Genomic DNA, 112679 nt, shown 5'->3' with positions numbered 1-112679 from the left:
GGTGAAGTTGCCCGTGAGCCGGTCCACGGCCCGGCGCAGGTCGGGCGGCAGCAGCATCCACCCCAACCGCCAGCCGGTCATGGCGAACGCCTTGGAGAAGGAGTTGACCACGACGGCGTCGCGGGAGGTCTGCCAGGCGCACGCGAGCGGCGTGCCGTAGCTGATGCCGTGGTAGATCTCGTCGCTGACCAGCCGCACGTCGTGCTCGGCGCACCAGCCTGACAGCGCCGCCAGCTCGTCCGGCGACAGCACGGTGCCGGTCGGGTTCGCCGGGCTGGCCACCACGAGCCCGTCGAGGGGACCGGCGTCGTCCAGCATCGCCACCGTCGGCTGGAACCGCGTGTCCGGCCCGCAGGCCAGCTCGACCACCTCGCACCCCAGCGCGGTGAGGATGTTGCGGTAGGCGGGGTAGCCGGGCCGGGCCAGCGCGACCCGGTCGCCCGCCTCGAAGGAAGCGAGGAACGCCAACAGGAACCCACCCGACGAGCCGGTGGTCACCACGACGTCGTCGGCCGAGACCGACAGTCCGTACTGCCGGTGGTAGTGGCCGGCGAGGGCCTCGCGCAGCTCCACGATGCCCAACTGCTCGGTGTAGCCCAACGTCTGCTCGCGCAACGCCCGGTGCGCCGCCTCCAACACGGGCGCGGGCGCGGGACTGGACGGCTGACCGGCCGCCAACGACACGACATCCCCGACCACCCGCTGCCGCCGTGCGGCGGCGGACAACACCTCCATGACGTGGAAGGGAGGAACATCGGCACGACTGGCGACACCCGGCATGCGCGCCAGGCTAATCGGTCACCAGACCCGCAGGTCACCACTACTGTCGTCGACATGCACCGGAGCCGTGTGTACGCGTTGCTGATCGACACGCCGGAAGCCGAAGCCGACCGTGCCGCGGCCTTCTGGTCGGCCGCGTTGGGCGCGACCGCCCGCCCGGTGCCGGGCGAGGAGCAGTTCACCTCCCTGCACAACGCCCTGCCAGGTCTGGTCACCTCGGTGCAGTCGGTGGCCGACGCCCCTCGCTTCCACCTCGACATCGAAACCGACGACGTCGAAGCCGAAACCGCCCGCCTGCTGGCCCTGGGCGCCACCGAAGTCTCCCGCTGGCTGGAGTGCCGCGTCCTGCGCGCCCCGGGCGGCCACCTGCTGTGCGTCCTCCCCGTGCACAGCCCGACCGACCTCTTCACCGCCGAAGCCAACACCTGGCCCTGACCCACCCACCCGACCCAACCCAAGTCACCGCCCACCCAGCCAGCGCCCAGACCCGCCGGCCACACCCAGCCCAGCCCACCGAGCCCGGCCACCGGCCACCCGCCTGAGCCACGCCCACCCCAAACCCGGCCAAACCCCACCACCGCCCAGCCAGCCCACCCGACCACGCCACCCAGCACCGTCCAAGCCCGTCAGCCGCGCCACACCAGCCCAACCCACCGAGCCCAACCGGCCGAGCCCGGCCACCGGTCACCCAGCCACGCCACCACCCAACCCACCACACCCGGTCGAGTCCCACCACCGCCCAGCCGGCCCCACCGACCCGACTCGACTCCGCCACCATCCAACCCGGCGTCCAGGCCCCCGGCCGCGCCACACCCTGCCCAGCCTGCCGAGCCTCGCCGCCACTCGCCCAGCCTGCCGAGCCGGCTACCGGTCACCCAGCCGAGCCACCACCCAGCCCGGCGTCCAAGCCCACCGGTCGCGCCACACCCTGCCCAGCCTGCCGAGCCTCGACGCCAGTCGCCCAGCCTGCCAAGCCGGCTACCGGTCACCCAGCCACGCCACCACCCAGCCCGGCGTCCAAGCCCACCGGTCGCGCCACACCCTGCCCAGCCTGCCGAGCCTCGTCACCGGTCGCCCAGCCGCGCCACCACCGAGCCCGGCCGCCACCCAGTCCAGGCCAACCATCCAGCCCGGCCTTCACCCAGCCCGGCCGAGTGGCCGCCAATCGATCGATCGCCCACCGATCAGGCGTTCACCGATCATGCGCTCACCGACCGGTCGCTAGTAGCCCTGGTAGCCGCCGCCGCCCGCCATCGACTTCAGACCCGGGTGCCCCTCGAACCCGCCGTAGCGGGAGAAGGTGTAGCGGACACCGGCGATGATGTTGTCGACCGGGTTCCAGATGTCGTCGTGGCCGGGCAGCTTGTGCGCCTGGAACGTCGGGTCGATGCACTGCATCAGCCCCTTCGAGGGCGTGCCCTTGGCGGCGTTGGAGTCCCAGTCGTTGATGGCGTGCGGGTTGCCGCCGGACTCCTTCTCGATGATCGTCCAGATCTCGTCGATGTTGTCCTCGGTGACCGGGATGCCGTTGGCCTGGAGGATCCGGATCGCTTCCCGGATCCACTCCTCGACGTTGCCGGGCGGCGGGCCGCTGGACGGCGGGCCGCCGCTAGGCCCCAGGCCGCCCATGCCACCACCTCCACCACCGAAGCCGCCGCCCGAGCCCGAGCCACCACCCGATCCGGAGCCGTGGGAGCCACCGCCGGAACCGTGCGACTGGCCGGAGGGCTGCGGCGACGACGTGGACGACGGCGCGGTCTGGCCGTCCGACGGTGGGGGTTCGGGCGCGGGGGTCCACTCGACCGGCTTGCCGGGCGCGGGCGTGAACGGTTGGGTGTCCGGGTCCGCCATGGTCGAGAACGCGGGCGTGATCGCGCCCGCACGGCCCTTCAACGCGCCCAAAGCCGCGCTCAACGCCTGCTCGGCCTGGTCGATCACGGGCTGGGCGTCGCCCGCCGCCTCCTGGCACATGCCCCGGATGGCGGAGTCGACGTCCTCCTGCGGCATGCCGGGGGCCTGCCGGCGCAGTTGGCGCACCCGGCTGAGCAGGTTCTCGCAAATGCGCTCCACCGACGACTTGGCCGATTCCAGCGCCGCCGCCGCGGACTCCAGATCACCGGCCGCGCCGGTCAACGCGTCGGTCAGCGAATTCCCGCTCTTGGTGAATCCCTCCATGTAGGCGACGAATCCGTCGGCCGATCCGCCCTGCCACGCGTCGTCCAGCCGCGTGACCGACTGCCGGACCGCGTCACCGCTTTCCGCGGCCTTCACGGCGGCCTGCTTCCACCGGTCCGCGATCTGCTTCACGGCTTCCGGTCGGGCCGTGTCGACCTTGTCCGCGAGCTGCGCCAACGCCTGCCCGCCGGGCAGCGCCGCGACCTCGTCCGAGGCTCCCATCAGCTCACACCGCCCGGAAGGAGCCCGCGTTGGCGGTCTCCACGTCGACCACGGACCGCTGCACGGCGTCGATCGCGCGCTCCACCTTCCCCAGCACGGACTCGGCGGCGGCGAACTCGGCCGCCGCCTTGCCGTCCAGTTCGGACGCCGCCGCGGAAAGCCCGCCCGAACTCGCCAGTTTGCCGAAGATGTCCGGTTCGGCGTAATGACCGGAGAACCCGTCACCCACCGCGCCGAATTGTCCCGCCTGCGCGCTCACCGTGCTCCGGCACTGCTCCATCGCCTCGGCGTTGAACTTCGCGACCGCCATTCTCCGACTGTATGACGAAACGCCCGACCGCAGGGCGTCATCCGAGGAATTCGTCCATCAGAGCACCGACCCGCTTCCGCAGCACGTCCGGGTCGACCGGCCCGTGGAAGTCGACCACGTCCGCCGCACGCCGTCGCCGCCCGCTGACGTCGATCGCCGCCGCGCCGAACTGGCCGCGCAGGTCCGGTCCGCCGACCAGGCCGTCCGGCAGTCGCGGCAGCAGCCCGACCAACGCGGAGGCGATGTCGGACTCCACCTCCCGCACGGTGAGCAGGTCGCGGGTCAGCACGGCCAGCAGCGAGCCCGACCCGCCAGTCGCGGCCAGCGCCCGGACGGCGGCCCGGCCGATGCCCAGCCGCAGGTCCGCCGAGCGGGGCGGGTAGGCGATGAGCTTGAACGCCGCGCCGAGCCACGGGTCCAGCTCGCCGCCGCGGGCCAGCCCTTGCGCGGTGAGGTGGCTCCACGGCGCGGGGTCGTCCTGGACGTGCAGCACGATCGGCATGGCGCCGAGGTCGAGGTGTTCCCAGGCGGTGCGGAACGCGGTGGCGCTGAGCGTCGCAGTGGTCACCAGACGTCACTCCCGAATGACGGCGGGCATTGCTCCGGCCCCCCAGGCCCGCACCGGAACTGACGTCGCCGAGGACGCCCGGGTTCCGCCTCGCGGAGGAGAACTCAGACCTCCTGCACCAGCTCCCACACGCACCCGGCGAGCCGGGCGTTGTCGATCGGGGTGATCGTGCTCCAGTTGCGACCGTCCGAACTGGGCCGGACCTGGTGCAGGTACCGGCCGGACGGCGTGTCGTGCCAGGCGACCACGCGGTTGGCGCGCACGGGCGGCCCGGCGTGCTGGGCGCGTTCGACGCCGAACTGGCCGCGCGTGGTCATCCCGTCGCACATGCCGGCCAGTTCCTGCGCCTCGTGCAGCGGCAGCCCGTGCCGCTCCAACGCCAGCACCAGCTTCTCCGCGTCCCGCCCGGCTTCGCTGCCCGCCGCGCGCAGCAGGTCGTTCGGCAGGCTGATCGACCGGCCGTACCCGGCGGGCATCTCCCCGGCCACGGACACCGCCGACTCGGCCAACGCGCTGGCCCGTGACTCGATCAGCCACACCTCGTCGCCGTCGACCACGGCGAGGACGGCCTCCTCGCCGGCCGCCGCCGCCAGACCCTTGATCTTGCGGCGGTCGACCCAGATCCACAGGTCGATCGACAGCTGCGGGTTGGCCAGCAGCGCGAACGCGTCGGCCAGCTCGGGCGTCAACCGCCGGTTGGCCGCCAGCCCGCGCTCGGCGAGCGACGCCCACGCCTGCTCGACGAACCGGGCCCGCTCGGTGTGCGTGACGCCGGGGCTCGGCACGTCCAGCGCGACGTTGCGGCGGGTCAGTCGTTCGCCCTCCCAGGCGACGTCGAACTCCAGCGTGGACAGGACAACCGTGCCGCTCACTTCACTTCTTCTCGGGCTCGTCGTCACCGATGACCGACTGCACGACCATCCGCTCGTCACCGAACACGTCGTCGGAGTCGACGCCGTACTTGCGCACGTGCTCGCCGTCCTCCTCGCCCGGGCCGCCCTTGGCGCTGGCCGCCGGCTGCATCATCGAGTTGCCCGCGCCCGCCTTGCCCGCCGCGCCCGCGCCACGACCGGGCACGCGCTCGTCGGGGTCGATCGCGCCGATCGTCGCGGAGATGCCGGGCTTGCCGGTCAACGTGCCGGGCATCCCGGGCACACCGCCCTTGCCGCCACCGCCACCGCCGGTGCCCTTGCCACCCGCGGGGCCCTCGGGCACCTTCGCGCCGCCGGGCATCGCCGGCGCGAGGTTGCGCACGACCCGTCCACCCCGGGCCTGCGTGGCCGCGATACCGAGACCGAGCCCACCGGCCAACCCGAGCCCGAGCCCCAACCCGAAGTTCGACCCACCGGGCTTGCCGATCCCCAACGCCGCCGGCGGCAGCACCGTCGACCCACCGGGCGTCGTCGGCAACAACCCCGTCGAGCCGCCGGGCATGCCGGGCACCTGCGGCGGCAAGCCGATCGAGCCACCGGGCACCTGCCCGGGCAGCCCGCCCGGCACACCACCCGGCAGGCCGCCGGGCACGCCACCGGGGATGCCGGGCACGGGCCCACCGGGCTGCCCGACGGCGGCGATCGGCGTGCTGACGCTGGAGGCGGTCGTCACCTCGAACTGCGGCGGCCTGTTCATGCCCTGGTACTGGCTCAACGCGTCCCTGCTGGCCTCGGTGTACTGCTCGAGCCCCCGAATCGCCTGCTCCCGCGCCGCCTGCGTCTCCTTGACCTGCTTCGCGTGATCGGTCTCGTGCCCGAAGAACCCGAGGAACTCGTCCCCGAAGCTGGTCTCCGTGTCACCGCGCAACTTCTGCGGCTCCGGCATCCCGTTGCGGGTCTGGCTGTACGTGGCCCCCTGCACGGCGGTGGCCTTGGAGTTCTGCTGGGCGGCTTCCGTGCCGGAAGTCGCCGTGGCGGCCGACACGGTCACCGCTTGGCCGGCGTTGTCGCCGGCCGCGCCCTGCCAGTCGATGCCGAGCTTCTTCAACTCGGTGCGCAGCGTCTCGTCGGTGTCGGCCAACGTCGCCGCCAGCCGGCGCAGCGCGTGTGACGCGTCGCTGAACTTCTGCGCCGCGTCCCCGGTCGAGAACCGCTGCACCAACGCGGCCAGAGCCGAATTGTCATAGCCCTGGAAGCGGAAATCCTTGATCTCCCTGAAGCCGGTCACAACTCCCCCTCACTTCAGCGTTTGCAAGGTCGCGAGCGCCAGTTCGGCACCCTTGGCGGCGTTCTGGCACATCTGGTCCTGGGTGAAGCCCTCACCGATCGGGAAGAACTGGACGATCAGTTGCTGCTTGTCCGCCACGTCGACGGCGTACGAGCAGTAGGCGTCGGAGGTACCGCTCAGCTTGTACTGGTAGGCCGCGAACCCGGCGACGGTCTTGGCGTCGACGTCGAGGTTGCTGTCGACTTCCCAGTACTCGATGCCCTCCCCGGAGACCAAGGAGACGTTGTAGCTGAAGATCGCCTTGCCGTTCGCGTGGTACCGGCAAGTCGGGGCGGGCTTCTCGTTGTTCAGCACATCGAGTGCTTTGTCCTGCGCCTCATCGATCTTGAGCTCGCTGCGCTGCGCTGTCGTGAACGTCGCGCAGGGGTCGATCCCGTCCAGCTTGATCTCCTTGGGCCTCGGCGGCTTGGACGCCGTCGGCTCCACTGAATCGCTCGTCGCGGGAGCGTTCGACGTCGCGGGTCGCGGAGCCCCCGTCTCACCGGAGGAACACCCGGCGACCACGGCGATCGCGACGCCGCAGAGCACCGCCGCATTAATCAGACGCACCAGCGGCCCCCAAAGCAGCGGTCACTTCTTCTTCGGTGAACTGGTACTGGCGGGCCGTGCCGCGCAACTGCTCGACCAGACCGGTGAGGCTCGCGATGTACTGCTCGATGCGCGCAGCGTACGAATCCGGGCCGTCGACCAGGCGCGAATTCCACGCGGCGGCGATGTCGGCGTTCACCTCGTCGGCACCGTCCAACCGCACGGCCAGGTCGGCGACCGCGTCGAACAACGCGTTGCGGAGCACGTCGGCCTGGTCGTGGATCAGCTTGCCGGCCTGGAGGACCGTTTCCTCGGTCACCTCGAACTTCTGGCCGGACACCGGACCCGCGGCCATGGTGTCGTTCAGCCGCTTCTCCGCCGCGAACATCTCGCCGACCGCCTTGCCGACGGCTCCCCCTGCCGCGGCGACGGCTCCTAGTAGGCCGGTCTCCTGTTCCACGACGTCCTACCCCCGTACGGTCGGTAACGGATTGAACCCGGTTCGAGGCTACCAACGACCACGTGAGCCGGGTCTGAGGTTGGACGAAGAAACCTCCGACCCGGTTCCGCCGAGGCGGGGATCGGAGGTTTTTCCGCGGCACGTGTGCTAGGGGACGGTGATCTCGCCGTTGGCCGCGCGCAACGCGATGTCGGTGCGGTGGTGGGAGCCGGTCAGGTGGACGCCTTCCACGCGGCGGTAGGCGTCGGTGCGGGCGTCGGCCAGGGTCGGGCCCGTGCCGACGACGGACAGGACGCGGCCGCCGGTGGAGACGACCGCCCCGTCCTCTCGGCGGCGGGTGCCCGCGTGCAGGACGCCCTCGGCTTCCGCGCCGCTGACCACGTCACCCGTGCGGGGACGGCCCGGGTAGCCCTCGGCGGCGACCACGACGGTCACGGCGTAGCCGTCGGACCAGTCCAGGGCGGGCGCGGAGGCCAGCGAGCCGGTGGCGGCGGCGTGGAACAGGCTCGCCAGCGGGGTGCGGAGCAGGGCCAGGACGGCCTGGGTCTCGGGGTCGCCGAACCGGCAGTTGAACTCGATGACCTGCGGACCCGTGGAGGTCAGGGCCAAGCCCGCGTACAGCAGGCCGGTGAACGGGGTGTCGCGGCGCGCCAGCTCGTCCACGACCGGCTGGACGCAGGTCGCCACGATCTCGTCCACGAGGTCCGCCGGGGCCCACGGCAGCGGCGAGTACGCGCCCATGCCGCCGGTGTTGGGGCCGGAGTCGCCGTCACCGACGCGCTTGAAGTCCTGCGCGGGCAGCAGCGGCACCACGGTGGCACCGTCCACCAGGCAGAACAGCGACACCTCCGGACCGTCCAGGAACGACTCCAGCAGCACCGGGTGGCCGTGGTCGAGCAGCGTCATGGCGTGCGCGCGGGCCACGGCCCGGTCGGCGGTGACGACGACGCCCTTGCCGGCGGCCAGGCCGTCGTCCTTCACGACCCACGTCGGGCCGAAGCGGGCCAGCGCCGAGTCGAGGCGGGCCGGGTTGTCCACGATCTCCGACACGGCGGTCGGCACGCCCGCGGCGGCCATGACGTCCTTGGCGAACGCCTTGGAGCCCTCGATGCGGGCGGCCGCGGCCGACGGGCCGAAGCAGGGGATCCCGATCGCGCGCACGGCGTCCGCCGCACCCGCCACCAGGGGCTGCTCCGGCCCGACCACGACCAGGTCGGCGTTCCACTCCTTGGCCAGCGCCGCGACGGCACCGCCGTCGGTGACGTCGACCCCGTAGGTCTCCGCCACACCGGCGATGCCGGCGTTGCCCGGCGCGCAGGCCAACGCGATCACCGAGGGGTCCCGCGACAAGGCGAGGACTAGGGCATGTTCACGGGCGCCAGACCCGATGACCAGGACACGCACGGTGCGGAAGCCTAGATGACCCCGCCGGTCAGCCGCCCAGTGCGTCCAGCGAGCCGGGGTGCAGCGGCACCGGGTCGGTCATGCCGGCCTTCTCCTTCACGATGTCCTTGGCCGCCGGGTGCACGGATTCCAGCTCCGACTTCTTCTCGAAGATGAGCTTGGTCACGGCGCACGCGTCGCCGTCCGGGAAGTCCTCGCGCACGAGCAGCACGTTCGGCACCGCCACGGTCGGCACGTCGGCGGGCTGCCCGTATGTGGCAGCCGGGATGACGCCCCGGTCGTACACCTCGTTGACCTTCTTCAACGCGTCCAGCTGGGGCGTGATGTCGATGAACCTGACCTGGTCCTTCAACGACGTGGTGATGTCGGTGATCTGCGCGGTGGGCAGGCCGCCGGACCAGACGAGGCCGTCGATGCTGCCGTCCTTCATCCCGTCCGCGGTCTTGGCCAGGTCCAGCCGCTGCGCCTGCACGTCGGTCTCCGGGTTGAGCCCGGCCGCGGTGAGCAGGCGGTTGGCGATCACCTCGGTGCCGGACTTGGGCGAGCCGGTGGAGATCCGCTTGCCGCGCATGTCCGCGACCGAGGTGATGCCCGAGTCGGCCCGCACCAGCACCTGCGTGTAGTTCGGGTAGAGCCTGGTCAGCGCCTTGACCCGCTGCGGTTTGCCGTCGAACGCGCCCTTGCCCGCGACCGCGTCCGCCGCCGTGTCGGCCAGCGAGAACGCCACGTCGTAGTCGCCCGCGACGAGCTGCTGGATGTTCTGCACCGACGCGCCGGTCTCGGCCGCGGTGGCCTTGAGCTTGGTGTTGTCGCTGATCAGCTTCGCCAACCCGCCGCCGAGGACGTAGTACACGCCGCCGGAGTTGCCGGTCGCGATGGTGATCCGCCCGTCCGCCGCCTCGCAGGCGGCACCGCCCGCGTTGCCGTCGGCCGACGCGTCCGGGGTCCGCTTCCCGCCGCACCCGGCGGCGACGAGGCCGACCGAGAGCACGCCGACGGCGACCTTAAGCGTCCAGCTGCGCATGCTGTTCCTCTCCCGAGTGGATCTTCCGGCGTAGGACGACGTGCACCGCCACCGCGGCCAGCAGGAAGCCGAGGCCGACGGCGATGGTCACGGGTTGCAGGTAGAGCAGGGCCACGGCGGCGGGCGCGCACAGCACGCGTTCCGGCCACCGCGCGCGACCGAACAGCCAGCCGCCGGTGAGCACGGCCAGCGCCGCCACGCCCAGCGCGGAGACGGCGAACACCCACACGGCGTCGAGGAACGACGTGCGCAGCAGCAGCCCGGCCCCGTTGTCGGTCAGCACGAACGCCAGCGGCACGAGGAACGCGGGCAGCGTGTACTTCCACGTCCGCCACATCGTCTTCATCACGTCGCCGCCGGTGATCGCGGCGGCGGCCACGGCGGCGAGCGCGGTCGGCGGCGTCACCTCCGACAGCACCGCGTAGTAGAAGATGAACATGGCGGCTTCCTCGGGCGCCACGCCCAGGTCCATCAGCGCGGGCCCGATGACGACCCACGAGATGATGAACGAGGCGGTCACCGGCACGGCCAGGCCGAGCAGGCTCACCGCGACCGCTGCCAGCACCACGGTGACGAACAGCACCGCGGTCGGGTCGGACGAGATCGCGCCGGCGACGTCGACCAGCGCCGACGCCAGCTCCTGGCCCAGGCCGGTCTTGGTGATGGTGGACGTGATCACGCCGGCCGCCGCGCACACCGCGATCACCGGCAACGCCGACCGCACGCCCTGCGACAGCGAGTCGGCCATCGCCCGCAGCCACTCCCGCACGTCGCCGCGCTTGGCGATCAGCGCGAACACCGCGGCGACCCCGGTGGCGTAGACGACCGCGGAGAACACCGGGATGTCCAGCGCCAGGAACACCACGATCACCGCGAGCGACAGGAAGTGGTACCCGCCGCGCTTGAGCAGCGCCCACGGGCTCGGCGAGTCGATCTCCACCGGCTTCGCGCCGAACTTGCGCGCGTCGATCTCCACGGCCAGCGCGATGCCCAGGTAGTACAGCAGGGTCGGCAGGATCGCCCAGATCAGCACCTGGAGGTAGGACGTCTCCAGGAACTCGGCGATGATGAACGCCGCCGCGCCCAGGGTGGGCGGCGACAGGATCGCGCCGATGCCGGACGCGGCGAGCAGCCCGCCCGCGTTCTCCTTGGGGTAGCCCGCCTTCTTCAGCATCGGCCAGGTCACCGCGCCCAGCGACACGGTCGTCGCGGTGCCCGAGCCGGACACGGTGCCGAGCAGGAACCCGGCGGTGGCGGCGGTGCGGCCCGGCGCGGTGCGGGACTTGCGGAAGGCGGAGAAGCTGATGTCGACGAAGAACGCGCCCGCGCCGGACGCGTTGAGCACCGACCCGTAGATCGTGAACAGCACGATGTAGGTGGCGGCGACGTCCAGCGGCGTGCCGTAGAACCCGGTGGCGTCGTTGTAGAAGCCGTTGATGATCTGCGGGAAGTCGACGCCGGCGTGCGAGATCGACCAGGACCGCGGCAGGTACCCGCCGTAGTAGGCGAACGCGATGAACCCGACGCAGACGATCGGCAGCACCCAGCCGGTGGTCCGCCGGCACGCCTCCAGGATCAGCAGGAGCAGCACCGACCCGGCGACGACGTCGAGCCCGGTCAGCTGCCCCTGGCGGTCGAGGAACGCGTCGAACCCGCCGAACAGCGGGTACGCGGCCACCGCGAACGCCAGCGCCGCCGCCACCCGGTCCACGACGCCGGGGTCGTCGGAGCCGCCGCGCCGGCCGCGCGGCCGGTAGCAGAGGAAGACCAGCGGCAGCGTGACCGCCAGGAAGATCACCAGGTAGTACTGGCCGCCCTTGCTGAACGGCCAGAACACCTGTTTGAGCACGAGCAGCGCGATGGCGAGGCCCGCCACCCACACGCCCAGCTCCCACCGCCGCGACAAGGTGCGCGACGGGCGCTCCTCGTCGTACTCGGCGAGCAGTTCATCGACTTCGACCTGAGGCTTGGTCGGCACGCGCACTCCTTCGTGTCGCGCTGGATCGAGCGCTCACGAAGCTACTTGTGTCGCGGGTCACAGCCATAGGGCGACCGTCTAAAGGGACTGTAAAGACGGTCGGGCGGATCACACGATCCGGGAGTCCACGTAGCACCAGCGCCAGTCCTCGCCCGGTTCGAACGAGCGCATCACCGGGTGTTCCGAGGCGTGGAAGTGCGCGGTCGCGTGCCGGCGCGGGCTGGAGTCGCAGCACGCGACGTGGCCGCACGACAGGCAGATCCGCAGGTGGGCCCAGTTGTGCTCGTCGTCGGCGAGGCAGTCGGCGCAGCCCTCGGGGTTGTCCGGGGCGACGGTTTCCGGGAGTTCCGAGACATGAGGACAGGTCATACCCGCCATCATCACGCAAGATTGCGCCATGCACGGACCGGAACTGCTCCTGTTGCTCGTCGGCGCCCTGCTCGTCACGGCGGTGGCCAAGCGCCTCAACTGGTCGGCGCCACTGGTGCTGGTGGGCGTCGGGCTGGCGGTGTCGTTCATCCCGGGACTGCCGGGGTTCGCCCTGGAACCGGAGCTCATCCTGGTCCTGGTGCTGCCGCCGCTGCTGTACTCGGCCGCCCTGGACAGCTCCTACCACAACATCCGGGCCAACCTCCGGCCGATCGGGCTGCTCGCGGTGGGCCTGGTGCTGGCGACCACGATCGCCGTGGGCTGGGTCGCCCACCTGGTGCTGCCGGAGCTGTCGCTGCCCGCGGCGCTGGTGCTGGGCGCGGTGGTGGCACCGCCGGACGCGGTCGCGGCGGTCGCCATCGGCCGGCGGCTCAACCTGCCGCGCCGGACGATGACGCTGCTCACCGGCGAGAGCCTGATCAACGACGCGACCGCGCTGACGGCCTACAAGGTGGCCGTCGCGGCGGCCGCCGGCGTCGCCGCGACCTGGGTGGACGGCACCCGCACGTTCGTGATCAGCGCGGGTGGCGGCGTGCTGGTGGGGTTGGCGATCGGCTGGGGCGTGCGCTGGATCCGCGACCGGCTCAACGACGGCGTGCTGGAGAGCGCGCTGGGCATGCTCGTGCCGTTCGGCGCGTACATCTTCGCCGAGGAGCTGCACGCCTCCGGTGTGCTCGCGGTCGTCGTCGCCGGGCTCTACATCGGGCACAACGCGCCGCGCAGCTCGTACTACACGCGCTTGCAGGACACGGCGGTGTGGCGGTCGGTGGACGTGATGCTGGAGTCGTTCGTGTTCGCGTTGATCGGCTTGCAGCTCAAGACCGTGGTGCGGGACGTGGACATCACCGCGGGGCTGGTGTGGGCGGCGGCGGCCGTGCTGGCGGCGACGATCCTGGTGCGGTTCGTGTGGATGTACCCGGCGGCGTACCTGCCGCGGCTGCTGTCGAAACGGGTCCGGCAGCGGGAGGGCGCACCGGGGTGGCGGGGCGTGACCGTGCTGTCGTGGGCCGGGATGCGGGGCGTGGTGTCGTTGGCGGCGGCGAGCGCGTTGCCGCTGGACCTGCCCGGGCGCGAGGTGATCGTGTTCTGCGCGTTCGTGGTCACCGTCGGCACGCTGCTGCTGCAAGGGCTGACGCTGCCGTTCGTGATCCGCAAGCTCGCGTTCCGCGGCGACGAGGAGCGGACCGACGCGTTGGCCGAGGCGCAGGTGCAGCACGCCGCCGCGCAGGCCGCCGTGCGCAAGCTCGACGAGGTGATCGGGGACGACCACGACACACCCGGGCACGTCGTGGACCGGCTGCGGCTGATGGCCGAGCACCGGGGCAACGCGGCGTGGGAGCGGCTGGGCAGGCAGGAGGACGAGAGCCCGGCCGCGTCGTACCGGCGGTTGCGCCGCACGATGCTGGAAGCTGAGCGCCAGGTGTTCGTGCAGGCGCGGGACGAGGGGCAGATCGACGACGAGGTGCTGATCCGCGTGCTGCGCGAGCTCGACCTGGAGGAAGCGGCCATATCCAGGGAGTGACGAACCCCGCGCGTTCACCGTGACGTGATCTGCGCTTCGCCCCGGCGTGTCCGGGACGTCGCGGTGCGCGACGAGGCTGCCGCGCGTCAGCAGTGGAGTCGAGGAGGTCGTCGATGGTGCGGACGAAGATCGTGGGGGCGGCGCTGGCGGCGCTCGCGGTGGCGGGAGCGGTGGTGCTGCCCTCGGCGACGGCGAGCGGTGACCCGGAGGTGGCGTCGTCGCGCAAGGGACCGCTGGTGATCGGCCACCGCGGCGCGTCGGGCTACCGGCCCGAGCACACGCTGGCCTCCTACGAGCTGGCCGCGCGGATGGGCGCGGACTACATCGAGCCCGACCTGGTGGTGACCAAGGACGGCAAGCTGGTCGCCCGGCACGAGAACGAGATCGGCGGCACCACGGACGTGGCGGCGCACCCGGAGTTCGCCGGGCGCAGGACCACCAAGGTCATCGACGGCACGCCGGTCACCGGCTGGTTCACCGAGGACTTCACGCTCGCCGAGCTGAAGACGCTGCGCGCCGAGGAGCGCATCCCCGAGGTGCGGCCGCGCAACACCCTCTACGACGGCCGGTTCCAGGTGCCGACGCTGGAGGAGGTCATCGACCTGTCCCGCCGGCTGACCCGCGAGCTCGGCCGCGACATCGGCATCTACCCCGAGACCAAGCACCCGACCTACTTCCAGGACATCGGCCTGCCGCTGGAGCCGCGGCTGGTCGACGTGCTGACCAAGGCGGGCCTGAACCGGCACGGCGCCAAGGTGTACGTGCAGTCGTTCGAGGTGGCGAACCTCAAGCAGCTCAAGTCGAAGTTGCGCGTGCCGCTGGTGCAGCTGGTCAACTCCTCCGGCGCGCCGTACGACTTCGTCAAGGCGGGCGACAAGCGCACCTACAGCGACCTCGTGACGCCGGAGGGGCTGCGTGAGATCCGCACCTACGCGCAGGGCGTCGGCGCGGCGAAGGACCGGATCATCCCGCGTGACGCGGCTGGCTTCCTGCGCGAGCCGACCACGCTGGTGCGCGACGCGCACACCCGCGGCCTGATCGTGCACGCCTGGACGTTCCGCAACGAGAACACGTTCCTGCCGGCGGACTTCCGCACGTCCACCGACCCGGCCGCGTACGGCAACGCGTTCGGTGAGTACGCGAAGTTCTACGCCACGGGCCTGGACGGCGTCTTCGCCGACAACCCCGACACCGCCGTGGAAGCCCGCACGGGCCGATAGCCCACGGGCACCGGGGGACGCCCGCGCGCGTGCGGGCGTCCCCCGGTGATCAGGATCCCCCGAGGGAGAGGGTCTCGGAGGGGACCGACAGTTCCGGCTCGGCGCCGCCCAGCAGGCCCCGGCGCGCGAGGATCGGGCGGACGCCCTCGCCGAACCAGTAGGACTCCTCCAGGTGCGGGTAGCCGGAGAGGACGAACTCCTCCACGCCCAGGTCGTGGTACTCCTCGACCAGGTCCGCCACCTCCTCGTGGCTGCCCACCAACGCCGTGCCCGCGCCGCCGCGCACCAGCCCGATGCCGGCCCACAGCCCGGGGTGGACCTCCAGGCCGCGCACGCCACGGCTGAGGTCGCCGCCGTGCAGCGCCACCATCCGCTGCTGCCCCACCGACTGCGACGCCCGCAGCTGCTCCTGCGCCTTGGCCACCTGCTCCGGGTCCAGCGCCTCCAGCAGCTTCTCCGCCTCGCGCCACGCCTCCGCGGACGTGTCACGGCTGATCGTGTGCAGCCGGATGCCGAACCGGATCGGCCGGTCGCCCGCCAGCGCGCGCACCCGCTCGATCTTCTCCGCCACCTGCGCCGGCGGCTCGCCCCACGTCAGGTACACGTCGGCCCGCCGGGCCGCGACCGGCAGCGCCGCGTCGGACGACCCGCCGAAGTAGATCGGCGGCACGGGGTCCGGCGCGGCCAGCACCGTGGCGCCCGAGACGCGGTAGTGCTCGCCGTCGAAGTCGACCGGCCGCCCCGACCACACCGCCCGCACCACGTGCAGGAACTCGTCGGTCCGCGCGTACCGCTGGTCGTGGTCGAGCCAGTCGCCGAACCGGCGCTGCTCCACCTCGTCCCCGCCGGTCACCACGTTGAGCAGCAGCCGACCGCGGGAGATCCGCTGGTAGGTCGCGGCCATCTGGGCGGCCAGCGTCGGCGAGATCACCCCGGGTCGGAATGCCACCAGGAACTTCAGCGTCGACGTCCGCGCGATCAACGCCGCCGTGGTCAGCCACGCGTCCTCGCACCACGTTCCGGTCGGCGTGAGCACGCCGGTGAACCCGTTGCGCTCGGCCGCCTGGGCGACCTGGGCGAGGTAGTCGACGTCCGGGTCGCGCAACGCCGCCGCGCCCAACGACCGGTTGGCGTGGAAGCGCTCCACGACGGTCCGCCCGTCACCGGAGGTCGGCAGGAACCAGTGCAGCACCACGCTCATGACAGCTCCCCCTGGAACCGGGTGTCCACGAACTTGCGGAAATCGACCTTGCCGGGCAACGTGCCGTCGGCCGTGAACGCGTCGGCCAGCTCCTGCTCCGACGCGATCACCGCGTCGTCCAGCTTCACCGGCAGGTCACCGCCGCGCTCCACGGCCGCCCGCGCCACCTCGATCTTCAGCCCGGTCTCCGCGGCCCACGCCGTCGCCCACTCCTCGCGGTGCGTGTCGGCCCACCGCTGCGCCCGGCTGATCCGCTGCACGAACTCCTTGATCGCCGCGCTCTTGCCCGGCGAGTCCAACGCGGCCCGCCCGGCCACCTGGAACGTGTAGCCGTTGGACTTGCCGCGCCCGTCGGTCAGCACCCGCGCGCCCGCCTCCAGCTGCGCCTGCGACGTGTAGGGGTCCCAGACCGCCCACGCGTCCACCCGCTTCTGCGTGAACGCCGAGTAGGCGTCCGACGGCTGCAGGAAGTTCAGCGTCACGTCCTTGGTCGTCAGGCCGGCCGAGGCGAGCGTCAGCAGCACCTGGCCGTGCGCGGAACTGCCCTTGGCGACCGCGATGCCGCGGCCCTTGAGGTCCGAGACCTCCTTGAGGGTCGAGTCGGCGGGCACGAGCAGGGCGTCGCTCTCCACGTTGCCCTTCGCCGAGTACACCGCGGCGATCTTGGCGTTGGCGGCGGCCGCGAAGATCGGCGGCGTGTTCCCGACCCCGCCCACGTCGATCGCGCCCGCCGACGCGGCCTCCAGCAACGGCGGACCGGACGTGAAGGTGGACCACTCGATCTCGTACGGGAAGTCGTCCAACAGGCCCGCGGCGGTCAGCAACGCCTTGGAGCCGCCCTTCTGGTCGCCCACCTTGAGCACCACCGGGCCGTCCGACGACGCCGCCGTGCCGCAGCCCGACAACGCCAGCACCGCGACCACCAGCGCGCTAAGCAGCTTCGACATCATCCACTCCCAGGTTCGACAGCACTCGCGAGCGCAGGTCGGCGAACGCCGCGCGCCGCCGCGGTCGCGGCAGGTCGACGCGGTGCTCGGCCACGATCCGGCCCTCGTCCATCACGACGACGCGGTCGGCCAGCAGCAACGCCTCGTCCACGTCGTGGGTCACGAACAGCACGGCGGGCCGGTGCTCGCGCCACAGCTGCTCGACCAGGTGGTGCATGGCGAGCCGGGTCAACGCGTCCAGCGCGCCGAACGGCTCGTCCAGCAACAGCAGCTCCGGTTCGCGCACCAGCGCCCGCGCCAGCGACACGCGCTGAGCCTCGCCACCGGACAGCGTCAGCGGCCACGCGTCGGCGTGACCGGCCAGCCGGACCTCGGCCAGCGCCCGCTCGGCGACCGCACGCCCGTCGACGCCCCGCAGCCCCAGCGAGACGTTGCGCCACACCCGCCGCCACGGCAGCAGCCGCGGCTGCTGGAACGCCACGGACACCCGTTCGGGCACCTCGAACGTCCCCTCGACGTCGGGGTCGAGCCCGGCGAGGATCCGCAGCAACGTCGACTTGCCGCACCCGCTGCGGCCCAGCAGGGCCACGAACTCGCCGCCGGAGACGTCCAGGTCCAACCCGGACAGCACCCGGCGCGACCCGAAGTCCTTGACCAGCCCCCTGATCCTCACCGCGCCCGCCACCGCAGCACCCTCCGCTCCAGGGCGCGCACCAGCGCGTCCGTGGTCAGCCCGAGCAGCGCGTAGACCAGCAGGCCCACCACGACGATGTCGGTGCGCAGGAACTCACGGGCGTTGTTGATCAGGTAGCCGATGCCCGCGTCGGCGTTGATCTGCTCGCCGACGATCAGCGACAGCCACGCGGTGCCGAGCGCGATCCGCAGCCCCACCAGGGTCTGCGGCACCGCGGACGGCAGCACGACGTGCGCGACCCGTTCGAAGCGGGTGTAGCCGAGCACCCGTGCGGCTTCCAGCAGCGCCGGGTCGGTCTGCCGGATGCCCGCGTGCAGGTTCAGGTACAGCGGGAACGCCACACCGGCCGCGACCAGCGCGAGCTTGGGCTCCTCGCCGATGCCGAACCACAGGATGAACAGCGGGATCAGGCCCAGGTGCGGCAGCGTGCGCAGCATCTGCACCGGCGGGTCGAGCAGCCGCTCGCCCCAGCGGGACAGCCCGGAGACCAGGCCGAGCGCGCCGCCGACGACCGCGCCGATGGCGAAGCCGACCGCGACCCGGCTCGACGACACCAGGAACGCATCGACCAGCTGCCCGTCCACGACCAGCTCGTAGGCCGACCGGAACACGGTCACCGGCGACGCGAGCTTGTCCGGCGGCAGCACGCCGGTGCTGCTCGCGACCTGCCACAGCAGGACCAGCCCGATCGGGCTCAACCACCGGCGCAGATCGGGCCACTTGCGTTGTCTTGCTGCGGGCGCACGCGCGGGGGCGACGGGTTCAGGACGCGCGACAACACCCACCGTGGAAATCGGCACGGATTTCTCCCAGCGGGACATCGGAACGGGGACGCGCTGATCAGCGAGTCAAAGTTTCGATATCCGACCAGAAGCAGTCAACGGCTCCCGAATTGTGAAAATGCCTCCGGGACCGATTGCGTCGGTCCCGGAGGCACTTCGTCGAACGGGTCGGGGCGTCAGCCGCCGAGCATGTCGTGGCGCACGATGGTCTGGTCGCGGCCCGGGCCCACGCCGATCGCGGACATGCGGGCACCGGAGATCTCCTCCAGGTGCTCGACGTACGCGCGGGCGTTGGCCGGCAGCTCCTCGAACGAGCGGCATCCGCTGATGTCCTCGAACCAGCCGGGCAGCTCCTCGTACACCGGCACGGCGTGGTGCACGTCGGTCTGCGACATCGGCATCTCGTCGACCCGCTCGCCGTCGATCGTGTAGCCGACGCAGACCGGCACCTTCTCCAGGCCGGACAGCACGTCCAGCTTGGTCAGGAAGTAGTCGGTGATGCCGTTGACCCGGGCCGCGTACCGGGCGATCACCGCGTCGAACCAGCCGGTGCGCCGGGACCGCCCGGTCGTCACGCCGAACTCGCCGCCGGTCTTGCGCAGGTGCTCGCCCATGTCGTCGTTCAGCTCGGTCGGGAACGGGCCCGAGCCCACGCGCGTGGTGTAGGCCTTGAGGATGCCGATGACCGTGGTGATCTTCGTCGGCCCGATGCCCGAACCGGCGCTCGCGCCGCCCGAGGTCGGGTTGGACGACGTCACGAACGGGTAGGTGCCGTGGTCGACGTCGAGCAGCGTGCCCTGCGAGCCCTCCAGCAGCACGGTCTCGCCGCGCTCCAGCGCCTGGTTGAGCAGCAGGCGGGTGTCGGCGATCCGGGAGGTGAACTTGGTGCCGTGCTCCAGCACGCTGTCCACGACCTGCTCGGGGTCGAGCGCCTTGCGGTTGTAGACCTTGACCAGCACCTGGTTCTTGAAGTCGAGCGCGGCCTCGACCTTCTGCCGGAGGATCTTCTCGTCCAGCAGGTCCTGCGCGCGCACGCCGACGCGGGCGATCTTGTCCTGGTAGCACGGGCCGATGCCGCGGCCGGTGGTGCCGATCTTGGCCTTGCCCAGGTACCGCTCGGTGACCTTATCGATCGCCACGTGGTAGGGCATGATCAAGTGGGCGTCCGCGGAGATGAGCAGCTTGCTGGTGTCGACGCCCTGGGCGTCCAGGCCCGCCAGCTCCTCGAGCAGCACGCCGGGGTCGACCACGACGCCGTTGCCGATGACGCTGGTCACGCCGGGGGTGAGGATGCCGGAGGGGATCAGGTGCAAGGCGAACTTCTGGCCGTCGGGCAGCACCACGGTGTGCCCGGCGTTGTTGCCGCCCTGGTACCGGACCACCCACTGCACGCGGTCACCGAGCAGGTCGGTTGCCTTGCCCTTGCCCTCATCGCCCCACTGGGCACCGATCAGCACGACGGCCGGCATGTGAAACTCCAAGCGGTTGGACGGGTAAGAGCCGAATGCCTGCGACGGCCGAGCCGTCAGTGGACGGCTGTTGAGGGTAGACCAGGAGATGAAGGTGCGCGGAATCGTGCTGGCCTGCGGAAACTCGCAGTCGCCAATGATCACGGACGGTGACCGTTTCGAGGTCCGCCAGGTGGCGGAACGGCCCGGGAAGGCCGAGGTGGACGCGGTCCTCGCCGCTTCGGGTGACAAACGTCTCGTCGTGCTCGGCACCGACGCCGACCTCAACGCCGTCGTGCTGCGGCTGCTGCGCACCGAACGGCTCGCCGAAGTGCCGTTGGGGTACGTGCCGGTGGACCCGCGCTCCGAGGTGGCCAAGCTGTGGGGCCTGCCGACCGACCAGGGCCGCGCGCTCGACCTCGCCCTGTCCGGTGACCCCGATCGGGTGCCACTCGTGCGGGACGACGTCGGCGGCGTGCTCGTGGGCCTCGGCTCGCTCGGCCCGGTGCGCGGGGTCGGCTACGGCGACGACACGGTGGTGCTGCGGGGCCAGGCGTCGCGGCTGGAGGTCACGCCGGACCCCGATCGGGGCCTGGGGCTGGTCGTGCACGTGATCCACAAGCGGCTGCTCGGGCGGAAGGTGGTCAGCACGCCGGCGCGCGCGTTCCAGCTGGGCTGCCTGCCGGTGCAGGTGAACTCCGACGGCATCGCGCACCCGCGGCCGATGGGCAAGTGGACGTGGTACCGCCACACGGAGGATCTGCGGCTGGTGCGCGGGGTGCAGTGACGGAGGAATTTTCTCTCGCGCCATTCAGGCGTCACTCGAAAGCGTTGTGACCGACGGAGGATTAACCCAAGGTAATTCCGACAGCTTCCAACTAGGAAGGTCGGAATTATGTCAACGGTCAACAAAGCCGCACGATTCACCGCATCCCTGCGACTTCCGGCTCTTTCCCTGCTCCTGGCTGGTGCGCTGGCGGTCGGCCTGGTCACCCCAGCCCAGGCCACGCCGCCGAACATCCCGAGCACGGCCACCGCGCAAGCCGAGCTGACCGCGCTGACCGTGGCCGCCGAGGGCTCGACCAGCGGCTACTCGCGGGACCTGTTCCCGCACTGGATCACCGTCTCGGGCGCCTGCAACACCCGCGAGACCGTGCTCAAGCGCGACGGCACGAACGTGGTCACCGACTCGGCCTGCGCGGCCACGTCCGGCCGCTGGTACAGCCCGTACGACGGCGCGACGTGGTCGGCGGCGGCCGACGTGGACATCGACCACGTCGTGCCGCTGGCCGAGGCGTGGCGCTCGGGCGCGTCCTCGTGGACCACGTCACGGCGCCAGTCGTTCGCCAACGACCTGAGCGGCCCGCAGCTCATCGCCGTCACCGACAACGTCAACCAGGCCAAGGGCGACCAGGACCCGGCGCTGTGGAAGCCGCCGCTGACCTCCTACTGGTGCACCTACGCGAAGATGTGGACGCGCACGAAGTACAAGTGGGGTTTGACCGTGAACTCGGCGGAGAAGACTGCACTGCAGAGCATGCTCGGGAGGTGCTGACGACCGATGGCTGACCTGTCTTCCGCATTCGTGGCCGGACCGGGCGGCGTCATGACCGACGAGGTCGGCGTGGTGACCGGTGACCTGGAGCTGCGCACCACGCTGGACAAGGGCGAGCTGTGCGCGCTGGTGCGCTACGAGGGCGCGGAGGAGTGGTACGCCGTCACCGGCGCGTCGTGCCGCCTGGCCGACCCGAGCGACCATCAGGCGGTGCACGCCGTCCTGCTCGGCGTGCTCAACCGCCCCGAGGGTTAGGCGCCGTTGCCGCTCCTGCGCGTCAGGGGCGGCAACGACTCCACCGCTTCGCCCCGCTTGAGGCCCGTGGCCTGCAACAGGTCCACGGCCACCGAACGCACCTGCGCCAGCACCACCTTCGTGGAGAAGCCCTCGCCGCCCAGGTGCTGGGCGGTGGCGCACGCCGCCGCGTCGCGGATCGCCGCCCGCGCCCGCTTGGGCTCCTCGCCGCGCTCCAGCTCGGCCCGCAGCACGTCCACCGCGTCGGCGTACTGCCGCAGCACGTCGGGCAGCACGTCCGGCATCCGCTCGCCGTCCCGCAGCGCGGCCAGCGCCCGCCTGGCCAGCACCCTGGCGTTGCGCAGCGCGTAGTCCACCGGCACGGCGGCCGTCTCGTACCGGCCCAGCTCGTGCCGCCTGCGCCAGCGGATCGGCGCGATGGTCGCGATCTCGCCGCCGGTCTTGAGCGCCGACGCGAACTCGTCCACCGCCTCCTGGCTGCCGCGCAACCGGGCCAGCACACCGGCGGCCTGCACGGCGTCGTGCTCGGACACCGCCGTCGCCACCCCGCGCAACGCCTCGGTCAGCTCGCCCAGCACCACCTTCGCCTGCCGCTGCGCCACGGTGAGCGGGTTCGCCGGCAGCAACGCCGTCACGGCCAGCCCCACCAGCCCGCCGACCAGCGCGTCGACCATCCGGTCCAGCCCGCCGCCCGCGCTGGGCGGCAGCAGCGTGGCCACCAGCACGGCCGACGACCCGGACTGCAACGCGATCACCGCGCCGCCGTCGAGCAGCACGGCGGTGGACATGGCCAGCGCCACCACCAGCGCGATCTGCCACGGCCCCGAGCCGATCAACGAGATCAGCACGTCACCGACGCCCACGCCCACGGACACGCCGACGACCAGCTCCACCACGCGCCGCAGCCGCTGGCCCAGCGACACGCCGAGGCAGACCACGGCCGCGATCGGCGCGAAGAACGGGTGGGCGTGACCGACCACGTCGGTGGCGACCAGCCAGGACAGACCGGCGGCGAGCGCGGCCTGGCCGATCGGCAAGGCCGTGCTCCGCCACCGCTTCAGCCTGCGCGCCACCTCGTCGCGCACGGCTCCCACGCGGTCAGCTCAGGCCGAGCGCGGCGGGCGCCGCCGGGTCGCTGTCGCCGAGGAACTTCTTGCAGCGCTCGTACTCCTCGGTCTCGCCGATCTCGTCGGCCGCCCGCGCCAGGGCCGCCAACGCCCGCAGGAAGCCCTGGTTGCCGCGGTGCGACCAGGGCACCGGGCCGTGTCCCTTCCACCCCGAGCGGCGCAGCTGGTCGAGGCCGCGGTGGTAGCCGGTGCGGGCGTACGCGTAGCCGGCGACCGGGTCACCGGTCTGCAGCGCCCGTTCGGCGAGCAGCGCCCACGCCTCGCTGAAGTCGGGGTAGGCGCGGACGATCTTGGCCGGGTCGGTGCCCGCCTCGGCGGCGGCCTGCGCCTCCGGGCGGTCCGGCAGCAACGTGGGTTCGGGACCGAGCAGGTTCTCCATGGCGTCAGCTTAGGAAGACCCGGGCCACCGCGGCGAACAGTGCCAGCACCAACGCGGTGACGATGACGCCGGCCACGACCTTCTTGCCCATGCGAACGCTCCTCCGTCCTCAGCGAACTCTCAGGGCGCACCCTTCCGGTGCGGGGCCGTTCAGAGCAACGTCGATCACCTGTTAGCATGAGTCGACCCGGAAATGTGCTGGTCATCGCCATCCCCTAGGGGAAGTTCCGGGAAATACCAGGGCGGGGCACCCTTCCAGCGACCCCCACCGGGACGCATCATGGGCGGGTGAACATGGGGGTAACCAACCGCGTCGCGCGCTTCCGCGACCAGTACTGGGAGCGCGGCGAGCCGGGACGCGAGACGCCACCGGCGCTCGTGGCCGGGCTCTACCGGCTCTGGCTGGTCGGTCTGCTGCTCAAGCTGCTCGGGTCTTCCTGGGACGTGGCCTGGCACTTCAAGTGGCTGCGCGACGAGCTGGCACCGCCGCACCTGATCAACACCGTCGGCACGGTGATCGTGGTGGGGCTGACGCTGTTCCACACCTACACCGGCTACGGCGCGGACCGGACCGCGTTGCGGCTGATGCAGTGGGGCACGGGCGTCTTCCTGGTGGCGCTGCCCATCGACCTGATCAACCACCGGATCAACGGCCTGGACATCACGTCGTGGAGCGGGTCGCACGCGCTGCTGTACCTGGGCACCGCGATCATGCTGGCCGGCGCGATCCGCGGGTGGCTCAAGCTCTACCCCGACGGCGGCCGGTGGCGGCTGTTCGGCCTGGCCGGGCTGTGGTTCTTCTTCCTGGAGAACATGTGGTTCCCCAACCAGCACCAGGAGTACGGCGTGCTGGAGATCGCCTCGTGGGACCGCGGCGACCCGTACGCCGAGCCGAGCCTGCTGCAGTTCGCCGCCGACCAGATCGGCCGCCCGGTCGACCGCGAGTCGATCGTGCAGTTCTCGCTGCCCATCGCCGACTGGGTCTACCCGGTGTGGGGCCTGGTCGCCGCGGCGCTCGTGCTGGTCCTGGCCCGGCGCACGATCGGCACGCCGTGGGCCGCGACCGCGGTGGCGGGCGGGTACGTCGCCTACCGCCTGCTGATCTGGCCGCTGCTCGGCGTCGCCGACTTCCCGCTGTCGACCGTGCCGTTCTTCCTGCTGCTCATCGGCCTGGCCGTGGACGCGGCGCACCTGGGCAGGCTGCCCGCGCCGCTGGCCGCGGTGCTCGGTTCGGCCGCCGTCACGGGCCTGGGCTACGGCGGGATCTGGGCGCAGCAGGCGCTGGACGCCGCGCCGCCGATCCTCTACCCCTCGGCCGCCGCGACGTTCGTCGTGCTGACCGCCCTGTGGCTGGTGGCGGACCGGGTCGCGGTGGCACGCGCTGCCCGGCAGCCGCTGATGACCGCCTGACCCGATCCCCCGCGACGCGGAACGGCCCCCTCCCGGACGTCGGGAGGGGGCCGTTCGCCGTGCGGGGGTGGGTCAGCCGGCGATCATGCGGCCGGACGACTTCAGGTGCTCGCACGCCTGGGCGATGCGGGCGGCCATGCCCTGCTCGGCGGCCTTGAGGTAGGACCGCGGGTCGTAGGCCTTCTTGTTGCCGACCTCGCCGTCCACCTTCAGCACGCCGTCGTAGTTGGCGAACATGTGGCCGACGATCGGACGGGTGAATGCGTACTGCGTGTCCGTGTCGATGTTCATCTTGATCACGCCGTACGACACGGCCTCGTGGATCTCCTCCAGCAGCGAGCCGGAGCCGCCGTGGAAGACCAGGTCGAACGGCTTGGAGCCGGCCGGCAGGCCCAGCTTCTCGGCCACCACGTCCTGGCCCTGCTTGAGGATCTCCGGGCGCAGCTTCACGTTGCCCGGCTTGTACACGCCGTGCACGTTGCCGAACGTCGCCGCGACCAGGTAGCGGCCCTTCTCACCCGAGCCGAGGGCGTCCACCGTCTTCAGGTAGTCCTCGGGGGAGGTGTAGAGCTTCTCGTTGATCTCGTGCGCGACGCCGTCCTCCTCGCCGCCGACGACGCCCACCTCGATCTCGAGGATGATCTTCGCCTTGGCGGTGAGGTCGAGCAGCTCCGAAGCGATCTTCAGGTTCTCGTCCAGCGGCACGGCCGAGCCGTCCCACATGTGCGACTGGAACAGCGGGTTGAGCCCGCGGTCCACCCGCTCCTGGCTGATCGCGACCAGCGGCCGCACGTAGCCGTCGAGCTTGTCCTTCGGGCAGTGGTCGGTGTGCAGCGCGATGTTCACCGGGTACTTCTCGGCGACCACGTGCGCGAACTCCGCCAGCGCAACCGCGCCGGTCACCATGTCCTTGACCTTGGTGCCCGAGGCGAACTCGGCACCACCGGTCGAGACCTGGATGATCCCGTCGCTCTCGGCTTCCGCGAATCCACGCAGGGCCGCGTTGAGGGTCTCGGACGAGGTGACGTTGATCGCGGGGTAGGCGAACTCGTTCGCCTTCGCGCGGTCGAGCATCTCGGCGTAGACCTCGGGGGTTGCGATGGGCATCGGTGGGTCCTCCTCGGGTGCCCGGAACGCGGTGTCGGCAGCATCCTACGGGCACCGCCCGGCGAGCGAAGGTGATCAACGGCATAGTGGTGTCATGGCGATCGCACGGTGGAACGGCGAGATCATCGCCGAGAGTGAGAAGACCGAGATGGTGGAGGGGAACCACTACTTCCCCCTGGAGTCGGTGCACGCCCAGTACCTCAGGCCGTCGGACACGACGTCGGTCTGCCCCTGGAAGGGCACGGCGAACTACTACACCCTGCACGTGAACGGCCAGGACAACCCGGACGCGGCGTGGTACTACGCCGAGCCCAAGCCCGCCGCGGCCAACATCAAGGGCCACGTCGCGTTCTGGAACGGCGTCGAGGTCACCGCGGGTTAGTCGGCCAGCGCGGCCGCGAAGTCGCGCAACGACCGCTGCGCGTCGGCGGCGCCGACCACCTGCACGGCCACGTGGTCGGCGCCCGCCTCGTGGTGCTCGCGCAGGCGTCGCGCGACCCGTTCGACCGGGCCCCACGCCACCAGGGCGTCCACGAGCCGGTCGCTGCCGCCGCCCGCCAGGTCGTCCTCGGTGAACCCGTGGCGCAGCCAGTTGCGGGTGTGCCGCGGCCGGGCCAGGTACTCGGCCAGCGCCTCCCGCCCCAGGTCACGGGCCCGTGCCGGGTCGTCCTCCAGGACCACGTGCTGCTCGGGCGCGAGCACGACGCCCGCGCCGACGGTCTCGCGCGCCCGCGCCGTGTACTCGGGCGTGACGAGGTAGGGGTGGGCGACGCTGGTCCGCGCGGCGGCGAGCCGGAGCAGGCGCGGGCCGAGCGCGGCCAGCGCCAGGCGGTCGCGCGGCACGTCCAGCTCGTCCAGGTAGTGGATCAGCTTCTGGTACGGGCTGTGATGCACCTCACCCGCCAGCTCGCCGTGCCCGACGCCGATGCCCACCAGGAACCGGTCGGTCCAGGCCAGCGCCCGGTAGCCGTCGTTGACCTCGCCCGCCGGGGTCGTCCAGACGTTCATCACGGCGGTGGCCACGGCGATCTTCGCGGTCGCGTCCAGGAGGTCGGACACCGTGGTCATGACGCTGCCGTCGGGCGATCCGCCCAGCCAGAGCGCGCCGAAGCCGAGCTCTTCCAGCTCCGCGGCGTCCTCACCGCGGCCCACCCAGCGCGCGGCCCGGTCCCACACGCCGTACCTGCCCAACTCGACCGTCATTTCGTCTCCCCGCGAACTAGGTGCTGACGACTGGCAACCGCGCCGCCCCACCATTTAGTCCTGGCTGCTCCATTCGGCGTGGATGGAGCACCCGGCTTAGCTTCGCGACATGACGAAACTCGGAACCAGCGACCTCGACGTGTCGCGCCTGTGCCTGGGTGGCAACGTGTTCGGCTGGACCGCCGACGAGCAGACCTCGTTCGCCGTGCTGGACGCCTTCGCGGAGGCGGGCGGCAACTTCGTGGACACCGCCGACGCCTACTCGGCGTGGGCCGACGGGCACGTCGGCGGCGAGTCGGAGACGATCATCGGCGCGTGGCTGCGCCGCCGGGGCAACCGCGACTCGATCGTGGTCGCGACCAAGGTCGGCATGCTGCGCGGCCTGGACAACCTCGAGGCCGCCACGATCGAGCGCGCCGCCGAGGACTCGCTGCGCCGCCTGGGCGTGGACCACATCGACCTCTACTACGCGCACCAGGACGACCTGGACACGCCGCAGGAGGAGACGCTGGCCGCGTTCGACCGACTGGTGCGCAGCGGCAAGGTCCGCCACGTCGCGGCGTCGAACTACACCGCCGAGCGGCTCACGTCGGCGCTGGCGGTGTCCGAGCGCGAGGGGTTCGCCAAGTTCGTCGCGCTCCAGCAGGCGTACAACCTCGTGGACCGCTCCTACGAGGGCGAGCTGTCCCGCGCGGTGGCCGACCACGGCCTGGCGTCCGCGCCGTACTGGGGCCTGGCCAAGGGCTTCCTGACCGGCAAGTACCGGCCCGGCGTCACGGTGCAGAGCGCGCGCGCTGCCGCCGCGTCGAAGTACCTGGACGAACGCGGTCTGCGCATCCTCGCGGCGTTGGACGAGGTCGCGGACAGCCACGACACCACCCAGGCGGCGGTCGCCCTGGCGTGGCTGGCGGAGCAGCCCACGGTGGCCGCGCCCATCGCGTCGGCCCGCACCACCGAGCAGCTCGCCGACCTGCTCCCGGCGTTGCGGCTGGAGCTGAAGTCGGACGAGGTGGCGGCCCTGACCGCGGCCAGCGCAGTTTAACTCTCCAGTAGCTTACTCGCGGTAAGTTGCGTTACGGTGACCTCCCAGGCTCCCTACCGGCTGATGGAGGTCACCGTGGACGTTGCGGGCAAGGTTGTCCTGATCACTGGCGCGGCCAGGGGCATCGGCGCGGAGGTGGCGCGGCGGTTGGCCGCGAAGGGCGCGAAGCTCGCGCTGGTCGGCCTGGAGGGCGAGCAGCTGCGGCAGGTGGCCGAGCAGTGCGGCGGCCAGGCGTGGGAGGCCGACGTCACCGACTGGCAGGCGCTGGAGACCGCGGTGAACGGCGTGGTCGACCACTACGGCGGCATCGACGTGGTCGTGGCGAACGCGGGCATCGCCGCCACGGGCTTCATCCGGTCGATGGACCCGGCCGCGTTCGAACGGGTCATCGAGGTCAACCTGCTCGGGGTGTGGCGCACGGTCCGCACGTGCCTGCCGCACCTGATCGCGAGCCGCGGCTACTGCCTGGTCGTGTCGTCGTTGGCGGCGATCGTGCACATCCCCGGCAACGGGGCCTACTCGGCGGCCAAGGCGGGCTGCGAGGCGTTCGCGGACAGCCTGCGCGCCGAGGTGCGGCACCTGGGCGTGGACGTGGGCGTGGCGTACTTCTCGTGGATCGCCACGGACATGGTCAACAGCGCCGACGAGCACCCCGTGTTCGGCCCGCTGCGCAGCGGCATGCCGGGGTTGGCGGGCAAGAAGTACCCGGTGTCGGACGTGGGCAGGGCGGTGGTGCGGGCGATCAGCCGGCGGTCGAAGGCCGTGCACGTGCCGGGCTGGGTCGGCGGCCTGAAGCTCTTGCGCGCGTTCACGCCGAAGGTGGTCGACCGGCAGGCGCCGAAGTCGGTGCCCGCCGCCGACCGCGAGATGGCGGCCAACGACCTGTCCGGCCTGGTCGGACCGGGTGGGACGGCGGCCGCCGCGGCGAAGAAGGACTAGAGCCAGGCCCCCGTCACCGTCTGCCACTCGTGCACGCGCGTCTCCTTCGCGACGCCGGCGTGCGTGTACGGGTCGGCGGCGATGACCTCGCGCAGCTCCGCCTCGTCGGCCACCTCGTAGACCAGCAGCGCGCCGGTCTGGTCCGCGTAGGGACCCGAGACGAGCAGCACACCCCGTTCCACCAGCGTCGCCAGGTACTCGCGGTGCGCGGGTCGGACCGCGAGCCGCTCCTCCGTGTTGTCGCCGTACACCAGTTCGACCGCGAACCGTGCCATCGAAAGCCCACCCTCCGTTGTGCAGCGCCGCGCCGAAGCTACCGGGTGACGGGGTAACGTCTTTTCCGTGGTCGGTCCCGATCGGAACAGCGGCGGCATCGCGCGTGTGCAGGACACGCTGACGAACCTGCGGATCCAGGACGGCGCGGCACCGGCCCCGACCGGCCCGCTGACCCTGGAGGACCTGTACCGCCAGCACCGGATGCGGCTGGTCCGGCTGGCGTTGCTGCTGGTCGACGAGCCCGCCACGGCGGAGGACGTGGTCCAGGAGGCGTTCACCGGCCTGCACCGCAACTGGTCCAACCTGCGTGACGCCCAGGCCGCCGTCGGGTACCTGAGGACCGCGGTCGTCAACGGTTCGCGCAGCGTCCTGCGCCGCCGCAAGACGGCCCGCGACTACACCCCGCCGCACGTGGCGAACGCCCGGTCGGCCGAGAGCCTGGCCATGCTGACCGCCGAGCACCAGGCGGTCGTGCGGGCGCTGTCCCAACTGCCGCCGAGGCAGCGCGAGGTGCTCGTCCTGCGCTACTACGGCGACCTCTCGGAAGCCGAGATCGCCGAGGCCACCGGCATCAGCAAGGGCACGGTGAAGAGCACGGCGAGCCGCGCCCTGGACGCCCTGCAGAAGATCATGGCCGGCAACTAGCCGCCTTCACGCGCGCCATCACCAGCGCTTTCGCCCACACCGGGCCGGCCCGACCCCGCCCCACCGGCCCGCCGTGCCCGGACCTGCCCCGCGGCGCGCACCCGCCGCCCCACCGGAGGGCTCCGGCCACGACGGACTCGTCCAATCGGACACTTGGTATAGACCAATGGCGGTCGGATGCCGCAGTATCGGTCCTCGTGGCGCGCACAAGACACGTGATAGCCGTCGACGTCGGCGGGACCGGGATGAAGGCCGCGTTGGTCGCCGGCGACCCCGGCGGGGTGCGGGCGGTGACGCAGCGCCGCCGGCCGACCAGGCCCGGCGGGGCCGCGGTGGTCGAGGACGTCACCGCCCTGGTCGCCGAGCTGCGCGCCGCCTCCGAGCACCCGGTCGACGCGGTCGGACTCGTCGTGCCGGGCATCGTGGACGAGGTGGCGGGCGTCGGCGTGTACTCGGCCAACCTCGGCTGGGACGACTTCCCGTTCCGCGAGGAGGCCGAGGCCGCCACCGGGTTGCCCGTCGCGTTCGGCCACGACGTCCGCGCCGGTGGCCTGGCCGAGCTGCGCCAGGGCAACGCCCGCGCCCTCACCGACGCGGTGATCATGCCCATCGGCACGGGCATCGCCGCCGCCCTCGTGCTGGACGGCCGGGTGTCGTCCGCGCCGGGCGAGGTCGGGCACGTCGACGTCGGCCACGGCGACCCGTGCGGCTGCGGCCAGACGGGGTGCGTCGAGGCGCGGGCGAGCAGTGCCGCGATCGCCCGCCGCTACACGCAGCGCACCAACCGCCACGTCGACGGCGCGGCGGACGTGGCGCGGCTGCTCACCGAGGGCGACACCGACGCCGCGGCGGTGTGGCGGGAGGCGGTGGACGCGCTCGCGCGGGGCATCCTGCTGCTGGCCGCACTGCTGGGGCCGCAAGCCGTGGTGCTGGGCGGAGGCCTGGCGCTGGCGGGTCCGAAGCTGACGGATCCGCTGGGCGGACGACTGGACGAGCTGATCACGTTCCAGCGACGCCCGGAACTGCGGCTGGCGGCGTTGGGCGACGAGGCCGGGTGCCTCGGAGCCGCGCTGCTGGCCATCGACATGCTGGAGGAGAGATGAGCACGTGGGGTGGACCCGTGGACGTGACCCTGACCGGTGGTCGGGTCGTCACGCCCGACGGGGTGCTCGACCAGGGGTGGGTGGCGGTGCGGGACGGCCTGATCGCGGCCGTCGGCACGGGGGCGCCGCCGGAGGGCCCGACCTCGGACGTGGACGGCGGCTGGCTGGTGCCCGGCTTCGTCGACATCCACTGCCACGGCGGCGGCGGTGAGGCGTTCACCAGCGCCGACCCGGCCCGGGTGATCAAGGCGGCGAACGCGCACCGGCGGCACGGCACCACCACGCTGCTGGCCAGCCTGGTGTCCCGGCCGATCCCGGAGCTGGCCCACCAGGTCACGGCGCTGGCCGAGCTCGTGCGCGACGACGTCGTCGCGGGCATCCACCTGGAGGGCCCGTTCCTGTCGGCCGCGCGGTGCGGCGCGCACGACCCCGCGATCCTCTGCCCGCCCGACCGGGCGTCGATCGACAAGCTGCTGGACGCGGGCGGCGGCGCGGTCCGCATGATCACCGTCGCGCCCGAGCTGGAGCACGGCGTGGACGCGGTCCGCCACCTCGTCGACAACGATGTCCTGGCCGCGATCGGGCACACCGACGCCACCGAGGCGCAGATCCGGCCGGCCGTCGAGGCGGGCGCGACCGTCGCCACGCACCTGTTCAACGGGATGCGCCCGCTGCACCACCGCGAGCCCGGCCCGATCGGCGCGCTGCTGGACGACGAGCGCGTCACGGTCGAGCTGATCTGCGACCTGGTGCACCTGCACCCGACGGCGGTGCGCCTGGCCGCACGGCACGCGGGCGTGGGCCGGACCGTGCTGGTCACCGACGCGATCGCGGCGGCGGGCGTGGGTGACGGCGTCTACGACGTGGGCGGCCTGGAGGTGCGGGTGGTGGACGGCGTGCCGACGCTCGCGGGTGGCGCGTCCCTCGCGGGCAGCACGCTCACCATGGACGCCGCGTTCCGCAACGCGGTGCAGTCGTGCGGCCTGACGATCGAGGAGGCCGTGCACGCCACGTCCACCCGGCCCGCGCGGCTGCTCGGCCTGCAGGACCGCACGGGCGAGCTGCGCGCCGGTCTGGCGGCCGACGTCGTGGTGCTGGACGCCGAGCTGAAGCCGCGTGAGGTGATGGCCCGCGGCGCGTGGGTAGCCTCTGCCTGAGCAGGCGACGGGACGGGGGGCTGGGCGGGTGCCCGAGGACCACGAGAAGCTGGTGGCCGACGCGTTGCGCGCCCAGGCCGTCAGCACCGGCGCGCACCCCCTCGTGCCCGTGCGACGGCCGCGGCCGGCGTTGGGCGCGGGGTGGGTGCTGCTGCTCGCCGTGCTGCTCGGGCTGGCCGCCGGCACGGTCGTGGCGGTCATGACGCTCAGGTGATGCCTGTACCGTGGTCGCCGTGACGGTCGCGCCCACCTCCACGGTTGCCCTCGGTCCGGAATGGCTCGACCCGCAGGTCCTGCTGCAGGGACTCGGGCCGTACATGCTGGTCGGCTTGTGCTTCATCGTGTTCGCCGAGTGCGGCCTGCTGGTCGGCTTCTTCCTGCCCGGCGACTCGTTGCTGTTCACCGCGGGCCTGTTCGTCGCCTCGGGGCTGCTGGACTACCCGTTGTGGCTGGTGTGCGTGCTGCTGACGGCGTGCGCGCTCGCGGGCAACGTGGTCGGCTACTGGATCGGCCACCGGGCGGGGCCCGCGCTGTTCGCCAAGCCCGAGTCGAAGATCTTCAAGAAGGAGTACGTCGACAAGACGCACGAGTTCTTCGACAAGTACGGTGCCCGCGCGATCGTGATGGCGCGATTCGTGCCGATCGTGCGCACGTTCATCACCGCGATGGCGGGCGTGGGCCGGATGGACCCGCGCAAGTACTTCACGTACTCGCTGATCGGCGGCATCGCGTGGGCCGCGGGCCTGACGGTGCTGGGCTACTTCCTCGGCCAGATCCAGTTCGTGCGCGACAACCTCGAGATGATGCTGATCCTGATCGTGCTGATCTCGGTCGTGCCGATCATCATCGAGGTCGTCAAGGCGCGCCGGGAGAAGAAGTCGCTGCTCGCCCAGGAGGCGGCGGACATCACCCAGGTCATCGACCGGGTGGACGACACCCAGCGCATCAGGCCGCTCGACTGAGCCGCGCCGCCGCCTGCGGAGCAGCGGCCGTCAAACACCGAACATCGAGCCCGGGTTGAAGAGGTTGTCCGGGTCCAGCGCGCGTTTGATCTCGCGGTGGACCCGCAGGCCGACCGGGCCGATCTCGCGGGCCAGCCACTCGCGCTTGATCTTGCCGACGCCGTGCTCGCCGGTGATCGTGCCGCCCAGCGCCAGCCCCAGGGCCAGGATCTCGTCGAACGCCTGCCGCGCCCGCGCGAACTCGTCGGCCGACGCCGGGTCGTAGACGATCGTCGGGTGCATGTTGCCGTCGCCCGCGTGCCCCACCACGGCGATCCGCAGCCCCACCGACGCGCTGATCCGCTCGCACCCGGCGATCAGGTCGGCGATCCTCGTCCGCGGCACGCACACGTCGTCGGTCAGCCACGCGCCCAGGACTTCCAGCGCGTTCAGCACGGCCCGCCGCGCGGCGAGCAGGTCGCGGCCCTCGTTGACGTCCTCGGTGGCGTAGACGAGGTCCGCGCCCGCCGCCACGCACGCCTGCTCGATCGCGGCCAGTTCGCGCCGACCCGCCTCGCCGCCCGCGTCGGACTGGCACAGCAGCAGCGCCGCGTCGGCGTTCAGGTCGGTCTTGAGGTACTGCTCGACGGCCCGGATGGAGGTGCGGTCCATGATCTCCAGCAACGACGGCACGATCCCCTCGGCCACCACGCGGCTCACCGCCGTGCCCGCGTCGGCCGTGGTGGCGAACGTGGCCACCAGCGTCGCCGGGGCCTGCGGCAGCGGGCGCAGCGCCAGGGTGGCCCGGGTGATCACGCCGAGCGTGCCCTCGCTGCCGACGAACAGCTTGGTCAGGTCGTAGCCGGCCACGCCCTTCACGGTCCGCCGACCGGTGCGCAGCAGCTCGCCGTCGGCCAGCACCACGTCCAGCCCGAGCACGGAGTCCGTGGTCACCCCGTACTTCACGCAGCACAGCCCGCCCGCGTTGGTGGACAGGTTGCCGCCGATCGTGCACCAGTCGTAGCTGGACGGGTCGGGCGGGTAGAACAGCCCGTGCTTCTCCACCGCGCCGCGCAGGTCGAGGTTCACCACGCCCGGCTCGACCACGGCCAACCGGTTCTCCGGGTCGATCTCGACGATGGCGTTCATCCTGGTGGTCACGAGCACCACGCAGCCGTCGACGGCGTTGGCCGCGCCGGACAGCCCGCTGCCCGCGCCGCGCGGCACGATCGGCGTCCGGGCCGCCGCGCACGCCCGCACGACCGCCTGCACCTGCTCGGCCGACGTGGGCAGCACCACCGCCAGCGGCTGCCCGTAGGGGGCCAGCGGCATCATGTCGCGCTGGTAGCTCGCGGTGACGTCGACGTCGGTCAGCACCGCGTCGGCGCCGACGGCGGAGCGCAGTTCGGCGAGCAAGACCTCCATGCACCCACGCTAGCCCGCGTGACGGTGATCACTCCAGTGCGTGTTCGGGTCCGCACGCACCGCAGCGCCTCCCAAGGCTTCGGCAACGCGTTATCCCCATGTCGCCCAGCCGACCCCGCTGTCCCACGTAGGCTGCATGGCGTGGTGTTGTCCGCAACGTCCGAAGCTGCCGCGTTCGTTCAGCTCGATTCCGCAGGCCCGCTGGCCGTGTGGCTCATCACGCTGAGCTTCATCTTCTTCGAGTGCGCCTTCATCTTCGGCCTGTTCCTGCCCGGCGACTCGCTGCTGTTCGCCGCCGGTGTGGTGCTCGCGTCCCACGACGCCGAGCTGTCCGCCTGGCTGCTGTCGGGGGTCGCGCTCGCCGTGGCCGTCATCGGCAACCAGATCGGCTACTACATCGGCCGGCACACCGGCACGCGTCTGCTGGCCCGCCGCGGCGGCAAGGTGCTCAACAAGCAGAACCTCGCCAAGGCCCGCGACTTCCTCGACCGGAGAGGCTTCTGGGCGATCGTGCTGGCCCGCTGGATCCCGTGGGTCCGCACGCTGGCGCCGATGATCGCGGGCGCGGCGCGGATGGACCCGAAGCGGTTCATGCTGGCCACGACCATCGGCGCGGTGGCGTGGGTGCCGACGCTGGTGCTGGCCGGCTACTACGGCGCGGGTCTGCTGGCCGCCGTGCCGTGGCTGGAGACGGTCGCGGTGATCGTCAGCATCGCGTTCTTCGTCGGCGGCACCGCCTACGGCCTGTACCGGTACCGGCAGGAGATGCGCAAGCCGGTGGACGAAGAGGTCTCCGCGACGTCGTGACGCTCACAGCACCTCGGTGATCACGAGGTCCGCGGCGGACTTGGAGGCGTTCACCATGAGCGCGTTCACGTGGTCGGTGCCGTGCAGCACGCGTTCCCGCGCGTCCTCCAGCGACCGCCCGTACCGGACGTGCCGGTCGATCAGGCGCGCCACCCGCAGGTCCTCGTCGATCATCAGGAACCACGCCTCGTCCAGCACGACCCGCACGCGCTTCCACTTGTCGTACTGGAGCAGCAGGTAGTTGCCCTCGGTGACGACCAGCGGCACGGACGGGTCGACCGGCACCGCGCACGCGATCGGCTCCTCGATCTCGCGGCGGAACTCCGGCGCGTACACCACGTCGGGCCCGCACGCCTTCAGCCGGCCGAGCAGGTCGACGTAGCCGGGGATGTCGAACGTGTCCGGCGCGCCCTTGCGGTCGGCCACGCCCAGGCGCTCCAGCTCCCGCTGGGCCAGGTGGAAGCCGTCCATGCCGACCAGGGCGGCGTCGTCGCCCAGCGCGTCGACCAGCCGGCGCGCCAACGTCGACTTGCCCGAGCCCGGCGCGCCGCCGATGCCGAGCAGCCGGCGCTCGCCGGTGTCCACCAGCAGCCGCGCCCGGTCGACCAGCTCGTCGAACCTCACCCGCTGTCCCGCCACCGTCCCAGCTCCTCCACCCAGTCCCGCGCGGTGTGGCGCACCCGCACCGCGGCGACCTCGTTCGCATACCGGACGGCGTCGTCCACCGCCAGGCCCCGGGCGACCGCGACCGCCAGCGCACCGTGCCACACGTCGCCCGCGCCGTTGGTGTCGCGTGCCTCGACAACAGGTACCGGTTGCGAACCGGTGGCACCACCACGCGACCAGGTGACGGGACGCGGGCCGTGCGTCCGGATCACCAGCGGCACGCCGCGGGCGTGCACCTCGGCCTCCGACAGCTCGAACGCCGCCGAGCACGCGGCGACGTCGACCAGCGGCAGCAGCTCGTCCAGCACGGGCTTCCAGCTGCCGGCGTCCAGCACCACGGGCACGCCCGCACGTCTCGCGTGCCGTGCCGCCCGCACCGCGAGCGGACCGAGGTGGCCGTCCACCAGCACCACGTCGGACTCCTCCACCAGCGCCGGGTCCACGGTGGAGTCCACGTCGACCCCGACGGCGTTGCGCGAGATCACGGTCCGCTCGCCGTCGCGCTCGCGCACCGCGACCATGCTCAGCGCCGGACCGCCGTCCCCGACCGAGAGCACCTGCACCGGGTGCAGCCGGGCGCGGGCGAAGTCGCCGAGCTCGCCGCCGACCGAGGTCAGCAGCACGGCCCGGTGCCCGAGCGCGGCCACGGCGCGCGCCGCGTTCGCCGCCGGGCCGCCGGGCGCGAGGTGCACGTCCAGCGACTGCACCTTCTGCCCCGGCGCGGGGAACTCGGCCACCCGCTGGCTCACGTCGACGGTCGTCAGCCCGACACACAGCACCGAAGCCACGTCACGCCCCTCCTACCCGGTAAAGTCCCCACGCAATCGCTTGCGCAAGCCCGAACGGGGACGAGTCCATGGTCACCATGCGGGAGGTCGCCAGTCTCGCCGGCGTCTCCATCACCACGGTCTCACACGTGATCAACGAGACCAGGTCGGTCGCGCCGGCCACCAGGGAACGGGTGCTCAAGGCGATCGAGGAGACCGGCTACACCGGCGACGCCATCGCCCGCTCGCTCGTCACGGGCGGCACGAAGTCCCTGGGTCTCGCGGTGTCGCTGGTGTCGCACCCGTACTTCGCCGAGCTGATCGCGGCGATCGAGAGCGAGGCCACCCAGGCGGGCTACACGCTGGTGCTGATCGACACGCGGGACACCGCGGAGTCCGAGCGGGCCGCGGTGCGGATGCTGAGATCGCGGCGGGTGGACGGGGTGCTGCTCACGCCGACGTCGGGTTCGGCCGCGCTGCCGGAGCTGCGCCGGCTGGGCGTGCCGACGGTGCTGGTGGACCGGCTGACCGTGGCCAAGGACACCGACCAGGTCGGCCCGGAGAACGTGCAGGCCACGTCCACTTTGGTGCGGCACCTGGCGGAGCTGGGGCACCGGCGGATCGGGCTGGTGTCGGGCCGGCCGGGCCTGGCGACCACGGACGAGCGCGTGCTGGGCTACCGGCTCGGCCTGGGCCGGGCGGGGCTGGCGTGGGACGAGGAGCTGGTGCGGCCGTCGTTGGACCCGCTGCTCGGCCAGGTCTCGGGTGTCGTGGTGAGCGACCACCAGGTGCTGGTGGACGTGCTGCGCACGGCCCGCGCGCGGGGTGTGCGGATCGGGTCGGAGCTGGCGCTGGTGACCTACGACGAGGTGGAGTGGGCCGAGCTGGTCGACCCGCCGCTGACGTCGATGGCGCAGCCGGTGGAGGAGATCGGGCGCACGGCGGTGCGGCTGCTGCTGGCCCGCATCGAGGACCCGGACCGGGCGCCGGAGACGATCCGGCTGCCGCCCGTGCTGCGGCACCGGCAGTCGTGCGGCTGCCACTCAGCGGTGTGACGGCACGACGTCGCCGCGCTCCAGCAGGGCGGCGGCCTCCAGCGCCATCCACCCGCCGAGCTGCACGGACAGGTCGCGTTCTCCTCCGCCGTCCTTGTCCGCGGGCCGTGACCAGTCCGGGCCGAACAGCGGACCGCTGACCACCGCGGTCCGGTTCGCCCACACCGCGTTCGCCGAGCTGAACACGATGTCCGCCGCCCGTGCCGCCTGGGGCCGGTCCAGCCGCAACGCCGCCTGCGCGAGGTAGCGGGTGAGGATGCCGCCGAACAGGCCGCCGTCGCCGCCGCCGTGCCCGCGCAGGACGCCGTCCACGGCCAGGTGCTTGTCGACGGCGTCGATGATCCGCGCCGCCTTGTCCTGGTAGCGCCCGCCCAGCTCCACGCACGCGCCGAGCAGCACGCCCTGGCAGTAGGTGTAGAAGTTCTTCTCGACCTCGCGGACCGTGCCGTCGGGGTGCACGTGCAGCCCGTCCCACGCCAGCCCGGTGTCGGGGTCGACCAGGGCGTCCTCGACCCAGTCCACGATGGACCGGGCGCGACCCAGGTCGGCACGCGTGCCCAGGCGGGCGAAGAAGATCGCCGCCGGGCCGTTGGCGGGCACGTTCTTGAAGTCGTCGTCGCGCCGCCACCAGATGCCGCCGCCGCCGTGGTCGGTCCAGCCCTCGCGCAGCCGGTCGGCGATCGTGGCGACGGCCTTGGGCCGCGCGATCCCGACCTCGCGCTCCGCGCGCAGCAGCGCCAGCCCGAGCCAGGCCACGTCGTCGTAGTAGTCGTTGGTCCAGCCGGTCAGGTTGCGCACCCGGATCCCGCGCACGAGCCGCCGCACCAGCGCGACCCGCGCGTCCTTCGGCGAGCGGAGCTGGGCGTCGAGCACGCAGTCGAGCAGGTGCGCCTGCCACCAGTAGCTGAACCGGACGTGCGCCCGGCCCGGCCAGTCCGGCGGCCAGGCGACCGCGCCGAGGACCGTGCCGGGCACTCCCCAGACCCGACGCAGGTGCCGGGACTCGACCGCGCGTTCGGCGACACCGGCGCGCGCGGACAGGAGCTTCGGTGTGGTCACCCCACCAGCGTGCCGACTGAACCGGTCAAGAAGCTCGCCGGAACAGTTCCCAATGGTAGAGGCCCATGGCGACGCTGGTGGTCAGGTTGTAGCTCGACACCTTCGGCCGCATGGGCAGCGACACCACGAGGTCCGCCCTGGCCCGCACCTCGGGCGAGAGCCCGTGCCGCTCCGAGCCGAACGCCAGCACCGCGTCGTCCGGGATCCGCACGTCCCGCAGCTCCCGCCCGCCCGCGTCGAACGCGATCACCGTGCCGCGCACGTCGTCCGGACCGCCCAGCCGCGCCACGGGCACCGCGAAGTGCAGCCCGGCGCTGCCGCGCAGGACGTTCGGGTGCCACGGGTCCACGTCGCCCAACGACACCACCCCGCCGGCACCGAGCCCGGCCGCCACGCGGATCACCGCGCCGAAGTTGCCCAGGTTGCGCGGGTTGTCCAGCAGCACCAGCGGTGCGCTGCGCCGTGCCGCCAGGTCGACCGCGGGCCGTCGCGCCAGCCCGCCGACCCCGGTCGGGTGCGACCGCCCGATCACCCGCTCGAACTCCGCCGCGCCCACCACCCGGGCCCGCTCGAAGACCTCCACCAGGTCCGGTGCGTGGGACCGCGCCAACGCGACCGCCTTCTCCCGGTCGAGCACCACCACGGTGTCCACCGCGCCGCCGAACCGGACCGCGTGCTTGACCGCGTGGAACCCTTCGAGGACCACTTGCCCGACCACGTCACCCCCGGCGTTGGAAAGACCGTGGCGATCGTAGTCAGCGGCACGCCTCGGTCGCCGACGCCTGCTGGTCGCGCCGCCTGAGGTAGAAGCCCGTCCACGAGACCAGCACGACCAGCGCCACGACCACCTGCACCAGGCGTGCCGCCGACTCCGGGTAGAGGACGCCGTCGATGTAGGTGTCGATGAAGCCGTCCGCGAGCCGCGGCCGGCCGGCGGCATCGCGCAGCTCGTTCTCCAGCCACGTCAGCGGGCAGGCCAGCGGGAACAGCACGATCAGCAGCGCCCAGGCGGCCATGGCGAGGTGGAAGTACAGCACCCTCGGCCAGCGCCAGGCCAGGAATCCCCCCACGACGAGGAACACCAGGACGCCGAAGTGCACCACCATGACCAGCTCGGCGAACGCGCGCGCGACCATAGTGACCTCCCTGTCGACCAGGGTAGGCCGCGCGGAGATCGCGTGCCCGCGATTTCCCGGTTCAGCCCCGCGGCAGCGCCTGCCACGGCACCCGGCCCGCCAGGTCCAGCAGCAGGTCGGCCAGGTGCGCCAGCGGCGCCTGGAGCAGCGGTCCCGGCACGGCGGCGGCCAGGTTGTGCTCGTCGAACGCGATCGCCACCCCGTTCGCCCTCGGGTCCTGCACCAGCGCCTGCGCGAGGCCGGAGCCGAGCAGCGCCGAGGCGAACGCCGGGTTGCGGCGCCGCACCTCGTAGCGGGCGTCGAACACCGGGTCGCCGGTCGCCACGAACTGCTCGAACAGCCCCCACACGCTGTCGTTGCGCGGGCTGATCAGCACCCATGGCCCCGGCATGGGACGCGGCACGACCACCACCGTGTAGGTGCGGTAGTCGGACGTGACCACGTTGTCGGCGCGGAACACCACCTCGACGGCCAGCACGGGCACACCGCGCCAGTGGCCGACGAGCTGGAACTTCACCCGGCTCCGGTCGGCCTCCAGCATCCGCCCGACCTGCGGCACGCGTTCGGCGAAGCCCTGGTCCTCGGCGACGAACCGCCACCCCAGGGCGGCCTCCAGCGCCCGCATCTGCTGCTCCCACTGGCTCACGAACCGCTGGTCCGTGAACGGGTTCCGCTTGCGGCGCGACAGCCCCACGGCGACCCCGACACCCAGGATCGCCACGATCACCAGCAGCAGGACCAGCGCGCTGACCATGTCAGGCCAGGCCCAGGTCGGCCAGGTCCAGCAGGTACCGGTAGGGCAGCCCGGCCTCCTCGATCACCTCGCGCGCGCCCGTGCCGCGGTCCACGACCGTCACCACGCCGACGACCGTGGCGCTGTGCGCGCGCAGGGCCTCGACGGCGGTGAGCACGCTGCCGCCGGTGGTGGAGGTGTCCTCGACCGCCAGCACCCGCTGCCCGGCGACCTCGATGCCCTCGATCTGGCGCTGCATGCCGTGCTGCTTGGCGGACTTGCGCACGACGAACGCGTCCAGCACCTCGCCCGCGCCCGCGGCGGCGTGCATCATCGCGCAGGCCACGGGGTCCGCGCCCAGCGTCAACCCGCCCGCGGCCACGTAGTCCCAGTCGGCCGTGAGCTGCCGCAGCAGCTTGCCGATCAACGGGGCCGCGGCGTGGTGCAGCGTCGCCCGGCGCAGGTCGATGTAGTAGTCGGCCTCGGCACCCGAGGACAACGTCACCTTGCCGTGCACCACGGCCAACTCGCTCACCAACCGCGCCAGCTCGGCCTTCGCCGCGGCGTCCAGGACCACTTCAGTTCGCACGGGTCCCAAGAGTGTCATACCGGGCCGTACGCTGGCACACCGTGACCCTTCCCGGCGCCGACACCCTGATCATCGAGCAGCCCTGGGGCGTGCTGCGACACCTGCTGGGCACCCGGTACCGCAACGACGTCTACGACGGGCGCGGCGCGTTGGTCGCGTCGGTGTCCGAGCGCGGTTTCACGGGACCGCTGCGCAAGGTGCTGCGCGCCACGGCGTTCTCCGGCCGCACGACGTTCGACCTGGCCCTGGCCGACCGCGGGCGGCCGCTGCTGCTGATCCGCAAGGGCTCCGGCAAGCCGCCGACGCGCGTGACGTGGCCGGACGGCACGGTGATCGGCTCCGTGCGGCACGAGGGGCACGGCGCGTACGCGCTGCTCGACGCGGCGGGCGCGCGGCTGTGCCTGCTGCACGAGGCGGCGTCGTTCAGCCCGGGCGCGATCGCGAAGCGGGACGGGCGGCGCGTGCGGCGCGACGTGCTCACGATCCGACCGGGCACGCCGGAGCCGGTCCGGTCGCTGGCGATCGCCGCGGCCGTGGCCTACGACGTGGTGCGCGGCGTGGGCACCAACCACACCAGCGCGGGCGGGTTCGACTTCCCCACGCTGACCTGAGCGCGGGTGGCCCGGTCGCCTGTGGACCGCGCAAGCGTCCACAGGCGACCGGCCGGCACTACCAGGCGTCCTCGGTGAACCGGTTGGGCTCGTCGTCGTCATCGTCACCGCGGCGGCCGGCCGGGCGCGGCGAACCCGCCGAGACGACGTCCTCCGGGTCGTTGCCCTCTTGGATCGCCGTGTACGCGCGCTGCAAGTCCGGGATGCCGGTCTGCAAGGCGCGCTGCACGCCCTCGTCGTCCACGGCCCGCCCGGACGCGATGTCCTCCCAGGACATCTCGCCCGCGTCGACCCGCCGCGCCAGCTCCTTCAGCTCGCGGGGCGCGCCGGGGCTGTGGGCGAACCGCGAGATCTCGGCGAAGTCGGCCTGCGTCAGGCCGCGCGAGCGCAACTGCACCTGGCTCGCCGCCCGCGCGGTCTGCTCGACGTTCGCCATCCGCTGCTCGACGTCGGCGACCAGCGCGTCCAGCCGCGCCTCGTCGTACGGGAACGTCACTGCCCGTCACCCCCTCCGGAGCCGGAACCCGAACCGGAACTCGCGCCCGCCGGCGCCGGCGCGGGCGCTGTGGGCGGCGGCTGGCTGTAGCGGCCGTTCGCCGCGACACCGGCCTTGCCCAGGCTGTAACCGCCCATCGCGGCGCCGATCGCGCCGGACTTCGCCGCGGCCACGCCGTTGTCGAACTTCTCCCGGCCGTCCTGGTAGCCGTCCACCACGTCGAGCAGGTCGCCGACGTCGCGCACGTCCTTGAGCTTGGACAGCGCGGTGCCCATGGCGACGATGCCGTCGATCATGCCCTGGACGCCCTCGATCAGCGTCTGGATGGAGATGATGATCTTGCGGATGGCGTCCACGATCTGGATCGCGTCGTAGACCATCCACACCGCGCGGCCCCAGCCGACGACCGGGATCCACGCCGTCATCGCGGCTTCCATCAGCTTGCCGACCAGCATGTCCAGCAGCGTCAGCGCCAGGCCGCACGCCGTGCGACACGTGCTGGCCGTCGACCGGAACTGGTTGCCGATGATCCGCGCGATCTGCGAGTCCGCCTCGATGGCGATCACCCACATGGTGCCCATGCGGGTCTCGAACGCCTTCGCCGCGTCACCGTCCCAGTGCGGCGCGAGCTGCTCCGCGCCCGCGTCCACGTTGTGCCGCACGGCGTCGAGCGCCTTGGCCACCCGGTCCCACGCGTTGGCGTTCTCGTCGATCTTCTCGAAGTCGCCGAGCAGCGGCTTGATCAGCGCGTCGAGCAGGTTCTCGCCGGTGACCTTCTCGTAGATCCAGTTGACGCCCTGGATCTTCCAGCCGGCCTTCTCGATGAGCTCCCGGGTCGTCTGCCGGCCGGGGCGGTTCTCCGCCGCCGCGCCCAGCGCGACCGACGGGTCTTCGACGTCCGCGTACCCGGTCATCGCCCGCCACCCCCGAGCGACGGCGCCTCGGCGACCGAGTGGAGCTGGGCGAGCACCCGGTCCAGGACGCCCATCACCATCTCCTCGTTCTTCTCGTACATGTCGGCGGCCTTGTTCAGGCTCTCCGCCTCCTTGAGCATCATCTGGTTGGCGAAGTCGAGGGTCTCCCCGTACAGGGACGCCACGCCGGTGACGATGGGCTGGAGCAGCGCGAGCAGACCGGTGAACCCGGAGGTGTCCCCGCCCTTGGACACCGCGTGGTCCTTGATCGTCATGAAGTGCTGCGCGTTGCGCGTCAGCAACTCGCCGTACCCGCGGAGCTCCGGCGGCTCCACTCTGAACTGCTCACCCATGGACGGTTCCTCCCTGTTCCAACTAGTGGAGTGGGACGGACCGGACCGGGTTCGGGTTCCCGGCAGTTCTCTAGGTGCGACCTCGTCCGCCCGCCGCGCGGGAGGCTATCCGCCTGACCAGCGCGCGCGGAACCAGCCGGGCGAACAACGTGATGGCTTTGTACTGGGTGCCGGGCACGGACAGCACCTTGCCCGCGCGCAGGTCGGCCAGGCACTCGTGCACGACCCGGTCGGCGTCGAGGTAGAGCAGGTCGGGCGTCTTGGACATGTCGATGCGCGCCCGCTGGTGGAACTCGGTGCGCACGAAACCCGGGCACAGCGCGAGCACGCGCACGCCCGTGCCCGCCGTGGCCATCGCCATGCCCTCGGAGAACGACGTCACCCACGCCTTGTCCGCGCTGTACGTCGTGCCGCGGCCGGGCAGGAACCCGGCCACGCTGGACACGTTGACCACCGCGCCGCGCCCGCGCGCCACCATCCCGGGCAGCGCCGCGCGGGTCAGCCGCAGCACGCTCGTCACGTTGACGTCCAACTGGGACTGCAGCTCCCGCGGGTCGGCGGCGAAGAACTCGTTCGACAGGGCGAAGCCCGCGTTGTTGACCAGCAGGTCGACCTCGCGCCCGCCGAGGAAGTCGGCGACCTTCGCGCGGCCCGCCTCGGTCGCCAGGTCGGCGGGCAGCACCTCGGCGGTGATGCCGTGCGCGGCGCGCAGCTTGGCGGCCGTCTCCTCCAGCCGCCGCTCGTCGCGGGCGACGAGCACCAGGTCGTGGCCCTCGGCGGCGAGCCTGCGGGCGAACGCCGCGCCGATGCCCGAGGAGGCGCCCGTCACCAGGGCGGTCGGCGGCGTCACGGCTTGCGCCCGAACTGCGGGCGGTGGACCTCGCCACCGGCGTCGGCCTCGGGGTCGGCCTCGAACGGGTCGATCACGTCGGCGAGCTCGCCGAGGTCGCGCAGCAGCCGTTCCAGCCGGGCGGGGGTGGAGTTCGGGGGCGCGGCGGCGAGCACCCAGTCGTCCTCCAGCCAGACGACCGTGACGTCGCCGCCGATCTCCTCGGCCGCGTCGACCAGGTCGGGGGTGATGAGCTTGCGGGCGGCGGGCAGCTCGCTGACGAACGCGTACCGCGAGCCGACCGGTCCGAGCAGGTCGGGCATCTGGTCGCGCTGGAACGGCACGCTGGGCAGCCACAGCTCGATGACCACCGGCAACGCCCGGCGGCAGCGCACGCCGACCAGCACCGAGTTGACCTTGCCGTTGGTCTCGTGGTCGAGCACGTAGACCTGGCGGCGGCCGTCGGCGGTGAAGGTGGAGCCGGCCACGACGTCCTTGGCCACGCCCGCGCCGTAGTAGGCGATCGCGCCGCTCTCCCAGCGGGTGGGCAGCACGTGGTCGGTCTCCTCGAACTGCCAGCCGCGCAACGCCGCCCAGCGGCGACGTTCGCGGTTACGCGCGGTTCGCTGCGCCCGGTCGGTGGCGAGCAGGGCGAACCCCGCGACGCCCGCGACCGCGGCGACGGTGAACCAGACCCACGCCGGTATGCCCACGGTGCGAGAGTAGCGGGCGGCGGTGAACAAACGAAGATCACTTGGGGCGTGGTTCGCGCGAACGGATCAAGCTGTTACCCGGATCGCGCAGCGCGGGCGGTGGCGGCCCGTGCTCGTCGCACGTCGGCGGGCCCCGACTTATCCACAGGCCACGGCGTTGTCCACAGGCCCACCCGGCCCACCTTCCCGCTGTCGGACCTGGCCGGCAGAGTAAAAACAGGGGTCCCCCGGTCGGGGACGCCTGCGCAGCCGGCGGCACGGCCCGCCGGGGGCGCGTCGAGGAGCCGCGTGCGAGGGCCGGGTGATGCGCGGCTCGACCGGCGGACGCCCACCCGGGTGTCACCGACAGGCTCGACGTGGCTGATGCATCGGCACCAGTCGTACTCGGGTCCGGGTCGACGTGCCGCGGGACGCGCCCGGCGAGCCGAGCGCGTCCCGTGCCGCTGAGGTCAGGACCTGCCGACGATCAGGCCCGAGTGGTCGTCCAGGACCTCCACCTTCACCGTGTCGCCGTCACGCACCTCGCCCGCCAGCAGCTCCTTCGCCAACTGGTCGCCGATGGACGACTGCACCAGCCGCCGCAGCGGCCGGGCCCCGTACACCGGGTCGAAGCCGTTCAACGCCAGCCACTCGCGCGCGGCCGGGGTGACCTCCAAGGTCAGCCGCCGCTGCGCCAGCCGCCGCCCGAGCCGGTCCACCTGGATGTCCACGATGGACGTCAGCTCCTCGGTCGCCAACGAGTGGAACACCACCACGTCGTCCAGCCGGTTGAGGAACTCCGGCTTGAAGTGCGCCCGCACGATCGCCATCACGGCGTCGCCGCGCTGCCGCTCGTCCAGCGTGGCGTCCGCGATGACGTGCGAGCCGAGGTTCGACGTCAGCACCAGGATGGTGTTGCGGAAGTCCACCGTGCGGCCCTGGCCGTCGGTCAGCCGGCCGTCGTCGAGCACTTGGAGCAGCACGTCGAACACGTCCGGGTGGGCCTTCTCGACCTCGTCCAGCAGCACCACCGAGTACGGGCGGCGGCGCACCGACTCGGTCAGTTGGCCGCCCTGGTCGTAGCCGACGTAGCCGGGGGGCGCGCCGACCAGCCGGGCCACCGAGTGCTTCTCGGAGTACTCGCTCATGTCGATGCGGATCATCGCCCGCTCGTCGTCGAACAGGAACTCCGCCAGCGCCTTGGCCAGCTCGGTCTTGCCGACGCCGGTCGGGCCGAGGAACAGGAACGACCCGGTCGGCCGGTCGGGGTCGGCCACGCCCGCGCGGGTGCGCCGCACCGCGTCCGACACGACCCGGACCGCCTCGGCCTGCCCGACCACGCGCTTGCCCAGCTCCTCCTCCATGCGCAGCAGCTTCGCCGTCTCGCCTTCGAGCAGCCGGCCCGCCGGGATGCCCGTCCAGGCGGAGACCACGTCGGCCACGTCGTCCGGCCCGACCTCCTCCTTCAGCATCACGGCGGCGTCCTGCGTGGTGCGGGTCGCCTGCTCCAGCTCCTTCTCCAACGCCGGGATGCGCCCGTACCGCAGCTCGGCCGCCCGGCCCAGGTCGCCGTCGCGCTCGGCCCGCTCCGACTCGCCGCGCAGCTGCTCGAGCTGCTCCTTGAGGTCGCGGACCTTCTCGATCGAACCCTTCTCGTTCTGCCAGCGCGCGGTCAGCCCGGCCAGGTCCTCGCGCTTCTCGGCCAGCTCGGCGCGCAGCGCGGCCAGCCGTTCCACCGAGGCCGGGTCCGACTCCTTGGCCAGCGCCATCTCCTCGATCTCCAGCCGGCGCACCGCGCGTTCGACCTCGTCGATCTCCACCGGGCGCGAGTCGATCTCCATGCGCAGCCGGGACGCGGACTCGTCCACCAGGTCGATGGCCTTGTCCGGCAGGAAGCGGGCGGTGATGTACCGGTCGGACAGGGTGGCGGCGGCGACCAGGGCCGCGTCGGTGATCCGCACGCCGTGGTGCACCTCGTAGCGGTCCTTGAGGCCGCGCAGGATGCCGATCGTGTCCTCGACCGACGGCTCGCCGACGAAGACCTGCTGGAACCGGCGCTCCAGGGCCGGGTCCTTCTCCACGCGCTCGCGGTACTCGTCCAACGTGGTCGCGCCGACCATGCGCAGCTCGCCGCGCGCCAGCATCGGCTTGATCATGTTGCCCGCGTCCATCGCGGACTCGCCGGTCGCGCCCGCGCCCACGATCGTGTGCAGCTCGTCGATGAACGTGATGACCTGGCCCGCGGAGTCGGTGATCTCCTTGAGCACGGCCTTGAGCCGCTCCTCGAACTCGCCCCGGTACTTCGCGCCCGCGACCATCGCGCCCAGGTCGAGCGCGACGACCTTCTTGCCGCGCAGGCTCTCGGGCACGTCACCGGCCACGATCCGCTGGGCCAGGCCCTCGACGATGGCGGTCTTGCCGACGCCGGGCTCGCCGATCAGCACCGGGTTGTTCTTCGTGCGGCGCGACAGCACCTGCACCACGCGGCGGATCTCGGCGTCCCGGCCGATCACCGGGTCCAGTTCGCCCTTGCGGGCGCGTTCGGTCAGGTCGACGCCGTACTTCTCCAACGCCTGGTAGGTGCCCTCGGGGTCGGGGCTGGTGACCCGCGCCGAGCCGCGGACCTTGCCGAACGCCTCCTTCAGCGCCTCGGGGGACGCGCCGTGGCGGCGCAGCAGGTCGGCGACCTGGCCGCCGTGGTGGGCGAGGCCGACCAGCAGGTGCTCGGTCGACACGTACTCGTCGCCCATCTCGGTGGCCAGCTCCTGCGCCTTGCTCAGCACGCGGACCGCGTCACGCGAGAACTGCGGCGCGGACACCGACGAACCGCTGGCCGCGGGCAGCGCCCTGGCCAGCTGCTCCAGCTCCTTGTGCACCTGCTTCGGGTCCGCGCCGACGGCGGAGAGCAGGGGCGCGGTCAGGCCGTCGCCCTGGGCCAGCAGCGCGCCGAGGAGGTGGACCGGGCCGACGTCGGGGTTGCCCGCGATGGTCGCCGCCTGCACGGCGGCGGACACGGCCTGTTGCGTCTTGGTGGTCGGGTTGAAAGCGTCCATTCCTCACCTCGGTCGGGTGTTCGTGCGCAGGGCCGGCGGTCCGCACAGCCTTCATCGGAGTCAACGTCAGAAAAGTTGAGCCAGTTCCGCTCAACCTAGTGGACGTCGTGTGGTCTCGGCCACGCGCGGGGTGGACCGGAAACTCGGGTGCGGTGCGGCGGCCCCGCCAGGACGATCAGCGGATGACCTCACTCGTGCAGCACATCACCATCGACTGCGCCAACGCCTACGAGCTGGCCGGCTTCTGGAGCCAGGTCACCGGGCAGCCGATCTCCGAGCACGACTTCCCCGGCGACCCCGAAGCGCTCGTCGCACTGCCCAACGGGACCGGGCTGCTGTTCATCCAGGTGCCCGAGGCCAAGTCGGTGAAGAACCGGGTCCACCTCGACCTGCGGCCCGACATCACCCGTGACGCCGAGGTGGAGCGGCTGCTCGGGATCGGCGCGACGCTGGTGTCGGACATGCGCCGGCCCGACGGCAAGGGGTGGGTCGTGCTGGCCGACCCGGAGGGCAACGAGTTCTGCGTTGAACGCAGCGCAGCCGAGCGGGCCGAGCAGGGCTGACACCCGTCACCCACATGTCGCAGCCGGTTGTCCACACCGGCACCTGAGTTGTCCACAATCCGCAGGTGGGAATCCACAGGCGACTGCGGCCCACCGCACCGGTGCGGTCTGCCGGCCGCCACCAGGGTGAACGTGGGCCGGCGAAACGTCGACGGAACTCCGGTTCGTGTCGCGTTGCCCACGTCCCCGAGGGGAGCGTTCGCCTGGCGGTGGGACGCAAGCGTCGGATTCGGTATACGTGGAAGGGAATGTCCACCCGTTCGCCGCAACGCTGTGCGACCGTCCGTGATCGCACTGCACTCGAAGGTGGCATCAAGGAGTCGACCGGCCAGTTGGCGGGTTAGTGTCCCCTCGTCGGGGATGGAAGCTTGACGAGGACGTAGCGCCCTTGCTGGCGCCGCCAGAAACGTGGAGACTGCGCCCGGACCATGACTGCGAACGCCGTGTTGAGCCCCATCCCGAGCCCACCACACCGAGAACCTCCTCCTGGTGTCACCGCCATGGTGCGGATGATCCGGGAGAGCTTCGCGGTGGTGGAGCCGCGCGCCGAAGAGGTAGCCAAGTTCTTCTACGGCATGCTCTTCAGCCTCGCGCCGGCGACCCGTGAGATGTTCCCCGTGAACATGGAGGTCCAGCGCAGCCGACTGCTGCGCGCCCTGGTCCACGTCGTGCAGATGGTGGACCGGCCGGACGACCTGATCCCGTTCCTGCGCCAGCTCGGCCGCGACCACCGCAAGTTCGGCGTGGTGAACGTGCACTACGAGTCGGTCGGGACGGCGTTGCTGGCGGCGGTGAAGAAGTTCGCCGGGCCCGCGTGGACGCCGAAGGTCGAGATGGCCTGGGCCGAGGCGTACACGATCATGGCGCGGGCGATGCAGGAGGCGGCGGCCGCCGACGACGGCCCGGCCTACTGGCACGCCACCGTGCTGGACCACCAGCGGGTGAGCTGGGACCTGGCGGTCGTGCGGCTGCAACCCGACCACCCCGTCGGGTACCGGGCCGGGCAGTACGTCAGCGTCGAGACGCCGCAGCGCGCTCGGCTGTGGCGGTACTACTCGCCCGCGAACGCGCCCCGCGAGGACGGCATCATCGAGTTCCACATCCGTTCGGTCGAGGGCGGGTGGGTCAGCCGGTCGATCGTCGGGCACACCCAACCGGGTGACGTGTGGCGGATCGGCCCGCCGATGGGCCGGCTGGGCGTCGACCGCAAGTCCGGGCGGGACGTGCTGATGGTCGCCGGCGGGACCGGGGTCGCGCCGATGCACGCGATCATCGACGAGATGGCGCAGTGGGGCGAGAACCCGCGGGTGCACCTGTTCATGGGTGGGCGGACGCGGGAGGACCTGTACGACTTGGACAACCTCCAGCGGTTCGCGATGACGAACCCGTGGCTGACCGTCGTGCCGGTGCTGGAGTCGGATCCCGGTGCGCGTGGTGTGGAGCAGGGCACGCTGGCCGACGTGGTGACGCGGTACGGGGCGTGGCAGGACCGGGACGTGCTGGTGTGCGGCTCGCCGTCCATGATCCGGGCGACCGTGTCGCGGATGCTGGTCGCCGGCACCCCGCTGGACCGGATCAAGTACGACCCGTTCACGCTGGACTGAACACCTTCCCGAAACTTTTTCACCTTCACCTACCCCCCACTGGACGCCACCGCACACCCCCGGATCAGGTGACCTCGCATCCCCGGATCAGGTGACCCCGTGACCGTCCGTCACACCGGCTGCGGCCGCACCGCCCCCAGCACGGCCGCCACCGTGCCGGGCCGGCTGGTCTGCGGACAGTGCCCACCGTCGACCTCGATCGCCTCCACCCCGAGCCGCTCCCGCGCGGCCCGCCGCATCCACGACGGCCGCAACGTGCGGTCGTCGCGCGGCAGCACGTACGTCGACGGCAAGTCCGGCAACGGGTGCACCTCGCGGTACGTCGCCGCGGGGTAGAACAGCCGCAACGTCCGCAGCCCCGCCCGCACGCCGGCCAGGTCGCAGTCGTGGAACAGGAAGTACGACGCCACCACGGGGTCCGCGGTGGGCGGCTCGGTGAGGCCGCGCCACTCCGGGTTGAACATCTCGCCGGCCTCGACCGCCAGCTCGTCGGCCAGCGACACGGGCCCCGGGATCATCGCCGCCACCCACACCAGGTGCGACGCCCCGACCGCACGCGCGATGGCCGGCATCAGCAGACCCGCGCCGGAGTGGCCGACCAGGACCGGGGCCAGCGCGTCGCCCGCCTGGGCGCGGGCGATCGCGGCGTAGTCGGCGGCGAGCAGTTCCGGCCGGTCGGTCGGCAGGTCCACGGCCACGGTGCGGTGGCCGCGCTGCCGGAGCAGCTCCTCGACCGGCCGCCACGCCGCCGGTGACTGGGTGGTGCCGTGCACGAAGAGGAAGTCCACGGGTCCAGTCTGGCCCCGTTTCGCTTCGTCCCGCCGGGCCTGGCCCGGTGTGGTCCGGGGCCGGTCAGGGTCCGGGCTCGGTCGGGGTTCGTGCCGAGGTGGTCTGGCGCCGTCGGTGCGGTGGAGAAGGTTGGGGTGGTTGGGGGGTCGCGGGGTTCCTCGTTCTAACCGAGGTACGGGAACGGTGTTTCCGTACATTTTCGCGACATGATCACCCTATTGGGCGACCCCAGGGCCTCAGCGCTTGGTGTTCGGCTTCCACACGACCAAGGCCGTCTCGTGGCGCACCGGCACGAGGTCGCGGCGGTAGGAGGCGTGGACGGAGGCGGCGGCGTGTTCGGCGGCGGCCATCGCGTGGGACAGTTGTTCGGTCAGTTCCTGCACCTTGGCGCGCAGGGCGCCGACCTCGTTCTCCAGCTCGATGATCCGCTTGATGCCGGCGAGGTTGACGCCCTCCTCCTGGGAGAGCCGCTGGACCTCGCGCAGCAGCACGATGTCGCGCATCGAGTACCGGCGCCCGCCACCGGACGTGCGGCCCGGTGACACCAGGCCGAGGCGGTCGTAGGCGCGCAGGGTCTGGGCGTGCAGACCCGACAGCTGGGCCGCCACGGAGATGACGAAGAACGGGGTGTCCTCGTCGGTGCCGGGCGGGAACGGGAAGCTCACACCGACCTCTTCTCCAACAGGGCGTTGAGCTCCGCGCGCGGGTCGTGCTTCGCCGTCACCGACGCGTAGTTCTCCAACGCCTCCCGGGCTGCGGCATCCATGTTGTTCGGCACCGCCACGTTGAGGGTGATCAGCAGGTCGCCGACCTGGCCGTCACGCCGGGCGATGCCCTTGCCCTTGGCCCTGAGCACGCGGCCGCTGGCCGTGCCCGCGGGCACCTTCAACGTCACCTTGCCCTCCAGCGTGGGCACGGTCAACGTGGTGCCCAGCGCCAGTTCGGGGAAGGTCACCGGCACGGTCACGGTCAGGTCGTTGCCCGACCGGCCGAAGATCGGGTGCGGGTTGACGTGCACGCGCACGAACAGGTCGCCCGCGGGCCCGTTGTTGCGGCCCGGTTCGCCCTGGCCCGCCAGCCTGATCCGCTGGCCGTCGTCCACGCCCGGCGGGATGCGGATGGTCAGGGTCCGGGTCTTCGTGCTCACGCCGTCGCCGTCGCACTCCGGGCACGGGTCGTCCACGATCCGGCCGGTGCCGCGGCAGTCCGCGCACGGCTCGGAGAACGCGAACGCGCCCTGGCTGCGGGTCACCAGGCCGGCGCCGCCGCAGTTCGTGCAGGTCCGCGGCGACGTGCCGGGGCGCGCGCCGGAACCGGCGCAGGTGCCGCAGGTCGCGGGGCTGGACAGGCGCATGGGCACGGTCGCACCCTTGACGGCCTCGGTGAAGTCGATCCGGACGTCGGTCTCGACGTCCTCGCCACGACGGGGCCTGGTCGCCGACCCGGCCGTGCCGCCCCGGCGGTTGAACAGGCCGCCGAGCAGGTCGCCGAGACCGCCCATGCCGCCCGCCTGCGCGCCCTGGCGGCCGAACAGGTCGCCGACGTCGAACCCGCCGCCGCCCGCGCCGAACCCGCCGGGGAACCCGCCGCCCCCGGAGAAGAGGCGGCGGGCCTCGTCGTACTGCTTGCGCTTCGCGGTGTCCGACAGCACGCCGTACGCCTCGGACACCGCCTTGAACCGCGCCTCGGCCTTGGCGTCACCGGGGTTGGCGTCGGGGTGCAGTTCCCGCGCCAACTTCCGGTACGCCTTCTTGATCTCGTCGGCCGAGGCGTCGGAGGTGACGCCCAGCTCGCGGTAGAAGTCCTTCTCGATCCAGTCGCGAGCGCTCAACGGACGCCGCCCCCTTTCCTCAGTCCTGCTGCTGCTCTTCGACCGGCTTCTCGACGGCCTCGTCGGCCGGCTGCTCGGCGGCCGGCTCGTGGTCGGTCACCGCGACCAGCGCGGGCCGCAGCACGCGCTCGCCGAACCGGTAGCCGCGCCGGAGCACGGCGGTGACGGTCGGCCCGCTAACGTCCGGCGAGGTGCTGTGCTGCACGGCCTCGTGGACGGACGGGTCGAACTCCTCGCCCTCGTGCCCGAACGGCTCGAGCCCGGTGCCGTGCAGGGCGCTGACCAGCTTGTCGGCCACCGCCTTGAACGCGCCGGTGAGGTCGCCGTGCGCGCCGGCCCGCTCGACGTCGTCCAGCACGCCGAGCAGCTCGCCGGCCACCTGCGCCTTGGCCGTGGTGATCACCAGCTCCCGGTCGCGCTCGACGCGCTTGCGGTAGTTGGCGTACTCGGCGGTCAGCCTCTGCAGGTCGGCGGTCCGCTCGTCCAGCTGGGCCTTCAGCTCGGCGGACGGGTCGACCGACGCGGACTGCTCCTCCTGCGGCTCGGGGGCGGCGTGCTTGCCGCCGCCCTCGGCCGCCGCCTCGGCCGAGCCGGTCGCGGGCTCGGTCGGGGCGTCGGCGGGGGCCGCCTCGGGGTTCTCGTCGGCCGGGGGCTGCCGCACCTGGCCGGTCTCGGGGTCGACGCGCCTGCGGTCGCGCACGACCACGTGGGGCTGTTCCTCGGGCTGGGTCACTTCTTCTCGTCCTCGTCGACGATCTCCGCGTCCACCACGTCGTCGGCCTTGGGGCCGTCACCGGCGGTCGCGCCACCGGCGGCACCGGCGGCGTCGGCCGTGGGCGCGGAGTTGGCGTACAGGGACTGGCCGATGGCCTGGGACTCCGTGGCGAGCTTCTCCACGGCGGCGCGGACCTTGGCGATGTCCTCGCCCTTGAGCGCCTCGGTGGTCTCGGCGATGGCCGCGGTGACCTTCTCCTTGACGTCGGCCGGGATCTTGTCCTCGTTCTCCTTGAGGACCTTCTCCGTCTGGTAGACCAGCGTCTCGGCCTGGTTGCGGACCTCGGCCTCGTCGCGGCGGCGCTTGTCCTCCTCGGCGTGCGCCTCGGCGTCCTTGATCATGCGCTCGATGTCGTCCTTCGGCAGCGCGGAGCCGCCGGTGATCGTCATCCGCTGCTCCTTGCCCGTGCCCATGTCCTTGGCGGACACGTGCACGATGCCGTTCGCGTCGATGTCGAAGGTGACCTCGATCTGCGGGACGCCGCGCGGGGCCGGGGGCAGGCCGGTCAGCTCGAACATACCGAGCTTCTTGTTGTCCCGGGCGAACTCGCGCTCACCCTGGAACACCTGGATCTGCACGGACGGCTGGTTGTCGTCGGCGGTGGTGAAGATCTCCGAGCGCTTGGTCGGGATCGTCGTGTTGCGCTCGATGAGCTTGGTCATCACGCCGCCCTTGGTCTCGATGCCCAGGGACAGCGGGGTGACGTCGAGCAGCAGGACGTCCTTGACCTCACCCTTGAGCACACCGGCCTGCAGGGCCGCGCCGACCGCGACGACCTCGTCCGGGTTCACGCCCTTGTTCGGCTCACGGCCGCCGGTCAGCTCCTTGACCAGCTCGGCCACCGCGGGCATGCGGGTGGAGCCGCCGACGAGCACGACGTGGTCGATGTCGCCGACGCTGATGCCGGCGTCCTTGATCACGTTGTTGAACGGCGCGCGGGTGCGCTCCAGCAGGTCGTTGGTGATGCGCTGGAACTCGGCGCGCGACAGCGTCTCGTCCATGAACAGCGGGTTCTTGTCCGCGTCCACGGTGATGTAGGGCAGGTTGATGGAGGCGTTGTTCGAGCTGGACAGCTCGATCTTGGCCTTCTCGGCGGCCTCGCGGATCCGCTGCAGCGCCATCTTGTCCTTGGTCAGGTCGATGCCGTTGCTCTGCTTGAACCGCTCGACCAGCCAGTCGACGATGCGCTGGTCCCAGTCGTCGCCGCCGAGGTGGTTGTCGCCGGAGGTCGCCTTGACCTCGACGACGCCCTCGGCCAGCTCCAGCAGCGAGACGTCGAACGTGCCGCCGCCGAGGTCGAAGACCAGGATGGTCTGCTCCTTGTCGCCCTTGTCGAGGCCGTAGGCCAGGGCGGCGGAGGTGGGCTCGTTGACGATGCGCAGCACGTTGAGGCCCGCGATCTGGCCGGCCTCCTTGGTGGCCTGGCGCTGGGCGTCCTCGAAGTAGGCGGGGACGGTGATGACCGCGTCGGTGATCTCTTCGCCCAGGTAGGCCTCGGCGTCGCGCTTGAGCTTCATCAGCACGCGCGCGCTGATCTCCTGCGGCGTGTACTGCTTGCCGTCGATGTCGGCGGTCTTCCAGTCCGTGCCGATGTGGCGCTTGACGGACCGGATCGTCCGGTCGACGTTGGTGACCGCCTGGTTCTTGGCGGGCTGCCCGGTGAGCACCTCGCCGTTCTTGGCGAAGGCCACGATGGACGGGGTGGTGCGCGACCCCTCGGAGTTGGCGATCACCGTCGGCTCGCCACCCTCGAGTACCGCGACGACGGAGTTGGTCGTCCCCAGGTCGATGCCGACCGCTCGCGCCATTGGATTCCTCCTGGTAGTGCGTGTGTGAGAGCCCCGCGTTGAGCGGTACCGGCTCAAGTTTAGCCAGCGGCGGCGGACTTGAGTCCACCCGGCTCAATCTTTCTGCCTGTCCAACGGACGGGGTGCCTCCGGTGTTCCCGCGCGGGGGTGATCCGGGACACGACCGGTGACGCGGAACGGCCCCGGTCGGGCGACGCGCGGGGCGTCACCGACCGGGGCCGACGAGGGGGCGCGGGTGATCAGGCGGCCTGGCGCACGGTCACGTCACCGCTGCCCGAGCGCAGGGTCAGCACGGCGGCGGCGTTCGGGTCGTCCTCGACCTTGATGTCCTTCTCGCCGCTGCCCGCGTCCACGTCGACCTTGAACGCGCCCTGCGGCACGTCGACGGTCACGTTGCCGCTGCCCGCGTCGGCCCGCACGGAGTTGACCGCGGCGAGCCGCACGGTCACGTCGCCGGAGCTGCTGTCGACGGTGACCGGGCCTCGCATGTCGGACAGCCTGGTGGTGCCGGAGCCGACCTTGCCGGTGAACTCGCCGCCGACGCCGGCCACCTCCAGGTCGCCCGAGCTGTTGTCGACGCGCACCACGCCCGCGACGTCGCGGAAGGTCGCGTCACCGGAGCCGATCTCGACCTCGACGCCGGCCACGCCCTCGATCCGGACGTCGCCGGAGGAGTTCTCGCCCGTGATCCGGACGTCCTTGGACGGGACCGTGACCTCGTAGTCCACCGAGCAGCGGCTGCCGCAGCCGTCCAGCACGAGGGTGGAGCCCTCCACGCGGTGGGACACGCCGCCGGGCTTGTCGACGTCCTTGGGGTACTCGACGCGGCGGCGGATCTCGGTCGCGGTGGCGCCCTCCTCGCCGCGGACGACCACGTTGCCGGAGCCGTTCCGCAGCCGCACCTCGGTCACCTGCTCGGACACCGTGTGGCTGTCGTCGAAGCCGTTCTGCACCAGCCGCACGCACGACGTGAGCGCCAGCGCCGCGACCACCACCACCCCGGCCGCCAACGCGATCCGCTTAACCACCGCTGCCCCCTCAACCGTCAAGACCTGTCGACGTTCAAGCTAGGGGCACCGGGAGGGCCGGCCCACCGGGAAGGCCCCCGACCGGATACGGGGGTTGTCCCTACCCCCGCGGTCAGCGCTCCGTCAGCGGGCAGGGGTCAGGCCAGGGACTCGACGACGGCGCGCAGGGCGGGCGCGGAGCGGGTCGGGTCGACCAGGAAGCGCTGCGAGGCGATGACGTGCGTCTCGGTCATCCGCTCCCACACCATGCCCTGCACCGGCACCTCGGTGATCACCAGCCGGAACGGCCGCACGTACCGCCCGAGCCTGCCCTCGACGCCGCGCACGACCTCGCCGATGGGCAACGCGCCGCGTGACGTCACGTACCGCTGGTCGTACTCGGCCGCCGCCGCGCCCAGGGCCAGCACGGCCGCCCGCAGCGCGGGCCGGACCTGCAACGACTGGCCGGACGGGTCGGACGGCGAGCCGCCGGGCAGCTCGGCGCGGGCGTGGTCGAGCACGTCGGCCCACCAGCCGAGCCACTCCTCGGCCGCGGCCGCCCGGTCGACCCCCGGCGGCACGACGACCGGCACCGAGGGGTCGAGGCCGGGCAGCTCGGGCACGGTCTCGACCGAGAGCGCGAGCGTGTCGCGGATGAACAGAGCGGTGTTGACCGTCTGATTCGTCCCGTGCGACACCTGCCACGACTCACGACCGGCGAACCTCATGGCACCAGTGTCCCGCGCGAAGGTCATCCGCCGAGCATCAGAAGGGACACGACCGGCTCCAAATCCTCCGCCATTGGGGGGAAATCCGCGATCAACGCCTGGATCAGCAGCCCGTCGAGGCCCGCGAGGACCGCCCGCAGCCGCACCGGGTCGCGCGGTCCGGCGACCTCGGCCATGAGCGAGACCCACCGCCGGGCGGCGGGGCGCAGCTCCGGGCGGCGTGCCGCCAGCAGGTACAGCTCGTACTCGGCGAGCGTGCGCCCCCGGTGCGCGCCGGCGGCGTCGGCGATGAACCGGGCCACGGCGGCGGGCGTGAGGGGCACCTCGCGGAAGCTCGCGGCCATCTCCTCGGCCGACCACGTGAGCGTGGCGATCAGCAGGTCGTCCAGCGTCGCGTAGTAGTAGGTGGTCGACGTCGTGGGCACGCCCGCCTCACGGGCCACCGACCGGTGGCTGACGCCGGCCACGCCGTCGCGCTCCACGACCCGCAGCGTGGCGGACAGGATCTCCCGGCGGCGACGGTCGCCGCGCGCCCGGCGGCCGTCAGGCGGAGGCACCGCTGCCCACTTCGATCGCCACCACCCCCGCGATCACGAGCAGCAGCCCCACCACCATCGTGGCGTTCAGCGGCTCCTTGAACACCAGCACGCCGACGCTCGCCACCGCCGCGATCCCGAAGGCGCACCAGATCGCGTACGCCACGCCGATCGGCATGCCCAGTTGCAGCACCTTGCTCAACGCGCCGAACGCCACCACGTACCCCACGATGACCACGACCGAGGGGATCGGCTTGGAGAAGCCCTCGGAGAGCTTGAGGAACACGGTGGCGGTGACCTCGCCGATGATCGCCACGGCCAGCGCCAGGTACACGAGCACGTCCCGCCCCCAGAAAGTTGAACGCCTGTTCCACTAGTCTACCGGCCGTATGTGATCGGCCACGTCCAAGTGGTTACCGGCCAGTAATCGGGCGTAGGCTGCCCAGCCAGGAGAACGGACGAGAAAGGCCGCCACCACCATGGGAGCCCTCCAGCTCACCCTCGGCGCCATCGGCGTCGCCGTCAGCGTGTTCGCCTGGGGTCTGTTCGTCGCCGGTGTCCTGCGGATGATCAAGATCATCCGCCTCGGCCAGCCGGACGCCACCCGCAACGGGCCGTTCCTGCCCCGCCTGCGCACCCTGGTCGTGGAGTTCGTCGCGCACACCCGGATGGCCAAGTTCCGCAAGGTCGCGCCCTGGCACTGGATGGTGATGTGGGGCTTCCTGATCGGCTCCGCGGTGCTGTTCGAGGCCTACGGCGAGGTCTTCGACCCCGGCTTCCACTGGCCGCTCATCGGCACCTGGTCGCTGTGGCTGCTGCTGGTCGAGCTGCTCGGCATCGGCACCGTGGTCGGCGGCGTCGCGCTGGCGGTCATCCGCCAGCTCAACCACCCGCGCCGGGCCGACCGGGTGTCGCGGTTCGCGGGCTCGGACTTCAAGTCCGCGTACTTCGTCGAGGCGGTCGTGATCATCGAGGGCCTCGGCATCCTCGGCGTGAAGGCGTTCAAGCAGGCCTCCGGCCTGGAGGACCCGCCGCTGTGGACGTCGTTCGTCACCGCGCCGCTGTCGACGATCCTGCCCGCGAGCCCGAACTGGGTCTCGATCATGGCCATCACCAAGCTGCTGTCCGGCATGGTCTGGCTGATCGTGGTGTCCAAGAACCTCACCATGGGCGTGGCCTGGCACCGGTTCAGCGCGTTCTTCAACATCTACTTCAAGCGCGAGGACGACGGCGGCGTCGCGCTCGGCGCGCTCAAGCCGATGATGAGCGGCGGCAAGGTCCTCGACCTGGAGGAAGCCGACCCCGACAAGGACGTGTTCGGCGTCGGCAAGGTCGAGGACTTCACCTGGAAGGGCTGGCTGGACTTCAGCACCTGCACCGAGTGCGGCCGCTGCCAGTCCCAGTGCCCCGCGTGGAACACCGGCAAGCCGCTGTCGCCCAAGCTCGTCATCACGCAGCTGCGCGACCACGCCTTCGCCAAGGCCCCCTACCTGCTGGCCGGCGGCTCGCGCGACATGGCGGGCGACGAGGTCGGCCTGGTCGAGGACAAGTACGAGGACTACAAGAAGCGCCTGGAGTCCATCGACGTGCTGGCGATGGCCGAGTCCGAGCGGCCGCTGGTCGGCGGCGCGGACGAGCTGGGCGTGATCGACCCCGAGGTGCTGTGGTCGTGCACCACGTGCGGCGCGTGCGTCGAGCAGTGCCCGGTCGACATCGAGCACGTCGACCACATCGTCGACATGCGCCGCTACCAGGTGCTGATCGAGTCGAACTTCCCGTCCGAGCTGGGCGGCATGTTCAAGAACCTGGAGAACAAGGGCAACCCGTGGGGCCAGAACGCCAAGGACCGCCTGGCCTGGACCGAGGGCCTCGACTTCGAGGTGCCCGTGTTCGACGGCGAGCTGGGTGACGCCGAGTACCTGTTCTGGGTCGGCTGCGCGGGCGCGTTCGAGGACCGGGCCAAGAAGACCACGCGGGCGGTGGCCGAGCTGCTGCACACCGCGGGCGTCAAGTACACCGTGCTCGGGCCGGAGGAGTCCTGCACCGGCGACCCGGCGCGGCGCGCGGGCAACGAGTTCCTGTTCCAGATGCTGGCGCAGCAGAACGTCGAGGTGCTCAACACCGTGTTCGACGGTCGCGGCCCCGGCCAGCGCAAGATCGTCGTGACGTGCGCGCACTGCTTCAACACCCTGGCCAACGAGTACCCGCAGGTCGGCGGCCAGTTCGAGGTCGTGCACCACACGCAGCTGCTCAACCGGCTCGTGCGCGAGCGCAGGCTGGTGCCGGTGGCCGAGGTCGCCGAGGACGTCACCTACCACGACCCGTGCTACCTGGGCCGGCACAACAAGGTCTACGAGGCGCCGCGCGAGCTGGTCGGCGCGTCGGGCGCGACGCTGCGCGAGATGCCCCGCCACGAGGAGCGGTCCATGTGCTGCGGCGCGGGCGGCGCGCGCATGTGGATGGAGGAGCGGATCGGCAAGCGCATCAACCTCGACCGCGTGGACGAGGCGCTCGGCACGGCCCCGTCCAAGATCGCGACGGGCTGCCCGTTCTGCCGCGTGATGCTGACCGACGGCGTCACGGCCCGGCAGAACGAGGGCACGGCGGGCTCGCACGTGGAGGTCGTGGACGTGGCGCAGCTGCTGCTGACGTCCGTGCGCCGGGGCCTGGCCCTGGAGCGCGGTGACGTCCCGACGGACGAGACCCCGACTGGCACGCCTCTGCCGGACGAGGACAAGGCCGCGTCGAACTAGTCGGATGTGGACGAACGCCCCCGGTCGCGGTGCGGGACCGGGGGCGTTCGTCGTTCGCTCAGTCGCGGTCGGTGACGCGGTCGTAGACCAGGTTCAGCACCCAGCTCGTCAGGGCGACGATGATCGCGCCCCAGAACGCGGGCCAGAAGCCGGTGACGTCGAACGGCAGGCCGAGCTCGCCCGCCAGCCAGCCGGTGAGCCAGAACAGCAGCGCGTTCACCACCAGGCCGATCAGGCCGAGCGTGACCAGGTAGAACAGGCAGCCGAAGAACTTCACCAGCGGCTTGACCACGGCGTTGACCAGGCCGAAGAGCAGGGCGACGCCGATCAGCGTGCCGATCTTCGCGGGCGTCGACGCGCCCGCCTCCAGGTCGATGCCCGGGATGAGCGTGGCGACCCAGACCGCCACCGCCGTCAGCAGTACGTGCACCAAAATGCCCATGCCGCAGGCTAACGGCAGCGGTGCTCCGTTCGGGTCAGGCGCGACGACGCCCGCGTGCCGCCAAGAAGGTCAACGCGCCCCCGCCCAGCAGCGGGCCGCCGATCACCGCCGGCGGCAACGGGGCCGCGCCCGTGCGCGCCGACCCGTTGTCCCCACCCGACACCCGCACCACGGCCGGTGCGCTGGTGGTGGTGGTCGGGGGCGTGGTCGTGGTCGGCTGTTCCTCGGTCGTGTACTTCAGCGGCACGATCGCGTGGTTGTCCGCGAAGTTCGTCTCCTTGTGTGTGCCCCAAGGCCGAGAACGGCCGGGTGAGCAGGTGGAACCGGTCGAACTCCGCCTTGTCCAACCGGTAGGTCAACCGCACGTCGACGGTCTCGCCGACCGCGGTCGGGTCACTCAGGCCGAACTCCTGACCCGGCGTGATCACCCGGACGTGGTCGCCGGCGCCGACGAACGCTCACGAGAGCCACCACGCCCGCGGCAGTGCACAGGGCCGCGAAACGGCCGACCAGGTTGCGCACCTGGAATTCCCCCCGGAAAAGGACCCTTCGACACCTCGACGTCGTGCCGCAGCGCGTGATCGTTTCATGCGAGCGGTCACAACCGGCGGACCGCGCCGGCGCGGCCTAACGTCGGGGCATGGCAGCCGATCAGTCCAAGGGCGGCGAGAGCACGCTCACCGTCCTGCTCGCCCTGGCCGTGAACCTCGCCATCGCGATCATGAAGGCGATCGCCGGCGTGATCACCGGGTCCGCGGCGATGATGGCGGAGGCGGCGCACTCGGTCGCCGACACGTTCACCGAGGCGCTGCTGCTGACGGCGTTGCGCCGGTCGGCCCGCCCCGCCGACCGCCGCCACCCGTTCGGGTACGGCAAGGACCGGTACTTCTGGTCGCTGCTCGCCGCCGTGTCGATCTTCGTGTCCGGCGCGGTGTTCGCGTTCTACGAGGGCTTCCGGACCGTGTTCGGCGCCCCGCAGGAGCAGGTCAGCCCCGGCGTCGGGTACGTGGTGCTGGCGATCGCGTTCGTGCTGGAGTCGGTGTCGTGGACGCAGGCCGTGCGGCAGGTGCGGCGGGAGGCGCGGGCCGAGGGCCGGTCGATGCTCGCGTTCCTGCGGGTCTCGGACGACCCGACGGTCAAGACGGTGTTCCTCGAGGACTCGGCCGCGCTGGTCGGGCTGCTGCTCGCGTTCGGCGGGCTCGGGCTGCACCACCTGACCGGGTCGTCGGTGTGGGACGGCGTGGCGTCGTTGGCGATCGGCGTGCTGCTCGCGGTCGCCGCGTACACGTTGGCGTCGACCAACCGCGGGTTGCTGATCGGCAGGCAAGCCGACCCGGTGCTGGTGCGGGCGGTGTGGTCGCACCTGCGGGAGGCACCCGAGGTCGAGCAGGTGGTGGACCTGCTGACCATGGCCGTCGGCACCGACCGGGTGCTGGTGTGCGCACGGTTGGACTTCGACGACGCGTTGGGCGCGGCCGAGCTGGAGCGGGCGTGCGTGCGGATCGACGCCGAGCTGCGGGCCGCGCACCCCGAGCTGGACGAGGTGTTCCTGGAACCCGTGCCGCGCACCGACCCGGAGCTGCGGTCGCGGGTGCTGGCCCGCTACGGCGACCTGAAGCTCTAGCGCTTGGTGTCCGTGCGGTGGAAGTTCAGGTAGGCGCGGGACGGCGTCGGGCCGCGCTGGCCCTGGTAGCGGGAACCGGCCTGGGTCGAGCCGTACGGGAACTCCGCCGCGCTGCTGAGCCGGAACAGGCACAGCTGGCCGATCTTCATGCCGGGCCACAGCGTGATGGGGAGGTTGGCGACGTTCGACAGCTCCAGCGTGATGTGGCCGGAGAAGCCGGGGTCGATGAAGCCCGCCGTCGAGTGCGTGAGCAGGCCGAGGCGGCCGAGCGAGGACTTGCCCTCCAGCCGGCCCGCCAGGTCGTCGGGCAGCGTGACCAGCTCGAACGTCGAGCCGAGCACGAACTCGCCGGGGTGCAGCACGAACGGCTCGTCGTCGACCGGCTCGACCAGCGAGGTCAGGTCGTCCTGCTGCACCGAGGGGTCGATGTGGGTGTACCGGGTGTTGTTGAAGACCCGGAAGAACCGGTCCAGCCGGACGTCGATGCTGGACGGCTGCACCATGACGTCGTCGAACGGCTCCAGCACCAACCGGCCGGATTCGACCTCTTTGCGCAGATCGCGGTCACTGAGCAGCACGGCCACAGCCTAGGCGACCGCCCGTGGGGGACGGCCCTTGGCCACCGACCCACCGGCTGTGTGTATGATCGGGCACGCAACGCGGGTGTAGTTCATTGGTAGAACGACAGCTTCCCAAGCTGTAGAGGCGGGTTCGATTCCCGTCACCCGCTCTCTGAGCCGAAGGCCCAGGTCACGTCGACCTGGGCCTTCGTCGTACGTGGGCCGGAGCGTCACCGTGCAACCGGCATGCAACTAGCCGACCTGGACGGGCACGCCCGCCGCGCCGTCGTCATCGTCCGGCAGGAGCGATTTCCACCGGTCAGACATCGCCGCAGCGAGCCGCCGAATCGCCTCGCGCTGGTTCTCGGTGAGGTCACGCCACGCAGCCGTCCTGTCCCCCGCATCCCCCGGACCCCGCTCCCTGACGATCAGCCCACCCATGCTGGCCGCCGACTCCTGGTCCGCCTCACTGGTCGCATGCTGGTAGATCAACGCCGCACACGGGCTGTCGTGCCCCATCCTGGCCATCAGGTCCTTCGTGCTGACCTTGGTACGAGCGGCCAGGGTGTTGCCGGTGTGCCTCAGGTCGTGGAAGTGCAGGTGAGGGAACTCCGACGCCTGATCGTGGCAGGCACCGTCACCCTGCGTCGACCGGCCCGGGACTTGCGCGGCCCGTAGACCAGCCCTCGACCAGGCAGTTCCACGAACGCCTCGACCACCCGGACCCAGCTTCCATCGGGCGCGACGTCCTCACACCTGAGCGCCGTGACTCACCCCACCGCAGGGTGCAGAAGGCGGCGAGCAGCACGAACACCAGATAGCGCGGGTCAGCCATCCGTGACGCCAGGTCGAACACCTGAGCCACGGTCAGCACCGGCCGTTCCCGCCCCTGCCACCTGGCATGGGTTGCGCGGGATGATGCGATCCTCGTTCGCGGCTGTCATCAGCACCGCCCGCAGCAGCCGGTACGCCTTCGCCGCCATCGACTCAGACACCCCGTCACGCAGCAGGTCGGCCTGCCACCTCCTGATCATCAGGGTGTCCAGGTTGCCGAGCTGGACCGTGCCGAGGTGTGGCGTGACGTACTTCCCGAGCAGCCACTCGTAGAGCTGGACCGTGCGCGGACGCAACTTCGGCCGCTCCCTGATCTACGCTTCCGCGTAGTCCCTGAGCTGCACTTTCGCCCGTTCGGGGTTGGTCCACTCACGGCGCGCGATGGCACTTTCGACGTGCACCAGCCAGCGCTCCGGCGTCTCGCGCGGTCGTGAAGGTGACCGGAGCCGGATGTCGCTTCCCGTCCGGCCCGAGGTAGCTGGCCTGGAAGCGCCCCGAGGGCAACTTGCGCACATTGCCGAACCGCCGCCGGCCTGCCCGGCCCGCCGCTTAGCGAGCACCCGCCCAGGCGGCCAGGTCGAGTAGGCCGGAGCTGAGTGACGGGTGAGTGCGCAGCACCGACAGAGCTTGGCGGACCTGCGGGTGGGCGCGGACGTGTTCGAGGGCTGCTTGGCGGGCGGCTTGCAAGCAGAGGTAGGCCTCTTCGTGGCGGCCGAGGTCGAGTTGGGCTCGAGCCAAGTCGATGTAGTAGTCCGAGAGTCACATAAGTGTCTGGCATGTCAGCTAGCCGCTCATTGGCTGAAGGGAAGCCATCGCTTAGGCTGCGACGATGAGCGACACTGACACCTCCACCAAGACGTCGGTACGTGATCCGCGTCCCTCGCCCGAACGGCTGACGCAACTAGCCCAACGGGTAATCGATGGTGATATATTGTTGCCCCGCTTTCAGCGGCAATTCGTATGGAAGCGCTCGCAGATAATTGATTTGCTCGACTCGGTTCGACGGAATTATCCCATTGGCAGCCTGCTTCTCTGGCAGACTCGCCAAAAGCTGGCAAGCGAAAGGAGCATCGCCGATCTAGCGATTAACGAGACGAAGCCGGACTACCCGGTGAACTATCTTTTGGACGGCCAGCAGAGGCTGTCAACTATCTGTGGAGCCCTGTTCTGGTCGGGCTCCAAGGCAGACAGTGTATGGAACATCGCTTTCGACCTACGAAGCCGCAAGTTTGTTCACCTTGATACTTTGGATGAGCCGCCTGCACACCTCATCCCGACCAGGTACTTGGCGAACCCTTCGCAATACTTTATGCGTATCGTCTCACTGTCTACCGAAATGCAGGCAGAAGCCAGGGCTTTGTTTGATAGGTTTACAGACTATCAAACTGCGATCGTTACACTTGGCGATATGTCGATCCAGGATGTCGGACCAGTATTCGAGAGGATCAACAGCACAGGGACGCGGCTAACGGTAGTGGATTTGATGCGAGCCGCGACCTGGTCGCCTGAGTTCGACTTGGTCGATAAGATCGATGGAATTCTAAGCGATCTTGAGCCTAAGAAGTTCTCCGGAATCGAACGGAAAACCGTGCTACGCGCCGTGGCGGCAGCTTCTGGCACCGGGTTTTCTGCGGACGATATGGATTCACTCCGGAACCTCGATGCAGAAGCCTTGAACGACCTTGTTACAAATACGACAGAGGCTGCAAAGCGCGCTGCCGACTTTCTTTCTACACAAATCGGTGTCACCGGGGACGCGGCGCTGCCTTATGCAAACCAGTTCGCCGTTCTGACCGAGGTATTCCGCCGTGTCCCACATCCTACAGCGGAGCAATTCGCAGCGATTCGAAAATGGTTTTGGATCACGACCTTCTCCAGCTATTTCGGCGGATGGAATACCGGAAATATGGCGAGCGACTACACTGCCGTGCAGGCGTTCGCCGAGGGGGCGAGCGGCATCGACAATTCAAGTGTTCCACCCCAAGACTCCGTGTGGAGACAGAGGGACTTCCGCTCTAATAGTGCAACGTCAAAGATGCTTGCCCTATTTCTCGCACAGCGCGGGCCGGTGGACTTGCTAACAGGGCAGAAGATTGACGTCGGCAAGTCGCTCTCATGGTCGAACGATAAAGAGTTTCACCACCTATTCCCGCGCGCCTACGTCACAAGGGAAATTTCCGGCGGAAAGCCGAATAAAGTCGCGAATATTATCATGTTGACATCCTTGAGCAACATCAAAATCAAAGACAAAGCCCCCTCGGTGTACCTCGGTGAAATTAGGAAGGAAATCGGAGACAGTAAATTCTATGCGCGCATGTCAGCGTCCCTGGTATCTAGAGAGGCTGCGGACGCGGCGCTCGTGGACGACTACGAGACTTTCTTGCGCACGCGTGCACATGACCTTCAGGCACTGGCTATGGAACTCGCTGGCATCAAGCTAGCTGAGACATCCGAGCCAGCATCGGACGTCGATCTCGCAGAGGATTCCGACGTTGACACGACTGACTAAGCGTCTAGAAACACCGTCAGTAGTGGCCTGGCGCGAGCTGCTATAGAAATGGACGTTCCTTGTTGCACCAACTCCGTCGGCGGATAGGCCGTAGGGGAGTGACACATGCTCGAAGGTGTCGGCAGAGGACGGACAGGCAAGATCCACAACCTTTGGGTTCAGGGATCGGCTTGTCAAGCAAGGACCGCCAGTGAGCCGTTTCCAACTTGACGGCCTGAACTGCGATCGTGGTGGGAGACATGGCGCAGCTCCTGGTAGATGACTTCTCGGCCAAGAGCAAGCCACCGCCAAGAGCTTCGTGTGCTTGTCCACTCATCTATGATCGACCTGTTCAGTCCACGCCTGCAGTTCGTTATCCAGCAGCTGCGTGTGCACCGACGGCGGATCGGCAGCAGGTTGCGGCACCTCGAGCCCGGACGCCAAGGCCTGCTAGTGCTGGCCCATCTTTGCTGTGGTGCCACCTATGCCCGCCTCGCCGCCGGGTTCGACATCGGTCTGGCCACCCTCGGCCGCTACATCCATGAGGCTGTCCAGCTTCGGACCGCACCGGCACCGCCCCGGACCGACGCGGTGAAACTCGCCGCGCGCAAGCCCTACGTCACCCACCTGTCCATCGACCGCATCGCCGTCGATCGCCCGTACTATTGGAAAGGCGTAAGCTTCAAACCCGCTTTCAGGGCACTCAGACTCGGTGAGGGTCACAGCTTCGCGGTATCGACCGATACCGGCGTGCCAATTTTAAGGCTCACTCTTGCATTACCTAGAACCGCTGTCATGCCAGGAGCGACCGCCACAATATACAGATCGGTCGTTATTTCCGAATTGCTTCTCAACTTAAGGAAGAACCTAATCCATCGTCAATGCGTCAGATGTAGCGATGGCTACAAGCTGCTGATAACCGAGAGGAGAGGCAAGCCTGGTTATCTCCCCAAGTTGATTTGAATTGAGAACGTTAACGGACGTCGTAGTTCCGTCGGTGCGGTAGGCCTGAACCGTCTCTACAACTCGCCCCTGATCGTTGACGCTGATGTATGCGATGCGCGTGCCGTCTGGTTGCACGCTTTCTACACACAATTCTTTCGGGACATTCGGCGGTGGGCAAACAGAGATGGCAGGTCCAACCCACCATCGAACATGAAGACTGATCACGGCGCTACCCTCGAGGTCCTCCAAGGTTGCGGCCGCTTCGAATGCTCCTTGGGATGGTTCGAATTTCAATGCAGCCATGTAGGAAAGCTCCGGCGGCGGCTTAATGGTGAAAACATCCGGCATGAGATGCGCTTCCCGGAATCGCTCAGTCAAGCGTGTAGCTAAGGCTTCCGATTGTGGATCCAGCGGTTCCGGGGATAGTATGCGTCGAGGCGGTACAGTTGAGGCAGTTGTTGTAGTACTGCTTGACGACTGACTGTCGACCTGAGTTGCCAACGCCGCATCCGCTGTAATCTTGTATTGTGGCATGTTGAATCGATCCGCTGCTACTGCAGATAGAACAAGGAGTATTAAAACAGCTAAGGCGGCACGCCTGCGAGCGGGTTTCGATACGTGCTCTCGTGAAAGTGCCTGGGCAGCTGCGGCGGTGACCGTAAGCCCGACGACGGCGAGCCACCACCGCGGGTCGGCGTTATCCGATGTGGCATAATTGACCGTTACGGCAATAGCGGACGTCAGTGCGGCCAGGGCAAAAGCCTTGGGTAAAGCACCCCATCCGTGCGGACTGGTCATCGATCGATCCTCTCAAATGCATAGAACTAGGCGATTATCCGGCTAACCTAGACGTGCGCGTCGCCAATCTAACAGACTGTTGTCCGGAAGCACGTCATATGCGTTGACCGCCATCGGTCATGTCGCCTTGGTGTCCGTCTCCGGATCGGGTTGATGGATGGCCTGTTCTTCGGCGACGAAGAGGTTCCGGTGAATCGGCATCGAAAAGCCCTGGTCTGCCGGGAGTCCGTCGTGTCGCGCTGCCAGAGTGGTCCGGTCGGGTTCCGGATGGGTTGTCACCCTGGCCCGGAGGTTCGGGGTGTTGGGAGCGGACACAGGATGGCAACCGCCGGTCCGCGGCGCTCGTGGAACCGCCCGGCGGCGCTCGGTGGCGGCCATGTCGGCCAACCAACGCCCGATGTGCATGTTGCGGAGTGGCCATGACCGCCACGTGCGGCTAGGTACCTGAGTACAGGAGGACAACCGATGCCACCTCCCGCACCACCTCCGGAACCGATCAGGTAGCACATGCCGACAGTCCTGCTCACTCTGGCGCAGACTCAACCGGGATCCTCAGACCCTGCTGGTGCAGATGCCTGCACCAGCAGGGCCTTCGCCGAGATCGGCACCAGCTTCGGCGTCTCCATCACAGTCACAGGCACACACCATGAAATCAAAAAGCCTGAGTGTCATGGCTGCTGACTTCCCTCGGTGCACGGACTCGGTAGCCGCCTGTGGCCTTGTCTTGTCGGTGTTGGTCGCTAGGTTGAGCCGTGTTACAGCTTGGGAGTGTTGTGGTGACGTCCGACCCCTACACCGGGCATATGGATCGTCTGTTGGGCCCTGATAACGCCTACTCGCGCGACGGAGGTGCGTGTGAGGAGCAAGGGCCGTCCGATCCCCGCTCAGGCCGGTGTCTACGCCTGGCACTTCGACGAGGTTCCCTCATGTTTGCCCACGACTGGATGCCGTGTCACCGAGGTAGGCGCGTTGCTCTACGTCGGTATCGCTCCCAAGCAACCACCGACGAACGGTAGAAGAGCCAGCAAGCATGGCCTGCGCACACGAGTACGTGCCCACGTCACCCGCAACGCTGCTGGCTCAACCCTCCGGCCGTCCTTGGGTTGCCATCTGGCCGAGTGACTGGGTATCACGCTTCGCCAGGTGGGCACGAAGCGAGAGCAATTCACCTTCACCCCATTGGCGAGGCGAAGCTCAGCGAGTGGATGGGAGCACACGCCCGTGTGGCGTTCGTCGAGGTGGAGGAACCATGGCTACTGAACAGCAACCTCGTAAGCACGCCAGACAAGTAGGTAGCGCAGGAGAGGTCACCGCTCTATTCGATGGCCCTCCAGGCGATGCTGCCCGTGCAATCCGCGTGCGATAAGTGCTGGTCAGTAGCGGCAAGTAATGGTAGCGCTGACAGCGGTCGAGCCCAGCTCACCGCCCCCGTCCGCACCGGTTGATCGGGTTCCTAGGCTGCAGAGGCGGGTTCGATTCCCGTCACCCGCTCTCTGAGCCGAAGGCCCAGGTCACATCGACCTGGGCCTTCGTCGCACTCCGGCCGTTGGCACTGCCGAGGTCCGGCTGGAGCTGAGGTTCCTGGTCGACGGGACGCCGAGTGCCCGCGTCGACATGGTTGAACGCGAGGACGACTGCGGCCGGCTCGAGCCGGGCGTCCACGGTCGCCGGGCCCGGTGGGCTCGATCGGGTGAAGTTGGCGGGACGGGCCGTAGCGGGCGGTGGTGGGGTGGCGATTCGTCGGGCAACGAGGGTTGTTCCGGGGAGGCGCGCCATGTGGACTCAGGCGACGTGGGGGTTCGTGATCCGGCAGGGCATCAGCGCCGCCCTGGTCACGGTCGGGCTCGTGCTGGTCTGGCGGGGTGGGCACGCGGTGGCGAAGGCGGCCACGTTGGCGGAGAAGGTGGAGCAGGCCGCGCGGATCGCGGAGCAGCAGGTGGAGTTGGCGACGAGGGCCGCGCAGACCGAGCCGGCGGTGGCCGCGACGCAGGACGTGGCGGTGGCGGCGCGGGTCAAGGCGGACGAGCTGAAGGGGCTGGTGGCCGAGATCGCCAAGCTGCCGGCGGGTGATCGGCTCGTCGTCTGGGGCATCGCGGTGGTGGCGTTGGGCGCGGTGATCGGCGGGTGGCTCGACCTCAGCGTCGGCGCGTCGTCCGGGGCGAAGTGAGCGCGTGCCCGAACCTGGTGGGGTGGCAACGGTTTACGTGCGGTTCCAGGGGACGGTGCGGCATGAGCGCGGCTTCTTCCCCGGCGTGTTCTGGCTGGTCAACAGGCTGGCACGGGACGGGGCGCTGACCGCGGCGCAGGAGCGGTTCCGGCGCGAGAACAACGACTGGTTCAACGCGGCGTACGTGACGCCGTCCGAGGTCGACCCGGTCGTGTACGACCGGGAGGTCAACCCGGGGGCCGTGGCGTGGTTCAAGTCGTCGGCCACGCACCTCATCGAACGGGTCGACGGGTACCTGGAGATCCTGTCCGCGCACGGGGTGGTGTGCGAGCGGGTCGAGTCGACCGATCCCGGTCGGGTCGTCTACGAGGACGAGCACCAGGTGGTCGTCGTGCCCCGTGGCTAGCGCAGGCGGGTGGTCCAGTCGTCCAGGCGGGTCAGGGAGGTGCGCAGGTCGGCGAGCAGTTCCAGGGCGTGGGTGTGCGACGCCGCACGTTCCGCCGGCGTGACCGGGCGGTGGCCCAGGGCACGCCACACCATCCACGCCGCGCCGCCCAGGTAGACGCGCAGCAGCCCCGCGAACGACGTCGGCGACGCCGCGGGCCGCCGGCCGCCCGCCTCCTCGTACGAGGTGATCACCCGGTCGAACGCGGCACGGTCCTCGCCCAGGCCGCTGAAGTACACCGCCGCACGGGCCAGCTCCCACTCCGCGTGCTCCACGCCCGCGCCGTCCCAGTCCACCAGCAACGGGCCGGTCGGGGTCTGGAGCACGTTGTCCGGCTTCACGTCGCGGTGCGTGCTCACGGGGGTGAGTTCGGCCGGTGCCGTCGCGATCACCAACGCCTCGGCGACGTCGGGCAGGTAGGCGCGCACGGCCTCGGTGAAGTCGTTCGGCGACTCGTCCAGCCACTCGCGCCACTCCTCGACCGGGTGCGGCGGCCGGTCCTCGGTCGCGTCACCGGCGGGCAGGCGGTGCAGCGCGGCCAGCGTGCCGCCCACCCACGGCGTCACGTCCGCCGTCAGCGGGCCGCCGTCGTGCCACTCGTGCACGAGGTAGCTCTCCACCTCGTCGCCGACCCGCACGTCGGCCAGCAGTGGCGCGACCGGTTCCAGCGGGTGCACCGGGCGCGGCATGGGGAAGCCCCGGGCGTGGGCGGCCAGCTGGACCTCCGCCGCGACCAGGTAGTCGCGCATCCACCAGTCCTCGCGCGACCGGTTCAGGCGCTTGACCGCCCACGTGCCGCGTGACGTGCGCAAACGCCACATCAGGTGGGACCGCCCGCCCGCCACCGGCGTCCACGGCTCCACCACGTCACCGAGCCCGAACGCCGCCGCCACCGCACGCTGCCACTCCACGCCGACCGACGCTAGGGCATCGACGCCCGCGGTCAGGACTCGTTTTCCGCCGAACGCCACGCCCGCTCGTAGCGCTCCTGGTCGCGCGCCGCCCGCTCCTTGCGCACGGCCGCCGCCGCACCGGCCGGGTAGCCGTACTTGGTCATCCGGTGGTCGGTGCTCTCGATCGCGTACGACACGCCGAAGTACACGCCCACCACCAACCCCAGCGACCCGCACGCGATCGCCAGCGGCAACGGCGAGCCCAGGCCCAGCACCAGCGCCAGCGCGATCACCACCGTCAACGGCAGCACCTGGAGGAACATCCGCACGGTGAACCACGCCAGCCACAACGGCTTGGTCGCCTGCCGGAACACCCATTCCCGGTGCCGCATGGGCAGCCGGCCGCCGAGCAGGTACCAGACCCGCAGCGGCGCGGACGGCCCGTTCACGACCGCTCCGTCGAGGCGATGACCCTGGTCAGCACGGCGTGCAGGTCGCGCAGCTCGTCCAGCGACATGCCGAGCCGCTGCACCACCGCGGGCGGGATGGCCAGCGCCTTCTCACGCAGCGCCGCACCTCGCGGGGTCAGCGCCACGGCGAGCTGCCGCTCGTCGGCCGCGTCCCGTGACCTGGTCACGTACCCGATCGCCTCGAGCCGCTTGAGCAGCGGCGACAGCGTCGCGGGCTCCAGCGCCAGCAACCGGCTCAGCTCCTTCACCGACAGCGGCGCGCGACCCCACAGCGCCAGCATCACCAGGTACTGCGGGTGGGTCAGGCCCATGGGTTCCAGCAGCGGCCGGTAGACGGCGACCACGTTCCTGGACGCGATGGAGAGCGCGAAGCAGACCTGCCGTTCCAGGGCCAGCGGATCCTCGACGCTTTGTGCACTAATCATTAGTACACACACTACACCGCGAGCGGCCCGAACAGCAGCACCACGTCGAACGGTCCGTCGACCGGCAGGTCCCGCGCGTCGCCCACGACGGCGGACACGCCCGGCAGCGCGTCGGCCACCTCGACGTGCGACGGCATGGCGTCGACCACGACCACGTCGTGCCCGTCGCGCGCGAGCCACCCCGCGTGCACACCGGTCGCCCCGCCGACGTCCAGCACCCGGCCGCGCTCGCCGACGAACCGCCGCACGACCTCCTGCGTGCGCAGGAACTCCAACCGCCCGTTCCCGCCGACGCGCAGCCGCTCGTCCTCGTAGCCCTGCGCGTAGAACTCCCTGATCTCCTGGTCCACCTTTCGACGGTATGGACCCGGGCAATCGGATTACCGGGCTTCCAGCTCCGCCCACCCGCCGCCACGCGCCAGCACGGCGCGCACCTCGGCGACGTGCTCGACCACGCCCGCGAGGTCGCTGTGCAGCAACGCCGCCCGGTCCACGTCGACGGGCAGCGCGTCGTCCCGCCACAGCTCCACGGGCAGGCTCACCACGAACACCACGGAGTCGACCAGCCGCAGCACCGCGGCCGTCGGGTCACCGGCGTAGGTGCCGCGGATCCGGTCGCACTCGGCCAGCACGGCGCGCAGCCCCGCGACGGCCTCGGCGGGCGTGCCGTCCCACTCGCCCGACGGCCACAGCCGTCCGCTCAGCGCGAGCCACAACCGCCACCCGACGGCGGACTCGTCCTCGTCACGCGGTCGCCATCCGTCCACCACACCACTGTGCGGGCGCACGAGAGCGCCCGCACAGCGGAGATGACCCATCACACAGGGCAACGCAGCCCACAAGGCAATGCCGCGCACACGCTCACGCGCGCGTGGGCACCTTCTCCTCGTCCGGGTCGGACCGGAGCGACTCGACCAGCGCCTCGCGCTCCGCCGACGGCTCCGGCTTGATCAGCAGGCCGACCACCAGGTACAGCACCAGCGACACCAGCAGCGGCCAGGACACGATCACCGCCTGGGTGACGAACTCGACCTTGTTCTGCTGCATCACGTACAGCACGGCCCACGTGCCGAGACCGCCGATGACCGAGCTCGTCGCGGCGGTCGGGCCGACCTTCTTGAACCACGGCAGCATGCCGAGCATCAACGGGATCGCGATCGGGCCCATCGTGGCCGCCACCAGGGCGATCACCACCTTGAGCACGAAGCCCTTGGTGTCCGCGGTCAACGCGATGGTCATGCTCAGCCCGATGAACAGGAACGTGGTGACGCGGGCCAGTTGCAGCTGGGCCGCCTCACCCAGGCGCGTCACGCCCTTCCACAGCTTGGGCAGCATGTCGCGGGTGATGACCGCGGAGATCACGTTGGCGTCCGACGACACCATCGCCATGGTGTGCGAGAAGAAGCCCGCCAGCACCAGGCCGACCATGCCCGCGGGCAGCATGGCCTTGCCCATCTCGACGTAGGCCTGCTCGGCGTTGGCCTCCATGCCCGGCACGATCAGCGGCGCGGCCCACATCGGGAAGAACAGGATCAGCGGCCACACCAGCCACAGCACGCTGGACAACAGCGCGGACCGCTTCGCGGCGGCCCCGGACGGCGCGGCCATGTAGCGCTGCGCCAGGTTCCACATGCCGCCGTTGTACTCCAGCGTCTTGATCAGGAACAACGCCATGAAGAAGATCAGCGTGTACTGGCCGGACAGCGGGTCGGAGTGCGACTCGGGCAGCTTGTCCCAGATGGTCCACATGAAGTCGAGGCCGCCGAAGTGCGCGGCGACCGCGACGAACATCGCGATGCCCGCGAGGCCCTGGATGATGAACTGGCCGAAGTCGGTCAACGCGTCCGCCCACAGGCCGCCCAGCACCGAGTAGACCATGGTGACGACGCCGACCAGCGTGATGCCCAGCCACACCGGCACACCCGCGAAGCCCTGGAGCAGCAGCGCGACCGCGACCCACTTGGCCGCGATGTCCACGACCTTCAGCGCCGCGCCCGCCCACGCCATGATCTGCTGGGTCGGCACGTTGTAGCGCCGGGCCAGGTACTCCAGCGGCGACTTGACGCCGTGCTTGGAGCGCAGCCGGTTCCACGTGCCTGCCCACAGGAACGCGCCGATGCCGACACCGACACCGATCGTCAGCGCCCACCAGATGTAGACGGTCAGGCCGAGGCGGTAGGCCTCGGCGGCGAAGGCCACGAACATGACGGCGCTGTAACCGGACATGTGGTGCGAGATGCCGGACAGCCACCAGGGCATCTTGCCGCCCGCGGTGAAGAAGTCGGCGATGTTCTTGATGCGCCCGCGTGACCAGTAGCCGATCGCCACCATCACGAAGAAGTACCCACCGACGACGACCCAGTCGAGGGTTTCCATGAGGCCTCCACGAGTGTTCGGCCCACGGGTGGCTGCGCGTGTTCGAGCGGCGGCGGTGCGCGGCGTCCCACATGGGTGTGTGACGTACGTCTTACGAGGCCGTTGCGCCGCGCGGAAGTCCGCGCGCGGTCATTGAGTCACATTCGTGACTCTTGTTCATATACATGACCAACGGGTGACACCGCGCTCGTACGGAAAGTAGTTCCGGGAAACCGCGTCATGGCTGGTCGCGGACGTGGTCGCACTCGTATGCGAACCGGTGTCAACGCGCGCCCGCTCGTGCCCGGCGGGGATCGGCGCGCCCCCGCACCCGCTCCCGGGCCGGGGGTCGCCCTCGTGGACCCCGTGCCGCTGTTCCGCGAAGGGCTCGCCGCCGTGGTCCGCCGCACGCCCGCCATGCACTGGCTGGGCGCGACCGGGCACCTGCACACCGCCGTGCGGCTGCACGAGCGGCTGCGGCCCGACGTGATCCTGGTGGACTCCGTGCTGGACCCGCAGGGCCACCTGGCCACGCTCCTGACGGGCAACGACTCGTCGCTGGTCGTGGTGTCCCTGGTGCGCGAGCCGCACCGGACGGCGAAGTACGTGCGCTCGGCGCTGGCCGCGGGCGTGCGCGGGATGGTGCCGAGGGAGGGCGGGATCAGCGACGTGCTCCAGGCCATCGCCCGCACGCACGCCGAGCGCACGTACCTGGACCCGACGCTCGCACCCCTGGCGGCCGGCTTCACCCCGACCGCCGAGGCGGGCACCCGCCGCTCGCTGTCACGCCGGGAGTACGAGGTGCTCCAGCTCATCGCGGACGGCATGGAGAACCAGGCGGTGGCGAACGAGCTCTACGTCTCGGTCGAGACCGTGCGCACCCACGTGAAGAACATCCTGCGCAAACTCCGCGCCCGCGACCGGACGCACGCGGTGTCGCTGGCCTACCAGTCCGGCCTGCTGTCGGGCGGCGCCATCCGCCTGGTCTGAGCCCGCCGGCGCCACCGAAGTGGCAAGTCGATTTCCGGGACGGAAACCGCTGCTCAGTGACGTCTGGTTCGCCACAACCCGGCCGTCGGCCTTGCCGGGGTTACTGACAGGTAATACCCTGTTGTTACCGGTCAGTAGGGGACCGCCCCGACCAGCATGGAGTGAGCGACGAGATGGGTCACTACAAGAGCAACGTCCGGGACCTCGAGTTCAACCTGTTCGAGGTCTTCAACGTGCAGGACCACCTCGGCACGGGGCCGTTCGAGCAGTCCGACGAGGACACCGCGCGCGGCGTGCTTGCCGAGCTCAACAACCTGGCGGTCGGGCCGCTGGCGGAGTCCTTCGCCGACGCCGACCGCAACCCCCCGGTCTTCGACCCGAAGACCCACTCGGCCACGCTGCCGGAGTCGTTCAAGAAGTCGTACCAGGCCGTCTGGGACGGCGAGTGGTACCGGCTGTCGCTGCCGAACGAACTCGGCGGCTTCGGCATCCCGCCGTCGGTGCAGTGGGCGGCCTCCGAGCTGATCCTCGGCGCGAACCCGGCCATCTACATGTACCTGGCGGGCCCGAACTTCGCCTCGGTCGTCCACCGCAACGGCACCGAGCAGCAGAAGCGCTGGGCCGAGATCATGATCGAGCGCGGCTGGGGCGCGACCATGGTGCTCACCGAGCCGGACGCCGGCTCCGACGTGGGCGCGGGCCGCACGAAGGCCACCCTCCAGGACGACGGCACCTGGCACATCGAGGGCGTGAAGCGGTTCATCACCTCGGCCGACCAGGACATGACCGAGAACATCATGCACCTGGTGCTGGCCCGCCCCGAGGGCCCCGGCATCGAGCCGAAGCCGGGCACCAAGGGCCTGTCGCTGTTCCTCGTGCCGAAGTGGCACTTCGACCCGCAGACCGGTGAGTCGACCGGCGAGCGCAACGGCGCCTTCGTCACCAACGTCGAGCACAAGATGGGCCTCAAGGTCTCCACCACGTGCGAGCTGACGTTCGGCCAGCACGGCGTCCCGGCCAAGGGCTGGCTGCTCGGCGAGGTGCACGACGGCATCGCGCAGATGTTCCAGGTCATCGAGTACGCCCGGATGATGGTCGGCACGAAGGCCATCGGCACGCTGTCGACCGGCTACCTCAACGCCCTGGCCTACGCCAAGGAGCGGGTGCAGAGCGCCGACCTGACCCGGATGACGGACAAGACCGCGCCGCGCGTCACCATCACCAACCACCCGGACGTGCGCCGCCTGCTGATGCTGCAGAAGGCCTACGCCGAGGGCCTGCGCGCGGTCTACCTGTACACCGCGACGCAGCAGGACAAGATCGCCCTGGGCGGCCCGGACAAGGAGCTGGCGGAGAAGGTCAACGACCTGCTGCTGCCGATCGTCAAGGGTGTCGGCTCCGAGCGCGCCTACGAGCAGCTCGCGCAGTCGTTGCAGGTCCTGGGTGGTTCGGGCTTCCTGCAGGAGTACCCGATCGAGCAGTACATCCGCGACTCGAAGATCGACTCGCTGTACGAGGGCACCACGGCGATCCAGTCGCTGGACTTCTTCTTCCGCAAGATCATCCGGGACAAGGGTCAGGCGCTGGGCTTCCTCAACGGCGAGATCCAGCAGTTCCTCGACAACGAGGGCGGCAACGGCAGGCTGAAGGAGGAGCGGGCGCTGCTCAAGCGGGCGCTCGAAGACCTCCAGGGCATGCTCGGCGCGATGATCGGCTTCCTGACCAGCTCGCAGGAGGACGTCCGCAACCTCTACAAGGTCGGCCAGAACACCGTCCGGCTGCTGATGACGGCGGGCGACGTGCTGGTGGGCTGGCTGCTGCTGCGCCAGGCCGACGTGGCGCTGACCAAGCTCGCGGGCCAGGTCTCGGCCAAGGACAAGGCCTTCTACGAGGGCAAGGTCGCGGTGGCGTCGTTCTTCGCCAAGACCGTGCTGCCGGAGCTGACCGCCCGCCGCAAGATCGCCGAGGCCACCGACAACGCCCTGATGGACGTCGACGAGGCCTCGTTCTGACCCGGCCGACCAGCCGGAACTGTCAGACCCTTCGGGCAGAATGAAAGCAGGGGTCCCCTGGGCGGGGACCCCTGCGACGCTTGGCGAACGGCGAGGGCGGGCACCGCGCGGTGCCCGCCCTCGCGCCGTCCGGCTCAGCCCTTGTGCGCCTTGGCGGCGGCGAAGCAGTACGCGCCGAAGCCCAGGAAGCCGACCGCGATCACGGCCAGCGCGAACACGCCGTACGGCTGGGCGGCCAGCGTGTGCAGCGCCTTGTCCATGCCGCCGGACTCCTTCGGGTCGGCGTTGATCGCGGCGAACCCGACCAGCACGCCGATGAGGACGTAGGACGCGCCCTTGCCGATCCAGCCGATCCGGCCCAGCCGCTCGACCCACGAGCGCGTCGCCGGCGGCAGCTCCGACATGTTCAGGTCGTCCTCGAAGGACTTCTTCACGCCCTTGCGGGCCACCATGACACCCAGGCCGATGACGAACAGCGCCACCAGGCCCACGAGGACCTGCCCGAACGGCAGCGCCAGCAGCCGCGCGGTCCACGTCTGGGATTGCTCGGTGCCGCTCTTCTGGGACGTCCCGGTCGCGTAGTTGATCGCGGCGATGCCGATCGCCGTGCCCGTGATGGCACGACCGACCGAACCGCACCGCCGGTACAGCCGCTTGCGCTTCTTCGTGACCCACCCGTACCCGCCGGCGGCCATGGCGAGCTGCCACACGGCGAACGCGAACAGGCCGATGGCCAGGACCCACAGCAGGACCGGGCCGAGCGACGTCTCGGCGAGGCTGGCGACCGCGCCCTTCTGGTCGGTCTTCTCCCCGGTGTCACCGAGGACGACCTGAGCCGTCAACGCCGCCAAGAGGACGTGGACGAGCCCGTAGCACACCATCCCGGCGCGGCCGAGTACCTGGACCGCGGGATGTCTCCGCACCTCTTGCACGTTGGTAGCCACGACCGGGTGATACCCAATCGTGGCTACCGTGAATCGTCCCTGCTCAGCCGCCCGGCGGCGGCGGCTCGCACACGATCTTGAACTGCGGGTCGTACCGGACGGTCCGGCTCTCCTGGCGCGACTGGCCGGTGCGGCGGTCGGTGATCGTGCGCGTGTCGGTCACCGAGAAGCCGGGCGCGCCGGCGCTCGGCTGGCAGTCCGGCTTGTTGACCTTGCGCTCCTGCGGCTGGGTGTGGTTGAACTCGGCGCTGGTGGAACCGGTCACGTCGTAGTTCTTGGTGCCCCACAGCACGATCTTGATCGTGGACGGGGTCCAGATCGTCTGGATCGCCACGCCGGTGTCGTCCGGGTTGGTGAACTTGATGTCGATCAGGCTGTTGCCCGCGGCGTCCATGAACACCGTCGCCTCGCGGCCCTTCGGGTAGCGCGAGATCCAGTAGCTGTGCTCCTTGTGGCCCGCGTCCTTCATGCCCGCGTGGTAGGCCGCGTTGTACAGCGTGGTGGCGAACTGCGAGATGCCGCCGCCGACCGCCTTGCCGGGCACGCCGTTCTCGATGATGCCCGCCTCGACGTAGCCCTGCGCGGTGCCGCGCGGACCGGTGTAGGCGTTGAGGCTGAACGTCTCGCCCGGCTTCACGATCGCGCCGTTGACCTTCTCGGCCACGACGCGGATGTTGGTGCCGGACGCGGCCACGAAGCCACCGGTCTGGAACTCGCCGATGACCTCCTTGATGCCCATCTTGTTGGCCTGCTCGGTGGTCACCTTCGCGGGCGTGTGCTTGTACTCGGCCTTGATCGACCGCTGGTCGGCGCGCTTGAGCACGTCGAGCGCCGTGGCCAGGGACTTGTCCCAGTCGATGCCGAGGCCGTCGACCGACTCCTTGACCACCGGCCGGCCGCCCTCGAACACGATCTGGGCGTCCTTGCCCTCCTTCTCGGTCTCCTTCAGCTGGGGACCGGCGTGCTCCACGACCTTGCCGTTGTCGACCTTCGCGGTCAGGCCGCCGTCGTCGGCCGGCTCGAACACCAGCACGGTGGCCAGCTGCTCGGGCGTGAGCGTGGCGTCCTTGCCCTCGCCCTGGATGATCAGCGGCGCGGCGGTGGCGGGCTTGGCGACCTCGTCCAACGCCTTGCGCACGCCCTCCTTCGTCGTCTTGACCGGGGTGGTGGCCACCGGCAGCTCGACCGTCTCGCCGTCGGCCCAGTCGGCCAGCAGCTTGTCCGAGGCGCCCGCCACGTCCAGCTTCTGACCCTGCTTCGGGTCGACCGCGACCGGCGTGGCGCCTTCGAAGCGGATGCCGCCCTCGGCGGGCTCGTGGTCGGTCTCGGCGCGCAGCGCCTCCAGCGCGGCGGCCAGCTTGGCCTGGTCGCTGGTGGTGGCGAAGCCGACCTCGCGGGAGGTGAAGAACGAGGTGACGCGGGTGATCGGGGACAGCGGCTGGCTGCCCGCGCGGTCCAGCGTGGCGGCCCAGTCCAGCTCCAGGCCGGCCGCCTTCGGGTCCACGGCGGTCTCGACGTCGCCCGCGCGCGCCTTCACCGGCGCGGCCAGGCGGGGACCGATCTCGTCCCGCAGCTTCTGCTCGGCCTCGGCGTGGCTCAGGCCGCCGACCTCCACCCCGGCCACGGTCACGCCGCGCGGCACGTCGCCGCCGGAGATGACCAGGTCCAGGCCGTAGAGGACGACCAGCACGCCGAGCACGGCGGCGGCGATCAGGCCGGTCTTGCGCAGGCGCTTGCGGCGGGCAGCGGCGTCGTCGGCCTCCGGGTCGCCGTCGACCATCACCGGGCCGTAGACGGTCGCCTCGGGCTCCGGCGCGGGAGGCGGCGACACCGGCGTGGCGAAGACCGTGGTGGCCTCCGACGGCGACGGCGGCCGGCCGAAGCCACCGGGCGGGGTGTTGATCGTCTGGGTCCGCTCGGCGTCGGGCGGCGGCGCCAGGGCGCGCGTCCGGTCACCGGACGTCGGGATCGCCCGGGTGGCGTCCGCGCCCGTCGGCGGGTTCTGCTGCGCGTTGCGCGGCTGGTGCTGCTGCGTCACGTTGTGAGAGACGCCCGGCGGGGCCGTCGCGTTGTCGCCGGCGCTCGACGTCGGCGTCACGTTGCGGACCGTGGCCGAGGCGTCCGGCTCGCTGTCCGGCTCCTCCTGCGGCCACGCCGCCTCGCCCGACGAGCCCGGGCTGATCATGGACGTCCGCTCCGAAGCGGTGCCCGACGGGCGGACCGGCTCCATGGCCGTGGTCCGCTCAGCGTCGTACTCCGGTCGCTGGTTCTCCGGCACCGCTCCCCCTCTTGCCTCTCGCAAGGTCCTGGGACTGCTTACCCGAACGTCGTCACGCGTCGATCACGGTCGGGTGGTTCACAGGTCTCACCGCGAACATCACAGGTAGAGCCCGGTCCCGTGGTCGGTCCGCTCGGTCGCGGTCGCGTGCACGTCCCGTTCCCTCATGACGAGGTAGGTGTTGCCCTGCACCTCGACCTCGAACTGGTCCTCCGGGTTGAACAGCACCCGGTCGCCGACCTTGACGTGGCGCACGTTCGTACCGACCCCGAGCACGTCCCCCCACGCCAGGCGCTTCGCCATCTGGGCGGTGGCCGGGATCACGATGCCGCCGCTGCTGCGGCGTTCGCCGTCCTCCGGTGAAATCCGCACCATCACGCGGTCGTGCAGCATCTGGATTTCGAGCTTGACATCGGGCACCAGCAGAGTCTAGATGCCTTCGTCGAGCCCACCCATCATCAGGGGTAGCCGCCGCGGCCCGTCCTCTACCACGCGGATCGGCACGCCCCAGTCCTGGCGGGCCAGCTTGCACACCGGGTGCTCGACGCTCGGGTCGTCCGTGCAGCTCGCGGCCTGGGCGACCACGTGCAGGACACCCTCGGTGAACCCTTCGGCGACGCGCAGCGAGCGCACGAGGTCCGTGCCGACGCCCGCGCCGGACTCCAGCAGGCCGGGCGGCGAGCTGGTGATCTCCAGGCGGGTGGACGGGCCGAACCGGTCGTCCAGCTTCTGGCCGGTCGGAGGGGTGAACACGACGGCGATCTCGACCTCGCCCGACGCGATCACCGACGGCGGCCTGCGCACCTGGTGCGCCTCGCCGCTGACCAGCTTCGCGCCGGGCGCGACCGGGCGTTCGAGGCGGTGCGCGGCGGAGGCGACCACGACCAGCTCGCCGTCGACCAGGACCGCGTCGGACGGCTCGGCGACGTCCGTGGCCAGGGTGGACACCTCGCCGGTGGCCGGGTCGTAGCGGCGGATGGCCCCGTTGTAGGTGTCGGCGATGGCGACCTGGCCGCCGGGCAGGACCGTGACGCCCAACGGGTGCTGGAGCAGCGCCTGGTCGGCCTGGCCGTCGCGGTGGCCGAAGTCGAACAGGCCCTTGCCGATCGCGGTGTGCACGGTCCGGTCGGCGTCCAGCCAGCGCAGCGCGGAGGTCTCGGAGTCGACCAGCCACAGCCGGTCGCCGTCCGCGGCCAGGCCGGAGGTCTGCGCGAAGAACGCCTCCTCGGCCGGGCCGTCGTGCAGGCCCTCGACGGTGGTGCCGGCCAGGCGCTCGACGCGGCGCTCGCGCGGCTTGAACAGGCCCAGCGTGTGGTTGCCCGCCATGGCGATGGCGACGCCGCCGGCGGGCTCCCACCAGGCCACGTCCCACGGGCTGGTGAGGTCGATCGCGTCGGCCGGGCCGTCGGTGTCGCCGTCACGCCACTGCGCGCCGGTGCCCGCGACGGTGGTGACCTCGCCGGTGTCGAGGTCGATGCCGCGCAGCAGGTGGTTGACCGTGTCGGCGACGACCGCGTGGTAGCCGACCTCGGCGGCGACGTCGTCGGGCAGCAGCGCGATGCCGGCGGGTTCGGAGAACGTGGGCTCCAGGCCGTCGCGGCGACCGCGTTCGCCGGTGCCGATGCGCCGGATCACGGTCTCGCCGTCGAGTTCCAGCTCGACCAGGCCGTGGTGGGCGGAGTCGCTGACCAGGAGGGTGTTGGCGCGGGTCAGGACGGCCTTGGCGGGGAAGCGCAGCTCGGTCTCGCGGGGCGGCGGCGCGACGTAGGGGCCGTCGCCGCGGTGCAGGGTGCCCTTGGCGTCGTGCTCGGCGACGATCTCGGAGACGATCTGGCGCAGCGCGTCGAGGTGGCCCTCGCCGGAGGCGACGTGCACGACGTAGCCCTCCGGGTCGACCAGCACGAGCGTGGGCCACGCCTTCACCGCGTAGTTCTGCCAGGTCGTGAGCTCGGGGTCGTCCAGCACGGGGTGCTCCACCTCGTACCGCTCGACGGCCGCCTCGAGCGCCTCGGGCTCCGCCTCGTGGACGAACTTGGGCGAGTGCACGCCGACGGTGACCAGCACGTCGGCGAACTCGGCTTCGAGGGGGCGCAGCTCGTCGAGCACGTGCAGGCAGTTGATGCAGCAGAAGGACCAGAAGTCGAGCAGCACCACCTTGCCGCGCAGGTCGGCCAACCTGATGTCCCGCCCACCCGTGTTGAGCCACCCGCGGCCCACCAGCTCGGGGGCGCGGACACGGGCACGGCGTCGTTGTGCGGTCGTCACGTCCCGATCCAACACGACTCGCACATCGACCTGTTTCACCGTCCACCGATTGAGACGGGCCACCGGCCGGGTGGTCAGCGGGAGCGGCGGATGGTGCGGGGGCCCAGGACGGTGGCGTTCAGGGTGGTCACGCGATCGCGGAGGGCGCGGTCGGCGGTGATGACGGTGCACGGGCGGTCGGGTGGGTTGGCGCGGACGACGTCCACGATCGCGTCGTCGCCCGAGGCCAGGGCGGACACGACGCGGACGCCCGGGACCGACTCGACGTGCCGCGCCCTGCCCTCGACCACCAGGACGACCTCCAGCGGGCCGGGCAGGTCCGGCAGGCCGTGCTCGGCCACGGCCACGAGGTCGTCGCGCAGGCGGGCGGCCGCGCCGGCGCGGTCGCGCCACCAGCCGTCCGGGACCGAGCCGACGACGTTGGCGGCGTCGACGACCAGGAGGGGGTGTGTCACCGGATCATGCTCTCAGCAAACCCTCAAGAAATTGTCGTACCCCGATGGCACCATGGAGTGGTCCATTGGGGGACAGACATGAACACGTAGGGGGATGCAGTGATGATCAGGCGCGCCCGCAGGACGACGGACGACACCTGGAACGGTTCGGCCACGGCCAAGTAGCCGGACATGGGAAACCCCGCGGTGCTGCCAGGTCGGGGGTCCGACAGCACCGCGGGGTCATCTGGAACATCGATACACGATCGGGGTCCGTTACATCCCCTATTGGGTGTGGCGGGTATCACAATGTGACATGACGAAGCCCTGCCGCGCGGGAGGTGCGGCAGGGCTTCGTCGTTCCCCCTTCGCCGGAGCGCGGACGACGGGGCGCACACCCGGTGTCGATCGGGTGGTCGTCACGCGCGCCGGAGGAAGATCACCCTCAGCGGAGGGAGGTCACCTGAGCCTGGGCGATCGCCATCAGCTCGTGACGCATGGCCGGGGTGGGCGCCATGTCGATCGCTCGGGCGACAGCCTTGCGGTTGCGAGCCTCGACACGACGAGCGCGGAGCTTCGCAGTGAAGTTCATCGGGGGTTCATCCCTCTCAAAGGTCTCTCGGTGTGTGCCTCAAGTATGCACCTTCACACGCCCCGACGCACCCGATTATCCGGTGAGGTGCCGCACACACCGATGAATCGTCGGCGTCTACCTCGTGGCCTCCGACGATTCGCCTGAGCGACACCTGATGGACCGGATGCGAGCGGCCCAACTCTCTAGCGTGCGCACTAGATGACGCGATGCAACCGAAGCTGACGGATAACCGCAGGTCAGCGCCGTTCAGTCTTCGCGGCCGAGCAGGAACCGGCCGAAGTGGGGCACGGTGAACGCGATCTGCCCGCGCTCGGCCGAGTACACGAGCCCCTTCTTGATCAGGCTGTCCCGCGCGGGCGACAGCGACGACGGCTTGCGGCCCAGGTGCTCGGCCACCTGCGCGGTGTTCACGCCCGCGTCCTTGCCGTCGGTCAGCTCCGCCATCGCGCGCAGGTACTCCCGCTCCGCCGGCGTCGCCCGCTCGTAGCGCGACCCGAAGAACCCGACCGCCAGCTCGGCGTCCGCCTCCGGCGCGGCCACCGCCACGTCCGTCGCGGTGATCGGGTCGGCGGGTGCGGCGTCCCACGCCGCCTTGCCGTACGCCTGGATGAAGTACGGGTAGCCGCCCGAGGCGTCGAACAACGCGTCCAGCGCCTCCGGCTCGATGCCCGCCTCCTCGCGGTCGACGGGCGCCAGCACGGCGCGGTCGGCGTCCTCCCGCGAGAGCCGGTCGATGCGCACGTACCGGAACAGCCGCTCGGAGTACGACTTCGACGCCGACAGCACGGCGGGCAGGTGCGGCAGGCCGGCGCCGACCACGACCAGCGGCGCGCCCGACTGCGACAGCTCGTGGCACGCCGCGCACAGCGCCGAGATGTCGTCCGCCGGCACGTCCTGCATCTCGTCGATCAGCAGCGCGACACCCGTGCCCACGTCCTGCGCCAGCTCGGCGACCTCGGTGAACAGCTCCACCAGGTCGATCTCGATGTCGCCGGAGTCCGCCCGGCCGACCGCGGCGGGCACGTCGATGCCCGGCTGCCAGCGGTCGCGCAGCTTCGCGTCCTCGGGGTTGGATCGCAGCGCGAACGCCTTCAGCACGCCGAGCACGGCCTCCACCCGGTCCGGCGCGCGGTGTCGCACGGCCAGGTCGCGGATCGCCCGGTGCAACGCGGCCGACAGCGGGCGGCGCAACCCGGCCTCGGGCCGTGCCTCGATCTTGCCCGCGCCCCAGCCGCGCTTCATCGCCATGGACCGCAGCTCGCCCAGCAGCACGGTCTTGCCCACGCCGCGCAGCCCGGTGAGCACGAGGCTGCGTTCCGGCCGGCCGCGCGCGACCCGTTCGAGCACGACCTCGAACGCCCGCAGCTCCTTGTCGCGCCCGGCCAGCTCGGGTGGCCGTTGGCCCGCTCCGGGGGCGAACGGGTTGCGCACCGGGTCCATCCTCGGAAGGTATCGAGGTGTCTACGACGCATCCAATACTCGAGCCGTGTCGGGCGATATTGGCTGATCTAGGGTTTGAGCTATATAGCGCTATGAAGCCACATCGGCGGTAGCGTCGTGCCATGGCTGAGGTGGTGACGAAGGGCGTCGGCAAGGTCGAGCGGACCGCCGACCGCGCCGAGGTGCAGGTGAGCTTCGAGACGCTGGGCTCGACGCGCAGCGAGGCGGTGGACCTGCTGACCGCGCGGATCGCCGGGGTGGAGCCCGCGCTGGAACGCCCCGGCGTCGAGGTGCGGTCGCGGCAGCTCAACGTGCACGACAACTGGGACGGCAAGCGCCGTTCGGGCAGCCGGGCCGTGCAGAACTACGTGGTGCGGGTCGACGACGTCTCGGGCCTCGACGGCCTGCTGGGCGCACTCGTCACCGCCGAGCCGACGTGGCTGCACGGGCCGACGTGGCAGCTCAAGGAGGACGCGGACGCCGTGCGCGAAGCCCAGCGTGAGGCCGTGCGTGACGCGCGCCGCCGTGCCGAGGGGTACGCCCAGGCCCTCGGCGTGCGGCTGGGGCCGTTGCAGCGGCTGACCGACGGCGACGCCGAGGGGTGGGCGGTCGAGTCGTCGCACCGGATGATGGCGGCCGGCTACGGCGGCGCGCCGGGCGTGCCGCCGCAGATGGACCAGCTCAACCTGGAGGCCCAGCAGATCACCGTCACGGTCCGCTGCACGGCCTCGTGGACGCTCCTCGACTGACGCCCCATGTGTCCTGAGCGTTGAATTCGGGGGTTCTGAACGTAGGACACACCCGTTCTGAACGTAGGACACGCGCGTTCTGGAGGTAGGACACGCGGGTCAGCTGCTGGTTTTCGGGTCGGCCAGCTCGACCACGACGGAGCGGTTGCGGGCGGCGGCGTCGGCGATCAGGTCGCCGTAGCCGTCCAGGTCCGGCGCGAGCGGCCGGGCGAAGCCCGCGCCCACGACCTCGGTGAACGCCGCCCGGCTCACGCCCAGCTCCACCAGCGTCGACACCACCCGCTGGCCGCGCCGCTGGGTCAGGTTCACCGCGGCCTCCGCCGACGACCAGCCGCTGGCCGTGCGGGCGACCACCCGCGCGGTCGTGCGGGCGTCGAACTTCTTGGCCACCTCGGCCAGCACCTCGCGCCCGCCCGCCGCGAGCTCGTCACTACCCGCCTTGAACAGCACGGAGTTCGGCAGGTGCACCGACGCGTCGTCGTGCACGACCTCGCCGATGTCCACGGTGGGCACCTCGCCGCGGCCGATCGACGCCCCGCCGGGAACCGGCTCCGGGTCGAGCGTGCAGCTGTTCGCGCCGAACTTCGCGCAGATGCCGAGCCACAGCTCGACCAGCGCGTCCCGCGCCCCCGGCGGCAGCGGCCGCTGGTCGCCCGACACCTGGCCCAGCCCGGAGAAGATCACGTCCTTGCCGGTCAGCTCCGGCACGGCGTCGTCGGGCACCGACGCCACGACGGCGCGCACGTCGAAGTCGAGACCGAGCCGGGTCAGGTCGAGCGGTTCGGTGGTCTGCAACCCGCTGGTCTGCAGCACGAGCACCGCCGGTCCCGCCGCGGACGCCATGTCCGCGAGCACCGACAGCGGGTCGAGGTCGTCGCTGTCGCCGCCGAGCTGGCTGAGCTTGCCGGTCAGCCGGTTCAGGTTTTCCTCGAAGCCGAGCTCGCGCAGCGCCGCGTCGCCCTGCACCTCGTTGCCGTCACGCACGGTGAAGTCGTCGTCGGAGTACGCGCCGCCGGAGTCCTCGCCCTGCCGGTAGACGACGACCCGGGTCACGCCCTGGTCGACCGCCTCCGCCAGTCGGTCGACGACGGTCTCGGTGAGCGCGACCCGGGGCTCGTTGGCCGACGCGGTCACCCCGATGCGCACGGTGGTGGTTTCGCGGGACGCGTCCCCGCAGGCAGCACAGGATGCCGCCACCAGCACGACTGCGGCGAAGAGCCGTGAGTGGTTCATGCCTGGGAAACGGAACGGGAACGCGTTGTGTTACTAACAACACCCGTTCGGGCTAATCTCGGGCCTCAGCGCTCCACGATCGCCGTAACCCCCTGACCACCCGCCGCACAGATCGAGATGAGCCCGCGCCCCGAGCCGCGCTCGGCGAGCAGCTTCGCCAGCGTGGCGACGATCCGCGCGCCGGTCGCGGCGAACGGGTGCCCGGCGGCCAGCGACGAGCCGTTGACGTTCAGCCTGGTCCGGTCGATCGGGCCGAGCGGGGCGTCCAGCCCGAGCCTGCCCTTGCAGAAGTCCGCGTCCTCCCACGCCTTCAACGTCGCGAGCACCTGGGACGCGAACGCCTCGTGGATCTCGTAGAAGTCGAAGTCCTGCAACGTCAGCCCGGCCCGCGCCAGCATCCGCGGCACCGCGTAGGCGGGCGCCATCAGCAGGCCCTCGCCGCCGTGCACGTAGTCGACCGCCGCCGTCTCGGTGAACGTGAGGTACGCCAGCACGGGCAGGTTGTGCGCCGCGGCCCACTCCTCCGACGCCAGCAGCACGGCGGACGCGCCGTCGCTGAGCGGCGTGGAGTTGCCCGCGGTCATCGTCGCGCCCTCGCCCCGGCCGAACACGGGCTTGAGCTTGGCGAGCTTGTCCACCGACGAGTCCGGCCGCAGGTTCTGGTCGCGGGTCAGGCCCAGGTACGGGGTGACCAGGTCGTCGAAGAAGCCCCGGTCGTAGGCGGCGGCGAGGTTGCGGTGGCTGGCGGCGGCCAGCTCGTCCTGGTCCTCGCGCGCGATGCCCCACTCGCGGGCGGTGATCGCCGCGTGCTCGCCCATCGACAGGCCGGTGCGCGGCTCGCCGTTGCGCGGCACGTCCGGCACGACGTGCTGGGGCCGCAGCTTCAGCGCCGCCTTGAGCTTCGCACCGACGCCGCGGGCCCGGTTGAACTCCAGCAGCACACCCCGCAGGTCCTCGTTCACGCCGATCGGGGCGTCGCTGGTGGTGTCCACGCCGCCCGCCACACCCACCTCGATCTGGCCGAGCGCGATCTTGTTGGCCACCGCGATCACCGCTTGCAGCCCGGTGCCGCACGCCTGCTGCACGTCGTAGGCGGGCGTCTCGGCGGACAGCCTGCTGCCGAGCACGGCCTCGCGGACCAGGTTGAAGTCGCGGCTGTGTTTGAGCACCGCGCCCGCGACGACCTCGCCGAGCCGTTCGCCCTGCAAGCCGAACCGGCTGACCAGGCCGTCCAGGGTGGCGGTGAGCATGTCCTGGTTCGACGCCGTGGCGTAGGGGCCGTTCGACCGGGCGAACGGGATGCGGTTGCCGCCGAGGATGGCTACTCGGGCCATGTCGTCCTCCAGGGTGGTGGGCAGGTGGCGCCAATGTTACCTACTCATCAGTAGACTTACTAGCGAGTAGGGAGTGTGATGTGGGCATGGATCGTTACCAGTCGTTCGCCAGGTCCGGCCTCGGGCGGTTCGTCGTGGGCAAGCTCGGCCTGCCCGACCCGTACCCGCTGCGCCGCCACTCACCCGGAAAACCGCCGCTGGACGGGCCCGTGCTGATCGGCGGCGACGGCCGGCTGGTCGATCCGCTCCACGCGGCGGCGAAGTCCGCGGGCCTCACCGTGGCCGACGGCACGTCGAGCGGCGAGCGGTACGGCGCGCTGGTGTTCGACGCGTCCGGCATCGACTCGGTCGAACGCCTGCGCGAGCTGCACGAGTTCTTCGCGCCGGTGATCCGCTCCCTCGGGCCGTGCGGCCGCGTGGTCGTCTTCGGCACACCGCCCGAGCAGGCGGAGTCGCAGGTCGCGCAACGCGCGCTGGAGGGCTTCACGCGCAGCGTCGGCAAGGAGCTCAAGCGCGGCGGCACGGCCCAGCTCGTGTACGTCGGGCCCGGCGGTGAGGACGCGATCGAGTCGACCGCGCGGTTCCTGCTGTCGGGGCGGTCGGCGTACGTCTCCGGGCAGGTGGTGCGGATCGGGCCCGCCGACGTCGAGGCGCCCCGGGACTGGGACCGGCCGCTGGACGGCAAGGTCGCCCTCGTCACCGGCGCGGCGCGCGGCATCGGCGCGGCGATCGCCGAGGTGCTGGGACGTGACGGCGCGACCGTGGTGTGCCTGGACGTGCCCGCGCAGGGTGACGAGCTGTCCGCGGTGGCCAACCGGGTCGGCGGCACCGCGCTCCAGCTCGACATCACCGCGCCCGACGCGCCCGCGCGGATCGCCGAGCACCTCGGCCGGCGGCACGGCGGGGTGGACGTCGTCGTGCACAACGCGGGCATCACCCGCGACCGCACGCTGGGGAAGATGGACGCCGGCCGGTGGGACGCGGTGGTCGCGGTGAACCTGGCCTCCCAGGAACGGGTCAACGAGGCGTTGCTCGCCGCCGACGCGCTGCGACCCAACGGGCGGATCGTCGGCGTGTCGTCCATCGCGGGCATCGCCGGGAACGTCGGGCAGACCAACTACGCCACCACCAAGGCGGGCGTGATCGGCATGGTCGACTCCCTGTCGCGGCGGCTCGCGGGCCGCGCCACGGTGAACGCGGTCGCGCCGGGGTTCATCGAGACCAGGATGACGGCCGCGGTGCCGTTGTTCATCCGGGAGGCGGGTCGGCGGATGAACAGCCTGTCGCAGGGCGGCCTGCCGGTGGACGTCGCCGAGGCGATCGCGTGGTTCGCGCACCCGGCGTCGGCCGGGGTGAACGGCAACGTCGTGCGCGTGTGCGGGCAGAGCCTGCTGGGGGCGTGATGGCGAACCTGACCCTGCTCTACGCCAAGGCCGCGCTGACCGGGTTCACCCGGCGCGGCTCCGAGCTGCCGCGGTCCACCCTGGACGCCGAGCTGACCGTCGACCCGGAACACCTGGCGCGCTACAACAAGGTGTGCGGGTTCGGCGTGCGCGACGAGCTGCCGATCACCTACCCGCACGTGCTCGGGTTCGCGTCGCAGGTCCGGCTGATGACCGGGCCGGGATTCCCGTTCCCGCTGCCCGGCCTGGTGCACGTGGCCAACCGGATCACGCAGCACCGGCCGTTGCGGGCGGCCGAGCCGCTGTCGCTGCGCGTGGCGCTGGCCGACCTGCGGCCGCACGAGCGCGGGCGGCAGTTCGACGTGGTGACCTCGGTGTCGGTGGACGGCGAGGAGGTGTGGGTCGACGTGTCGACTTATCTCCGCCGGGAGGGTGCCGCCGCGAAGGAGTCGTCGCCGCGGGCCGAACCACCCGAGCCGACGGCGCGGTGGCGGCTGCCGGGCGACCTCGGCCGGCGGTACGCGGACGCGTCCGGCGACCGCAACCCCATCCACCTGCACGCCTTGACCGCCAAGGCGTTCGGCTTCCCGCGGGCCATCGCGCACGGGATGTGGTCGAAGGCGCGGTGCGTGGCGGCGTTCGAGGGGCGGTTGCCCGACGCGCACGAGGTCGACGTGCGGTTCAAGACCCCGATCCTGCTGCCGGGCGAGGTCGGCTTCTCGTCCGCGCCGACCGGCGACGGCTGGCGGTTCGCGCTGTGGTCGGACCGACCGCACCTGGAGGGCGTGATCAGCGGCTGACGTTGTCGGCCAAGGTGCGCAGGAGGGCGCGCAGCCGAGCCGTGTCCTCCTCGCCGAGGTTCATCGCCTCGCCCATCGCGGGCGGCACGTCCTGGGCGCGTCGGCGCAGCTCGTCACCTTCCTCGGTGAGCACGAGCCGGACCGAGCGCTCGTCGTCGGGACGGCGTTCGCGGCGGATCAGGCCGGCCGCCTCCAGCCGCTTGAGCAGCGGGGAGAGCGTGCCGTAGTCGAGCTGGAGCGCGGCGGCGACGTCCTTCACCGGGACCGCGCCGCGCTCCCACAGCACCAGCATCACCAGGTACTGCGGGTAGGTCAGGCCGAGGTCGTCGAGCAGCGGCCGGTACCGCGCGGTGACCGCGCGTGAAGCGGCGTAGAGCGCGAAGCAGAGCTGGTCGTCCAGCTCGAGGCTGAAGTCCCGCATGTCCGCCTTCCCCTCCTCGTGACGGCGGCCCGCCTGTGACCAGACCCACGATACACCTGCACCCATTTAGATTGTGTGCGATGTAATCGCGGCCTATGTTTCAGTGGTCAGGTTCGACCGCACGACCCAGAGGAGCCCGAGATGACCGTCCTGGAGCCCGCCGCCGCCGAGTTCGCCGCCGCGACCGCCAACCCGCCGTACCTGTTCGACCTCGGCCCGGTCGAGGGGCGGCAGGCCGTCGACGGCGTGCAGGCCGGCGAGGTGGCCAAGCCCGACGTGGACGAGGAGTGGGTGAACGTCGGCGAGGCGCCCGTCCGGATCGTCCGGCCGCTCGGCGCGACCGGCGCGCTGCCCGTCGTCCTCTACATCCACGGCGCCGGCTGGGTGTTCGGCAACGCGAAGACGCACGACCGGCTGGTGCGCGAGCTGGCCGTCGGCGCCGGTGCGGCCGTGGTGTTCCCCGACTACAGCCTCTCGCCCGAGGCGCACTACCCCGTGGCGCTGGAGGAGAGCTACGCCGTGGCGCGGTGGATCGTCGCCGAGGGCGGCGCGCACGGGCTCGACGGCTCGCGCCTGGCCGTGGCGGGCGACTCGGTCGGCGGCAACATGGCCGCGGCGCTGACGCTGTTGGCCAAGGCGCGCGGTGACGTGGCGCTGCGGCAGCAGGTGCTGTTCTACCCGGTGACCGACGCGTCGTTCGACACGCCGTCGTACCACGAGTTCGCCGAGGGCTACTTCCTGCGGCGCGACGCGATGCAGTGGTTCTGGGACCAGTACACGACTTCGGAGGCGGAGCGCGCGGAGATCACCGCGTCACCGCTGCGGGCGACGGTGGAGGAGCTGACCGGGCTGCCGCCGGCGTTGGTGATCACCGCCGAGGCCGACGTGCTGCGTGACGAGGGCGAGGCGTACGCGAACAAGCTGCGCGAAGCCGGCGTGCCGGTGACCGCCGTGCGCTACCAGGGCGTGATCCACGACTTCGTGATGCTCAACGCGCTGCGCGGGACCCCCGCCGCCGAAGCCGCGATCAACCAGGCGGCGGCCGTGCTCAAGACCGCGTTGGCCTAGGAGCCCTTCTCGGGGCTGGACCGCCGTGACGGCGGGTGCCACACGTCGCCCGCCACGAGATCCCCGAAACCCATCCACACCAGGTTCATGAGCCGGGCGGCGACGACGCCGGCCGGCTCCTCGGGGTTGTCCAGCCACCAGTCGGCCAGCGACTCACCCGCCCCGACCAGCGCGGCGGCCAACGACTCGGCCTCCTTGTCGCCCGCCCGCGGCACGTCGCCGAAGTCCGACGAGTGCACCAGCAGCGCCGCCACCAGGCTGATCGCCCGGCCGCGCATGTCGGCGAGCTCCCGGGCGAACGGCCCGCCCTGCGAGGACGCCTGCCGGTGCAGCACCTGCCAGCTCGCCCGGTTCTCGCCGACGAACCCGAAGAACGCGCGCAACCCGCTCCAGAGCTGGACGTCCGGCGGCTCCTCGGCCTCGACGCCGTGCGCGATCGCCTCCATCATCCGGGTCGCCTCACGGCGGATGCAGGTGGCGAACAGCTCTTCCTTCGAGCCCAGGTAGGCGTACAGCATCGGCTTGGAGATGCCCGCGACCTCGGAGATCTCGTCCATGGAGGCGGCGTGGAAGCCCAAGCGCGAGAAGACGTCCACCGCGGCGTCCATGATCTGCCGCTCGCGCACCGCGCGTGGCAGTCTCTTGGCCCGACCCGGGCGAACCGGTTGCTCCGCGTGCATCGCACCCCCTCCGATGGCTGGCACAAGATTACTCCGAGCCCCTTGCCGCCTTACCTACTCGCCAGTAGGCTTACCTGCCAGTAGGTAGCGGAGGTGTCACACATGACCATCGACCTCACCACCGAGGCGATCGCGAAGCTCAGCCCCCAAGAGCTGATCTCAACGCTCAGGCAGGTCGACCCGGGCGACCCGGCGCTCTCCGACGTCGACATCGACGTCATCGCGCGCGGCATCGACCCGAAGAAGCTCGGCCGCGACGAGTTCGCCGACCTGCTGGACGCCTTGGGCGCGCTGGCCGACGGTGGTGCCGACCTCGACCTGGCCAAGATGGACCCGCAGAACTTCGCCCGGATCATCTCGCGCGCGTCCAAGGACCAGATCGAGGCCGTGACGTCGAGGCGCGGGCTGCGCGAACGCGTGCTGGACGAGGTGTTCCGGCGCATGGAGGCGCACTTCCGCAGCGAACGCGCGGGCGCCACCCGTGCCGTCGTGCACTTCCGGCTGACCGGCGGGTTCGACGGCGACGACCTGTACGAGGCGATCATCGAGGACGCCGCGTGCACGATCAACAAGGGCGAGACCCGTGACCCCAGGGCGGTCGTCACGTTGGGACCGGTGGAGTTCCTGAAGCTCGCGACCGGCAACGCGTCGGCCCCGGTGCTGTTCATGACCGGCAAGCTGAAGGTCAAGGGCGACCTGGGCTTCGCGGCCGGGTTCATGAGCTTGTTCAACATTCCGAAGGCGTGAGGGGACCATGGGCGGCTTTTCGCTGGAGCTCAACGAGGACCAGCTTGACCTGCGCGAGTGGGTGCACGGCTTCGCGAAGGACGTGATCCGGCCCGCGGCGGCGGAGTGGGACGAGCGCGAGGAGACCCCGTGGCCGGTGATCCAGGAGGCCGCCAAGATCGGCCTGTACGGGTTCGAGTCGCTGGCCACCTGGTTCGCCGACCCCATCGGCCTGTCGCTGCCCATCGCCACCGAGGAGCTGTTCTGGGGTGACGCCGGGATCGCGCTGGCGTTGATGGGCACCGGGTTGGCGGCGGCGGGCATCTTCGCCTCCGGCGAGCCCGAGCAGCTCGCCGAGTGGGTGCCCGAGTGCTTCGGCACGGAGGACGAGCCGAAGCTGGCGGCGTTCTGCGCCTCCGAGCCGCAGGCCGGCTCCGACGTGTCGGGCTACCGGACGCGGGCGGTGTACGACGAGGCCAACGACGAGTGGGTGCTCAACGGGCAGAAGGCGTGGGCGACCAACGGCGGCATCGCTAACGTCCACGTCGTGACGGCGGTCGTGGACTCCTCGTTGGGCACGCGTGGCCAGGCGGCGTTCGTCGTGCCACCGGGCACGCCGGGGCTGTCGTCACCGGGCAAGATTCGCAAGCACGGGATGCGGGCGTCGCACACGGCCGACGTGTTCCTGGACGACGTGCGCGTGCCCGGTCGCTGCCTGCTCGGTGGCAAGGAACGCCTGGAGGCCCGGCTGGCTCGGGCCCGTGAAGGCCAGAAGGCCGGCGGCCAGGCCGCGATGGCGACGTTCGAGACGACCCGCCCGACCGTCGGCGCGATGGCGGTGGGCGTGGCGCGTGCGGCTTACGAGTACGCCCTGGAGTACGCCAAGGACCGCGAGGCGTTCGGCCGGAAGATCATCGAGAACCAGTCGATCGCGTTCGACCTGGCGAACATGAAGATGGAGATCGACGCGTCCCGCCTGCTGGTGTGGCGAGCCGCCTGGATGGGCCGCAACAACGTCCCCTTCACCGCGGGCGAGGGCTCGATGTCCAAGCTCAAGGCGGGCGAGGTCTCGGTGTGGGCGACGGAACGCGCGATCCACATCCTGGGTGGGGCCGGGTACACGCGCGAGCACCCGGTCGAGCGGATGCACCGTGACGCGAAGATCTTCACCATCTTCGAGGGGACCAGCGAGATCCAGCGGTTGGTGGTGGCCAGGGCCATTTCCGGGATGCACATCAAGTGAGTGGTCTTCCCGGGCTCGCCCGGGTCGGGGTGGGGTCTTCAGGACGCGGGAGACCCCACCCGAAGTCTTTTGGCCGGCTGTCGCGGCGGCTGCGGGGTTAGGGTCGCGGGGTGATCGGGGTGGTGTACGACGACTGGTCGACGTTGCACACCGAGTCGGTGGTGTTGGGCTTCCAGCGCGTCGCCGAGTACGTGGCGCCCGAGTGGCCCGATCCGCGCAAGCCGCAGCAGTTCCACCTGGACATCGGGGTGAAGGACCTCGGCGTGGCCAGGGCCGAGGTCCTTCGGTTGGGGGGCGTTGTTGGACGAATCCCACGAGGTGTGGTGGGTGTTCGCCGATCCCGCCGGGCACCCGTTCTGCCTGGTGTGGGAGTGAGGGTCAGCGGCCGGCTTCGGTCAGCCACGCGCGTTCGGCGGTGGTGTCCGGGATCGGGGTCTCCCAGCCGTTGATCTTGGCGATCAGCTGCCAGTAGCGCTCGGCCCGCGGGTCGCCGAACTCCTCCAGGCGGCGGGACAGCTCCGGGCCCACGCCCGGCACGTCCAGCGTTGACGCCCACTTCTCGTTGATCTCGGCGACGATCGACGCCGCCTCCGGCGAACGCGGGTCGATGCCGGCGTCCAGCGCCTCGCGCGCCCGGCCGAAGGCGTACTGGAACGCCTCCATCTGCGCAGGCGTGCTCGGCGACATGTCCGCGCCTTCGGCCCGCAGCTCCTCGTGCCGCTGCGACATCCGCCGGACCGACGCCCGGAAGTCCGGGTCGCGCACCAGGTTCACCAGCTCGATCCACGCCTCCAACTGCTCGGGCGACGGGTCGTCCGGCAGCTCCACCCGGACCGACCTCATCCGCTGCTCGAAGGTCGGCTCCAGGTCGAAACCACCGAACACGTCGTCGAAGAAGTCGTCCAGGATCGCCTGCCGCTCCTCCTCCGACAGCCGCGCCAACTCGTGCACCATCTCCACCTCCCCGTTCCGCGCCACGACCCGCAGCACGGCCCGGCGCAGCCGGAGCGTGCGCATCTGCGCGTCGATGGCTTCCGCGTGAGTCCGCGCCACCTCGGCGACGGACACCTCCCGCGCCAGCACCCGTTGCGCGGTGGGCAGGTCGACGCCCAGGGCGCGCAGGGTCCGCACGAGCTTGAGCCGCGCCAACCCGTCGACGTCGTAAGTGCGGAACCCGCCCGCCGTGCGCCCCGCCACGGGGATCACGCCGGAGTCGGAGTAGAACCGGATCGTCCGCGTGGACAGCCCGGTCATCCGCGCCAGTTCGCCGATCGAGTAGTGCGTCACGGGGACCACCCTGAACTCTCCAGTCGCTGGAACCTCAACCTATTAACGCGCTCGTCCGGCACCATGGTGCGTTGTGCTGGTGACTGTGCGAAGCCTGTTCGACGCCTACTGGCCCGCGGCGACGGCCTTGTTGGTCTTCTTCTGGGTGTGGCGGCTGGCGAAGGCGTCGCTGCGGCTCTGGATGGGCGAAGAGCGCCTCGAAGAACCGCCCGAGCGGAGGTCGGACGACGACGAGGTTCGTCTGCCGGAAGGTGCCGGCGGGTCGATGGCGTGGGCGGTGGTCAAGTGGCTGTTGCTGGCCTGCGTGCTCGCGGCCGCCACGGGCTACGGCTTGTTCCGGCTGCTCGGCAGCCCGCGGTTGCCCTCGAGCTCGAGCTTCAGCACCACCGAGCTGCTCGACCTGCTCAAGATCGGCTTGGCCGTGATCGGCGGTCTGGGCGCCGTGGTGGCGCTCGCGGTGGCCTACCGCAAGCAGCAGGTCTCCGAGGCGGCGCACGTCATCGCCACCCACCAGGAACAGCGGGAGCGCACGAAGTTCTTCAACGAGCGGTACGTCAAGGCCGCCGAGCAGCTCGGGCACGAGCGCTTCGCGGTGCGGCTCGCGGGCGTCTACGCCATGGTCAGCCTGGCCGACGACTGGCCCGCACAACGCCAGACCTGCGTCAACGTGCTGTGCGGTTACCTCCGCACGCCCTACCCGACCGACGACCCGACCGAGCGCGAGGTGCGCCAGGAGATCATGACCACGCTGCTCGACCACGTCTGGGACCAGGGGTGGCACTCGCAGACGGTCGACCTCGACTTCCGCGGCGTCGAGTTCGAGAACCTCGACCTGTCGCGACGCACGTTCCGCGGGAACTTCCACTTCGACAACGCGGTGTTCCACGGCGACACCGCCGACTTCAGCAAGTGCATCGTCACCGGTGACGTGAGCTTCCGCGGCGCCAGGTTCGCGGCCAAGCGCACGACGTTCAGCGAGCTGTCACTGCGACGTGCCGTGCTGGACTTCAGCCAAGCGCACTTCACCGGCGGCACGGTCGACTTCTCCGTGGCGGACCTGACCAACGGGACCATCAACCTGAGCCGGACGACCGTCCAGGACACGGTGGTGGACTTCGAGTGGCTGATGGCCCAGCACGGCGTCATCTCGTTGGACGAAGCCGAGCTGCGCAACGCGACGATCGACCTCTCCTCGGTCAACGTGCTGCCGATGAAGATCCGCGACCGCAGCCGGTCCGAGATCACCTTCCGGTCGGTCGTGGCCAACGGGTCCACCATCAAGTTCAACGGGAGCAAGCTCGACCGAGCGGGTCTGGTGGTGGACGGCGCCCGGTTCCTCGACTGTGCGCTGGAGGCGACGTCGGCGGAGGCCATGTACGTCGACCTCAGTGCCAAGGACGCCGAGTCCGACGACTTCGTGCGGCAGTTGCGCCGAATGAGGAACGCCGGGAACCGCGAGGGTTCCCGGCGTTCAGCGGCACGGGTGGATCAGTAGGTCATCGCCACGCCCGGGTCGGCCAGGAGCGCGCCGACGTCGGCCAGGAACTGCGAGCCCTGCTGGCCGTCGACCACTCGGTGGTCGAAGCTGAGGGCCAGTTGGCACACCTTGCGCGGGACGACCTGGCCGTCCACCACCCAGGGCATGTCGCGGATCGCGCCCAGGGCCAGGATCGCCGACTCGCCCGGGTTGATGATCGGCGTGCCCGTGTCGACGCCGAAGACGCCGACGTTGGTGATGGTGATCGTGCCGCCCAGCATGTCCGCGGGCGTCGTCTTGCCCTCGCGGGCGGTCGTGGCCAGGTCGTCCAGGGCCACGGCCAGCTCGCGCAGCGACATGCGGTCGGCGTCGCGGACCTTCGGGACGACGAGGCCCCTCGGGGTCGCGGCGGCGATGCCGAGGTGCACGTAGTCCTTGTAGACGATCTCCTGCGCCGCGTCGTCCCACGTCGCGTTGACGTCGGGCGTGCGGCGGACGGCCAGGGTGACCGCCTTGGCGGCGAACGCCAGCGGCGTCAGCTTGACGTCGCGGAACTGCGGCGCGTTCTTCAGCCTCGCCCGCAGCTCCATCATCGGGGTCACGTCGACGGTCAGGAACTCCGTGACGTGCGGCGCGGTGAACGCGCTGTCCACCATCGCCTGCGCGGTCGCCTTGCGGACGCCCTTGATCGGCACCCGGCGTTCCAGCGACCCGGTGTCGGCGGTGGCCGCCGCCGGGACCGGGGTCGGGGCCGTCACGGCCTGCTCGACGTCCTCCCGCGTGATCACGCCACCCGGGCCGGAGCCCGCCAGCGCGTACAGGTCGACGCCGAGGTCCTTGGCCAGCTTGCGCACCGGCGGCTTGGCCAGCGGCACGTACCCGCCACGCGGGGCCACCGGTTCCGCCACGACCGGAGCCGGAGCGGGAACGGGAGCGGGATCGGGAACGACCGGCGCGGGGGCGGCGGCGACCGGGGTCGGGGCGTCCTTGCGCGGGCGGCGCTTCGCGGAACCGGCCCGCGGGCCGTAGCCGACCAGCGTGGCGATCCGGCCGCCCGGCATCTCCTCGCCGATCTTGCCGTTCGACTCCGCCGGCGCGGGCGACGACGCCGAGCCCGACGGGTCGACGTCGATCGTGATGATCGGGACGCCGACCTCGACCGTCTGCCCGGTCTCGACCAGCAGCTCGGTCACCACGCCGTCCCACGGGCACGGCAGCTCGACGGCGGCCTTGGCGGTCTCGATCTCGACGATGACCTGGTTGACCTTCACCGCGTCACCCGGCTTGACGTGCCAGGTGAGGATCTCGGCCTCGGTCAGCCCCTCCGCCGTGTCGGGCAGGGGGAACTGCTTGTACTGCGGCACGGCTATCCCCTTACCAGGCCAGCGAGCGGTCGACGGCGTGCAGCACCCGGTCGAGGTCGGGGAGGAACTCCTCCTCCAACTTCGACGGCGGGTACGGGGTGTCGAACCCGGTCACCCGCAGCACCGGCGCCTGCAGGGAGTAGAAGCACTCCTGCTGCACCTTGGCCGCGATCTCGCTGGAGATGGAGGACTCGCTGGGCGCCTCGGTCACCACGACCAGCCGGCCGGTGCGCCGCACCGACTCGTACACGGGCGCGAGGTCGAGCGGGGACAGCGTGCGCAGGTCGATGACCTCCAGCGAACGCCCCTCCTCCTCGGCCGCCGCGGCGGCGTCCAACGACGTGCGCACCATCGGCCCGTAGGTCACGAGCGTGACGTCGGTGCCGGTGCGCAGCGTGCGCGAGGCGAACAGCGGTCCGGGCGCGGCGGTCGTGTCGACCTCGCCCTTCTCGTAGTAGCGCCGCTTCGGCTCGAAGAACAGCACCGGGTCGTCGCAGTCGATGGCCTGCTGGATCATCCAGTAGGCGTCGGCCGGGTTCGAGCACGCCACGACCTTGAGGCCGGCGGTGTGCGCGAAGTACGACTCGGGCGACTCGGAGTGGTGCTCGACCGCGCCGATGCCGCCGCCGAACGGCACCCGGATCACCATGGGCACCTTGAGCCTGCCCTGGGTGCGGAAGTGCAGCTTGGCGACCTGCGACACGATCTGGTCGAAGCCGGGGAAGATGAACCCGTCGAACTGGATCTCGCACACCGGCCGGTAGCCGCGGATCGCGAGGCCGACGGCGGTGCCGATGATGCCCGACTCGGCCAGCGGGGTGTCCAGCACGCGCTGCTCGCCGAAGTCCTTCTGCAGGCCGTCGGTGATCCGGAAGACGCCGCCGAGCTTGCCGACGTCCTCACCCATCACGATGACCTTGGGGTTGGCCTCCATCGACGCGCGCAGGCCGTTGTTCAACGCCTTGGCGATGGTCAGCGTCTGCACCGCGGCCGGCGCGGCGGACGTGGGGCGGTCCATCGTCGGAGCAGCCATCAGTGCTCACCTCCCGCGAACCCGGCGTGGTAGGCCAGGAACTCGTCGCGTTGCGCCTCCAGGACGGGGTTGCCCTCGGCGTAGACCTCGCTGAAGATGCGCCCGGCCGGCGGGTCGGGCAGGTTCACGCAGTAGTCCCGCAGCTCGATCGCGATCTGCTCGGCCTCGGCCTCGACCGACTCGAAGAACGCCTGGTCGGCCCACTGCTGCTTGACCAGGTGCACCTTGACCCGCTCGATCGGGTCCTTGAGCTTCCACAGCTCCAGCTCGTCGGACAGCCGGTAGCGCGACGGGTCGTCGGACGTGGTGTGCGCGTCCATGCGGTAGGTGAACGCCTCGATCAGGATCGGGCCGTTGCCCTGCCGGCACTCCTCCAGCGCCCAGCGGGTGACCGCGAGGGTGGCCAGCACGTCGTTGCCGTCGACCCGGATGCCGGGGAAGCCGTAGCCGCGCGCCCGCTGGTAGAGCGGGAGGCGGGACTGGCGCTCGGTCGGCTCGGAGATCGCCCACTGGTTGTTCTGGCAGAAGAACACCAGCGGCGCGTCGTAGACCGCGGCCCACACGAAGCCCTCGTGCACGTCGCCCTGGCTGGTCGCGCCGTCGCCGAAGAAGCAGATGGTGGCCTCGCCGTCGGCGTCGCCGACCTTGCCGTCGAACTTCTGCCCCATGGCGTACCCGGCGGCGTTGAGCACCTGGTTGCCGATGACGATCGTGTACGGGTGGAAGCGGTGCTCGACCGGGTCCCACGTGCCGTTGTCCGTGCCGCGGAAGATGCCCAGCAGCTCGGTGGGCTTCACGCCGCGCGTCCACGCGATGCCGTGCTCGCGGTAGCTCGGGAACGCCATGTCCTGCGGTCGCAGCGCCCGGCCCGCGCCGATCTGCGCGGCCTCCTGGCCCAGCAGCGGCACCCAGATGCCCAGCTCGCCCTTGCGCTGCAGCGCGTTGGCCTCGCGGTCGACCCGGCGGACCAGGACCATGTCGCGGTACAGCCCGCGCAGCTCCTCGCCGGTGATGTCGATGTCGAAGTCCGGGTGCTGGACGCGCTCGCCCTCGGGGGTGAGCAGCTGCACCAGGTCGGCGCCGCCCTCGTCTGTCGCTCGCAAGCCTGCGATCACCTGTTCCGCTGTCGGTTTGGCAGCAGTGGCCGGCGCGGCATCCGGCCCTGGGTGCGTCCATTTCTCGGGGGACGACATGCGCCTTGTCTCCTCGTCTACGAGGCCGCCCGGTCGCTTGTGGCGACCGTGCGCGGCTGCACCGCCAGTCGCCGTCGCCCCCGGGGTGTGGGGGTCGGGCAACCGTCGGCGCTGACGGTGTTCTCATCCACATCCTGACATGGCGTCACCCGACATGGTGAGCCCCGTCCCAGTTCGTAATCTGCCGTGCAGCGGCCTGACGTGCGGTAACGGTTGGACGGCCAATCTTCGGCCGTCCGAGTAGAGCGTCCGATTGTCGGACGGTGCCGTCCCGGTTACCGATCGTTAACCCCTTGCGTGCGCTTTCGGACACCCGCGGTGGGCCGCAACGCCCCACGTCGGCCGTTCCGCGTTGGATGGACTACCGACCATCGGCCCGGCCGAGCATTTCCACCACGCGAAACCACGCCCGGGCCCCTGCGCCGTGACAGGATCGGGGCGTGGACCGTTCAGCGCTGACCCGTACCGTTCGCGGGCTCTGGGACGACGACATCCTCCCGAGCCTGTCCGCCTTGGTCGCGGTGCCCGCGATCTCCCCGATCTTCGACCCCGCGTGGGCCTCGCACGGCCACCTGGCCGCCGCGGTGGAGCACGTGCGCGCCTGGCTCGCCGACCGCGACCTGCCCGGCACGACCGTCGAGGTCGTCCAACTGCCCGACCGCACGCCCCTGCTGCTGGTCGACGTGCCCGGCACCGCCCCGACGTCCGACACCGTGCTGCTGTACGGCCACTTGGACAAGCAGCCGCCGGTCGGCGGCTGGGGCGAAGGGCTCGGGCCGTGGACGCCGGTCGTGCGCGACGGGCGGCTCTACGGGCGCGGCGCGGCGGACGACGGCTACTCGGGCTACGCGGCGATCGCCGCGATCGAGGGCGTCCGGCGGGCGGGCGGCACGCACTCGCGGTGCGTCGTGCTGCTGGAGACCGGTGAGGAGTCCGGCAGCCCGGACCTGCCCGCGTACCTGGACCACCTGCGGCCCCGGCTGGGCGACGTGTCGCTGGTCGTGTGCCTGGACTCGGGCGGCAACGACTACGACCGGATGTGGCTGACCACGTCGTTGCGCGGGTTGGCGCAGGTCACGATGACCGTGCGGGTGCTGGAGAGCGGGCTGCACTCGGGCATGGCGAGCGGGATCGTGCCCTCGTCGTTCCGGATCGCCCGGCAGCTGCTCGACCGGCTGGAGGACTCCGCGACCGGCGAGGTGCTGGTGCGCGAGATGCACGTCGACATCCCGGAGCACCGGGTGGCGGAGGTGCGCGACGCGGTGGCCAGCACGCCCGGTGTGCTGGTCGGCAGCGTGCCGTGGGCGGCGGGGACGCAGCCGATGGGCGAGGACGAGGTGGAGCTGGCGCTCAACGCCGGGTGGCGGCCGACGCTGTCGGTCACCGGCGCGTCCGGGCTGCCCGAGCCCGATGACGCGGGCAACGTGCTGCGGCCGTTCACCACGCTGGTGCTGAGCTTCCGGCTGCCGCCCACGGCGGACTCGAAGGCGGCGATCGAGGCGGTGCGCCGGGCGTTGACGACCGACGTGCCGTACGGGGCCGCGGTGGAGCTGTCGCGCGTCGAGTTCGCGGACGGGTGGAACGCGCCGGAGCTCGCCCCGTGGCTGCGCGAGACGCTGGACCGGGTCGGCAAGGAGGTGTTCGACGCGCCGTGGCGGACGGTCGCGCTGGGCGGCTCGATCCCGTTCATGGGCCTGCTGCACGAGGCGTACCCGCGGGCGCAGTTCCTCGTCACGGGCGCGGTCGGGCCGGATTCGAACTGCCACGTGCCGGACGAGTGGCTGCACCTGGCGCACGCGGCCCGGATCACCGAGGCCGTGGCCGTGGTGCTGGACGCGCACGCCCACCGGGGAGTCGAGCGGTAGCCACGCAGCGTGACGACGCGCCCACCTGACCGGGTTCGCAAACACCGGCCGGAGATGTGACCTAACCCGCCGGTAACCGGGTTTACTGAACCGATGCCGCACACTGGCCGAGTGAACGAGCACAGCCGGCAAGCCGAGCGGACGCGGTTGGCGGAGTCCGACTCCCCGACCGCGCCCTGGCGCCTCTGGGGCCCCTACCTGGCCGGACGGCAGTGGGGCACGGTGCGCGAGGACTACTCGGCGGGCGGCGACGCGTGGACGTCGTTCCCCTTCGACCACGCCCGCTCCCGTGCCTACCGCTGGGGTGAGGACGGCATCGCGGGCATCTGCGACGTGCACGGCTTCCTCAACCTCGGGATCGCGCTGTGGAACGGCCGCGACCCGATCCTCAAGGAGCGCTACTTCGGGCTCACCAACAACGAGGGCAACCACGGCGAGGACGTCAAGGAGCACTGGTGGGTGACCGACGGCACCCCGACGCACTCGTGGATGCAGGTCGTCTACCGGTACCCGCAGCGTGAGTTCCCCTACGCCGAGCTGCGCGAGATGGCCCTGCGCGCCGGCCGCAACGAGCGCGAGCCGGAGCTGTCCGACACCGGCGCGCTGGACGAGAACCGGTTCTTCGACGTGCGGGTCAGCTACGCCAAGGCGGGCCCGAAGGACATCTGCGTCGAGCTGACCGCCACCAACCACGGCCCGGACCCCGCGCCGCTGCACCTGCTGCCGCAGTTCTGGTTCCGCAACACGTGGGCGTGGGGCCGTGACGACCGCAAGCCGACCCTGCGCGCCGGCACGCGCGACGGCTGGCGCCGGATCACCGCCGAGCACGGCGCGCTGGGCCGCTACACGCTGCACGTGGAGGGCACCCCCACGCTGCTGGTCACCGACAACGAGACCAACGAGGTCGAGCTGTTCGGCACCCAGCGCAACCCGACCCGCTACACCAAGGACGGCATCGACCGGTACGTCGTCGGCCAGGACGCGACGGCGTGCCAGGTCGTCGGGCCCGACGACACCAGCGAGCCGGGCACGAAGGTCGCCGCCTGGTACTCGTTCGACCCGGTCGAGCCGGGCGAGGCGGTGACCGTGCGGCTGCGGCTGGTGGAGGGCGACGGGCACCTCGACGCGTTCGGGCCGAGCTTCTCCGACACCGTCGACCAGCGCAAAGCCGAGGCCGACGAGTTCCACCACACCGACCTGGACCCCAAGCGCGCGGCCGTGGTCAGACGCGCGCTGGCCGGCCTGATGTGGACCAAGCAGCACTACCGCTTCCGCACCACCGAGTGGCTCGACGGCGACCCGGCGCAGCCGGCCGCGCCCACGTCCCGCAAGAACATGCACGCCCGCAACGCGCACTGGCGGCACTTCGACGTGGCCGACGTGATCTCCATGCCGGACGAGTGGGAGTACCCGTGGTTCGCCGCGTGGGACCTCGCCTTCCACACCGTGCCGTTCGCGAAGGTCGACCCGGCGTTCGCCAAGGAGCAGCTGCTCCTGCTGTGCCGGGAGTGGCTGATGCACCCCAACGGTCAGTTGCCCGCCTACGAGTGGGAGTTCGGCGACGTCAACCCGCCGGTGCACGCGTGGGCGGCGTTGCAGGTCTACCGGTCCGAGGAGGTCAAGGACCGCAAGTTCCTGGCGAAGATCTTCCACAAGCTGCTGCTCAACTTCTCCTGGTGGGTCAACCGCAAGGACGCCGACGGCAGCTACCTGTTCGAGGGCGGCTTCCTCGGCATGGACAACATCGGCCCGGTGAACCGGTCGGAGCCGATGCTGGGCCAGTGGCGGCTGGAGCAGTCCGACGCCACGTCGTGGATGGCGGCCTACAGCCTGCACCTGATGCAGATCGCGCTGGAGCTGGCGCGGCACGACGAGTCGTACGAGGACGTGGCCACGAAGTTCGTGGAGCACTTCCTGAGCATCGCCGAGGCGTCCACGCAGTTCGGTTCCGGCGGGCGCGGCATCTGGGACGAGACCGACGGCTTCTGCTACGACGTGGTGTCGCGGCGGCTGCCGGACGGGCACGTCGAGTCGCAGCCGGTGCGGGTGCGGTCGATGGTGGGCCTGATCCCGGTGCTGGCGTGCGCGGTGCTGGAGCCGTGGGTGTTCGAGGAGCTGCCCGACTTCGCCCGGCGGCTGGAGCACCTGCTGGCCAAGCGGCCCGAGTTGCAGCAGTTCCTCAGCCGCAGCGGCGGCGGTGCGCTGCTGAGCCTGCTGGACGAGCGCAAGCTGCGGCGCGTGCTGAGCCGGATGCTGGACGAGGGCGAGTTCCTGTCCCCGCACGGCATCCGCAGCCTGTCCGCGGCGCACCGCGAGGGCCTGGAGGTGCAGGTCGCCGACCAGGAGCACCGGATGGGCTACGAGCCGGGCGAGTCGCGCACGCCGATGTTCGGCGGCAACTCCAACTGGCGCGGCCCGGTGTGGTTCCCGACCAACGCCCTGCTGGTGGAGGCCCTGCGCACGATCGAGGAGTTCCACGACGGCCGGTTCCACGTGGAACTTCCCACCCGCAGCACCCGGCACGTGACGGCGGGTCAGGCGGCGGACGAGCTGGTCAGACGGCTGGTGTCGCTGTTCCTGCCCGACCACGACGGCCGCCGGCCCGCGGACGGCAAGAGGATCGAGTCGACCGATTCACCCTTGTGGCGGGAGCACGTCACCTTCAGCGAGTACTTCGACGGCGACACGGGTGAAGGGCTGGGCGCGACGCACCAGACCGGGTGGACCGCGCTGGTCGCCAGCCTGTTGACGGATCGTCGCCAAACCGGCGCTCTGGGTGAATCAACTGTGTGATGAAGGCCAAACGGCTGAACGATTTGCTGCCGTCCAGTCCCTGTGACGCAAGATTGATGCACACCGAAGTTCTGTAACACGCACGTGCTGTGCACCCAGTCACCCAAGTGGCAGTATGCCGAACACTCGACCGACACAGTTACGAGGAGTGACGCCGTGGCCCGTCGTACCAGGCACGCTGCGCTCGCCCTGATTCCCGTGCTCGCCTTGGCGGCCACGATGACGGCGTGCGCGACCAAGGTCAACAACGGCTCGTCAGGCGACGGGTCCAACATCGCCCTGGTCCAGAGCGGCAAGCTGGTCACCTGCACCCACCTGTCCTACAAGCCGTTCCAGTACAGCGAGGGCGACAAGACCGTCGGCTTCGACGTCGACCTCGTCGACCTGGTGGCCAAGGACCTGGGCGTCACCCAGGAGATCTTCGACACCCCGTTCGAGACCATCACCTCGGGCACGAGCTTCAGCGCCAACCAGTGCGACGTCGCCGCGGCCGGCATGACGATCACCGAGGAGCGCAAGCAGGCGATCGACTTCTCCGACCCGTACTTCGAGGCCTCGCAGGCGCTGCTGGTCAAGAAGGGCTCCGGGATCAAGGACCTGGCCGGGCTGAAGGGCAAGAAGCTCGCCGTCCAGCAGGACACCACCGGTGAGAAGTACGCCAACGACAACGCGGCGGCCAACGGCTACACCGTGGTCCAGTTCGAGGACCTGCCGCTGATGGAGACCGCCGTGCGCACCGGGGCGGTGGACGCGGGCATCAACGACAACGGCGTGCTGTTCGACTACGCCAAGGAGTTCCCCGACACCGAGGTCACCGCCGAGTTCGACACCGGTGAGCAGTACGGCATCGGCGTCAAGAAGGGCAACACCGCCCTGCTGAACAAGGTCAACGAGGTCTTGAAGAAGGCCAAGGACAGCGGCGAGTACGACAAGATCTACGAGAAGTGGTTCGGCAAGAAGCCGGAGTCGAAGTAACCGGCTGACCGCGGGGCCGGTGCTGCCAGGCACCGGCCCCGCGCCTTGTCCACCCACCGCGCGAGGAATCCACATGGCACTCTCGAAGCGACAACGGGCGCACGCGATCCGCGCCGGCCAGTACGGCCTGCTGGTCGTGGTGGTCGCCGCCCTGGTGCTCACCGCCGACTGGGAACAGGTCCGCAAGGCGTTCTTCAACACCGAGATCGCCGCGGCCATGTTCCCCAACGTCATCACCGTGGCGTTGAAGAACACGATCCTCTACACCGCCCTCGGCTTCGCGTTCGGCCTGGCGCTGGGCCTGGTGCTGGCGCTGATGCGGCTGTCGTCGGTCGCGCCGTACCGCTGGATCGCCATCGTCTACATCGAGGTCTTCCGCGGTGTGCCGGCGCTGCTGGTCTTCATCGCCATCTACTACGGCGTGCCCATCGCGTTCCAGATCCAGTTCGACCCGCTGAGCACGGTGATGCTGGCGCTGGGCGGCGTGGGCGCGGCCTACATGGCCGAGACGATCCGGGCCGGCATCCAGGCCGTGCCCAAGGGCCAGATCGAGGCGGCTCGCTCGCTGGGCATGTCCAGCGCCCGCGCGACGGTGACCATCGTCATCCCGCAGGCGTTCCGGATCATCCTGCCGCCGCTGACCAACGAGCTGATCCTGCTCACCAAGGACTCGTCGCTGATCTACATCCTGGGCCTGTTCCGCGAGCAGTACGAGCTGACCAAGTTCGGCCGCGAGACGCTGAGCCGGTCGCCGTCGCTGACGCCGATCCTCATCGCGGGCCTGTGCTACCTGATCATCACGCTGCCGCTGGGCCACCTGTCGCGGTACCTGGAGAAGCGCACGGGCGGCAAGAAGATCAGCACGCCGGAGTCGACCGGGTTGGGGGTGTCGGCGTGAGCGACGTCGTCGTGGAGATCACCGGGCTGAAGAAGTCGTTCGGCGAGCTCGAGGTGCTCAAGGGCATCGACGTCCGGGTCGACCGGGGTGACGTCGTCTGCGTCATCGGGCCGTCCGGCTCGGGCAAGTCCACGCTGCTGCGCTGCGTGAACCTGCTGGAGGAGCCGAGCGGCGGCAAGATCGTCGTCCACGGCGTGGAGCTGACCGACCCCGACGTGGACATCGACCGGGCCCGCACCAAGATCGGCATGGTGTTCCAGTCGTTCAACCTGTTCTCGCACCTCAACGTGCTGGCGAACCTCACGGTCGCGCAGCGCAAGGTGCTCAAGCGCAGCGAGCAGGAGGCGCAGGAGATCGCGCTGCGCAACCTGGAGCGGGTGGGGCTGTCGGACAAGGTGAACGCCATGCCCGCGCAGCTGTCCGGCGGCCAGCAGCAGCGCGTGGCCATCGCGCGGGCGCTGTCGATGGACCCGGACGTGATGCTGTTCGACGAGCCGACCTCGGCGCTGGACCCGGAGCTCGTCGGCGACGTGCTCGGGGTGATGCGGCAGCTCGCCGACGAGGGCATGACGATGCTCGTGGTGACCCACGAGATGCAGTTCGCCCGCGAGGTGGCCGACCGGGTGCTGTTCATGGACGGCGGGTACGTCGTCGAGGAGGGCCCGGCCGAGCAGGTCATCGGCGCGCCGCGGCACGAGCGCACGCAGTCGTTCCTGGCCCGCGTGCTCGACCCGACGCACCAGGGGCCGCGCGGCGCGTGAGCCGCGTCCGCCGAACCCGCCCCGGGTGTCGGTGGCTGCCCCTATTGTCGATCTCATGGCTGAGGTGGGGGCGCGGGGGCTGGACGTGTTCGACCCCAGCCCGCCGCGCTCCGCCCGGATGGCCGCGGCCGACGTGCTGCGCGGCTTGGGCGAGCCGGACGGGACGTGGCGGTTGCCCCGGCGGCGGGCCGGGATGCCCCCCGTCGTGCGGGTGGCGGACAAGTTCCTGACCGGCGTGCTGGACCTGCGGGCGATCGAGTTCCCGTACCTGCTGGAGTTCGTGCGCTGCCGGTTCGAGGAGCCGCCGGACCTGCGGCAGGGCAAGCTGGCCGGGATCGAGTTCGCCGACTGCCGGCTGCCCGGGCTGTCGGCGCGCAACCTGAGCTGCGCCAACGAGGTGTCGCTGGCCGGCAGCGCGGTCGAGGGCCTGGTCGACCTGGTGGACGCGGACGTGGCCGGCTCCTTGTCGTTGCGCGACAGCGCGCTGGTCGTGCCGGACGGGATCGCGCTGCACGCCGACCGGTTGAAGCTGGCGGGCGGGCTGCTGGCGCAACGGGTGCGCGTCACCGGCGAGCTGCGGATGGCGGGCGCGCACGTCGGCGGGTACTGCAACTTCAGCGGCGGCTCGCTCACCAACCCGTCGAGCCACGCGTTCAACGGCACCGGGCTGCACGTCGGCGGCAACCTGCTGATGAACGACTGCGCGCTGCGCGGCACCGTGCTGCTCGCCGCCGCACGGGTCGACTCGGCGCTGACGTTGCGCGGCACGACCGCCGCCGACGGGCGGGCCGACGACGACGCGCTGGACCCGCACTCCGACCCGGACGCCACGCTCGTGTTCGACCGCATCGCGGTGGGCGGCGACGTGCAGCTGGACCGGGGTTTCACCAGCTCGGGCCCGGTGCGCATGGTCAACGCCGCGCTCGGCGGCACGCTGTCGCTGTCCGGTGGGAGGTTCGACGCGATGGGCGCGCCGGACGGCGAGCCGACCGGCTACGGCCGCGCGCTGGCCACGGACACCGCCGAGCCCACGGGCTTCGGGCGCGCCCTGCACCTGGACGGCACGACGGTCGGCGGCGACATCATCGGCCGCCAGGCGACCGTGCGCGGCCAGCTCAGGATGGTCGACCTCCAGGCCAGGGGCAGCCTGATCCTCGACGGGTCCACGCTGGACAACCCGCGCGCGGACGCGGTGCTGGGCAACCGGTCCCGCATCGGCAGCAACCTCGCCGCCCGCGAGGTGGAGGTGACCGGCGGGCTGGAGCTGCGCGGCGTGCACGTGGGCGCGAACCTCGACCTGCGCGGCAGCCGGATCACCCGACCCGGGCGATACCGGCACCAGCCTGCGGGCAAGCCGTCGCTGGACGTCGGCGGCGCGGTCATCGGCCGCGACCTGATCTGCGCGCGTGGGGCGAAGGAGTTCGTCGCGCACGGCGGCGTGCGGGCCCGGCGGGCGCAGGTGGGCCGGATGGCCACGTTCGCGGGCGCGGTGCTCGGCGACAAGCTGGACGCGCACGCGTTGAACCTGCTCGGGATGCAGGTGCCGGAGCTGGAGCTGACCCCGATCGGCCCGCCGCGCGGCGACGTGACGCTGCGGCAGGTGCGCTGCACGGTGCTGGACGACAACGAGCACTTCTGGGGCGCGACCGGCTGGATCGACCTGGAGGAGTTCCGCTACGACTCGCTGCGCCACCCGATCGACCTGCGTGACGACGAGGAGGTCGAACGGCGGTTGCGCTGGCTGCGGCAGGCCATGCGGCGCACCTACCGGCCGGGTCCGTACGAGCAGTTCGCCGAGATGCTGCGGGCGGGCGGCAACGACGAGCACGCGGCCACCGTGCTGGTGGAGAAGCAGCGGTTGCGGTACCGGGCGGTGGCCGAGGGCCGCCGCTGGCTGCGGCCGCTGGTGCTGCTGTGGAGCTGGCTGCAACGCGCGATGGTCGGCTACGGCTACCGACCGGCTCGCGCGTTGGCGTGGCTGGTCGTGACGTGGCTGCTGGGCAGCCTCTACTTCGCCGCCGGGCCGGAGCTGTCGGAGATCAACCAGGACGACCAGCTGTCGTGGAACGCGTGGCTGTTCACGATCGACCTGGTCGTGCCGATCGTGGACTTCGGCAACAAGAACCGGTGGAACACGCCGGGCACGGCGCAGTGGATCGCGTCCGGGCTGATCGCGATGGGCTGGGTGCTGGCGACCACGGTGGCCGCGGGCCTGTCCCGGGTGTTGCGGCGCTGACCGGCGGCGCTGACCGGCGGCGCGGTCCCGGTCGCCGGCCGGGTGTGACCTAGGGTGTCGCGCGTGACGGACCTGGTGCTGGCACTGGACGTCGGCGGCACCAAGGTCGCCGGTGGGCTGGTGGACCGCGGTGGCGCGGTGCGGCGGTCGGTGCGGGTGGCGACGCCGCTCGGGTCGGCGGAGCGGACGTGGGACGCGGTGGCGTCCGTGGTCGAGCAGGTCGTGCGTGGTGAGGACGTGGCGGCGGTCGGCATCGCGTCGGCCGGGCCCGTGGACGCCGGCGCGGGGACGGTCAGCCCCATCAACGTGCCCGGGTGGCGCGGCTTCCCGCTGCGCGAGCGGGTGTCGGAGCTGCTGCCGGGCGTGCCGGTGGAGGTGGCGGGCGACGGGCCGTGCATGGCGCTGGGCGAGCACTGGCTCGGCGCGGGGCGCGACAGCCGGTTCCTGCTCGGGCTGGTGGTCAGCACGGGCGTCGGCGGCGGACTGGTGCTGGGTGGGCGGCCGTTCGGCGGGCGCACGGGCAACGCCGGGCACATCGGGCACGTGGTGGTGGAGCCGGACGGCGACCCGTGCCCGTGCGGTGGGCGCGGCTGCGCGGAGACGGTGGCCGGCGGGCCGCGGATGGTCGCGTGGGCGCGCCGCCAGGGCTGGCAGGCGCCGGACGGGGCGGACGCGGCGCTGCTGGCCGCGGCGGCGGGCGTCGGCGAGGAGATCCCGAAGGCCGCGTTCGAGCGGGCCGGGCGGGCGGTCGGCCTGGCGATCGCGGCGACGGCCGCGGTGGTCGACCTGGACCTGGCCGTGGTCGGCGGCGGGGTGGCGCAGGCGGGCGGGTTGTTGTTCGACCCGATCCGCCGGACCGTCGCCGACCACTGCGGACTGTCCTACCTGGACGGCTTGCGCGTCGAGCCCGCCCGGCTGGGTGGCCAGGCGGGGCTCGTCGGCGCCGCTCGGTTGGTGCTCGGCTAGCGGGTGCGGCCGGCTAGATGATTGATTCCTAGGGTTAGTGGTCGTAGGCGGTCAGGGAGCGCATGATCGGCTGGCCGGTGTGGTCGTTGTGCCAGATGGCGGCGGTCAGGGCGAGGATGCGTTGCAGGACGCGGGCGATC

The 112679-nt window shown here is 71.0% G+C and carries 116 protein-coding genes, 1 tRNA gene and 1 pseudogene (1 of these 118 running past the window's edge); 46 read left to right on the top strand and 72 right to left on the bottom strand.

Annotation, left to right across the window (positions count from 1 at the left end):
• Positions 1–780, bottom strand: partial view of a pyridoxal phosphate-dependent aminotransferase gene (locus LZG04_RS12890; protein WP_233816470.1) — the 5' portion only. The gene continues 375 nt to the left of window position 1, outside the view; only the first 780 of its 1155 coding nucleotides appear in the window; it begins with the start codon at positions 778–780; the stop codon falls past the left edge of the window.
• Positions 781–834: 54 nt separating this feature from the next.
• Here LZG04_RS12890 and LZG04_RS12885 point away from each other — a divergent pair, with 54 nt between their 5' ends.
• On the top strand, positions 835–1215 hold the full coding sequence (locus LZG04_RS12885; protein ID WP_233816468.1) for a VOC family protein: 381 nt from the start codon (positions 835–837) through the stop codon (positions 1213–1215).
• A gap of 543 nt (positions 1216–1758) precedes the next feature.
• On the opposite strand, the gene LZG04_RS12880 is transcribed toward LZG04_RS12885, so the two are convergent.
• From LZG04_RS12880 to LZG04_RS12825, 12 genes are all read right to left on the bottom strand, one after another.
• Positions 1759–1905, bottom strand: coding sequence for a hypothetical protein (locus LZG04_RS12880; protein ID WP_233816466.1), 147 nt, complete (start codon positions 1903–1905; stop codon positions 1759–1761).
• Between the two features lie 96 nt (positions 1906–2001).
• Positions 2002–3177: a transglycosylase SLT domain-containing protein gene (locus LZG04_RS12875; protein ID WP_233816464.1), complete on the bottom strand. Its 1176-nt coding sequence runs from the start codon at positions 3175–3177 to the stop codon at positions 2002–2004.
• A gap of 4 nt (positions 3178–3181) precedes the next feature.
• A complete protein-coding gene (locus tag LZG04_RS12870; RefSeq protein ID WP_233816461.1) occupies positions 3182–3487 on the bottom strand; it encodes a hypothetical protein in 306 nt (101 codons plus the stop codon).
• A 37-nt stretch (positions 3488–3524) separates the two neighbouring features.
• Positions 3525–4055, bottom strand: coding sequence for an ESX secretion-associated protein EspG (locus tag LZG04_RS12865; RefSeq protein ID WP_233816460.1), 531 nt, complete (start codon positions 4053–4055; stop codon positions 3525–3527).
• Between the two features lie 104 nt (positions 4056–4159).
• Entirely contained in the window at positions 4160–4927 is a 768-nt protein-coding gene (locus LZG04_RS12860) for an ESX secretion-associated protein EspG (protein ID WP_233816457.1), read from the bottom strand.
• A 1-nt stretch (position 4928) separates the two neighbouring features.
• Positions 4929–6215 carry a PPE domain-containing protein gene (locus LZG04_RS12855; RefSeq protein WP_233816455.1) on the bottom strand — a complete coding sequence of 429 codons (1287 nt, stop codon included), beginning with the start codon at positions 6213–6215 and terminating at the stop codon, positions 4929–4931.
• A 9-nt stretch (positions 6216–6224) separates the two neighbouring features.
• Positions 6225–6779 (bottom strand): DUF3558 domain-containing protein, encoded by a 555-nt coding sequence (locus tag LZG04_RS12850; RefSeq protein WP_233816931.1) that lies wholly within the window; start codon positions 6777–6779, stop codon positions 6225–6227.
• A gap of 31 nt (positions 6780–6810) precedes the next feature.
• Positions 6811–7263 (bottom strand): hypothetical protein, encoded by a 453-nt coding sequence (locus LZG04_RS12845; RefSeq protein ID WP_233816453.1) that lies wholly within the window; start codon positions 7261–7263, stop codon positions 6811–6813.
• A gap of 147 nt (positions 7264–7410) precedes the next feature.
• Positions 7411–8667, bottom strand: coding sequence for a phosphoribosylamine--glycine ligase (gene purD, locus LZG04_RS12840; RefSeq protein ID WP_233816451.1), 1257 nt, complete (start codon positions 8665–8667; stop codon positions 7411–7413).
• A 28-nt stretch (positions 8668–8695) separates the two neighbouring features.
• Positions 8696–9691 (bottom strand): TAXI family TRAP transporter solute-binding subunit, encoded by a 996-nt coding sequence (locus tag LZG04_RS12835; RefSeq protein WP_233816449.1) that lies wholly within the window; start codon positions 9689–9691, stop codon positions 8696–8698.
• A complete protein-coding gene (locus tag LZG04_RS12830) occupies positions 9672–11669 on the bottom strand; it encodes a TRAP transporter fused permease subunit (protein ID WP_233816447.1) in 1998 nt (665 codons plus the stop codon). The genes LZG04_RS12835 and LZG04_RS12830 overlap by 20 nt, the downstream gene beginning before the upstream one ends.
• A gap of 108 nt (positions 11670–11777) precedes the next feature.
• On the bottom strand, positions 11778–12038 hold the full coding sequence (locus tag LZG04_RS12825) for a UBP-type zinc finger domain-containing protein (protein WP_233816445.1): 261 nt from the start codon (positions 12036–12038) through the stop codon (positions 11778–11780).
• Between the two features lie 28 nt (positions 12039–12066).
• Between LZG04_RS12825 and LZG04_RS12820 the strand changes: the two genes are divergently transcribed.
• On the top strand, positions 12067–13620 hold the full coding sequence (locus LZG04_RS12820) for a Na+/H+ antiporter (protein ID WP_233816443.1): 1554 nt from the start codon (positions 12067–12069) through the stop codon (positions 13618–13620).
• Between the two features lie 113 nt (positions 13621–13733).
• Complete coding sequence (locus LZG04_RS12815) at positions 13734–14840, top strand: glycerophosphodiester phosphodiesterase (protein ID WP_233816441.1); 1107 nt, start codon at positions 13734–13736, stop codon at positions 14838–14840.
• 49 nt (positions 14841–14889) lie between these two features.
• On the opposite strand, the gene LZG04_RS12810 is transcribed toward LZG04_RS12815, so the two are convergent.
• From LZG04_RS12810 to LZG04_RS12790, 5 genes are all read right to left on the bottom strand, one after another.
• Positions 14890–16041, bottom strand: a complete 1152-nt coding sequence (locus LZG04_RS12810) for an LLM class flavin-dependent oxidoreductase (protein WP_233816439.1) — start codon at positions 16039–16041, stop codon at positions 14890–14892.
• Entirely contained in the window at positions 16038–16988 is a 951-nt protein-coding gene (locus LZG04_RS12805) for an ABC transporter substrate-binding protein (protein WP_233816437.1), read from the bottom strand. Before LZG04_RS12805 ends, LZG04_RS12810 begins: the two co-directional genes overlap by 4 nt.
• Positions 16972–17673: an ABC transporter ATP-binding protein gene (locus LZG04_RS12800; RefSeq protein ID WP_233816435.1), complete on the bottom strand. Its 702-nt coding sequence runs from the start codon at positions 17671–17673 to the stop codon at positions 16972–16974. The genes LZG04_RS12805 and LZG04_RS12800 overlap by 17 nt, the downstream gene beginning before the upstream one ends.
• A complete protein-coding gene (locus tag LZG04_RS12795; protein ID WP_233816433.1) occupies positions 17658–18482 on the bottom strand; it encodes an ABC transporter permease in 825 nt (274 codons plus the stop codon). The genes LZG04_RS12800 and LZG04_RS12795 overlap by 16 nt, the downstream gene beginning before the upstream one ends.
• 158 nt (positions 18483–18640) lie before the next feature.
• A complete protein-coding gene (locus tag LZG04_RS12790) occupies positions 18641–19933 on the bottom strand; it encodes an adenylosuccinate synthase (RefSeq protein ID WP_233816431.1) in 1293 nt (430 codons plus the stop codon).
• 88 nt (positions 19934–20021) lie between these two features.
• On the opposite strand from LZG04_RS12790, the gene LZG04_RS12785 reads away from it, so the two are divergent.
• The 3 genes from LZG04_RS12785 (at position 20022) to LZG04_RS12775 (ending at position 21722) form a co-directional block, all read left to right on the top strand.
• Complete coding sequence (locus LZG04_RS12785; RefSeq protein ID WP_374202819.1) at positions 20022–20699, top strand: hypothetical protein; 678 nt, start codon at positions 20022–20024, stop codon at positions 20697–20699.
• A 108-nt stretch (positions 20700–20807) separates the two neighbouring features.
• Positions 20808–21467, top strand: a complete 660-nt coding sequence (locus LZG04_RS12780) for an HNH endonuclease family protein (RefSeq protein WP_233816427.1) — start codon at positions 20808–20810, stop codon at positions 21465–21467.
• Between the two features lie 6 nt (positions 21468–21473).
• Positions 21474–21722 (top strand): hypothetical protein, encoded by a 249-nt coding sequence (locus LZG04_RS12775; protein WP_233816425.1) that lies wholly within the window; start codon positions 21474–21476, stop codon positions 21720–21722.
• Here LZG04_RS12775 and LZG04_RS12770 read toward each other — a convergent pair.
• Positions 21719–22816: an aromatic acid exporter family protein gene (locus tag LZG04_RS12770; RefSeq protein ID WP_233816423.1), complete on the bottom strand. Its 1098-nt coding sequence runs from the start codon at positions 22814–22816 to the stop codon at positions 21719–21721. The genes LZG04_RS12775 and LZG04_RS12770 overlap by 4 nt on opposite strands.
• Positions 22817–22820: 4 nt before the next feature.
• Positions 22821–23228 (bottom strand): DUF3151 domain-containing protein, encoded by a 408-nt coding sequence (locus LZG04_RS12765; protein WP_158847203.1) that lies wholly within the window; start codon positions 23226–23228, stop codon positions 22821–22823.
• 294 nt (positions 23229–23522) lie between these two features.
• On the opposite strand from LZG04_RS12765, the gene LZG04_RS12760 reads away from it, so the two are divergent.
• Positions 23523–24638: a hypothetical protein gene (locus tag LZG04_RS12760; RefSeq protein ID WP_233816929.1), complete on the top strand. Its 1116-nt coding sequence runs from the start codon at positions 23523–23525 to the stop codon at positions 24636–24638.
• A 72-nt stretch (positions 24639–24710) separates the two neighbouring features.
• On the opposite strand, the gene fbaA is transcribed toward LZG04_RS12760, so the two are convergent.
• A complete protein-coding gene (gene fbaA / locus LZG04_RS12755) occupies positions 24711–25745 on the bottom strand; it encodes a class II fructose-bisphosphate aldolase (protein WP_233816421.1) in 1035 nt (344 codons plus the stop codon).
• A gap of 94 nt (positions 25746–25839) precedes the next feature.
• On the opposite strand from fbaA, the gene LZG04_RS12750 reads away from it, so the two are divergent.
• Positions 25840–26127, top strand: a complete 288-nt coding sequence (locus LZG04_RS12750; RefSeq protein ID WP_233816419.1) for a DUF427 domain-containing protein — start codon at positions 25840–25842, stop codon at positions 26125–26127.
• Here LZG04_RS12750 and LZG04_RS12745 read toward each other — a convergent pair.
• Positions 26124–26948 (bottom strand): TIGR03620 family F420-dependent LLM class oxidoreductase, encoded by an 825-nt coding sequence (locus tag LZG04_RS12745; RefSeq protein ID WP_233816417.1) that lies wholly within the window; start codon positions 26946–26948, stop codon positions 26124–26126. The genes LZG04_RS12750 and LZG04_RS12745 overlap by 4 nt on opposite strands.
• A gap of 109 nt (positions 26949–27057) precedes the next feature.
• On the opposite strand from LZG04_RS12745, the gene LZG04_RS12740 reads away from it, so the two are divergent.
• A complete protein-coding gene (locus tag LZG04_RS12740) occupies positions 27058–27990 on the top strand; it encodes an aldo/keto reductase (RefSeq protein ID WP_233816415.1) in 933 nt (310 codons plus the stop codon).
• Positions 27991–28053: 63 nt separating this feature from the next.
• Positions 28054–28929: an SDR family oxidoreductase gene (locus LZG04_RS12735; RefSeq protein WP_233816927.1), complete on the top strand. Its 876-nt coding sequence runs from the start codon at positions 28054–28056 to the stop codon at positions 28927–28929.
• On the opposite strand, the gene LZG04_RS12730 is transcribed toward LZG04_RS12735, so the two are convergent.
• Positions 28926–29204, bottom strand: coding sequence for a YciI family protein (locus LZG04_RS12730; protein ID WP_233816413.1), 279 nt, complete (start codon positions 29202–29204; stop codon positions 28926–28928). The genes LZG04_RS12735 and LZG04_RS12730 overlap by 4 nt on opposite strands.
• Positions 29205–29271: 67 nt before the next feature.
• Between LZG04_RS12730 and LZG04_RS12725 the strand changes: the two genes are divergently transcribed.
• The 5 genes from LZG04_RS12725 (at position 29272) to LZG04_RS12705 (ending at position 33072) form a co-directional block, all read left to right on the top strand.
• Positions 29272–29850: a SigE family RNA polymerase sigma factor gene (locus LZG04_RS12725; protein WP_073886200.1), complete on the top strand. Its 579-nt coding sequence runs from the start codon at positions 29272–29274 to the stop codon at positions 29848–29850.
• A gap of 197 nt (positions 29851–30047) precedes the next feature.
• Entirely contained in the window at positions 30048–30953 is a 906-nt protein-coding gene (locus LZG04_RS12720) for an ROK family protein (protein ID WP_308199057.1), read from the top strand.
• Complete coding sequence (nagA, locus tag LZG04_RS12715; RefSeq protein ID WP_233816411.1) at positions 30950–32110, top strand: N-acetylglucosamine-6-phosphate deacetylase; 1161 nt, start codon at positions 30950–30952, stop codon at positions 32108–32110. The genes LZG04_RS12720 and nagA overlap by 4 nt, the downstream gene beginning before the upstream one ends.
• A 28-nt stretch (positions 32111–32138) precedes the next feature.
• Positions 32139–32324, top strand: coding sequence for a hypothetical protein (locus tag LZG04_RS12710; protein ID WP_233816409.1), 186 nt, complete (start codon positions 32139–32141; stop codon positions 32322–32324).
• 10 nt (positions 32325–32334) lie between these two features.
• Complete coding sequence (locus tag LZG04_RS12705; RefSeq protein ID WP_233816407.1) at positions 32335–33072, top strand: DedA family protein; 738 nt, start codon at positions 32335–32337, stop codon at positions 33070–33072.
• Between the two features lie 30 nt (positions 33073–33102).
• On the opposite strand, the gene LZG04_RS12700 is transcribed toward LZG04_RS12705, so the two are convergent.
• Positions 33103–34476 (bottom strand): FAD-binding oxidoreductase, encoded by a 1374-nt coding sequence (locus tag LZG04_RS12700; protein WP_233816405.1) that lies wholly within the window; start codon positions 34474–34476, stop codon positions 33103–33105.
• Positions 34477–34617: 141 nt separating this feature from the next.
• Here LZG04_RS12700 and LZG04_RS12695 point away from each other — a divergent pair, with 141 nt between their 5' ends.
• The gene (locus LZG04_RS12695; RefSeq protein ID WP_233816403.1) at positions 34618–35283 is read left to right on the top strand and encodes a DedA family protein; all 666 of its coding nucleotides are present in this window, start codon (positions 34618–34620) and stop codon (positions 35281–35283) included.
• Positions 35284–35286: 3 nt separating this feature from the next.
• On the opposite strand, the gene LZG04_RS12690 is transcribed toward LZG04_RS12695, so the two are convergent.
• Both LZG04_RS12690 and LZG04_RS12685 read right to left on the bottom strand, forming a co-directional pair.
• Entirely contained in the window at positions 35287–35922 is a 636-nt protein-coding gene (locus LZG04_RS12690) for a nucleoside/nucleotide kinase family protein (protein ID WP_233816401.1), read from the bottom strand.
• Positions 35904–36728, bottom strand: a complete 825-nt coding sequence (locus LZG04_RS12685; RefSeq protein ID WP_233816923.1) for a PfkB family carbohydrate kinase — start codon at positions 36726–36728, stop codon at positions 35904–35906. Before LZG04_RS12685 ends, LZG04_RS12690 begins: the two co-directional genes overlap by 19 nt.
• Positions 36729–36805: 77 nt before the next feature.
• Between LZG04_RS12685 and LZG04_RS12680 the strand changes: the two genes are divergently transcribed.
• Positions 36806–37771 (top strand): LacI family DNA-binding transcriptional regulator, encoded by a 966-nt coding sequence (locus LZG04_RS12680; protein WP_233816399.1) that lies wholly within the window; start codon positions 36806–36808, stop codon positions 37769–37771.
• Here the strand turns inward: LZG04_RS12680 and LZG04_RS12675 are convergent.
• From LZG04_RS12675 to pyrE, 5 genes are all read right to left on the bottom strand, one after another.
• Positions 37760–38830, bottom strand: coding sequence for a glycoside hydrolase family 76 protein (locus LZG04_RS12675; RefSeq protein ID WP_233816397.1), 1071 nt, complete (start codon positions 38828–38830; stop codon positions 37760–37762). The genes LZG04_RS12680 and LZG04_RS12675 overlap by 12 nt on opposite strands.
• 25 nt (positions 38831–38855) lie before the next feature.
• Complete coding sequence (locus tag LZG04_RS12670; RefSeq protein WP_233816395.1) at positions 38856–39548, bottom strand: RNA methyltransferase; 693 nt, start codon at positions 39546–39548, stop codon at positions 38856–38858.
• A gap of 37 nt (positions 39549–39585) precedes the next feature.
• Complete coding sequence (locus LZG04_RS12665) at positions 39586–39966, bottom strand: DUF2784 domain-containing protein (RefSeq protein ID WP_233816393.1); 381 nt, start codon at positions 39964–39966, stop codon at positions 39586–39588.
• Between the two features lie 61 nt (positions 39967–40027).
• Positions 40028–40720 (bottom strand): hypothetical protein, encoded by a 693-nt coding sequence (locus LZG04_RS12660; protein WP_233816391.1) that lies wholly within the window; start codon positions 40718–40720, stop codon positions 40028–40030.
• A 1-nt stretch (position 40721) separates the two neighbouring features.
• On the bottom strand, positions 40722–41276 hold the full coding sequence (pyrE, locus tag LZG04_RS12655; protein WP_233816921.1) for an orotate phosphoribosyltransferase: 555 nt from the start codon (positions 41274–41276) through the stop codon (positions 40722–40724).
• A 53-nt stretch (positions 41277–41329) separates the two neighbouring features.
• Between pyrE and LZG04_RS12650 the strand changes: the two genes are divergently transcribed.
• Entirely contained in the window at positions 41330–41899 is a 570-nt protein-coding gene (locus LZG04_RS12650) for a hypothetical protein (protein ID WP_233816389.1), read from the top strand.
• A gap of 58 nt (positions 41900–41957) precedes the next feature.
• Here LZG04_RS12650 and LZG04_RS12645 read toward each other — a convergent pair whose 3' ends face one another.
• The 6 genes from LZG04_RS12645 to clpB all read right to left on the bottom strand — a co-directional run bounded on the left by LZG04_RS12645 (position 41958) and on the right by clpB (position 48236).
• Positions 41958–42395, bottom strand: a complete 438-nt coding sequence (locus tag LZG04_RS12645) for a hypothetical protein (RefSeq protein WP_233816386.1) — start codon at positions 42393–42395, stop codon at positions 41958–41960.
• Positions 42392–43309: a WXG100 family type VII secretion target gene (locus LZG04_RS12640; RefSeq protein ID WP_233816385.1), complete on the bottom strand. Its 918-nt coding sequence runs from the start codon at positions 43307–43309 to the stop codon at positions 42392–42394. Before LZG04_RS12640 ends, LZG04_RS12645 begins: the two co-directional genes overlap by 4 nt.
• Positions 43306–43662 (bottom strand): hypothetical protein, encoded by a 357-nt coding sequence (locus LZG04_RS12635; RefSeq protein WP_233816383.1) that lies wholly within the window; start codon positions 43660–43662, stop codon positions 43306–43308. The genes LZG04_RS12640 and LZG04_RS12635 overlap by 4 nt, the downstream gene beginning before the upstream one ends.
• Before the next feature lie 70 nt (positions 43663–43732).
• Positions 43733–44512: an SDR family oxidoreductase gene (locus LZG04_RS12630; RefSeq protein WP_233816381.1), complete on the bottom strand. Its 780-nt coding sequence runs from the start codon at positions 44510–44512 to the stop codon at positions 43733–43735.
• Positions 44509–45204 carry a hypothetical protein gene (locus LZG04_RS12625; protein WP_233816379.1) on the bottom strand — a complete coding sequence of 232 codons (696 nt, stop codon included), beginning with the start codon at positions 45202–45204 and terminating at the stop codon, positions 44509–44511. Before LZG04_RS12625 ends, LZG04_RS12630 begins: the two co-directional genes overlap by 4 nt.
• A 449-nt stretch (positions 45205–45653) precedes the next feature.
• Entirely contained in the window at positions 45654–48236 is a 2583-nt protein-coding gene (gene clpB, locus LZG04_RS12620) for an ATP-dependent chaperone ClpB (protein WP_233816377.1), read from the bottom strand.
• A 182-nt stretch (positions 48237–48418) separates the two neighbouring features.
• Here clpB and LZG04_RS12615 point away from each other — a divergent pair, with 182 nt between their 5' ends.
• Positions 48419–48799, top strand: a complete 381-nt coding sequence (locus LZG04_RS12615; protein ID WP_233816375.1) for a VOC family protein — start codon at positions 48419–48421, stop codon at positions 48797–48799.
• Positions 48800–49299: 500 nt separating this feature from the next.
• Complete coding sequence (locus LZG04_RS12610) at positions 49300–50403, top strand: FAD-binding oxidoreductase (RefSeq protein ID WP_233816373.1); 1104 nt, start codon at positions 49300–49302, stop codon at positions 50401–50403.
• Between the two features lie 110 nt (positions 50404–50513).
• On the opposite strand, the gene LZG04_RS12605 is transcribed toward LZG04_RS12610, so the two are convergent.
• The 9 genes from LZG04_RS12605 to LZG04_RS12565 all read right to left on the bottom strand — a co-directional run bounded on the left by LZG04_RS12605 (position 50514) and on the right by LZG04_RS12565 (position 58217).
• A complete protein-coding gene (locus LZG04_RS12605; RefSeq protein WP_233816371.1) occupies positions 50514–51191 on the bottom strand; it encodes an alpha/beta fold hydrolase in 678 nt (225 codons plus the stop codon).
• A gap of 237 nt (positions 51192–51428) precedes the next feature.
• Entirely contained in the window at positions 51429–51857 is a 429-nt protein-coding gene (locus tag LZG04_RS12600) for a heat shock protein transcriptional repressor HspR (RefSeq protein ID WP_233816353.1), read from the bottom strand.
• Positions 51854–53023, bottom strand: coding sequence for a molecular chaperone DnaJ (gene dnaJ, locus LZG04_RS12595; RefSeq protein WP_233816343.1), 1170 nt, complete (start codon positions 53021–53023; stop codon positions 51854–51856). Before dnaJ ends, LZG04_RS12600 begins: the two co-directional genes overlap by 4 nt.
• Before the next feature lie 19 nt (positions 53024–53042).
• Positions 53043–53756, bottom strand: coding sequence for a nucleotide exchange factor GrpE (gene grpE, locus LZG04_RS12590; protein ID WP_233816341.1), 714 nt, complete (start codon positions 53754–53756; stop codon positions 53043–53045).
• Positions 53753–55606, bottom strand: coding sequence for a molecular chaperone DnaK (gene dnaK / locus LZG04_RS12585; protein WP_233816339.1), 1854 nt, complete (start codon positions 55604–55606; stop codon positions 53753–53755). The genes grpE and dnaK overlap by 4 nt, the downstream gene beginning before the upstream one ends.
• Positions 55607–55845: 239 nt before the next feature.
• Positions 55846–56634 (bottom strand): DUF4097 family beta strand repeat-containing protein, encoded by a 789-nt coding sequence (locus LZG04_RS12580; RefSeq protein WP_233816336.1) that lies wholly within the window; start codon positions 56632–56634, stop codon positions 55846–55848.
• A 137-nt stretch (positions 56635–56771) separates the two neighbouring features.
• On the bottom strand, positions 56772–57341 hold the full coding sequence (locus LZG04_RS12575) for a hypothetical protein (RefSeq protein WP_233816334.1): 570 nt from the start codon (positions 57339–57341) through the stop codon (positions 56772–56774).
• Between the two features lie 23 nt (positions 57342–57364).
• Positions 57365–57898 carry a TetR/AcrR family transcriptional regulator gene (locus LZG04_RS12570; protein ID WP_233816332.1) on the bottom strand — a complete coding sequence of 178 codons (534 nt, stop codon included), beginning with the start codon at positions 57896–57898 and terminating at the stop codon, positions 57365–57367.
• Complete coding sequence (locus LZG04_RS12565) at positions 57885–58217, bottom strand: multidrug efflux SMR transporter (protein WP_233816322.1); 333 nt, start codon at positions 58215–58217, stop codon at positions 57885–57887. The genes LZG04_RS12570 and LZG04_RS12565 overlap by 14 nt, the downstream gene beginning before the upstream one ends.
• A 139-nt stretch (positions 58218–58356) precedes the next feature.
• Here LZG04_RS12565 and LZG04_RS12560 point away from each other — a divergent pair, with 139 nt between their 5' ends.
• A complete protein-coding gene (locus tag LZG04_RS12560) occupies positions 58357–60630 on the top strand; it encodes a (Fe-S)-binding protein (protein WP_233816320.1) in 2274 nt (757 codons plus the stop codon).
• A gap of 58 nt (positions 60631–60688) precedes the next feature.
• Here LZG04_RS12560 and LZG04_RS12555 read toward each other — a convergent pair whose 3' ends face one another.
• Together LZG04_RS12555 and LZG04_RS12550 are read right to left on the bottom strand one after the other, a co-directional pair.
• Positions 60689–61072, bottom strand: coding sequence for a phage holin family protein (locus LZG04_RS12555; protein WP_053714400.1), 384 nt, complete (start codon positions 61070–61072; stop codon positions 60689–60691).
• 34 nt (positions 61073–61106) lie between these two features.
• Positions 61107–61319 carry a hypothetical protein gene (locus LZG04_RS12550; protein ID WP_233816318.1) on the bottom strand — a complete coding sequence of 71 codons (213 nt, stop codon included), beginning with the start codon at positions 61317–61319 and terminating at the stop codon, positions 61107–61109.
• Between the two features lie 393 nt (positions 61320–61712).
• Here LZG04_RS12550 and LZG04_RS12545 point away from each other — a divergent pair, with 393 nt between their 5' ends.
• A complete protein-coding gene (locus tag LZG04_RS12545; RefSeq protein ID WP_233816316.1) occupies positions 61713–62696 on the top strand; it encodes a cation diffusion facilitator family transporter in 984 nt (327 codons plus the stop codon).
• Here the strand turns inward: LZG04_RS12545 and dcd are convergent.
• A complete protein-coding gene (gene dcd / locus LZG04_RS12540) occupies positions 62693–63274 on the bottom strand; it encodes a dCTP deaminase (RefSeq protein ID WP_233816314.1) in 582 nt (193 codons plus the stop codon). The genes LZG04_RS12545 and dcd overlap by 4 nt on opposite strands.
• A gap of 81 nt (positions 63275–63355) precedes the next feature.
• Here dcd and LZG04_RS12535 point away from each other — a divergent pair.
• Positions 63356–63426 (top strand) — tRNA-Gly (locus tag LZG04_RS12535).
• 82 nt (positions 63427–63508) lie between these two features.
• Here the strand turns inward: LZG04_RS12535 and LZG04_RS12530 are convergent.
• Together LZG04_RS12530 and LZG04_RS12525 are read right to left on the bottom strand one after the other, a co-directional pair.
• Positions 63509–63784 (bottom strand): hypothetical protein, encoded by a 276-nt coding sequence (locus LZG04_RS12530; protein ID WP_233816312.1) that lies wholly within the window; start codon positions 63782–63784, stop codon positions 63509–63511.
• Between the two features lie 299 nt (positions 63785–64083).
• The gene (locus LZG04_RS12525; protein WP_233816303.1) at positions 64084–64386 is read right to left on the bottom strand and encodes a hypothetical protein; all 303 of its coding nucleotides are present in this window, start codon (positions 64384–64386) and stop codon (positions 64084–64086) included.
• A 533-nt stretch (positions 64387–64919) separates the two neighbouring features.
• On the opposite strand from LZG04_RS12525, the gene LZG04_RS12520 reads away from it, so the two are divergent.
• From LZG04_RS12520 to LZG04_RS12505, 5 genes are all read left to right on the top strand, one after another.
• Positions 64920–66599: a DUF262 domain-containing protein gene (locus tag LZG04_RS12520; protein ID WP_233816301.1), complete on the top strand. Its 1680-nt coding sequence runs from the start codon at positions 64920–64922 to the stop codon at positions 66597–66599.
• A 318-nt stretch (positions 66600–66917) separates the two neighbouring features.
• Positions 66918–67541: a transposase family protein gene (locus tag LZG04_RS12515; protein ID WP_233816299.1), complete on the top strand. Its 624-nt coding sequence runs from the start codon at positions 66918–66920 to the stop codon at positions 67539–67541.
• Positions 67542–69170: 1629 nt separating this feature from the next.
• Positions 69171–69443 carry a GIY-YIG nuclease family protein gene (locus tag LZG04_RS43010; protein ID WP_374202811.1) on the top strand — a complete coding sequence of 91 codons (273 nt, stop codon included), beginning with the start codon at positions 69171–69173 and terminating at the stop codon, positions 69441–69443.
• 652 nt (positions 69444–70095) lie between these two features.
• On the top strand, positions 70096–70488 hold the full coding sequence (locus LZG04_RS12510) for a hypothetical protein (protein WP_233816297.1): 393 nt from the start codon (positions 70096–70098) through the stop codon (positions 70486–70488).
• A gap of 22 nt (positions 70489–70510) precedes the next feature.
• A complete protein-coding gene (locus LZG04_RS12505) occupies positions 70511–70894 on the top strand; it encodes a hypothetical protein (protein WP_233816287.1) in 384 nt (127 codons plus the stop codon).
• On the opposite strand, the gene LZG04_RS12500 is transcribed toward LZG04_RS12505, so the two are convergent.
• From LZG04_RS12500 to LZG04_RS12475, 6 genes are all read right to left on the bottom strand, one after another.
• Positions 70891–71844 (bottom strand): phosphotransferase family protein, encoded by a 954-nt coding sequence (locus LZG04_RS12500; protein WP_233816285.1) that lies wholly within the window; start codon positions 71842–71844, stop codon positions 70891–70893. The genes LZG04_RS12505 and LZG04_RS12500 overlap by 4 nt on opposite strands.
• Before the next feature lie 32 nt (positions 71845–71876).
• Positions 71877–72275 (bottom strand): DUF5313 family protein, encoded by a 399-nt coding sequence (locus LZG04_RS12495; RefSeq protein ID WP_233816283.1) that lies wholly within the window; start codon positions 72273–72275, stop codon positions 71877–71879.
• Positions 72272–72721, bottom strand: coding sequence for a MarR family winged helix-turn-helix transcriptional regulator (locus LZG04_RS12490; RefSeq protein WP_233816263.1), 450 nt, complete (start codon positions 72719–72721; stop codon positions 72272–72274). Before LZG04_RS12490 ends, LZG04_RS12495 begins: the two co-directional genes overlap by 4 nt.
• A gap of 11 nt (positions 72722–72732) precedes the next feature.
• Positions 72733–73071: a bifunctional 2-polyprenyl-6-hydroxyphenol methylase/3-demethylubiquinol 3-O-methyltransferase UbiG gene (locus tag LZG04_RS12485; RefSeq protein WP_233816261.1), complete on the bottom strand. Its 339-nt coding sequence runs from the start codon at positions 73069–73071 to the stop codon at positions 72733–72735.
• 30 nt (positions 73072–73101) lie between these two features.
• Positions 73102–73488 (bottom strand): hypothetical protein, encoded by a 387-nt coding sequence (locus LZG04_RS12480; RefSeq protein ID WP_233816259.1) that lies wholly within the window; start codon positions 73486–73488, stop codon positions 73102–73104.
• A 94-nt stretch (positions 73489–73582) separates the two neighbouring features.
• The gene (locus tag LZG04_RS12475) at positions 73583–75097 is read right to left on the bottom strand and encodes a sodium:solute symporter family protein (protein WP_233816257.1); all 1515 of its coding nucleotides are present in this window, start codon (positions 75095–75097) and stop codon (positions 73583–73585) included.
• A 336-nt stretch (positions 75098–75433) separates the two neighbouring features.
• On the opposite strand from LZG04_RS12475, the gene LZG04_RS12470 reads away from it, so the two are divergent.
• Complete coding sequence (locus LZG04_RS12470) at positions 75434–76066, top strand: response regulator transcription factor (protein ID WP_233816255.1); 633 nt, start codon at positions 75434–75436, stop codon at positions 76064–76066.
• Between the two features lie 173 nt (positions 76067–76239).
• Complete coding sequence (locus LZG04_RS12465) at positions 76240–78078, top strand: acyl-CoA dehydrogenase (protein ID WP_233816919.1); 1839 nt, start codon at positions 76240–76242, stop codon at positions 78076–78078.
• Between the two features lie 134 nt (positions 78079–78212).
• Here the strand turns inward: LZG04_RS12465 and LZG04_RS12460 are convergent, their stop codons facing one another.
• From LZG04_RS12460 to LZG04_RS12430, 7 genes are all read right to left on the bottom strand, one after another.
• Positions 78213–79001: a DUF1206 domain-containing protein gene (locus LZG04_RS12460; protein ID WP_233816252.1), complete on the bottom strand. Its 789-nt coding sequence runs from the start codon at positions 78999–79001 to the stop codon at positions 78213–78215.
• Positions 79002–79065: 64 nt separating this feature from the next.
• Entirely contained in the window at positions 79066–80802 is a 1737-nt protein-coding gene (locus LZG04_RS12455; RefSeq protein WP_233816917.1) for a VanW family protein, read from the bottom strand.
• 597 nt (positions 80803–81399) lie between these two features.
• Positions 81400–81693: a co-chaperone GroES gene (locus LZG04_RS12450; RefSeq protein ID WP_141984069.1), complete on the bottom strand. Its 294-nt coding sequence runs from the start codon at positions 81691–81693 to the stop codon at positions 81400–81402.
• A 36-nt stretch (positions 81694–81729) separates the two neighbouring features.
• Positions 81730–83565: an NHL domain-containing thioredoxin family protein gene (locus tag LZG04_RS12445; protein ID WP_233816250.1), complete on the bottom strand. Its 1836-nt coding sequence runs from the start codon at positions 83563–83565 to the stop codon at positions 81730–81732.
• 74 nt (positions 83566–83639) lie between these two features.
• A complete protein-coding gene (locus LZG04_RS12440) occupies positions 83640–84020 on the bottom strand; it encodes an NTP pyrophosphohydrolase (protein WP_233816241.1) in 381 nt (126 codons plus the stop codon).
• Between the two features lie 424 nt (positions 84021–84444).
• Positions 84445–84591 (bottom strand): hypothetical protein, encoded by a 147-nt coding sequence (locus tag LZG04_RS12435; protein WP_233816239.1) that lies wholly within the window; start codon positions 84589–84591, stop codon positions 84445–84447.
• Between the two features lie 249 nt (positions 84592–84840).
• Positions 84841–86034 (bottom strand): ATP-binding protein, encoded by a 1194-nt coding sequence (locus LZG04_RS12430; protein ID WP_233816237.1) that lies wholly within the window; start codon positions 86032–86034, stop codon positions 84841–84843.
• Positions 86035–86156: 122 nt separating this feature from the next.
• Here LZG04_RS12430 and LZG04_RS12425 point away from each other — a divergent pair, with 122 nt between their 5' ends.
• The gene (locus LZG04_RS12425; RefSeq protein WP_233816212.1) at positions 86157–86783 is read left to right on the top strand and encodes an SIMPL domain-containing protein; all 627 of its coding nucleotides are present in this window, start codon (positions 86157–86159) and stop codon (positions 86781–86783) included.
• Between the two features lie 99 nt (positions 86784–86882).
• Here the strand turns inward: LZG04_RS12425 and LZG04_RS12420 are convergent, their stop codons facing one another.
• Both LZG04_RS12420 and LZG04_RS12415 read right to left on the bottom strand, forming a co-directional pair.
• Complete coding sequence (locus tag LZG04_RS12420) at positions 86883–88016, bottom strand: OmpA family protein (protein WP_233816210.1); 1134 nt, start codon at positions 88014–88016, stop codon at positions 86883–86885.
• Between the two features lie 65 nt (positions 88017–88081).
• Complete coding sequence (locus LZG04_RS12415) at positions 88082–89350, bottom strand: acetyl-CoA C-acetyltransferase (RefSeq protein ID WP_233816208.1); 1269 nt, start codon at positions 89348–89350, stop codon at positions 88082–88084.
• A gap of 86 nt (positions 89351–89436) precedes the next feature.
• Between LZG04_RS12415 and LZG04_RS12410 the strand changes: the two genes are divergently transcribed.
• A complete protein-coding gene (locus LZG04_RS12410; protein WP_233816192.1) occupies positions 89437–90753 on the top strand; it encodes a 3-oxoacyl-ACP reductase in 1317 nt (438 codons plus the stop codon).
• The gene (locus tag LZG04_RS12405; RefSeq protein ID WP_233816190.1) at positions 90753–91553 is read left to right on the top strand and encodes a MaoC/PaaZ C-terminal domain-containing protein; all 801 of its coding nucleotides are present in this window, start codon (positions 90753–90755) and stop codon (positions 91551–91553) included. Before LZG04_RS12410 ends, LZG04_RS12405 begins: the two co-directional genes overlap by 1 nt.
• Here the strand turns inward: LZG04_RS12405 and LZG04_RS12400 are convergent.
• Positions 91543–91974 (bottom strand): MarR family winged helix-turn-helix transcriptional regulator, encoded by a 432-nt coding sequence (locus LZG04_RS12400; protein WP_233816188.1) that lies wholly within the window; start codon positions 91972–91974, stop codon positions 91543–91545. The genes LZG04_RS12405 and LZG04_RS12400 overlap by 11 nt on opposite strands.
• A 141-nt stretch (positions 91975–92115) precedes the next feature.
• On the opposite strand from LZG04_RS12400, the gene LZG04_RS12395 reads away from it, so the two are divergent.
• Positions 92116–93042 carry an alpha/beta hydrolase gene (locus LZG04_RS12395; protein ID WP_233816186.1) on the top strand — a complete coding sequence of 309 codons (927 nt, stop codon included), beginning with the start codon at positions 92116–92118 and terminating at the stop codon, positions 93040–93042.
• On the opposite strand, the gene LZG04_RS12390 is transcribed toward LZG04_RS12395, so the two are convergent.
• A complete protein-coding gene (locus tag LZG04_RS12390) occupies positions 93039–93722 on the bottom strand; it encodes a TetR/AcrR family transcriptional regulator (protein WP_233816184.1) in 684 nt (227 codons plus the stop codon). The genes LZG04_RS12395 and LZG04_RS12390 overlap by 4 nt on opposite strands.
• A gap of 102 nt (positions 93723–93824) precedes the next feature.
• On the opposite strand from LZG04_RS12390, the gene LZG04_RS12385 reads away from it, so the two are divergent.
• From LZG04_RS12385 to LZG04_RS43000, 4 genes and pseudogenes are all read left to right on the top strand, one after another.
• Positions 93825–94469, top strand: a complete 645-nt coding sequence (locus tag LZG04_RS12385; RefSeq protein ID WP_233816167.1) for an SCP2 sterol-binding domain-containing protein — start codon at positions 93825–93827, stop codon at positions 94467–94469.
• Positions 94470–94476: 7 nt separating this feature from the next.
• Entirely contained in the window at positions 94477–95691 is a 1215-nt protein-coding gene (locus LZG04_RS12380; RefSeq protein ID WP_233816165.1) for an acyl-CoA dehydrogenase family protein, read from the top strand.
• A 110-nt stretch (positions 95692–95801) separates the two neighbouring features.
• Positions 95802–95939 (top strand): annotated as a pseudogene (locus LZG04_RS43005) (hypothetical protein); the annotation flags it as partial.
• A 70-nt stretch (positions 95940–96009) separates the two neighbouring features.
• Positions 96010–96066: a hypothetical protein gene (locus LZG04_RS43000; protein WP_374202818.1), complete on the top strand. Its 57-nt coding sequence runs from the start codon at positions 96010–96012 to the stop codon at positions 96064–96066.
• Between the two features lie 3 nt (positions 96067–96069).
• Here the strand turns inward: LZG04_RS43000 and LZG04_RS12365 are convergent, their stop codons facing one another.
• A complete protein-coding gene (locus LZG04_RS12365; RefSeq protein ID WP_233816163.1) occupies positions 96070–96978 on the bottom strand; it encodes a MerR family transcriptional regulator in 909 nt (302 codons plus the stop codon).
• Between the two features lie 79 nt (positions 96979–97057).
• Between LZG04_RS12365 and LZG04_RS42470 the strand changes: the two genes are divergently transcribed.
• Positions 97058–98473 carry a pentapeptide repeat-containing protein gene (locus LZG04_RS42470; protein ID WP_233816153.1) on the top strand — a complete coding sequence of 472 codons (1416 nt, stop codon included), beginning with the start codon at positions 97058–97060 and terminating at the stop codon, positions 98471–98473.
• Here LZG04_RS42470 and LZG04_RS12355 read toward each other — a convergent pair.
• Genes LZG04_RS12355 through pdhA form a run of 3 tightly spaced genes read right to left on the bottom strand, consistent with a single transcriptional unit; the run spans position 98467 to position 102045 of the window.
• Positions 98467–99819, bottom strand: coding sequence for a dihydrolipoamide acetyltransferase family protein (locus LZG04_RS12355; RefSeq protein ID WP_233816151.1), 1353 nt, complete (start codon positions 99817–99819; stop codon positions 98467–98469). The two genes, LZG04_RS42470 and LZG04_RS12355, sit on opposite strands and share 7 nt — an antisense overlap.
• Positions 99820–99829: 10 nt before the next feature.
• Positions 99830–100852 (bottom strand): alpha-ketoacid dehydrogenase subunit beta, encoded by a 1023-nt coding sequence (locus LZG04_RS12350; RefSeq protein WP_233816149.1) that lies wholly within the window; start codon positions 100850–100852, stop codon positions 99830–99832.
• Positions 100852–102045 (bottom strand): pyruvate dehydrogenase (acetyl-transferring) E1 component subunit alpha, encoded by a 1194-nt coding sequence (gene pdhA, locus LZG04_RS12345; RefSeq protein WP_233816147.1) that lies wholly within the window; start codon positions 102043–102045, stop codon positions 100852–100854. The genes LZG04_RS12350 and pdhA overlap by 1 nt, the downstream gene beginning before the upstream one ends.
• 440 nt (positions 102046–102485) lie before the next feature.
• Here pdhA and LZG04_RS12340 point away from each other — a divergent pair, with 440 nt between their 5' ends.
• From LZG04_RS12340 to LZG04_RS12310, 7 genes are all read left to right on the top strand, one after another.
• Positions 102486–103910, top strand: a complete 1425-nt coding sequence (locus LZG04_RS12340) for a M20/M25/M40 family metallo-hydrolase (protein ID WP_233816137.1) — start codon at positions 102486–102488, stop codon at positions 103908–103910.
• Positions 103911–104021: 111 nt separating this feature from the next.
• Positions 104022–106703 (top strand): glucosidase, encoded by a 2682-nt coding sequence (locus tag LZG04_RS12335; RefSeq protein WP_233816135.1) that lies wholly within the window; start codon positions 104022–104024, stop codon positions 106701–106703.
• A gap of 156 nt (positions 106704–106859) precedes the next feature.
• Positions 106860–107678: a transporter substrate-binding domain-containing protein gene (locus LZG04_RS12330; RefSeq protein WP_233816125.1), complete on the top strand. Its 819-nt coding sequence runs from the start codon at positions 106860–106862 to the stop codon at positions 107676–107678.
• A gap of 73 nt (positions 107679–107751) precedes the next feature.
• Positions 107752–108576 (top strand): amino acid ABC transporter permease, encoded by an 825-nt coding sequence (locus LZG04_RS12325; protein ID WP_233816123.1) that lies wholly within the window; start codon positions 107752–107754, stop codon positions 108574–108576.
• Complete coding sequence (locus tag LZG04_RS12320; RefSeq protein WP_233816113.1) at positions 108573–109337, top strand: amino acid ABC transporter ATP-binding protein; 765 nt, start codon at positions 108573–108575, stop codon at positions 109335–109337. The genes LZG04_RS12325 and LZG04_RS12320 overlap by 4 nt, the downstream gene beginning before the upstream one ends.
• 55 nt (positions 109338–109392) lie before the next feature.
• Positions 109393–111573, top strand: coding sequence for a hypothetical protein (locus LZG04_RS12315; protein ID WP_233816097.1), 2181 nt, complete (start codon positions 109393–109395; stop codon positions 111571–111573).
• A 63-nt stretch (positions 111574–111636) separates the two neighbouring features.
• Positions 111637–112539: an ROK family protein gene (locus LZG04_RS12310; protein WP_233816094.1), complete on the top strand. Its 903-nt coding sequence runs from the start codon at positions 111637–111639 to the stop codon at positions 112537–112539.
• Positions 112540–112679 lie beyond the last annotated feature (140 nt).

Origin of the sequence: Saccharothrix sp. S26 (genome assembly GCF_021390395.1) — a bacterium.
Taxonomy (GTDB): domain Bacteria; phylum Actinomycetota; class Actinomycetes; order Mycobacteriales; family Pseudonocardiaceae; genus Actinosynnema.
The sequence above is the reverse complement of the archived record's forward strand: the minus strand, read 5'-3'. Positions and strand labels throughout refer to the sequence as shown.

Excerpts from the sequence above, each read along its gene's own strand:
- LZG04_RS12775 (WP_233816425.1), top strand. The coding sequence starts at position 21,474 with ATGGCTGACCTGTCTTCCGCATTCGTGGCCGGACCGGGCGGCGTCATG.
- LZG04_RS12490 (WP_233816263.1), bottom strand. The coding sequence starts at position 72,721 with ATGATTAGTGCACAAAGCGTCGAGGATCCGCTGGCCCTGGAACGGCAG.
- LZG04_RS12745 (WP_233816417.1), bottom strand. The coding sequence starts at position 26,948 with ATGACGGTCGAGTTGGGCAGGTACGGCGTGTGGGACCGGGCCGCGCGC.
- LZG04_RS12640 (WP_233816385.1), bottom strand. The coding sequence starts at position 43,309 with ATGACCGGGTACGCGGACGTCGAAGACCCGTCGGTCGCGCTGGGCGCG.
- LZG04_RS12735 (WP_233816927.1), top strand. The coding sequence starts at position 28,054 with ATGGAGGTCACCGTGGACGTTGCGGGCAAGGTTGTCCTGATCACTGGC.
- LZG04_RS12400 (WP_233816188.1), bottom strand. The coding sequence starts at position 91,974 with ATGCGGGACTTCAGCCTCGAGCTGGACGACCAGCTCTGCTTCGCGCTC.
- LZG04_RS12790 (WP_233816431.1), bottom strand. The coding sequence starts at position 19,933 with ATGCCGGCCGTCGTGCTGATCGGTGCCCAGTGGGGCGATGAGGGCAAG.
- LZG04_RS12610 (WP_233816373.1), top strand. The coding sequence starts at position 49,300 with ATGGTGCGGATGATCCGGGAGAGCTTCGCGGTGGTGGAGCCGCGCGCC.
- LZG04_RS12575 (WP_233816334.1), bottom strand. The coding sequence starts at position 57,341 with ATGAGGTTCGCCGGTCGTGAGTCGTGGCAGGTGTCGCACGGGACGAAT.
- LZG04_RS12380 (WP_233816165.1), top strand. The coding sequence starts at position 94,477 with ATGGGCGGCTTTTCGCTGGAGCTCAACGAGGACCAGCTTGACCTGCGC.
- LZG04_RS12450 (WP_141984069.1), bottom strand. The coding sequence starts at position 81,693 with ATGCTGCACGACCGCGTGATGGTGCGGATTTCACCGGAGGACGGCGAA.
- LZG04_RS12430 (WP_233816237.1), bottom strand. The coding sequence starts at position 86,034 with ATGGACCCGGTGCGCAACCCGTTCGCCCCCGGAGCGGGCCAACGGCCA.
- LZG04_RS12665 (WP_233816393.1), bottom strand. The coding sequence starts at position 39,966 with ATGGTCGCGCGCGCGTTCGCCGAGCTGGTCATGGTGGTGCACTTCGGC.
- LZG04_RS12820 (WP_233816443.1), top strand. The coding sequence starts at position 12,067 with ATGCACGGACCGGAACTGCTCCTGTTGCTCGTCGGCGCCCTGCTCGTC.
- LZG04_RS12545 (WP_233816316.1), top strand. The coding sequence starts at position 61,713 with ATGGCAGCCGATCAGTCCAAGGGCGGCGAGAGCACGCTCACCGTCCTG.
- LZG04_RS12555 (WP_053714400.1), bottom strand. The coding sequence starts at position 61,072 with ATGGGCATTTTGGTGCACGTACTGCTGACGGCGGTGGCGGTCTGGGTC.
- LZG04_RS12390 (WP_233816184.1), bottom strand. The coding sequence starts at position 93,722 with ATGCACGCGGAGCAACCGGTTCGCCCGGGTCGGGCCAAGAGACTGCCA.
- LZG04_RS12415 (WP_233816208.1), bottom strand. The coding sequence starts at position 89,350 with ATGGCCCGAGTAGCCATCCTCGGCGGCAACCGCATCCCGTTCGCCCGG.
- pdhA (WP_233816147.1), bottom strand. The coding sequence starts at position 102,045 with ATGTCGTCCCCCGAGAAATGGACGCACCCAGGGCCGGATGCCGCGCCG.
- LZG04_RS12510 (WP_233816297.1), top strand. The coding sequence starts at position 70,096 with ATGTGGACTCAGGCGACGTGGGGGTTCGTGATCCGGCAGGGCATCAGC.
- LZG04_RS12315 (WP_233816097.1), top strand. The coding sequence starts at position 109,393 with ATGGCTGAGGTGGGGGCGCGGGGGCTGGACGTGTTCGACCCCAGCCCG.
- LZG04_RS12395 (WP_233816186.1), top strand. The coding sequence starts at position 92,116 with ATGACCGTCCTGGAGCCCGCCGCCGCCGAGTTCGCCGCCGCGACCGCC.
- LZG04_RS12515 (WP_233816299.1), top strand. The coding sequence starts at position 66,918 with ATGATCGACCTGTTCAGTCCACGCCTGCAGTTCGTTATCCAGCAGCTG.
- LZG04_RS12730 (WP_233816413.1), bottom strand. The coding sequence starts at position 29,204 with ATGGCACGGTTCGCGGTCGAACTGGTGTACGGCGACAACACGGAGGAG.
- LZG04_RS12780 (WP_233816427.1), top strand. The coding sequence starts at position 20,808 with ATGTCAACGGTCAACAAAGCCGCACGATTCACCGCATCCCTGCGACTT.
- clpB (WP_233816377.1), bottom strand. The coding sequence starts at position 48,236 with ATGGACGCTTTCAACCCGACCACCAAGACGCAACAGGCCGTGTCCGCC.
- LZG04_RS12700 (WP_233816405.1), bottom strand. The coding sequence starts at position 34,476 with ATGGAGGTCTTGCTCGCCGAACTGCGCTCCGCCGTCGGCGCCGACGCG.
- LZG04_RS12420 (WP_233816210.1), bottom strand. The coding sequence starts at position 88,016 with ATGAACCACTCACGGCTCTTCGCCGCAGTCGTGCTGGTGGCGGCATCC.
- LZG04_RS12405 (WP_233816190.1), top strand. The coding sequence starts at position 90,753 with ATGGCGAACCTGACCCTGCTCTACGCCAAGGCCGCGCTGACCGGGTTC.
- LZG04_RS12760 (WP_233816929.1), top strand. The coding sequence starts at position 23,523 with ATGGGGGTAACCAACCGCGTCGCGCGCTTCCGCGACCAGTACTGGGAG.
- LZG04_RS12740 (WP_233816415.1), top strand. The coding sequence starts at position 27,058 with ATGACGAAACTCGGAACCAGCGACCTCGACGTGTCGCGCCTGTGCCTG.
- LZG04_RS12455 (WP_233816917.1), bottom strand. The coding sequence starts at position 80,802 with ATGGTCGACGGCGACCCGGAGGCCGACGACGCCGCTGCCCGCCGCAAG.
- LZG04_RS12615 (WP_233816375.1), top strand. The coding sequence starts at position 48,419 with ATGACCTCACTCGTGCAGCACATCACCATCGACTGCGCCAACGCCTAC.
- LZG04_RS12875 (WP_233816464.1), bottom strand. The coding sequence starts at position 3,177 with ATGGGAGCCTCGGACGAGGTCGCGGCGCTGCCCGGCGGGCAGGCGTTG.
- LZG04_RS12385 (WP_233816167.1), top strand. The coding sequence starts at position 93,825 with ATGACCATCGACCTCACCACCGAGGCGATCGCGAAGCTCAGCCCCCAA.
- LZG04_RS12805 (WP_233816437.1), bottom strand. The coding sequence starts at position 16,988 with ATGTCGAAGCTGCTTAGCGCGCTGGTGGTCGCGGTGCTGGCGTTGTCG.
- LZG04_RS12765 (WP_158847203.1), bottom strand. The coding sequence starts at position 23,228 with ATGGAGAACCTGCTCGGTCCCGAACCCACGTTGCTGCCGGACCGCCCG.
- LZG04_RS12350 (WP_233816149.1), bottom strand. The coding sequence starts at position 100,852 with ATGGCTGCTCCGACGATGGACCGCCCCACGTCCGCCGCGCCGGCCGCG.
- LZG04_RS12475 (WP_233816257.1), bottom strand. The coding sequence starts at position 75,097 with ATGGAAACCCTCGACTGGGTCGTCGTCGGTGGGTACTTCTTCGTGATG.
- LZG04_RS12885 (WP_233816468.1), top strand. The coding sequence starts at position 835 with ATGCACCGGAGCCGTGTGTACGCGTTGCTGATCGACACGCCGGAAGCC.
- LZG04_RS12660 (WP_233816391.1), bottom strand. The coding sequence starts at position 40,720 with ATGGTCAGCGCGCTGGTCCTGCTGCTGGTGATCGTGGCGATCCTGGGT.
- LZG04_RS12325 (WP_233816123.1), top strand. The coding sequence starts at position 107,752 with ATGGCACTCTCGAAGCGACAACGGGCGCACGCGATCCGCGCCGGCCAG.
- LZG04_RS12530 (WP_233816312.1), bottom strand. The coding sequence starts at position 63,784 with ATGGCCAGGATGGGGCACGACAGCCCGTGTGCGGCGTTGATCTACCAG.
- LZG04_RS12680 (WP_233816399.1), top strand. The coding sequence starts at position 36,806 with ATGGTCACCATGCGGGAGGTCGCCAGTCTCGCCGGCGTCTCCATCACC.
- LZG04_RS12435 (WP_233816239.1), bottom strand. The coding sequence starts at position 84,591 with ATGAACTTCACTGCGAAGCTCCGCGCTCGTCGTGTCGAGGCTCGCAAC.
- LZG04_RS12560 (WP_233816320.1), top strand. The coding sequence starts at position 58,357 with ATGGGAGCCCTCCAGCTCACCCTCGGCGCCATCGGCGTCGCCGTCAGC.
- LZG04_RS12425 (WP_233816212.1), top strand. The coding sequence starts at position 86,157 with ATGGCTGAGGTGGTGACGAAGGGCGTCGGCAAGGTCGAGCGGACCGCC.
- nagA (WP_233816411.1), top strand. The coding sequence starts at position 30,950 with ATGAGCACGTGGGGTGGACCCGTGGACGTGACCCTGACCGGTGGTCGG.
- LZG04_RS12810 (WP_233816439.1), bottom strand. The coding sequence starts at position 16,041 with ATGAGCGTGGTGCTGCACTGGTTCCTGCCGACCTCCGGTGACGGGCGG.
- LZG04_RS12520 (WP_233816301.1), top strand. The coding sequence starts at position 64,920 with ATGAGCGACACTGACACCTCCACCAAGACGTCGGTACGTGATCCGCGT.
- LZG04_RS12750 (WP_233816419.1), top strand. The coding sequence starts at position 25,840 with ATGGCGATCGCACGGTGGAACGGCGAGATCATCGCCGAGAGTGAGAAG.
- fbaA (WP_233816421.1), bottom strand. The coding sequence starts at position 25,745 with ATGCCCATCGCAACCCCCGAGGTCTACGCCGAGATGCTCGACCGCGCG.
- LZG04_RS12880 (WP_233816466.1), bottom strand. The coding sequence starts at position 1,905 with ATGGTTGGCCTGGACTGGGTGGCGGCCGGGCTCGGTGGTGGCGCGGCT.
- LZG04_RS12835 (WP_233816449.1), bottom strand. The coding sequence starts at position 9,691 with ATGCGCAGCTGGACGCTTAAGGTCGCCGTCGGCGTGCTCTCGGTCGGC.
- LZG04_RS12465 (WP_233816919.1), top strand. The coding sequence starts at position 76,240 with ATGGGTCACTACAAGAGCAACGTCCGGGACCTCGAGTTCAACCTGTTC.
- LZG04_RS12635 (WP_233816383.1), bottom strand. The coding sequence starts at position 43,662 with ATGGGTGAGCAGTTCAGAGTGGAGCCGCCGGAGCTCCGCGGGTACGGC.
- LZG04_RS12825 (WP_233816445.1), bottom strand. The coding sequence starts at position 12,038 with ATGACCTGTCCTCATGTCTCGGAACTCCCGGAAACCGTCGCCCCGGAC.
- LZG04_RS12815 (WP_233816441.1), top strand. The coding sequence starts at position 13,734 with ATGGTGCGGACGAAGATCGTGGGGGCGGCGCTGGCGGCGCTCGCGGTG.
- LZG04_RS12410 (WP_233816192.1), top strand. The coding sequence starts at position 89,437 with ATGGATCGTTACCAGTCGTTCGCCAGGTCCGGCCTCGGGCGGTTCGTC.
- dnaK (WP_233816339.1), bottom strand. The coding sequence starts at position 55,606 with ATGGCGCGAGCGGTCGGCATCGACCTGGGGACGACCAACTCCGTCGTC.
- LZG04_RS12870 (WP_233816461.1), bottom strand. The coding sequence starts at position 3,487 with ATGGCGGTCGCGAAGTTCAACGCCGAGGCGATGGAGCAGTGCCGGAGC.
- LZG04_RS12785 (WP_374202819.1), top strand. The coding sequence starts at position 20,022 with ATGAAGGTGCGCGGAATCGTGCTGGCCTGCGGAAACTCGCAGTCGCCA.